Genomic DNA, 115,343 nt, shown 5'->3' on the forward strand with positions numbered 1-115,343 from the left:
TGCATTTTTTCTAAACCAGCAATAGCTTCTTCAGCCATATAACCTTTTGCATAAAGTAGCTCATTATCAATTTGGCTGTTATCTAAAATAACTTTACCACGCAATAAAATAGGTAAAATAACTGAAGCAACGACTAACGATATTAATATAACGCCAGCGGCAATAAATACTAATTCATAACGTTCAGGAATTCGAGATGAAATGGGAATTGATAATACACCCGCTAATGTGATTGCTCCTCGAACGCCTGCAAATGTTGAGATTAATAAATCTCGAGTTGTATAGCCTTTGAAGGCTAATGATCGCTTTGTGCCAAAAGGTGCCGGTGGTAAATGTTTCATTATCCATAGCCAGATAAAACGCGTGCCCATTAACACCGTAAAGACAAAGAATACTACACAAATTAACTGCCATAACTCAATAGAAGTATCTGTTTGGTTCGCAACATAAGTCTCTGTGATAATGCTAGGTAGTTGTAGCCCTAGTAAGGTAAATATTACACCGTTAAATACGAAAGTTAGCATCGACCAAGTGCTTTCTGATTGTAAGCGTGTCGCGAGTGGTGCATTTCGCATAATACCTGATTGTTTTACGGTCATACCCGCACTAACTGCGGCTAAGATCCCCGAGGCATGTAAAAAATGTTCAGCAAAAAGATATACCGCAAACGGAAGTAAGAATAATAAAACTATTTGAATAGCAGAATCATTATTGGTTAATTTATTTATTTTACGTAAGACGACAATATAAACCCAAGTAACCAGCGCCCCAACAGCCAGCCCGCCAAGCGCAGAAACAAAAAATGCCACCGAGACATGCAATATGTCAAATTCCATTGCACCTATTGCAATTGCAACCGCAAACTTTAAACTTACCAGGCCAGAAGCATCATTCATTAACGCTTCACCTTCAATAATTTCCATTTTACTTTTTTCGATACGGCCTTTACCAACAATCCCCCCTAAAGCGACGGCATCGGTTGGTGATAACACCGCGGCAAGTGCCATCGCTGCAGGTAATGACATATTAGGTAGCAACCAGTGCAGAATATACCCTAGAGCAACAATTGTTATAATAACCAGCACTAAAGCAAGACCGACGATTTCTCGTACGTTATGGACAAAATCCTTAATAGCGGTTTTCCTTCCGTCGTCAAATAAAAGTGGCGGAATAAAAAGTAATAAAAATAATTGTGGATCAAATTGTTCTTCATAAACATGAAAAGCTGCTAAAATACATCCCAATAGAATTTGCATTAATGGTAAAGGGATCTGCATCGGAAAAAGTCTAACAACGATCCCTGATATAGAAACAAGTAAAATTAAGATTAGAATGGTGGAAAATAGCGCCATGATATTTTACTTCAAATTTTCATATTAATAAGCGACATTATAGCGTAATTTCTAATTAAATTCAGTGAAAAAATTGAGTGTTTTATCTATTTTTAAAATTATCTGGTTTGGTGGTAGTTAATAATAGGATCCGTAATTAATAAATTAATATGAAAGAGTGGCAAAGAGCATTTGTTTTACATAATAGACCTTATAGTGAAAGTAGCTTATTAGTCGATTTATTTGTCGAATCAAGCGGTCGTATAACGGTGATGGCTAAAGGAGCAAGGCGCAAAGGTTCAGCTTTAAAGGGTATTTTACAACCATTTACCCCTCTTATTGTCCAATATAGCGGCAACGGTGAAGTTAAAACATTACGACAAGTTGAGGCAATTTCCCTCTCTTTACCTCTGTTTCATTACGCATTATATAGTGGTTTTTATCTTAATGAGTTAGTGCATCGGGTGATTGTCTCTGAATCTGATTCTACACCATTGTTCCTCGCCTACTTAGATAGCTTACAACAGCTTGCAAAAGGTATCGAACCTGAAAAAGTATTACGCAAATTTGAACTTATTTTGCTTGAATATCTTGGCTATCATATCGACTTTAATCACTGTTTTGCAACAGGGGATGAAATTATTGACGATATGTATTATCAATATCAGCCAGAGCAGGGGTTTATGAGTAGTATGATGCAAAATAGCAGTAGCTACAATGGTCGACAATTACGCGCTTTTGCTGATAAAAATTTTGATGATCTAGAGTGTTTAAAAGCGGCCAAACGATTTACGCGAATTGCTCTAAAACCTTATGTTGGTGTTAAACCATTCAAGAGTAGAGAGTTATTTTTGAAACTATTATAATCGTAAATACGGCAAGTTTACCGTATTTACGATTTATACAGTTAATTATTGAGCATCAATATCGTCTAAGTAATCACTAATAGCGGCTTCTCGTTGCTGTTGCCGTTTTTCGTCGACTTTACCCCCTGATGCTAAAAAGTCATTACGTTGAAAATAAGCATTGCGCATAAAGTTATAAGGATCATCACTATTATTTAATAATTCCTCATAATCAATAGCAACCGCTCTTGCTTCAATACCATCAAAAGCCCAGCGAGCAACATTCCATTCAAAGGTTAACCAGTGTAGTGGAGGATAAAGATAATCAACCATTTCTCCACCGTCCTCACGTAAAGTTACAGAACCATAAAATGGTAAAACAGCATAAGGACCATAAGGTACGCCATAGTGACCTAGTACTGAACCAAATTTTTGTTGATTCCCTTTTTGTAACTGAGGATCTGCCATACTTGCTACGTCAATTAATCCACCAAAACCAAAAATAGTGTTTAACATGAATCTTGCTAGATGAACACCAGCTTGATGAATATTACCTTCCAATAAGCTATTGACTGTAGATGCAGGTTCACTAAGATTAGATGACACACCACTAATACCGCTACGAATGGGAGAAGGGATATAATCTTTCCAAGCAACAGCCACCGGCCTAAGTATGTATGGGTCAAGTACATAATAGTTAAAATCAAACATCTTACGGTTAAAACCAGATAGCGGATCACTGTACGTATCAGTTTCGGCATTATAGGTTGCACAGCCACTAAGAGTAGCAATAGAGAAGATTATACAGATTATTTTTTTACTTATATTCATGATATATTTTATATTCTCTGAGTTAGAAATATTTTAGCGCTATTATAGCATTGGTTTTAAGCTTACCGAAAATTTTTATTATAAAAGAGTAAAATGTACTCAATATAGCTGTATTCTCTCGATACAAGTATTGCTGGTAAAATTTTTTAAATACTTTAGAATAGTGCGCCTACGACCTCATAGTTAAATGGATATAACAAGCCCCTCCTAAGGGCTAGTTGCAGGTTCGATTCCTGCTGGGGTCAATATTTCGACCCCTCGTAGTTACGATTGATAACGATAAAACCCTTGATAATAAAACATTTTAAATAATTCTTTAACTCTATTTCACGATCTAAAACGATTAACACAGCCCGTATTTTCTCGGTATTATTTACGGTATATTTAGTACCGTCATTGAAAATACCGTAAAATACCGAGACAAAGATGTTGACAATCAAGTCGATCGAGTCAGCTAAACCTAAAGATAAAACCTAATAAAGGTCATAATAGATGCCTTGCTTCATTGTGATAATTTCTGTCCCATAAAAACAGTGTTAAATAGTGTGGTAATCCCCCCTAAAAATAATAGAAGTCAAAAGTAGAATTTTCTCTTACTATAATATTCGGAGAAAAATATGAAAAAAATGACTTTCACAGACAATCAAATACTCAATATATTAAAACAAGCCGAAAATGGTGTTCTCGTACCCGAATTATGCCGAGAGCATGGAATGGCTACTTCAACATTCTATAAATGGCGAGCGAAATACGGTGGCATGGATGCATCGTTAATGGCTAGAATGAAAGCGCTAGAAGATGAAAATCGTCGGCTCAAAAAAATGTATGCAGAAGAACGTCTTAAAGCAGAAGTGATACAGGAGGCAATGGCAAAAAAGTGGTAAAGGCTTCTGAGCGAAAAATGTTAGCTAAAGAGGTCGTCAAACAAAATAGAATGGCGGTTTCACAAGCCTGTCGAACATTTTGTGTTAGTGAAACCTGTTATCGTTATGAACCTATATTAATAACCGAAAACCAAATCATTGCTGAGCATTTAATTGAATTAACAGAGCGACAACGAAATTGGGGATTTGGTTTGTGTTTTTTATATTTACGCAATGTGAAAGGTCATACTTGGAATCATAAACGGGTTTATCGCATTTACTGTGAATTATCGCTTAACTTACGCATCAAACCTCGTAAGCGTTTAAAAAGAGAAAAGCCGGAGCCCTTATCGACACCTAAAAATATGAACGAATGTTGGTCAATGGATTTTATGCATGACCAGTTAGCTGATGGCAGGTGTTGTCGCCTGTTTAATGTCATTGATGATTTTAACCGAGAAGGCTTAACAATTGATGTTGATTTTTCGTTACCAGCAGCGCGTGTCATTAGGTCGTTAAATCAAATTATCGAATGGAGAGGAAAGCCGAAATCGATTCGCTGTGATAATGGGCCTGAATATATCAGTTATCAATTAGCGAGTTGGGCTAAAAAGAACAAAATAACATTATGCTTTATCCAACCAGGTAATCCACAGCAAAATGCCTATATTGAACGTTTTAATCGGACTGTTCGCTATGATTGGCTAAGTCATTACATTTACCGTGATATTACTGAATTACAAGATAAAGCGACCCGCTGGTTGTGGACATATAATCATGAAAGACCTAATATGGGAATTGGTGGAATTACACCTATACAAAAACTTAAATTAATACAATTGCAAAATTCTACCCCTAGCTTCCATTAAAAATGGGAGGATTACCGTGTGTCAAAATCTAATTTATATTTTAATATAATCAGTTTGCAAACTATCAAGATCATCATTTATACTTTTTGTCGATACATAATCGTGCACTCGCTATACTTTGTAAAAATCAATAGTGTATTTATAAATCACCTCAATTAGTTGCGATAACCATTATTTGATAAATAATAAAGCTGCATAATGCACATGCGGCTATTACTCAGCAGGCATTAAAAAAGCCCACTACTTTATTCACTGGCGGAGTTGAGGACTAACATAATAATTCATAAAACTAGCTGTAAAGGGGCTTACGGGTGATTTTTAGGTAATAAAAAACCGCTACATCAGCGGTTAGTAAATTTGATTTTATCTATTCTTTAATATTGTTTTTTTCTAGTTGTTCTATTATATCTTTATTCCAATCATTAATTGCCCCTACAGCATCATCAAATTCTTTTCTAATCAATGGTATTTTGGAAAAAAATAGAATTCCGTAAAATACTATATTCCAAATTAATATAGCAATCCAAAAAGACGTCATAGATGAACTGCTACGTATCTCAAAAAAGTTAAAATAAAAATTTAATGATAAAAATATTGATGCAATTAAATATGTAATAAACCCTATTAACCACCAAGAGAGCCATTTTTTACTAGTTCGCAAATTGAAATCTTTTAATTGCCTCTTATCTGGTTCAATCGTTCCATCGTTATGAATACAAGAATATGTTATTATTTTGCATAATAAATTTCGAGGCATATCTTTATTGCTAAGTCCTTTAACAATTCTAAAATAGACTAGCTGGTTTACTTTTTTTCTTATTTTTGTGAGTTTCATTAATGATAAATATCTTATTTGGTTAGTTAACCATTCATTAATGAATTCGGGATAAAGCGCTGAATACTCTTTTTTATATTTTACAAATTTACTTAGCTTTCTTGATGACGGAAGGTAAGCATCAAAAAATGTAAATGAGTTTGTCAATAAAGTTAAAGATCCTCCTATTGCTGCAGCCAAAGAGCCTGATTTAATAATTATTTCTGCGATATCCATTACCAATCTACTTTATTCTAATTTTTATAGAAAACTAATTTAATATAAATAAATGGTCAACGCTATTTATTTTCACTCCAAATTTAAGACCTTGTATCAAGGTGCTTTGATTTTAATATTATTCAACATCAATAAAATAATAAAAAATTTATTATTAGAATCTAGCTTAGTAATCAGGCTTTTTAGTGCTATTAGTAATTTTTAAGGCATGGCTAATTAGTTATGTTTAAGGGTCTTATTGTCGACGTAAATTACGTGATAGAGTTTTTGCTAGGAACGTGATAATATGTTTTTAATTTGTTTTTTATATATAAAAATTAAAAACGACATTTTTATTTGAATTTTTTATTTTAATGTTGACAATTGGATACCAAAGTCAGTCTATAATATGACATTTTGTATAAACCTTAATATATACAATGATGATTGGCAATCGCTTTCATTTTTTTCCAAAATTTTCCTAGAATAACTATAACTTATCAATTAAAAAAATTTTGAGGGAGTGCTAGTGTTTGCATCTATGTACAAATTTCTAAAAATTAGTTGAGTAAATACTATTATAGTTCGGGATGCAATACAGTGAAACAATTTATTATTCTCGCCTTTTTATTATCTTTTATACCTGGCGTACTAGCTCAAAACTTCAATCAAGCTAAAACACAATTAGTTAAAATTTACACAAATAATCCAGAACAGAAAGAGTTCTATTGTGACTGTGATTTTAAATTTATAGGTAAGAAAGGTGCTGTTGATTTAGCTAGCTGTGGCTATCAAGTTCGTAAGAATCAAAACAGGGCAGAACGTATAGAGTGGGAACATGTAATGCCGGCTGAAAACTTCGGGCGACAGTTACAATGTTGGCAAAAGGGTGGGCGTAAGAACTGCAAAAAAGATGCTACATTCAATTTAATGGAAGGTGATATGCATAACTTACAACCTGCTATTGGTGAGGTTAACGGCGACCGCTCTAATTATAACTATTCGTTATTTACTAAGAATTTTACACAATACGGTCAGTGCAAATCTGCTGTAGCTTTTAAAGCTCGACAATTTCAACCACGTGATGAAATACGTGGCACAATCGCAAGAACATACCTTTATATGTCAGATAAATACAAGCTAAACTTGTCTAGACAGAACGAACAATTAATGAATGCCTGGAATAAGATGTACGAGCCAAGCGAATGGGAATGTAAACGGAACCTCTTAATAGCAAAAATTCAAGGCAATGATAATACGTTCATTACTGAACAATGTAAGTATTAATATGTGTCACTCAGAACCTAGGCTGACATTGTTAGTTTGAAAATTTAACTTCTGTTTTAACATTTCATAAGGTGTTTGTCCAGAATGAGCTGAATGGGGTCGGTGAAAATTATAAAAAGCTTCCCATTCAGCTAATTTTTGATGCAAATCGACATCATCAGTGTATTCAATTAATTGATAGAATTCTTGTTTATCAGTTAGATGAGAGCGCTCTACCTTACCATTTAATCGAGGTGTTCCAGGTTTTATATAAACATTGGAATGTCCATACCTAAATCATGAATATGCCAATTAAATTTTGATTGAAATTCATGCCCATTATCGGTTCGAATCGTTTTAATTCTAAAAGGAAACTTCTCAACCACATAGTTATCGAGTTATTTTTATATTTGCGCTAACTGCATGTGATAAAACTGAAACATAATGTAGTAGAGTAACTAATGAATAAGCAATATACGCCGTTCATAAATCGCTTAATTGCAGATTTTCATATCTAAATAAAATTGACACGTGAAATTTAATCCAACTTTCAAGCAGTCATGCTACCAACAGCCAGTAATAAAAAATAAGCTTTTGATAGGTATAAACCATTGACTTGGTATGTATAAGCTTTACTAAGTCTAACTTGGTTATGTTTTCGCTAGTTCTATAAAAGTATTTAAATAAATTAGTTAAGCGAGTTACTAAAGTAGTTATCAACAGATTTTGTGGATTAAAAAAGCTCGCTTGATATAACTTTTGCTGCATTTAATCACTCACTGTTAATTAATATAAACCTAATTATAAGGGAGCAGGTTGTTCGGGTATGATAATTATTGTTAGTAATCTCTTTAGTTATAGGGCGATTAAATGTTAAACATTAACGCTATACTACTTTTGTCGCAAAAATGAATGATTTATGTTTAAAATAGTCAAGTTAATAGTAAAGGTCATATGCTTGGTTCAGACTTTCTTGACTAGTAAGCACAAGAATTTATAATATACAAACCGCATAAAAATGAGGATTTCAAAATGAAAAAACCAAGTGCTGATGCTCTTGCTATAAAATTAACCTCTAAAATATTGTCTACAAACCCAACTTCAATTATTTATAGCTCTAACTATGGTGAAAACACGACAAAGGCAGCAAAAGCTGTGGCAGATTTTATTAGAGTACTTTCAAACCGACTACAATCGGATATTGATGAGAGTGTTTTTGATGATATTCTCGATAAGAGCTAATTAACTCAATAGCCTTACAAGCTTTTTCTACTAGCACTAACGCGGTTTTAATCTTGTCTGGCTATTCTTTCCGAAATAGCACTTTAATTATTCTTTATTTATTAATAGGTAATAGAAGATTATAGCTCAATTAAACGTCAAATAGTTTAGATTAGTCTTTATATGATGATTTTGATGGATAACTTTAATTGTTATTAAATGGAGGCGCGTCCCGGAATCGAACCGAGGTCCGCGGATTTGCAATCCGCTGCATAACCACTCTGCCAACGCGCCAAATAAGCGACGCTAATTATGGCGGTATTTTATAGTTATGACAAGAAAATTTTTTAAATTTGAATTTTATTGAATAAATATTCACCTTTTTGCTTGTAACTGAAAGATCACCTTAACATTATCTACGATTAATCAATTCAAAATAAATAGTAAATAATATATTTTGATTAAATTTTAATAAATATCATCTGGTTATGATTAATCGATTAAATTACTAGATAAAATGTCTGATCTATAGAGATCGTTTCAATTTGGCGATCTCTAAATCTCGCTTATAATTGGCATCCTGAATACGCTCATTCCTCACATCATAATTATTTGGATAGGCTACACTAATTCATACAACTTTTTTAGGGGGTAAGGTAAACTTGCCACCAAAAAGGAAATAAATATGAATAAAGTTAAGCGAGAAAGACGAACATTTAATGCTGATTTTAAACAGCAGATGGTTAATTTATATCAGCATGGTAAGTCTCGTAGTGAATTAGTTGCGGCATATGATTTGACGCCATCAGCATTAGATCGCTGGATCACCCAAGCCACTCAAAGTGGTTCATTCAAAACAAAAGATAACCGTAGCCAAGAAGAAAAAGAATTAATCGCTTTACGTAAAGAGCTTAAGCAGCTTCGAATGGAAAACGATATCCTAAAGCAAGCCGCACTGATAATGGGACGAAAATCGATATTCTAAAAGCCAATCGGCATCGTTATCGTGTTGTTACATTATGTCAACAATTAGGAATATCAAGGCATTATGCTTATTATCAGTGCAAAGCCAATAAACAGAAATCGGTGGTCTATTATGCCGATAAAATTTTAACTATTTTTAAACGTAGTTACCGCGCCTATGGGACTCGGCGAATTCGCCTTGCCTTGCAGGAAGACGGTATTCATGTTTCTCGTCGTTACATTGCTAGAGTAATGAAATGGTTATTACTGACATCAAAGTATACCGTTAAACGGTATAAAACACACCATAAAGAGGTGAATGAGGCCACGACAGCCAATCATTTACAACGTGAATTTGATGCGGGAGATAAAAGACAGGTGATTGTTGCTGACTTGACCTATATTCGGGTTGATCAACGCTGGAATTATTTATGTGTTTTATTGAATTTATCTAATAGACAAATTAGTGGCTACAGCGTTGGTAAGCATAAAACAGCAGACTTAGTGATGTCAGCATTAAGTCAAATTAAACAGCCATTATCAAGCCTAAATTTATTCCATTCAGACCGAGGGAAAGAATTTGACAATCAGCTACTCGATGATTGTTTTAAGACGTTTAATATTCAACGTTCATTAAGTAAAAAAGGCTGTCCTTACGATAATGCTGTTGCGGAAGCCACATTTAAGACGATTAAAACGGAGTTTGTAAAAGATGAAGAATTTATGACAACAACTATGCTACGACAAGCATTTGCTGCATATGCTTATTGGTATAACAATAAGCGGTTACATTCTTCGTTAGGCTATTTGCCTCCCGTTAAATTTAGCAAACAAGTACCCCTTAATTTTTTTGTATGAAAAGGTGTGGACATTCCCGTTGTTATTCAATTTTATCCGTTTTCAAATGAATAGTTCCCTTTTTTATTTTTTTCCTTAAACGAAACTGAGGTTAGTTAATAAACAGAACTTCACTCATCTCCCAAAAAACCACCGCTTTGGTGCTTCCAGAGCTGAGCATACAGGCCGTTTTGAGCTAATAACTCTTGGTGCGATCCTTGTTCAATTATTTTACCCTTGTCTAATACGATTAAACGATCCATTGCCGCAATAGTGGATAAACGGTGTGCGATGGCAATAACCGTTTTATCTTGCATTAGTTTATATAGGCTATCTTGAATTGCGATTTCGACTTCGGAATCGAGAGCACTGGTTGCTTCATCTAATAGCAAAATTGGCGCATTTTTTATCATGACTCGCGCGATGGCAATACGTTGTCGCTGTCCACCTGACAGTTTAATACCGCGTTCGCCAACAAAGGCATCATAACCGCTACGACCTTTAGCATCTTTAAGCGATAAAATAAACTCCTCCGCTTCGGCTTGCCGAGCGGCATCGCGCATTTGTTCATCAGTTGCCGCCGGCTTACCATAAAGTAGGTTTTCTCGTACCGAGCGGTGGAGTAATGAGGTATCTTGTGTGACCATCCCAATTTGAGCGCGTAAACTATCTTGAGTCACTCCAGCGATATCTTGATCATCGATCAGTATTTGACCGCTTGTAACATCATACATGCGTAATAATAGATTTATTAATGTTGATTTACCTGCTCCAGAGCGACCGACTAAACCAATTTTTTCACCCGGTTTAATCGTAAGTTGCATATTTTTAATAATCGCGTCATTTTTATGATTAGCGTAATTAAAGATAACGTCATTAAAGGTAATTTTGCCTTGTTTGACAGTTAATTCTGTCGCACCAGGTTTATCTTGTACGGCTTGCACGGCTGAAAAAGTATTAATACCGTCTTGTACGATACCGATATTTTCAAATAGTGCTGTCATTTCCCACATAATCCAATGAGATAAACCATTGAGTCTTAATGCCATCGCAGTGGCTGCGGCAATTGCCCCAATCCCCACCAGCGAATCAGTCCATAAGAGCAATGCAATGCCCGCGGTGCTCAGTATTAGGCCGATATTAAGTAAATGATTAATAATTTCAAAACTACTGACTAATCTCATCTGTTGGTTAACGGTTACTAAAAAACCATTCATTGATTCTTTCGCGTAACTTGCTTCATTGCCTGCATGAGAAAATAGTTTTACTGTCATTATATTTGTATAAGCGTCAGTAATTCTTCCCGTCATCAGTGAACGTGCATCGGCTTGTAATCTGGCTACTTTACCTAGTCTTGGCACAAAATAAACCAAAGCGACAATATAGCAGGTTAACCATGCCGCAAACGGTAACAAAAACCAAAGGTCAAAGCCCGATAAAACAGCAGACATCGTTATAAAATAGATCACTGCAAAAACCAGAATATCGGCGATTAAAAAGCAGGTATCTCTCACAGCTAATGAAGTTTGCATGACTTTAGCGGCTACTCGACCCGCAAATTCATCTTGAAAAAAACGCATACTTTGATTCAATACCAGACGATGTAAGTTCCAGCGTAAGCGCATTGGAAAATTACCGGCCAGTGCTTGGTGTTTAATAATAGTTTGGGCGGCAACTAATAACGTGCTGGCAATAATAATTGCCGCTAAAATAAAGAGTGTTTTACCTTCCTTTTGCCAAAGTTCACTAGGAGCAATCACGGTTAACCAATCGACCATTTTACCCATCATCGCAAATAAAAATGCCTCAAAAGCGCCAGTGGTTGCGGTAAATAGGATCAGTAACATGATAAAGAAACGAGAACCTTTGGTCGCTTGCCAAATAAACGAAAACAACCCTTTTTGTGCAATTTCTGGTGTTGAGTCAGGGTAGGGATTAACTAGTTTTTCGATAAATTTATACATATATACATCCAATATCACAGTAACAATATTTTAATATGTAGGCGATATGTGGTAGTTTCAAGCTTTACATGGATATTATTTATTGAGTAGGGTTTCTATAACATCGTCACCAACGTGCCTAAAATCTTGCCCTTTAATAAAATAAAAAATTAGCTCACTAATATTTTGACAGCGGGAGCTAATGCGCAAAATTGATCTAGCGCAGTTTAATGCCGTAATAATATTCGGTATAGAGCGAGGATCTTCCATCATAAATGTCATATGTTGACGGATCACCATCTCATAATTTTGATTAATACGCTTATCTTCTTTATAAACACGTACGGCCTCATTGAGATCCATTCGTGTAAAAGCATCTAACACATCATGTAGCATTAAGATCACATTATGGCTCATTGCATCAAGACCTGTCAGGATATCTTGCTGCTCCTGAGTAAAGCTTTGTTTGGCAATCTGGCAAATATCTTTAGCTGAGTCACCAATACGTTCTAGTTCAGTTATCGCTTTAATAATAACGATAATTAAACGTAAATCACTTGCCGTGGGTTGCCGCTTAGCAATAATTTTGACACAGGCCTCATCAATTTCAACTTCTAACTTATTCACTTTTTGATCGTTTTTTATCACTTGTTCAGCTAAGTTTTCATCGTGGTTGAGTAGGGTACTAATTGCATCACTCAACTGTTTTTCAACCACGCCACCCATGACCATAATTTGAGTACGAATATGCGCAAGCTCAGCATCAAATTGTCCCGAAATATGTTTACCTAAATAATCCATAACACCCTCTTAATTTTTATGCCAATGTAATATTAGATGTAATTAAAATTAATTGACTAATAATGTTAGCCGTAGCGCCCTGTTATATAATCTTCGGTTTGCTTCTTGCGCGGAGAAGTAAACACATCATCGGTTTTGCCATACTCAATTAATTCACCCAAATACATAAATGCAGTTGAATCTGAACATCTTGCCGCTTGTTGCATATTATGGGTGACAATTAAAACAGTATAATCTGATTTCAGTTCGGTTATGAGCTCTTCAATTCTACCTGTTGAGATAGGATCAAGTGCTGAGCATGGCTCATCAAGCAACAGTACTTCAGGTCGAATAGCGATGCCTCTTGCAATGCAAAGGCGTTGTTGTTGACCACCAGATAAACTATAACCACTCTGATTCAGCTTATCTTTTACCTCAAACCATAGCGCCGCTTTAGTCAACGCCCACTCAACGCGCTCATCCATTTCAACACGAGATAGCTTTTCAAATAGCTTAATACCAAAAGCGATATTGTCATAAATTGACATTGGGAAGGGTGTCGGTTTTTGAAAAACCATGCCGACTTGCGCCCTTAATAAAGAAATATCACGATTATCAGTCAAAATATTAAGGCCATTTAATAATATTTCACCGGTAGCATGTTGCTCAGGATAAAGTTGGTACATTTTATTAAAGGTACGCAATAAGGTTGATTTACCGCAGCCAGAAGGACCGATAAAAGCAGTAACATTATTGGCTTTAATATCAATTGAGATATTTTTTAAAGCCTGAAATTTATCGTAGTAAAAGTTAAGATTACTTACTTCAATTTTTGTCGTTGCATTTGATACCATAGTGAATCCTAATTATCTCGATTAATTTGTTTATTTGGTTTTTCGCCTAAATAGCACCCTTGCCAGAATATTTAAGCACAATACAAATAGCGTAATCAGTAATACTCCCGCCCATGCTAACTGCTGCCATTCAATAAATGGACTCATGGCAAATTTAAATATAGTGACGGGTAAATTAGCGATAGGGTGAGATAAATCAAGGCTCCAAAATTGGTTTGATAAGGCCGTAAACAATAGGGGCGCCGTTTCACCCGCAATTCTAGCGATTGCCAGTAGTACGCCAGTTACTATGCCAGATAAAGATGCTTTCAAAGTGATTTTAAGAATTACTCGCCAACGAGGTGTACCTAATGCATAAGCCGCCTCACGCAGTGTGTTTGGGATCAGAAGCAACATATTTTCGGTTGTTCTGACAATAATCGGCAGCTGAATAAGCGCTAATGCAATAATACCCGCCCAGCCAGAAAAGTGCCCCATATAGACCACCACAAGCATGTAGACAAATAAGCCAATAATTATTGAAGGGGCGGAGAGTAAAATATCATTAATAAACCGAATAATATTCGCAAGTAAGCCTTTTTTACCGTACTCGGCAAGATAAACACCCGCTAAAATTCCAATAGGGGTACCGATCACCGTTGCCCAGACAATAAGTAGTATGCTGCCCATAATTGCGTTAGCAAGTCCGCCTCCATCCGTGTTTGGTGGTGGCGTCATTTCGGTAAAAACATCGAGCGATAAGCCGCCTAACCCTTTTTCAAAGGTGGAAAATAAAATCCAAACTAACCAAAATAGACCGAAGGCCATCGTCAGTAATGATAAGGTGATCGCAACTTTATTTTTTACTCTACGCCAATTTTGCAATCGATTACGGCTAGGTGCATTATTCATCATGCTTGACCTTCTTTTTTATTCAATCTCGCAATGAGTAATTTTGAGCAAGCAAGCACAATAAAGGTAATTGCAAATAATATCAGGCCAAGCTCCATTAATGCCGCAGTATGGAGGCCGGGTGCGGCTTCAGCAAATTCGTTAGCAATGGCTGATGTGATGCTATTGCCTGGCATGAAGAGTGATAAGCTATCAAGCTGGTAAGTATTACCAATAATAAAGGTTATAGCCATTGTTTCACCTAATGCTCTGCCTAAGCCTAACATAATACCACCAATGACACCGTTTTTTGTGTAAGGTAATACGACATAGCGAATACACTCCCACGTAGTACAGCCAACTCCGTAAGCGGCTTCTTTCATCAAAATAGGGGTTTGTTCAAAGACGTCACGCATGACCGAGGCAATGTAAGGAATAATCATAATCGATAAAATCAACCCAGCGGCTAAAATACCGATGCCAAAAGCTGGCCCTGTAAAGAATAGGTTGATAAATGGAACATTAGCAAAAATATCATTCATCGGAATTTGAAAATAGGTCGCAAAAAATGGCGCGAATACAAATAAGCCCCACATACCATAAACAATACTTGGGATCGCTGCCAATAATTCAATTGCGATACCTAACGGTCTTTTAAGCCAGCTAGGTGATAGTTCCGTCAAAAATAGTGCAATCCCAAAACTTACAGGGACAGCGATTAATAATGCAATAATGGAGGTGACAATTGTGCCATAAATAGGGACTAAGGCACCAAATTGTTCAGCGGGCACATCCCACTCTTTATGCCATAAAAAAGACAACCCATATTGGCTGAGACTCGGCCAAGCACTAATGATTAAAGATAAAATAATACCACTTAATAGCAGTAGCACCAAAATTCCAGAACCTCTAACAAGGCTATCAAAAATAATATCGCCCCATTTAGATGGTACTTTTTTTGTTTGTTTAATTTTTATCATCGTGTTGAATTCTATTTAGCGAGTTCAAGTAAACAAGGCGATATATATCGCCTTAGGCAACGTAATTAATAAACTGGTTTACCATTTTTATCAATAATATTGGCTGACCATGCGGTCTTTATTTGTCTGATAACGCCATCTGGCAACACGGCATAGTCGAGATTGATCGCTTGCTCGGCACCATCTTTATAAGCCCAATCAAAAAATTGTAATACGTTTTTACCTTTAATTGCATCCGACTGCGATTGATGAACTAAAATAAAGGTTGTTGAGGTGATTGGCCACGCATTTTGACCTTGCCGATTGGTTAAGTCCTGCGCAAATGTCTCACTCCAGTTAGCCTTTTCAGCCGCGGCGCTAAAACTTGATTCAGATGGAGTAACTACGGTGTTATCTGCTGAATATAGCTTAGTGTAAGCTAAGTTATTTTGTTTGGCATAAGCATATTCAACATAACCAATTGAGCCAGGCAAACGTTGAATAAAAGCCGCTACGCCATCATTACCTTTTCCACCAATCCCAACCGGCCATTTTACTGTAGTGCCTATGCCAATTTGATTTTGCCAACTATTATTGACTTTACTTAAATAGGTGGTAAAAACAAATGAGGTTCCCGATCCATCAGCACGTCTTATTACATTTATTGCTTGATTGGGCAAGGCTATATTCGGATTTAATTTAGCAATTGCCGCATCATTCCATTTAGTTATTTTACCTAGATAAATATCACCGAGTGCTACACCGTCAAGCACTAAGTCACCAGATGTAATTCCGGGTACATTAATTGCGATAACAATGCCTCCGATGACAGTTGGAAATTGGAATAGACCTTGTTCCTTCAGTTCACTATCAGATAAAGGCGCATCGCTGGCACCAAAATCAACAGTATTGGCATTAATTTGTTTAACCCCACCCGAAGAGCCAATCGATTGATAATTTACTTTAACGCCGGTTGCTTTGTGGTATGAATCCGCCCATTTAGCATAAATTGGTGCAGGAAAAGAGGCGCCAGCACCGGTAATATTAACATCAGCAAGCGCTGCTGAAGAAAGAACAAATAATGATGAAATAATAGTGGAAAGTATCAGTTGATTTTTCATATCTACTCCATTGGTTTGATTACATTATTTATGTTACGTTAACAATAATATAGAACGATTATGACAACGATATGACAATATAAAATTAAATATTGAATTCAGTAACTAATTGTAAAATTTAATAAAATAGAGAAAATATCAATAGACGGTAAGTGGTTTATAATAGCGGTTTTCCTCATCAGTAGACTAAGAATACCGCATCAGATATAAACAATAAGGCTATAGAGAAAGAGAGTAGATATTGAGTGGCTAGCTGTTTATTGACCGATTAATCGACCATCAAGAGTCTTATTGTCACTAATAAATTGTTGCAAGTAATTATTATCAGGTAGCGCAGTTAATGCGCCTTTCTTCGTCGTTGCTAATGCTCCGCACGCGCTGGCAATTGAAATCATGGTATCAATCATGGCAATATTATCGGGCAAACCGTTGATTGCAATACTACTGAGCAAACCAGCTACAAACGCATCGCCAGCGCCAGTAGTATCAATACTATTAACCTTATAGGCTAAATAGTGATATTGATGGTTTTTCCACACCACAATACTACCTTCGCTGCCTTTAGTGATAATTTTTAAGCTAGCAGGATATAGTTCATCTAATTTAGCCAATGCGATAGCCCAATCTTGGCTTTCGGTAAGCCAAAATAACTCTTCGTCAGATAATTTTAAAATATCAGCACACTTAGCAAATTGATTAATAATTTCGCGCATCTCCTGTTTATCATCCCACATCTGTTCTCGTAGATTAATATCAAAGCTAATCTTACCATTGCTTAATTTTAGCTTGGCTATGGCATTGGCTAATGTTGTTCGGCAGGTTTTTCCGACTAAGGCAAGCGAACAAAAATGTAAAATATCGGCTCCAAAGGCCGGAATTGCGTCTTGTGATAAAAACTGGTCAGCGGAAGGTGAAACTAAAAATGTAAAACTCCGTTCGCCATTTTTGGCTAAATCAACCAATACGGTACTGGTTTTTACGTTAGGATCAAATTCTAAATATTGACAATCAACACCATATTCGGTGAATGTCTCTTGCATAAAATGGCCAAAAGGATCATTTCCCACGCGGCCAATAAATCCGGCACAATTACCAAGCTTTGCAATCCCAATTGCAACATTAGCTGGAGCGCCTCCGGCACAGGCTTGGTAGCGTTTATTTTCTAACGGTAGTAAATCAACAACAGCATCACCTAAACACCAAATTTTCGTCTTTTGCATAGTTTAATTCTTATAGTTAGTGATAATCACACAACGATTGTATGAAAGTAAAATAATCATTGAGTTTATTTTATGTTAGGTCGATCACAATTAGCTAATGTTAACGTTAACTTTCGTGATTAACATCACATTATTTACATCAAAAAGTATGAATTTTATTAGTTAACGTTAACATAAGGAAGTTAATAGGTCTTTGAAGGTTTAATTATTATGAAAAAGTCGAGTAGACAGTATTATTTTTTACTTAGTGGATTATTTTTCTTTTTCTTTTTTACCTGGTCTTCATCTTTCTCGCTTATTTCGATTTGGCTTGAGCAAACCCTTGGCTTAACGGGTATGGATACCGGGATTATTTTTTCTGCTATCTCTATTGTTGCTTTATGTTTGCAGCCTTTATATGGTTTTATTCAAGATAAATTAGGTTTAAAGAAAAATCTATTATGGCTAATTGGGTTTTTATTATTGGGATCGGGGCCGTTCTTCATCTTCGTTTATGCGCCGACACTAAAATATAATATTATTTTAGGTGCTGCATTAGGGGGGGTGTATGTTGGCGCGACTTTCTTCTCTGGTATTGGCGCACTCGAATCCTATATCGAACGGGTTAGTCGTATTGCTGGTTTTGAATATGGACGCGCGAGAATGTGGGGATCACTTGGCTGGGCAGCGGCTACCGCGCTAGCGGGCACAATTATTAATATCAACCCGGATATTAATTTTATCATTGCATCAAGTTCGGCGGTAGTTTTCCTGATTCTTCTTGGCTTTATTAAAGTTGCCAAAATTGATGCGATGGGGCAACTTGAATATGGCAAAGTGAGTAAATTACAAATTAGTGATGCGCTTGGATTATTAAAGCTTTCGCAGTTTTGGGCACTAGTCATTTTTGTTGTTGGTGTCAGTATGTATAACGTCTATGACCAACAATTCTCGGTCTATTTTTCTCACCAATTCGCAACGCAGCAAGAAGGCAATAGGATGTATGGCTTTTTAAACTCATTACAAGTTTTTCTTGAAGCGGGCGGGATGGCATTAGCGCCATTTTTAGTTAATCGAATCGGCGCAAAAAATAGTTTGTTATTAAGTGGTGCAATTATGACTTTACGTATTATTGGCTCTGGTGCTGTTGAAGGACCAATATTAATCTCTGCGATGAAATTATTGCACGCAGTTGAACTACCTATTTTATTAATTGCAATTTTTAAATTTATTTCAACACGTTTTGATCATCGTTTATCGGCAACACTGTACCTAGTTGGTTTCCAGTTCGTTGCGCAAGTTTGCGCCAGCTTTTTAGCACCATTAGCCGGTTATGGTTATGACCAAATAGGTTTTGCTGATACCTATATGATAATGGGCTGTATAACTGGCGTATTTATGTTAATCGCGGCTTTCCTACTTAAAGGGGATAAGCAATTAAAATTAGTCATTGGAGGAGTTGTTAATGAAAGCGTTACTTACTAAAGGTAATCAAGCTGTTGAAGATTTAGCTAAACAGGTAAAAGATCGCTATTATCCAAGTTATCATATTGCCGCAAAGGCTGGTTGGATAAATGATCCCAATGGATTGGTTTATTTTAATGGTAAGTATCATGTCTTTTTTCAGCATTATCCTTACAATGAAAATTGGGGACCCATGCATTGGGGTCATGTCGTCAGTGACGATTTAGTTCATTGGCAGCACTTACCTATCGCACTCGCGCCATCCGAAGATTATGACCTAGATGGCTGTTTTTCGGGATCGGCTGTCGATGATAATGGTGTCCTTGCATTAATTTACACCGGACATGTATGGTTAAAAGAGCCGGGTGATGACAGTGCGATCCGTGAAGTTCAATGCCTCGCTATTAGTAATGATGGTGTTAACTTTGACAAGCAAGGAATCATCTTAACGCCACCAGATGGCATTATGCATTTTCGCGATCCTAAAGTTTGGCGACAAGATAACCGATGGTTTATGGTTGTTGGGGCGCGTGATAAAGATGATGTTGGTCAAGTTTTACTCTATAGCGCAGATGATTTACGCCATTGGCAATTTGAGCAAGTATTGGCTAAAACTGATGATCCTGATGTGTATATGATGGAGTGCCCTGATTTCTTCCCATTAGGTAACAAATATATTTTGATGTTCTCTCCGCAAGGTATGAAAGCAAAAGGCTATCAATACCGTAATCGTTTTCAATCTGGTTATTTAGTCGGTGATTGGCAGCCAGGCGCTTCCTTTAAGATTGAGCAAGAATTTACCGAGATGGATCATGGTCATGATTTTTATGCGCCGCAATCATTAGTCGCAAAAGATGGTCGTCGGATTGCTATTGGCTGGATGGATATGTGGGAATCACCGATGCCAAGTAAAGCCGATAAATGGGCCGGAGCTTTAACACTACCAAGAGAGCTCGCTTTAGCTGCTGATAACAAAGTACTGAGTAAACCGGTACATGAAATTCAATCATTACGCGGTGACACCAAACAACTTACACAGCTACACTTAAAAAGTGGCGTACAAGATTTACAGTTGGCAAGCAGCCAGTGTGAGCTTATTGTTAACATTGATTTAACTAAAACCAATGCTGAAAGAGCAGGGCTTGCATTAGCCGCTTCTAAAGATGGCAATCAATCAACTTTAATTTTTATTGATAATCAAGCCAGACGTTTAATACTCGATCGCTCACGTTCAGGTGAAGGCGTGCAAGGCTATAGAAGTATTGCTTTACCAGACGGTGACGAGCTAGCACTGCGTATATTTATTGATCACTCTTCAATTGAAATCTTTGTGAATGAAGATCAAGCGGTACTAAGTAGTCGTATATACCCTACTCATAATGAGCGAACCATCTTTTTATTTGCTGAAAATGGCGAGTTGTTTATTGAAAAAATAAACTATTGGCATTTAAACAGTATAAATAGGTAACCATAAATGTAATCATCAAGTTTATTTTTTGGTCAATGCGAGCTCGTGATGAAAAACATGGTGATTATTGCTAAAGCGGAAGGAGCCGCTTTCAATACCTTTTTTAAAAAATAGCGATAATGTAAATATAACTATCAATTTAAATAGATTGTCTTACTAATAATGGACAATCTATTTTATACTGTTGCTTATCTTTTACCTTATTAATAATATGCAGTGCCGCTTGTTCACCAATTTGGTAGTGTGGTAATTGTACGGTAGTCAATGGAGGGTAAAACAATTCGCCAATACCGACCATATTATCATAGCCTAATACCGCCACTTGCTGCGGTATTTTATAGCCCAATCCGAGTAATACTTGATAGACGAGTAAGGCAATTCGATCATTACCGCATATAATCACATCAAAATCGGCAGAACGATGTTTAAAATAGCGATTAATAATCGTTATGGTATCAAGATAGTGTTCATCGCCGAGATCAAGGTTTAAGTGATATGAGGTTAAATCCTCTAATAATAAATCATGATCTCGCCAAGCTTGTTCAACGGCTTGACGCCGAATTTTCCCCGCAAGGGTATTTAATGATAAGTAAATACATAACGGCTTTTTATAACCTTGGGCAATAACATGAGCCATCGCCTGATATTGCCCTTGATAATCATCAGGAACATAGCTAGCAGCCGAGGTGTCAGCGCTAACACAGTTAGCAAGTACCAGCGATTGATTATGTAGTTTTGCTGGGATAGTTATTTGCCTAAAGCCCATCGAGGTAAAAATAATACCCGTAGGTCGATAAGAAAGAAGGGTATTGATGGCTCGCTCGGCATCGTGGTCATCAAATAAGTTAACAATTAATGTATTGCATTGATGCGCCTGAGCAGTTTTTTCAATGGCTTGCAATAACTCAACAGAGAAAGGGGTGGTTGCGGTGTCTAAAGCAAGTACGCCGATTAGTTGTGGTACTTTACGGTCACCTCTAATTTTTAAGGCCGATACGTCTGGCACGTAATTTAGCTGATCGATGGCATGCTTGACTTTTTTATAAGTATCTTTATTGAGTTTATCAGGGGTATTAATTGCTCTAGACACTGTCATTAATGACACTTGTGCAAGTTTTGCCACATCTTTTAATGACGCCATTTTCCCCTCATGATATTGCTGCCAACATAGTGATTGCTGGTTATAGTACCATAGTTTACGTCACTATATCATCTTAGTTAATACCGTTAGTTTTCATAAGGCTCATAATATGCGTATATTGTTCAGCCTAACTAATTCAGGGTTGATCTCTAGTCTCTTGCTTATTACAGATTAGCAAGAGGTTAGCTATTATCTTTAAAAATAACCGCCCAATCCTTGGCATATTTTTGTCTGCAAACCAATCAAATTAATAATTGTAAAATTGTTGCAATTTAAGTCATTTTTGTAATAAAATTCGCACCTTTGTAAATTAATAGTAAATTTAACGAAAACATCTAGATAAAATCATTAGGTTAGCTAGAGCTAGTGACTAGCTTATTGATTTATAAACGGCAAAGATTTAAGCCTAAGGCTGCTGCCTTAGGCTTACTATAGTCAGTGTTATTACGCTGGCAAAATCAGGGTAATAGCACTACCCACAAATAAGATATCCCTAAACGGATAAATCAATAAACAAACGGAATCAACTATGAATAAACATTTTTATCGCATTATTTTTAACAAAGCACGCGGCATTATGATGGTGGTAGCGGAAATCGTTAAGCGTCACCAAGGTGAAGGGCGTAGCAGCCAAAAAGCCACCCGCACAGCTAGCAGTGGTAAAGTGACCGCCGCGTTAAAACCGCTCAGCTTTTTAACCTTTGTGGCACTGGGTATGGTGAGCATCGTAACCCAAAGTCAGGCTAGCACCATTATTAGTGACAATAGCGCTGGGCAGTCACAGCGCCCGATCATTATCGAGCGTCCAAATGGCCCAACGGTAGTCAATATTCAAGAAGCCAATAAAGCAGGCGTTTCACACAATAAATACAACCAATTTGATGTGTCACGAGAAGGCGTAATTTTAAATAACAGCGCGCAATCATCAAACACCCAGCTAGGCGGCAATATTGCCGGTAATAGTAACTTAGCTAATTCTGGCGGCGCTAAGGTTATTTTAAATGAGATTAACTCAGCCAATGCCAGCCAACTGAACGGTAAAATCGAAGTTGCAGGGCAAAAAGCCCAAGTCGTTATCGCTAATGCAGCGGGGATTACTTGTAATGGCTGCGGTTTTATTAATGCCGATAGAGCAACCCTGACTACCGGTAGCGCTATTTTCGGTGAGGATGGCACACTACAAGGTTACCGCGTTGAGCAAGGTAATATTACCATTAATGGTGAATTTGATAGCCGTGAACAAGATTATACTGGTTTAATTGCTCGCACAGTAAATATTAATGGTCAAATACACGCTAATCAAATGATGGTCGTTGCCGGTAAAAATAAGGTCACGCATTATATAAGGGTTTATGATGATGCTTCTTATGACAATGTATCTGTCGACAAAATTTATAGCGATGATGAAAAACCACAGCTAGCGATTGATGTTGCTGCTTTAGGTGGAATGTATGCTAATAAAATCACACTAACAAGTACCGAGACAGGCGTGGGTGTACGTAACGCGGGTGCTTTATCGGCATCACATGATCCCTCTGAATATGAGACTTTTATCAAGATAGCTGCCACTGGTAAAATCACTAACACAGGTCAAATTTATGTTAAACATTATCCAGATGAAGAAAATTTACAAAATACCGAAAATAAAAATATTTCAGCTAAGCGAACAACCACGCAGACAACTAATAGCGACTCTAACGCTACTTTATATGATGAAAGTACTATACAAAGCGAAGAAGATTATTATGTTGACTATAATAGCATACATAGTTATACATCCCTAGTGACCAGCGGTGAAATTGTTAATGAAGGTGATATTCACATTTTAGGTAATGGTGGATTTTTTACCCTTGAAGGAAAACAAGGTATTAATAATAAAGGAAACATTGAAGTTTTGACAGACCCTAGCATATATACTGATACTGTTCGAATGATTAGCGAGAAGGTGGTTAATAATAGCGGTTCTATTAATGTTGAGGGAAGCTTCCAAATATCTTCAAGGGGTGATATATACAACACATCTAAAATAAAAGCTAAGGACATCTATTTTTACGGTGACAATAATATTGTTAATGCGGGTCAGATTGCAGCAGATAGATACACTGACTTTGAAACCCAGAATTTTAACAATAGAGGATATATTACAGGTAATACTGGTCAATATTTAGTTGATGGCACATTTAATAATGACGGTAATATCACTATGGATACTGAACTGTTTATTTTAGCCCAAAATTTGTATAACAATGGCGGATTAAAATCACATGGTGAGATTATGTTATCAACAGATATGTCTATTCTCAACGATAACGGTGTTAATGAAGGCGAAATGGTTAATCGTGGCACAATAGAAGCAGATAAAGCACTAAACATCGCGGTAAATAAACTTAATAACTATGATAATGGCAAAATATCTAGTGGTGGGGTGCTCAATATTGGCAATTATCTAGAATATCACTTTTATATCAATGAATATGGTGAACTAGTTTCTACCAGTGAAACGGTGGAAGGCAAAGCCCAATCAATCAACAATCAATCAGGCACCATTGAAGCCAAAGGCGATTTAACGATAGGTGCTGAGCAAATTAATAATAGCGGTAAAATCAAATCAGCTAAAAATATGAACCTTGCATTAACGATGCTCAATAACACAGACGGTACAATATTTAGTGGTGGAGCGCTTAATATAGGCAAAGACCTTAATGAAGACGGAACAATCACAGGCAGAGCCACAATGGTCAATAACCTATCAGGCTCGATTGAAGCGGCAGACGATATAACGATTGATGCTTTATATTATCTGTATAGCACTGATTAAATCTAGCTAAGAGAGCATTACCCGTTTTGTTATAAGCTGTCAAATCAATCTCAAAACGACAAAAGGTAACGCTCATGCTTAACGCCAAAGCCCAGTACCTTGTATTGGGCTTTTTTATGTGCAAATTTCAGTCGTTTAAACGCGGCGTGGTATTTATTTAATCACCAAACGCTAACTTCGCGTTTCTTTTTATTTGTTGGTTATTGCATGGCTTGATGGGCGCTATGCGCAAAATGTGTTGCGCTGTTCGCTTACTCAGTAGCGTTACTAAGTCATTGTCTAACTAAAATAAAGAGTTGCCAATTGGGGCAAAATATCGTAATTTTACTGTTTTACGTTTTTGCTTTAAAAATGTAATCGTAATGGAATAAAGCAATAATAAAAACAGAATAAAGATAAAAGGAGTTACCCCATGGCCAGCGGTCTTGATACTGCATTAGATCCACTTACCAACGCACTTAGCACCCAGCAACATAATAAGTACGCACTGACACTTTCCGGCTTATCATCCGCGCTCTCGGTCCTATCGGTACACGGTAATGAAGCCCTCAATCAGCCTTGGCGTTACGAGATCACCGTCACGAGCCTTGACCCGCATATATCTATCGATAGCGTGCTTAACCAGCCAGCCCAGTTTAGCTTCTTAGTCCCCAACTTGCTAACGCAGGTGACGCACATTAGCTCACTCGATAAACCAGCAATGCCGCGCACCTTATATGGCGTGGTGACTGAGTTTGCTCAGCTATCGGTCAATAAAGATGAAGCGCATTATCGGCTGGTACTGCAGCCACGGCTGGCGCTATTTGCGAATGACCATTATAGCGCCATTTACCAAAACCAAAGTGTGGTCAGCGTAGTGGAAGAGGTGCTGCGCCGCCATGGTTTTACTGGCGTCGATTACCGCTTAGCGTTAAAAGATAGCTACCCAGCCCGGGAGTTTATCACGCAATGGCAAGAGAGCGACCTGGCGTTTATACAGCGTTTACTGGCCGATGTCGGTATTTGGTTACGCTTTGAAAGCCACGCCGAACATAACTGTGATGTATTAGTATTAAGTGATTACGAACAGGGTTTTGAGGACGTCGGCAGTCTTGGTTACACGCAACCGAGTGGCATGGCGGATAACGCCCGTGATAGCGTGTGGGATTTACAATTTGCCAGCAAAAGCGTAGCGCGTCAGGTGAAGGTAAATGATTATAATTATCGAGAAGCACCAGCCGACCTTCACGCACAAATAAACTCACAACCTAAAGAGGTTACCACCGCCGGCACCGATTACCGCTATGGTGAGCACTTTAAACGTAAAGGCGATGACAACATTATTGAAAGCGGCAGTTGGTATGCCAAAATCCGCCATCAGCAGCAGATTAGCGAACAGATTATTATTCACGGTAACGCTAATGACTACCACTTAGCCCCAGGGCAACGCCTCATCATTAGCGGCAGCCCAATCAACGGCATCAGTGAAGGGATAGTGATTTTAGCGACCGAGTGCTATGGTGACCGCAGCGAGGCCTATCACGTTAAGTTTACCGCTATGCCGTATAACGTACTAAAACCGTATCGCCCGGCACCGTTACCATGGCCGCAAGTGACCTGCACGCTGCCGGCGCGGGTGACCAGTCCTGATAATGACACCTATGGTTATATTGACACCATGGGGCGCTACCGAGTTAAATTTGATTTTGATTTAAAAACCTGGCGCAGCGGTGAAGAGAGCCTATGGGTGAGGCTGGCAAAGCCGTATGCTGGTGACACTTATGGTTTTCACTTCCCCTTAATCGATGGTACCGAGGTGGCTATCGCCTTTACCGATAGTAACCCAGATAGACCGTATATCGCCCATGCCATGCATGACAGCACACATCCTGACCCTGTCACGACTATCAATAAACACCGCAATGTGCTGCGAACGCCAGCCAACAACAAACTGCGCATGGATGATAAACGCGGGCAAGAGCATATTAAACTGGCCACCGAGTACGGCAAAAGCCAGCTTAATCTCGGCCACTTAGTTAACCAAAACAGAGAGCAACGCGGTGCCGGCTTTGAGCTACGCACCGACGAATGGGGCGCCATTAGCGCGAACAAAGGTTTATACCTAACCGCACAAAGCGAGCCACAAGCGCAAGGTCAGCAGCTCGATATGCAAGGCGCGATTAGCCAGCTTGAAAACGCCTTATCGATTGCCAAAGCGCTACAACATGCTGCGAATACCGCGCAGGCGCACCCCGCTGATATCGACAGTCAACAGCAGCTACAAAGCGCACTCAACCAGTTAACCGAAGCGGGCATGATTGCTTACGCACCAGCCGGTATTGGCTTAACCAGTGATGAAAATATCCAGCTCTCCAGCGGCAACAGCATCAGCCTAACCAGTGAGCAGCAAACTGATATTAGCGCGCTAAAAAACATCACCTTAGCCTCATCTGAGGCAGTCGGCATCTTTGCCCATAAAGCGGGCATTAAGCTACTGGCTAACCAAGGTCAAGTCGAACTGCAAGCCCAAAACGACGCCATGGCTATCGCCGCCAAGCAAGATGTGACGATTGACAGTGTAGACGGCAGTATTACCATTACAGCGAGTAAAGAGATAGTACTCATTAGTGATGGCGCCTATATTAAAGTGGATCCTTCTGGAATAGAGCTGGGCACATCGGCTAATGTCACCATAAAAGCGGCAGCGCTGCAAAAAATGGGGCCGGCGACATTGCAACCTGATGAGTTAGAGCTTAAAAGCAGTGAATTATCGATTAAGCCGTGTGCAGAGATAAGCTAAGATGTTAAATAAATTAAATGCTTATGAACACTATTTTAAGTACCGCTACTTATTGGTAGATAATTTGGTGGCGTTACAAGATGAAAGTCCGCTTTCACAGCGCTCATTACGTAACACGGTTGGTGAAAAAAATATCGCCAATGTGCTACGTAGCGACTTATCCCATGACCCAAAGGTCTGCCCAACCTTAATTACCCTTGCCGAGCCTGCCAAGTATCTTGAAAAGGCCATAATAACCGATATTACTGCGCAAGCTTCGCTAGAGTGTTTATGGCCAAAGCGCTATCTCTGTGCGGTTATTATAACTGAGCTAGCGCCCAAAGCGCTGGCTGAAAAGCTGGTTGCGATTGGCGATAAAATAGCGGATAGCGCACAACTGCCTTTTTACCCTTTTTTTGAACCCTTTCGGCTGGAACTGTTACAACAGGTTGCCACTCTTGAAACCCAAAACGGGCTATCAGCGCAATTATCTGCCATTGAAGGCTATTATTATCCTTCTATTCATCAAGGCCTATTAACGCCTTACCCCGTTGCGATTAACGATGAGGTAATTGATACTAACTGGAGCCGTGCGTTAGTTGACTCATTAACGCATTTAAAGCTGACACAAACGCTGGTTATTGCCTGGGCAAATAGCCGCACAAAACCAGCAAGCCAGCAAGGGTTGCCGCTTGCTAATGGTATTATTTTGCAATGTCATCATTTGGTTGAACAAGCGATTACGCTAGGTTTAACCAATAGTAATGATATTTTATTCTGGGGCTTAACTAGCCTTAGCGTTAACGTCGATTTTGCCAAATATGAAGAGGCGCTCACCCTGATAAAACAGGCTAAACACTCGCCCGGCACGTTATCGCAAGGATTTATTGATACCCCAAAATCGGTCTGGGATAACATTATTCTACGCGATAAATCGCAGTAGAGGGGGATAAGGACATAACATGAAACACAATCAAGCCACCGCCAATCAATGTGCCGCTGATGCGGAAGGAAAGTGCGCTGCATGTCAGCGCCATGGACTAAAAGTCTTTTTACTGCGCCAAGCGATTATCGCTAAAAATAAAACAGATGGCTCACCTAATGGTGAACCGATTTATCTTGAGCTAGCGCACTATATGGCGCAGCTTAATTTTACCGGTAGAATGCCTGATGAAACACTCAGCGACTACCAGTATATTCTTAGAACCATTCGTGATGGTTATGTGTATGTGATGCAGCAACATGGTACGGATAGTGCTAGCCGAGTCATAGAGGCTTATGAGTCAATTGACGGCGCGTTGCGCAGAAAAAATGCCTACAGTTTACCCGGTAGCAAGCCAAGACCGTTACCTAAAGCGTGCCGTAATTTGCATCATTCAGTGCCGGCTGCATTTATCCACCTTGATGAACAACAATATACCGAGGCCTGGATTGGCTATAGCCAGCGGCCGTGGTCAAAAGAGACGATTGATGGCTACCTTACCGAGCAAGATGTAACGGCTTTATCACGCTTTAGCCACGTTGATTTAACCACGTTTAAACAAGACCAATCGGCCGCAACGAATAATCGAGCGGTGCCTTTTGCCGATATTTTTGGCTATTTAGGTGACAATAACGTTAGCCCACCGAGCAAAGTGCTGGAATTTCGCTTTGCGAAAGATTCGTTACCGTATTTTGACTCGGTTGACGGATTTAACAGCCGCCAAGCCGAGCGAACACGCTACGCCAGTAATGTCCATGATTTATATAAAAAAGATAAGAGCGTTAGCTCATCAGCGGTTGTATTAGAGGATCCGTTTGCTATTGCCGAGGAGTTAAATGGTCAGCGGGCAGCTAAGCTCAATTTTTTTAATGAAAATTTGCCAACGGCATTTGATGACACGGCGACTGAGATTGATTTTGATATCAACAAACAGCAGCAAGATTATCAGCGCAGAGCAAAAAATATGTTAGCAATGGTTAATCCTGACTTACAACGTCGATTCGAATATTATCAACAGCCGATGTTTAAAAAACGGGTTATTTTACAATTAATTGAAAGTTATCGCTCGGGACTAAAAAACTATTATGATAGCCAAATTTCCAGTTTAATCGAGCAGCAACAAGAGTTATACCAAAATAATTTAACCAGCAGCTTTCAACGCCAAGATCCATACTCTAACCCAGCGCATGAAAAGAAATTAACCAAGTTACGCGCGGAAAAAGAAGAAAAACTCAATTCATTTAATGAACGTCTTGATAGTGGCAAAATAACCAATTTTGAACAGCAATCTGAGCTAGCGTTTAAAAAAGTAGTCGAATATTATAAACAATACTCCCTCGATTATTTCACTTATGTGAGGTGGTTATTTGGCAGTGCTGATTTTGTATCTGCTTATGCTAAAAATAAACCGAGCTCATTTAATGCCACTCGATTTTGGCAACGTGAATTTGATTTCACCACCGAAACAGCAAAAATTAGTCATATTACCGATATAACCAATATTTTATTAGATATTAGCGGTAATGAGGTGAGTTTAGAGGAAGATAACGCCTTATGGGACGAGCTATTAAGTAACCCAAACAGTATTTATTACGTGATATGTCACGCTAATGTCAATGGTATCTCAATTGATGAACAGAATTTTATCGATATCCAGACCGACAGCCTCGTCAGTTGGCAAGATGTACTGGATAAAACCTCTGAGTTTTCTGCGGTTTATGAGTTAAGCCAAGAAGAGCATAATAAAAAAGACTTACAAGAAAAACAGCTCATCCTTGCCAGTAATCAGCGGCAAGTCAACGCCGCTATTGAAGCAAAGCAGCAACAACTCGACGCCATCAATAATAAAATTCAATACCTACATAATAGACCAGGTGCAAACCAAGTTGAATACAAACAGGCCAGAGAGGAGCGAAGACGCATAAGAGCGGAGATGACGGACTTAAATAATAAGCTACAGGCAATTGAGTCTGACTTATCGCAATTAAGTGCGCCTAGCCGCTTTGATGGCTTAAAAGTTGATAGCGCGCAAAACTACCTTGCCGATATGGCGATAAAAAAACATACTAATTTAATTAAACATGCTAACTACCAACCGATTAAAATTAGGTGGCATCAGCTTAACATCATGTACCGCTTAGCGAAATTTAATGTCTACCCTGTAGAACTAAACGTCAATATTAGGCGTGAAAGTATTGAGTCCGTATTTGCGATGCTGACAGATATGCATGGCGGATTTTTTAGACAAAATGGCTTTAATGTTGAAGAGCGTGCCTTTTTACAACAGTTTACGGTTATTGATGACGCAGCACCTCAATTAGGACAAAAGCACGCGGTAACCAAGCAGTGTAAGCTACATTTATGTTTTCCTGATGAACGCGCATTAGCACTATTTATGACATTTATGAAAACTAAAAGTAAAAATATTTTATCGGCGCATGAGCTTAATGCTTTTATTAGCAAACAGTTATCCAATTATTTTGGCGCAAGTGTTGCCGAGCAACAAATACAGAGCCAGCTTGCACAGTTAAGAAGCCAGCAGGCAACAGTGCAAGATAAGCTCAATCAAGCAAATTTAGAAAAAGGCGAGCGGGTAAGGCTACAAGGTCAAGCCCACGCAATGCAAAATGAAATTGCGCAGACACAGGCGCAATTAACTAAAATCGAGAAAACAGCTCGCCTTAATGCATTAAAAGGTATTCGTGTATCAGTCAAAAGCTATCATTTAAATTTAAAAGTCAATGCATTGGTTGGTATTTTAACCCTGTTTAGTATTAAGGATAATATTCAAGACTGGGGCACCCCGCAAGAAAAAGATGGTGAGATGGCAAACCGGGAAAGCTTATTTAATAATATTAGCACCTTAGCCTTGCTCGGTGTTGATTTAGCCACGCAGTATCACGGTATTAAATTAAATATGCAGTTATTAAAAGCCACTAGAAGTGGATCACCTACCGCAATGCTTGAAGATACCATTAGACTTAATAAATTCTTGGGTAGAAGTGTCGTCTATGCTTTTGCTCTAATAAATATTGTGGATGCCCTAACCGAGTTAACTAGTGCGATTCAAATGCGGGATATGGAAGATTTAACATATTTTTATCAAAGAACTATTGGTTCTGGTTTAATGGCAATTGGTGCTGCTCTTTTACTTATTACGACTCCATTCATATTAGCCATAGGCGCGATTTTCTTACTAGCTGGATTTATTTCTGTGAGTTTGAGTAAAAAATATGATAACTTTAGCGCAATTGAGCACTGGTTAAATCGCTGTTATTTTGGCAAACAAGTCGAGCTTAAATATTTGCAATACAGTGCCTATAATGAAGATAACGACTCATTAGCTGGCTTTGGTAATGCGATTAATGATTACCTATTAATCGCCAATGGCATTGAGACCTTTATCGCCTTTAAGCCGCTAAGTGAATTAATTAATGAACACAATAATCGCCGTAATGTGCAGTTTTACCTTAAAATTCCTAACTTTGCCCTAAATAGTAGCAACGAATACCTAAAAGTCGCTATTCGGTTATTTGATAACGATCACCATACTGGTAAAAAATGGATCGATTTGGAGTATTATATTTCAGCCGATGGGATTCGCCGCCAGCCGACTATCGCGGTGATTGATAGCCTGCCCGCTAAATCAATTATTGATGGTACGGATTATATTGTATTAGATGATGGTGCGCCTAATAAGGCGCAAGCCGAGCAAGTGGCAGCAAGCTTTAATCAACTGCCTACGGGTTATCAATCAGCGCAATTAGGCAGTTATCAAGGCAAACCGATACAAACTATTAAGGGCTTAAATATTCCCCAAAATGATAGCCATAATCCGGGTGAATTTAGCCTAACGGTGCAAACCGTAGAGGGTACCACACTAATTAGCGGTAGCGAATTAACGATAGCTAAAAATATTGCTGGCACTTATGATTTTAATCGTATCGAAGAGTATCAACTGATTATCTACTACTATAATCGTGATAATGTGCCATTAATTATTACTAAAAACAGCAGTAATATTACTGATTAACCACTAGGAACTCCATTATGCCATCAAAATACCGCCCACAACTATTTGGTTGGATTGGTGACCTTGGTAAAGGTTGTAATTATCTATCTGCCGCTGATGAACGTTTAATTTACGCTAATGATAATTACTGCGCCTTTATTCGTAAAACGTTAGGAAATCAATTGTTTTATTTCTTTTTATCTGGAATTCTCTCGGTTTCTTGTGTGATTTTAGCCATTTTATGTTTTTTTTTATGTGACATTCTTATTAAAAAAGTTGAGATTGATTTAGGGGTTTTGGCTTTTACCATTCTTATATTTATTGCTCTCTTTATCGCATTATATGCAATTCTAATCCCCGAATTCTATCAAAACCTATTTGCTAAACGGGGTGAGCCGATTATTTTTAACCGTAAAACCCAAAAAGTGTATATTAATGAAAGTTACTTTTTTAACTTTAAATTTTGGCGTAATCCACTCATGTTTTTACTGCCAGCAAAAAGGCGCATTAAAGAGTACAATTGGGCTGATTTGCATGGCATTGTGGTGCATAATTATTCGCGTAATGCTTTAACCACCACCATTATGATGGTATGTAAGCCAGGCACCCATCAAACCATTGACCATATTATGTTAGATCCAGCAAGAAGCGGTATTGGTAGTAATTTGGTATGGGGATGGGTGAATAATTTTATGGTGTATTTTCATTTAGCGAACTTAAATGATGGGCGATATTTAACAACCCAAGAAGATAAATTTAACCGTAACTATATCAAAGGGCAAGGTTGGCCACAGTGGATGCAAGACGCATTTAATGCCCGTTCACTCGATGAGCTTGCGCAAATCAAACAAAAATATGGTATTAAGGAATAACAATGGATAGGACGGATTAGTGATGCCCTCAAAATACCGCCCACAACTATTTGGTTGGATAGATGACCTTGATAAAGGCCCTCGTTATGTCACCAGTACCGATGAGCGCTTACTGTATGCTAATGATAATTACTGCGCCTTTATTCGCAAAACTTTAGGGAATCAGTTGTTTTATTTCTTTTTATCGGCATTACTAACACCTAGTTGTATTTTTTTAATCATTATGAGTTATGATTTTTCTATTGAGCTTATTAGAGATTCTGAGTATGAATTTTCTATTATGATAATTATTGCTATATTGACTCTTTTTGTTGCTATATATGCAAGTATACTTCCTGAATTCTATCAAAACCTATTTGCTAAACGGGGCGAGCCGATTATTTTTAACCGTAAAACCGAAAAAGTGTATATTAATGAAAGTTACTTTTTTAACTTTAAATTTTGGCGTAATCCACTCATGTTTTTACTGCCGGCCAAAAGGCGCATTAAAGAGTACGACTGGGCTGATTTGCATGGCATTGTGGTGCATAACTATTCGCGTAATGCCTTAACCACTACCATTATGATGGTATGTAAGCCATGTACCCATCAAACCATTGACCATATTATGTTAGATCCAGCAAGAAGCGGTATTGGCAGTACCTTTGTATGGGCTTGGATCAATAGTTTTATCAGCTATTCAAGCTCGGTAAATTTAAATAATGGTCGGTATTTAACAACCCAAGAAGATAAATTTAACCGTAACTATATCAAAGGGCAAGGCTGGCCGCAGTGGATGCAAGACGCGTTTAATGCCCGTTCACTCGATGAGCTTGCGCAAATAAAACAACAGCATGGTATTAAGGAATAACAATGGATAGGACGGATTAGTGATGCCCTCAAAATACCGCCCACAACTATTTGGTTGGATAGATGATCTTGATAAAGGCCCTCGTTATGTCACCAGTACCGATGAGCGCTTACTGTATGCTAATGATAATTACTGCGCCTTTATTCGCAAAACTTTAGGGAATCAGTTATTTTATTTCTTTTTATCTGCTATCCTGACCATTACATTTATTTTTCTATGCAGTTTAAGCATGGACTTCTTTAGTATATTAGTTGATGAATCCGACTATAAAACTTTTACCATAGTAATGGTAGGAATGACCGCTTTTATTGTCGGAATGTATGCTGTCATTATCCCTGAACTATATCAAAATTTTTTTGCTAAACGGGGCGAGCCGATTATTTTTAACCGTAAAACCGAAAAAGTGTATATTAATGAAAGTTACTTTTTTAACTTTAAATTTTGGCGTAATCCACTCATGTTTTTACTGCCAGCAAAAAGGCGTATTAAAGAGTACGACTGGACTGATTTGCATGGCATTGTGGTGCATAACTATTCGCGTAATGCCTTAACCACCACCATTATGATGGTATGTAAGCCAGGCACCCATCAAACCATTGACCATATTATGTTAGATCCAGCAAGAAGCGGTATTGGCAGTACCTTTGTATGGGCTTGGATCAACAGTTTTATCAGCTATTCAAGCTCGGTAAATTTGAATAATGGTCGGTATTTAACAACCCAAGAAGATAAATTTACCCGTAACTATATCAAAGGGCAAGGCTGGCCACAGTGGATGCTAGAGGCATTTAATGCCCGTTCGCTTGATGAACTTACGCAAATCAAACAAAAGTATGGTATTAAGGAATAACAATGGATAGGACGGATTAGTGATGCCCTCAAAATACCGCCCACAACTATTTGGTTGGATAGATGATCTTGATAAAGGCCCTCGTTATGTCACCAGTACCGATGAGCGCTTACTGTATGCTAATGATAATTACTGCGCCTTTATTCGCAAAACCTTAGGGAATCAGCTACTTTATCTATTGCTTTCTTTATTATCACTGCTAATGTTAGTGGCCGCAATTATATTTGTTACATTGTTAATTATTTCATTGATGACCCCCCCCCCTGACAACGGCATGTTAGCTCTTTCAATATTTATGCTATTTATGTCGTTAATTACAATTTATCTTATTATCCCCGAATTCTATCAGAACCTATTTGCTAAACGGGGCGAACCGATTATTTTTAATCGTAAAACCGAAAAAGTGTATATTAATGAAAGTTACTTTTTTAACTTTAAATTTTGGCGTAATCCACTCATGTTTTTACTGCCGGTAAAAAGGCGCATTAAAGAGTACGACTGGGCTGATTTGCATGGCATTGTGGTGCATAACTATTCGCGTAATGCTTTAACCACCACCATTATGATGGTATGTAAGCCAGGTACCCATCAAACTATTGACCATATTATGTTAGACCCAGCAAGAAGCGGTATTGGCAGTACCTTTGTATGGGCTTGGATCAATAGTTTTATCAGCTATTCAAGCTCGGTAAATTTAAATAATGGTCGGTATTTAACAACCCAAGAAGATAAATTTAACCGTAACTATATCAAAGGGCAAGGCTGGCCACAGTGGATGCAAGAGGCATTTAATGCCCGTTCACTCGATGAGCTTGCGCAAATCAAACAAAAGCATGGTATTAAGGAATAACAATGGATAGGGCAGCTTAGTTATGCCATCAAAATACCGCCCACAACTATTTGGTTGGATAGATGACCTTGATAAAGGCCCTCGTTATGTCACCAGTACCGATGAACGCTTACTATATGCTAATGATAATTACTGCGCCTTTATTCGCAAAACCTTAGGCAATCAGTTATTTTACTTATTTATTTCATTGTTATGCACATTAATGTTAATAGCTTTAATTGGGATATTTGTATTTATAATTATGCTGTTACTAAATGAGCCAAACCATACGATGTTGGCTTTTTCAATATTTGTGTCATTTATTGCTGTAATTGCACTTTATCTTATTATCCCGGAATTCTATCAAAACCTATTTGCTAAACGGGGCGAGCCGATTATTTTTAACCGTAAAACCCAAAAAGTGTATATTAATGAAAGTTACTTTTTTAACTTTAAATTTTGGCGTAATCCACTCATGTTTTTACTGCCAGCAAAAAGGCGTATTAAAGAGTACGACTGGACTGATTTGCATGGCATTGTGGTGCATAATTATTCGCGTAATGCCTTAACCACCACCATTATGATGGTATGTAAGCCAGGCACCCATCAAACCATTGACCATATTATGTTAGATCCAGCAAGAAGCGGTATTGGCAGTACCTTTGTATGGGCTTGGATCAACAGTTTTATCAGCTATTCAAGCTCGGTAAATTTGAATAATGGTCGGTATTTAACAACCCAAGAAGATAAATTTACCCGTAACTATATCAAAGGGCAAGGCTGGCCACAGTGGATGCAAGACGCGTTTAATGCCCGTTCGCTTGATGAACTTACGCAAATCAAACAAAAGTATGGTATTAAGGAATAACAGGGTGAATAACAATGGATAGGACGGATTAGTGATGCCCTCAAAATACCGCCCACAACTATTTGGTTGGATTGGTGACCTTGGTAAAGGTTGTAATTATCTATCTGCCGCTGATGAACGTTTAATTTACGCTAATGATAATTACTGCGTCTTTATTCGCAAAACCTTAGGGAATCAGTTGCTTTATCTATTGCTTTCTTTATTATTACTGCTAATGTTAGTGGCTGCAATTATATTTGTTACATTGTTAATTATTTCATTGATGACACCCCCAGATAACGGCATGTTGGCTTTTTCAATATTTGTGTCATTTATTGCTGTAATTGCACTTTATCTTATTATCCCCGAATTCTATCAAAACCTATTTGCTAAACGGGGCGAACCGATTATTTTTAATCGTAAAACCGAAAAAGTGTATATTAATGAAAGTTACTTTTTTAACTTTAAATTTTGGCGTAATCCACTCATGTTTTTACTGCCAGCAAAAAGGCGTATTAAAGAGTACGACTGGACTGATTTGCATGGCATTGTGGTGCATAACTATTCGCGTAATGCCTTAACCACCACCATTATGATGGTATGTAAGCCAGGCACCCATCAAACCATTGACCATATCATGTTAGATCCAGCAAGAAGCGGTATTGGCAGTACCTTTGTATGGGCTTGGATCAACAGTTTTATCAGCTATTCAAGCTCGGTAAATTTGAATAATGGTCGGTATTTAACAACCCAAGAAGATAAATTTAACCGTAACTATATCAAAGGGCAAGGCTGGCCGCAGTGGATGCAAGAGGCATTTAATGCCCGTTCACTTGATGAACTTGCGCAAATCAAACATAAGCATGGTATTAAGGAATAATAGGGTGAATAACAATGGATAGGACGGATTAGTGATGCCATCAAAATACCGCCCACAACTATTTGGTTGGATAGATGACCTTGGTAAAGGCTGCAATTATCTATCTGCTGCTGATGAACGTTTAATTTACGCTAATGAAAATTACTGCGCCTTTATTCGTAAGACCTTAGGGAATCAGCTACTTTATCTATTGCTTTCTTTATTATCACTGCTAATGTTAGTGGCCGCAATTATATTTGTTACATTGTTAATTATTTCATTGATGACCCCCCCCCCTGACAACGGCATGTTAGCTCTTTCAATATTTATGCTATTTATGTCGTTAATTACAATTTATCTTATTATCCCCGAATTCTATCAAAACCTATTTGCTAAACGGGGCGAACCGATTATTTTTAACCGTAAAACCGAAAAAGTGTATATTAATGAAAGTTACTTTTTTAACTTTAAATTTTGGCGTAATCCACTCATGTTTTTACTGCCAGCAAAAAGGCGCATTAAAGAGTACAATTGGGCTGATTTGCATGGCATTGTGGTGCATAACTATTCGCGTAATGCCTTAACCACTACCATTATGATGGTATGTAAGCCAGGTACCCATCAAACTATTGACCATATTATGTTAGACCCAGCAAGAAGCGGTATTGGTAGTAATTTGGTATGGGGATGGGTGAATAATTTTATGGTGTATTTTCATTTAGCGAAGTTAAATGATGGACGGTATTTAACAACCCAAGAAGATAAATTTACCCGTAACTATATCAAAGGGCAAGGCTGGCCACAGTGGATGCTAGAGGCATTTAATGCCCGTTCGCTTGATGAACTTACGCAAATCAAACAAAAGTATGGTATTAAGGAATAACAGTGAATCACATTTAAAAGCTCTGCATGCAAACGGCTATAACCATATAATCCGTGAGGTAATTCAAATAATGAATTGATTCTCTTATCTAGCTGTTGGTTAAACACCGTTCTCTAAGAAGGTGACCGCTTTAAATAAGCATAATAATCACGGCTAGAGACAGTAAATAAATGAAATAAAGGTATTTAGATAAACTATTTTACAATTTAATAAATTCGTACCTTGCTATGTCTGACTTGCAAAGTACAGTGCAGCCTTTTTTAGGATTTCGATCTCCTTTTAAAGGTCAAAATGTTTCCAGTAATTTGGGCAGATCACAACGTATGGGTTTTTTTATTGATAAGATTTTTATCGATTAACAGGTAAAATCACCAATAGATGCTCAATTATTGGTTTTACTTAGCTGCTCGATCAGCTGCAGCGTCTCGGGTAAAATGTCTAATATCAGTAGCAGTTGCTGCAAAATAATGGGATCATCATTATTCACATCATGTGTTTGTTTATCCAAGGTATCGCTAATTATTTGGCGTAGTAACAGCAAATGTTGGTCTATTTTTTGCTGTCTATTTAAGACATTGATAATAACAACACATGCATCGTCAAATAACGTTAATGTTTCAGCTGTTAGCTGCTTGTCACGGTGAGCGGCTAACGTTGAAATATAACTAATTAAGCTATGATTAAGGGTCAAAAAACGAAAGGCTTGATCGGCGAACTGCTGGTCGATATGGGGCTCTTTGGTCATTATGGTAATCAGTGCCGATAAATCAGCATTGTTTTCATGAACATGGCGCCTAATTAATCGATACTGCACATCGTTGTGCTTGCCTGATAAATATTGGCTACCAATCAAGGCTAAATAATGACTATTATCATTACAAGATCGTTTAATTAGCTTATCTAAATTACGGAACTTCCAATCTGGCCAAATAAAACTTACTGCCAACCAGGCGATAAGACAGCCGATAACGGTTGCGATTATTCTTAACATTGCGACATCTAAACTGCTTTCACCGATAAGACCAAAGCTAAAAAACACCAGCAAGGTAACAAATGCGGTGGCATAAGCATATTGAGAGTTTTTAAATAGAAAAAATAACCAACCACTTAAAATAATCAGTAACAGTTGCGCCTCAATGTTAGGAAATAGGTAAGTAAGCGGAACTCCTATCGCAATGCCGGCGAGGGTGCCAAGTACCCGTAAGCGCAGTCGATATTTCGTTGTTGAGTAGTTGGGCTGGCAAACAAATAAGCTGGTTAATATGATCCAATAACCATGCTGTAAGTGAGTGACTTGGATAATAATATAGCCAACAGAAAAAACTAAACTCATGCGCACCGCGTGACGAAATAGGGCGGATTTGACGGTTAAATTTTGTTTAATTTGTTGCCAGCTTTCTTTTATGCCGCTGAAATTATCCTCACTGAGTGATGTTTGCATGTACTGATTAGACAATTGCTGCTCATTATTAATATTGGATAATAGCAAATCAATATTTTGTAAGTTTTTAAGCAAATGAATGAGGGCATTAATCAGCTTACGATCACCTTGATGGCGGTTAATCGCCTCTTCTAAATAATTAAAATATTTTTCAAAAGTCGGATTATGTTGATAAATTTGCTTATATTTAATGCTAATTGCTAGCTGATTACAGGCCTTGGCTTGTAAATTTAAAATACGCGCAAAACGAAATAAAATATCGCTATGTTTAAGTTCTTGGCAAAGCGTTTGGTAGGCGACATGGGTGGCACTTGCTCGTTCGTGTATATCTTGCGCAACGAAGTAGTAATTGAGCATATTACGGATATAGGCTTGGCCGCGATAGCTTTTTAAGCGATTAAATAGCGAGGACTTGGTTTGATTTAGGGCATCAACGAATTGACTATTTGCTAAAGTAATATTGGCTAATTGGCTCTTAAAATTTTCGCTCTCATCTGGGTCAAATAATGCTGCTTTAGCATCTAAGTACTGCCCTAATTTAAAAAATAATACGGCTAAATTTTGTTGCGTTGTTCTTATCGGCTGGAGTATTGATTCAATAAATGAAACCAAGTTATACCAAATCGCGCCAATTAATAAACATATCGGCTGTGAGTAAAAATCGCTATACATTTTATGGCCTAGCATAGTATAAGCCGCAATCAGTAACGAACCGAAAGCGATTACGCCATAGCGTTGGCCTAACGCGCCAAGTAGGGTAAATATAAATGTTGATGAAATTAAGCCAATAATAAATAACACAGGATAGGGGAATAATAGTTGGACAGAGAAAGTCGCTAATGAAAAGCAAACTAATGTAATAATCAAATTAACTAATCGATAGAGTAAACGCGTGTCAATTTCACTTAACGCCGCCGCAACAACGCCCAATGTTAATGGGATAATGGCTTTTATCTCACCAAAATACCAAGGAATAAAGGTGCAGCCAGCAAGACTAATTAAAATTCGCATGCTGTAAAGCACATTACTGTGATAAAAAACTTGTCTTAATGAAGCGCGTAGAGTATTCACAATTTAGCTATTAGCAGTGGTTTATTGACGTAATTGTAGCTGAAACCGTTATTAAAATATAGAGATGCAGTTAATATATTGCTAATCAACATTGGCTAGACAAAAAAATAATAACTGCAGCAATAGTTATTACCTATGTATTGATTAATCATTTTGCGTTACTATATTCAATCATCCCTTCAGTAGGAATTGATTTTACTATGACAATGACAACGATTGAAAAAATTCAAAAACAGATCAGCGATAACCCGATCATCCTTTATATGAAAGGTTCGCCTAAATTACCCAGCTGTGGATTTTCAGCGCAAGCTTCTCAAGTTCTATCACAATGTGGCGTACCTTTTGCTTACGTTGATATTTTACAAAACCCAGATATTAGAGCGGAACTGCCTAAATACGCTGACTGGCCAACGTTTCCTCAATTATGGATCGATGGTGAGCTAGTAGGTGGTTGTGATATTATGATTGAAATGTTTCAATCGGGTGAATTGCAAACGCTAACCAAAGAAACCGCCAGCAAATACCAAACGGCATAATTGACTGTTCATTTACGGTTATCCGATGCGATAACGCTTTTTGCAAGGGAGCATTATGGCTCCCTTGATCGTTTGTCCTCTCTGGCAATTATTGCTCTTGGGCTAATGGCCAACCACCAAGTGATTTAAAACGATTAATCATCTCGCAAAATAATACTGCGGTTTTTTCCGTATCATATAATGCTGAGTGTGCTTCTTTATGGTCAAAAGGGATCTTAGCTGTTTCGCAGGCTCTAGCAAGCACGGTTTGCCCATAAACCAAACCCGCTAACGAGGCCGTATCAAAAGTAGCAAAAGGGTGAAAAGGATTACGTTTTATTTTACACCGTTCGGCGGCCGCCATTAAAAAACCATGGTCAAAATGGGCGTTGTGGGCAACAATAACCGCACGATTACAATCATTGTCTTTAATACCTTTGCGCACCATTTTAAAAATTTCATCGATAGCATTTAGTTCGGTTACCGCGCCCCTTAGCGGGTTGGTTGGGTCAATACCATTAAAAGCCAATGCTGATGGCTCTAATATCGCCCCTTCAAATGGATTAACATGAAAATGTATTTTATTATCAATAGCTAACCAACCATCATAATTCATTTTTACGGTAATTGCGGCTATTTCAAGTACGGCGTTGGTTTGACTATTAAAACCAGAGGTTTCGATATCAATGACCACTGGGTAGAAACCACGAAAGCGGTCACACAATTTATTCGATACAGTAGATTCAGGCACAATATTAACTTATTTTGTAAAACTAATTGGACTATTATGCCAGTAATTGTAAAAATTGGGTAGTGATTGTAAATAGGTATAGTCGGCAGAATATATTTACTATATATTGTATATTTATACAGTTATGATTTTAACCAAGATGTAATGATGAATTCGGTAAAGAAAATTATTCATATTGATATGGATTGCTTTTATGCCGCAGTAGAAATGCGAGATAACCCTCGTTACCGTAACATTCCTATTGCGGTAGGCGGAGATCCTAAAAAACGAGGCGTTGTCGCGACAGCGAATTACCTTGCTCGTCAATATGGTATTCACAGTGCGATGTCAATGGCTCAGGCGGTTAAATTATGCCCTCACCTTAAAGTGGTTGCCGGTCGGCATCAAGTTTATAAAGAGGTTTCCAAGCAAATTCATCAAATATTCAAACAATACACGCCACTCATTGAGGCCTTATCACTTGATGAAGCTTACCTTGATGTCACTGATTGCAGTTTATTCCATGGTTCAGCGACGCTAATAGCCCAAGATATTAGGCAAAAAATTGCTACAGAGCTTAATTTAACCGCATCAGCAGGCGTTGCACCATTAAAATTTTTAGCGAAAATCGCCTCAGATATGAATAAACCTAATGGTCAATATGTGATCCCGCCAGAAAATGTAGCTGAGTTTGTTACTCATTTGCCATTAAAAAAAATACCCGGTGTCGGTAAAGTCACCGAGAAAAAATTAGCCGAATTAGGCTTAGTGTATTGTCGTGATGTGATCAATTATGATTTAAGTAAACTCTTAAATCAGTTTGGTAAATTTGGTCGAATACTTTATGAACGTTGCCAAGGAATAGATGATCGAGAAGTGCATAATGATCGACAGCGTAAATCAGTCGGCGTTGAAAGAACCATTGATAATGACATTTATAATTGGGAAGAATGCCTGCCATTTTTTGACTCGTTATATGATGAACTTGAAAAACGGTTAAGCAAAGTTAGAGCCGACTTAGCGATTGCAAGGCAAGGCGTTAAATTTAAATTCCATGACTTCCAGATCACCACTCAAGAGCACGTCTATCCAAAGCTCAATAAGCAAGATTTAATTGAGCAAGCTCGTCAGATCTGGCTAGATAGACGTAAAGAGCGGGGGATCCGTTTAATCGGTTTTCATGTCACATTAATTGATCCCCAGCTCGATAAGCAGTTGGTTTTAACCTTTCAGTGATCCCTTTAGTCGATTTAATGTCAGGATACTATAATAAAAAAGCTAAAGGACAAATTGCCTTTAGCTAAAATATGGCTGATATTTTATTGTGTTAGTATTTTCACAATTTCAAATGAGCCTGACATCGTTAACGTTATTGAAAACTCTGATGGCGGTTGAATATCAACACTATCGGCTATAAAACTTTGTGCTTGACCGGCATTAAGAACTTTTTGCGAATAACTATAGTTGCGGGGTTGTATCGAATAGATATGACTATTTTCATCACTATTAAGGTGAGTTGGAACGCCTAATTGGTATTGCTTACCAAGCAATCGTGCCGCTTTTGCGGTTAGTTTGTCATAAATCGATTGCTCATATTGCGCCAAAATGCGATTTTTTTCTAACTCAGATACGTTATAACTTATATCATTATTAACTGTCATTTTAAGCTCTTGGGCTTTAACGATTATTTTCCCAATTAAATCAAAGTTATTTACTTTAACTTGCAGCGTGTTACGTACATAATATTTTTTTACAGTTTCAGTCTTGGGTGAAATAACTTGGTTATCATAACTGGCAACTGAAATATCATTAATTCCTAATTTAGCTAACTCATTAATAATTAGCTGATATTTTTGTTGAGCCAGTTGCTTAGCTTGGTCGGCTGAATCGCCATTGGCCTCAAGGCTAAAAATATAAGCGTTATTATCGACACGCTGTTTAATATCATCAATATTGTTTTTATCAAATAGTTTTACTGCGTCAAAAAACTGCTTATTGGTCATATTAACATTAACGGCAAATTTTGAATTATACCGTTTAGATTTATCCGCAATCGGCTGTTGTTGTTCATGTTCATAATTTTGATAAGCAATTGTAGTTAAGTCCTCATTTTTAATACCTAATTGGTTTAAATATTGATTTAATGCTTTCATATTCGCGGTATTGCGATTTGATGCATCATTTGGACTACTACCTTCGGTAATATAGGTAATTGAAAACTCAGCCGTATCAGGCTTTAACTTGATTGTTTCTGTTATGCTGGTGTTAATATCACCAATTACCACGGCATTATTACCATATTTAAGCCGTTGCAATTCAAGTGTATTGGCTAAATTCTCGTTTGGTACAGTTGAATAAGCGGCTTGAGGTATTAATATAAGACTCAAATTTAATAATAAAATAGATGCTATTTTCTTTTTCATTTGTTCAACCTTTTAAATGCTGTCATGGTAGCTAATTAGCAATATCCCGTTTGATATAACACGATTCATAATAGAACAAAAAATCACTAAGGTATATAAATTAATCAATTACTTATAAAAAACGCCATTCATTGAGGCGTTAATTTTTCGCTTAAGCAACGCCATATTGTGTTTGGTAGGCTTCAACGCGAGCTAATTCATCTGCTTTGTCATCCTCAGCAGATAAGTAATTGATTAAATCATTAAGCGTAATGATTGATATCACATCACAGTTATAGGCTTTTTTAATCTCCTGAATAGCCGATAGCTCTCCTTTGCCTTTTTCTTGGCGATCTAAACTAATCAACACGCCTGATAATTTTGAGTGGTTATTTTCCAGAATTTGCATTGACTCACGAATAGCGGTGCCAGCGGTGATCACATCATCGACTAACATAACGCGTTTATCTTGAATTGAACTGCCAACCAAATTACCGCCTTCACCATGATCTTTGGCTTCTTTACGGTTAAAGCAATAGGGAATTTCAATATTATGGTGTTCTGACAAAGCAACAACTGTTGCCGCAACGATTGGGATCCCTTTATAGGCTGGCCCAAAAATTACATCATATTCTAGATTTGCATCGAGTAGCGCTTCTGCATAAAAACGACCTAATAGCGCCAGATCTTTACCGGTATTAAACAATCCTGCATTAAAAAAGTAGGGGCTTTTTCGTCCTGATTTCAACGTGAATTCGCCAAATCGCAATACTTCTCTTTCAAGTGCGAATTGAATAAATTGGCGTTTGTATGACTTCATATGATGTTTCTCCAGACGTTAATGTGCTATTACTTTTAAATAAGGTTTAATAAACAAATTGTAACTAAAAATAAAGCGACATATGTCGCTTTTTAAATCAATGCTAGTATGAGGTGATATTTAATGCTAGTTTTTGTGCCTCAATAATGGTATTAATTCCATTTTTTGCTAATGCTAATAGTTCCATTAGTTCATCATGACTAAATGGTTCTCCCTCAGCAGTGCCTTGTATTTCAATTATTCTCTCATCATCGGTCATGATGACATTCATATCCGTTTCGGCATTAGAATCTTCAATATACTCAAGGTCGCACAAGGCTTGATCTTTTACGATACCGACCGAAACAGCCGCAATTAAGCCTTTAAATGGATTAGTTTTTAATGTGCCTTGTTCTATCATGCCATTAAGCGCATCATAAAGCGCAACGCATGCGCCTGAAATTGATGCGGTGCGTGTACCTCCATCGGCTTGGATCACATCACAATCAAGCGTAATGGTATATTCGCCTAATACTTTAAGATCAACTGCGGCACGTAGTGAGCGAGCGATTAAGCGCTGGATTTCCATTGTTCGACCGCTCTGTTTACCTTTAGCCGCTTCACGTTGTGTTCGGGTATTTGTCGCTCTTGGCAACATGCCATATTCAGCCGTGATCCAGCCTTGATTTTGACCTTTAAGAAAACGAGGAACCCCTTCTTCAATCGTTGCATTACAAAGCACTTTGGTTTCACCAAATTCAATTAATACAGAACCTTCGGCATGTTTGGTATAATTACGGGTGATTTTTATCGGGCGGACTTGTTCCGCGGTTCGGCCAGAAGGGCGCATGTCTATCTCCAATTAGGTTTTATCTGATACTGAATCAATAGTTTATTAGGAGGACATTACTATAAGGATAAGTAATGTTTAGCCTAAGCTAAGGGGGCATTATACAGAATTTGTGCTACAATGCACAGCAACTTTTATGACTTTAGGAAGAAACAATTATGATCCGCAGTATGACTGCTTATGCAAGAAAAGAGCTCAATGGAAGTTGGGGGCATGCCGCTTGGGAACTACGTTCTGTCAATCAGCGCTATCTAGAAACATATATTCGCTTGCCTGAACAGTTACGCTCACTAGAGCCGATTATTCGTGAAAAACTTAGACGTCGTTTAACTCGAGGGAAGGTCGAATGTAATTTGCGCTTTGAACTTGATTTAGCCAATCAGCATCAAGAATTGTGCCTGAATAAAGATCTTGCTAAGCAGTTGATACAAGCCGCTAATTGGATTCGTGATGAAGCGTCATCAGGTGATGTCAATGTGGTTGATGTATTACGCTGGCCTGGGGTTATGTCAGCTAAAGAACAAGATCTTGACGCTATTTCGCACGAGATCTTAGCGTTACTTGAAACAGCCATTGATGATTTTATTGATGTGCGTGAACGTGAAGGTAAAGCGCTTGAATCAATGATTATTAAACGTCTAGAAGGTATCACGCAAGAAGTGACCAATATTCGAGGTTGGATGCCTGAAATTTTACAATGGCAGAAAGATAAATTACACGCCAAATTAGCGGAAGCTAATGTTGAGCTTGAAGCAAATCGCTTAGAGCAAGAACTGATTTTATTAGCGCAGCGAATAGATGTTGCGGAAGAGTTGGACCGTCTATCGACCCACGTTAAAGAAACCTATGCTATTTTGAAAAAAAATGAAGCAGTTGGGCGCCGCCTAGACTTTATGATGCAAGAATTTAATCGTGAATCCAATACGATTGCCTCTAAATCGATTAATGCCGATGTAACTGCATCAGCAATTGAACTTAAAGTACTGATCGAACAAATGCGTGAGCAAATCCAAAATATTGAGTAGTATTCGAGCTTTTCTTAACTACTTTGAGCTAGAACAAGCCCTAACATAAAGGGCTTGCTAGTTTTGTTACAATTATCATAATTCACTCATTAGGCGTAAATTCATGGTAATAAAACGATTGCTAGCAACTAGCGATATTGCTAATCTGTATGGTGGCAGAATCAGTAAATAAATAACGTAAAATAAACTGTCGCTTTATCAGCAATATTATTTTAAGTAGTGCTATAAATTTAATATTAAAATGGAGTTTTTATGCCTACGATGTTAGATATGCCGCAGATGCTGGCATTTGTCTTAATCCTCTTTATTTTGTACCTTGGTGATGTTATTTCAACCTATACCAAAGCTTGGATCCCTTCAGTTTTTATCTGTGCGGTACTTTTTCTAGCTGGGTATTGGACATTTTTCCCCAAAGATATTGTTGCCAGAGCCGGTATTTCAGCCTCGGTTGCGGTTATGTTGATGTACCTGTTAATTACCAATATGGGGACCTTATTATCTTTACGTGATTTGAAAAAACAGTGGAAGACGATTTTAGTCTCTTTGTCTGGCATTGTCGGTATTATTGTTTTTTGTACGATTATTGGTATGCTCTGTTTTGATCGTAATACCGTCATTGTTGCCATCCCCCCGTTAGTCGGTGGCATTGTTTCGGCAATAATAATGTCTGGTGGCGCTAAAGCGGCTGGTTTGCTCGATTTATCCGTATTTGCCATTGTGATTTACGTGATGCAAGGATTTGTTGGATATCCACTAACCGCGATTATGCTAAAGCGCGAAGGCTTACGTGTATTAAAAAAACATCGAGCAGGTGAATGGGAAAATAATAATGATACTACGACAACCAATCATAAACTCGATGTTGTTAGCACGGTTGATGAATACCCTATGCCACGATTATTTAACAAAATTCCAAGTAGTTATAATAGTAGCTATTTTCAATTTTTACGCTTGGCATTTGTTGGTTATTTAGCCTATCTATCTTCCGTACTCTTAGCGCCGCTCATTGCCATTAGTCCTTTTGTTTTATGTCTATTATTTGGTGTAATTGCTTCATCTATTGGTTTTTTAGAACGCCATCCGCTAAAAAAAGCAAATGGATTCGGTTTTGCCGTTATGGCATTAATGTTGTTTATTTTTGATACCCTTAATCATGCAACGCCACAAATGCTCTTGAATTTACTGATGCCATTAATCGTTTTAATCCTTGCTGCCGTTGTTGGAATGTTGGTTTTTGCCGCAATTATAGGCAAAGTATTGAAGGTTAGCACTGAGATGGGGTTTGCGATTGCTCTAACGGCTTTATATGGTTTTCCTGCTGATTACATTATTACTAATGAAGTTATCAATAATCTAACTACCGATGCCAAAGAAAGGCAAATTCTTAATAGCCATATGTTAGCACCAATGCTCATTGGCGGCTTTATTTCAGTTACGATTGTGTCGGTTGTACTCGCGGGTATTATGGTGGGAATGATAACGCCTATAAATTAATAGTAAGCAGATTAAACGAATTAGAGGAAGAGTTATGATTAACAGTAAAATAGCTACATTAGTGGCTCATTATAATCAGGAGATGATTGCCTTTCGACGTGATCTACATCGTCATCCTGAATTACCATTTGAGGAAGTTCGTACCACTAATCGTATTGCGCAGGAGTTAGATAAACTGGGTATTACCTACAGACGAACAGAGCCAACGGGAATTATTGCCGATATACAAGGTGGCAAAGCAGGTAAGACTATTTTGTTACGCGCTGATATCGATGCATTGCCGATACAAGAAATAAACCAAACTATCGATTATAAATCGACTATCGACGGTAAAATGCATGCCTGCGGTCATGATTCGCATACGGCAATGTTACTTACCGCAGCTAAAGTACTTAATGACATAAAGCACCAGCTGCCAGGCAATGTTCGATTAGTTTTTCAACCTGCAGAAGAGATCGCTCAAGGCGCAAAAGCGATGATAAAGCAGGGCGTATTGGCGGGTGTTGATAATGTGTTTGGGATGCATATTTGGTCGCAAACCCCGATTAATAAAATATCGTGCATTGTTGGTCCTTGCTTTGCTTCTGCGGATCTATTAACGGTTAGATTTAAAGGTAAAGGAGGGCATGGCTCGATGCCACATGATACGGTTGATGCAGTTATGGTGGCGTCGGCATTTGTCATGAATGTGCAAGCAATCGTTTCTCGTGAAGTAGATCCATTAGAATCAGCGGTTGTTACCATTGGGCGAATGGAAGTGGGAACGCGTTTTAATGTGATTGCTGAAAATGCCATATTAGAAGGGACAGTGCGCTGTTTTAATCTTGCAGAACGAGAAAAAATAATAGCTGCCATAAAACGTTATGCTGACCACGTTGCGGCAATGTACCGAGCGACTGCCGAAGTCGACTATGTATATGGTACGTTGCCCGTTATTAATGAGCAACGCAGTGCACTATTGGCTCAATCAATTATTACTCAAGCTTTTGGCGAGTCTTATTTATATAACGAGCGACCAACAACGGGAGGTGAAGATTTTAGTTATTATACTGAAAATATTCCCGGTGCTTTTGCGCTATTAGGCAGTGGTAATCCGACCAAAGATACGCAGTGGGCGCATCATCATGGTTGTTTTAACATCGATGAAGAGGCGATGACAAAAGGGGCAGAGCTATATGCGCAGTATGCTTGGGCTTATTTAAATCAAGATCAATTTTAAATTATAGCAACAAGCCAGATATTCACTGAGTATGTGGCTTAATTTATTTAAAAATACTGCAATAAAATTAAACTAAATCCCATTATTGTCATACCACAAAGAATACCGACACTCGGGTTACGCTTAGGATCAACTTCTTTAGCAAGAGGAATAAGCTCATCAATTGATAACGCGACCATGATCCCTGCAACGGCAGCCATAATGCTTGCCATCAACGTTTGACTAATATAATCACCAAGTGCGACATAAGTTAAAACGCCACCAAGAATCTCAGCAAAGCCCGATATACTCGCCCAAAACAGAGCTTGCCATTTTGAACCGGTCGCAATATAAATTGGTGCGGCGACCGCTAATCCTTCGGGAATATTATGAATCGCTACCGCAATTGCGATGCCAATGCCTAGTTCGATATTGACACTTGCGGTGATAAAAGTAGCAATCCCTTCAGGAAAATTATGTAGGCTGATCCCAAGTGTTAATAATATTGCCGTACGTTTTAGCTTATCTTTATATGAGGGTTTAATGTGCTTTATATCGACAAATCCCTTACCTTCACCCGGAATGTCCTGTGGATGGTAATGGGGCAGCAAGCGATCGATGGCAAAATAGCCAAGCAATCCAATAATGAACATTAAGTAACATAAAATAGGCGAGACAAAGGGAGTATTAAGCGCCGCGGGTAGCATTTCCATTAATGAGATCAACAGCATAATACCCGCTGCAAAGCCAAGGGAAAATCCTAATAGCCGAGCGGAAGGTTTTTTAGTTAACACTCCCAAAATAGCGCCGATAAATGTCGACGCACCAGCTAATATCGTTAGAATAAGTGGAGTGGATAGCACAAAAATACCTTATCGACTAAATGAAATGATTCCCCACCATGGACTAAACAGGTTCATACAAACCATATTTAATATAATCAAAATAAAGACAAAAATCATAAAGGAGAGATCGATATTACCAATCGGAGGCACAACGCGCCGTATTGGTGCGATAAGTGGTTCCGTGAGCTGATATAAGACCTCTTCAAGTATTGATTTTCCTTTGCTGATCCAGCTTAAAATCGCTCTTACTAGCAACATCCAGAAAACTAAATTACCCAACGAATATAAGATGACATAGAATCCACAGATCAAATATTGTAGGTTAAAATTAGGCGCATTAGTATTATACATTTTAATAATAGCAATAAACTTAATCACAGCGAGGATGTAGAGCACTAATAGCGTAGCCGTATCTATTTTTCCAATTGACGGAATTATTTTGCGCAGAGGACCAATTACGGGCTGGGTGATTTTAATTATAAATTGGGTGCATGGATTATAGTAATTGACGCGCGTATACTGCATCCAGACTCGTAAAATAACGAGATAAACACAAAGCGTTAATAGCATATTAATAAGGTAAAATAGTGGTGACATCAAAAACTCCTTTATATTTATTTTTAGCAATATAGCATAAAAGGGATTGGGTGTGTTACCTCTTGCCAAATATTGCAGAGCCAATTCTAACCATATTACTGCCCGCAATAATCGCCGATACCATGTCATCGCTCATACCCATTGATAGGGTATCGAGTTTAATATGCTGCTGTAAGTTATCATAAAGTTTAAACATTTCATCAAATGCGATACGTTGTAGGTTAGGATCTGTTTCGGCTTTAGGGATAGCCATTAACCCCCTAAGCGTTAAGTTAGGCAGTTTTATTATTTCTAGCGCTAACGGTAAGAGTTCATCGGGTGTAACGCCAGATTTTGTTTGCTCATTACTGATATTAACTTGAATGAGGATATTTAAAGGTAGCAATGTATTGGGTCTTTGCTCACTCAGCCGTTTAGCAATTTTTAATCGGTCAACAGTTTGTACCCAATCGAAATGTTCAGCAACAAGCTTAGTTTTATTTGATTGCAGTGGGCCAATAAAATGCCATTGCAGAGCAAGATTCATATTTAATTGCCGAAAATATTGTATTTTTTCAATACCTTCTTGCACATAGTTTTCACCAAAAGCAAGTTGCCCAGCCTGAATGGCTAGTTCAATGGCTGAACACGGTTTCATTTTGCTTACTGCAATAAGTTTAATTTTACTGGGATCACGATCGCACTTTCTTGCAATATGCATAATCTCATTATGTATACATTGTAAATTATCTTTAATCATTATCGCTCACGTAAGGATTCATATATGGAAACTATTTTTGCATTAAGTGTAACTCAAAACGCCTCTGATTTGCATCTTTCTAGCGGCGAAAAAGTCATAATTAGGCAAAATGGTAAATTAATTAACTTAACCAATGACCGTTTATCGAGTCAGGAGCTAGAGAAAAAACTTTTTGCTATTTTGACATTAGAGCAATTGCAGCAAATAGAGGAACATAAACAAGTTGATTTTGCCTACCATCATCAAAAATTGGGTCGATTCCGCGGTAATATTTTTTATCAAAAAAGAGGTATTTCAGCCTGTTTTAGAGTTATTCGTGATGAGATTTATACGCTTGATGAAATTAACGCACCAGAGATACTAAAAACATTAGTTATGAAAAAACAAGGGTTGATTTTTATAACTGGTGCAACAGGGTGTGGTAAATCGACAACATTAGCGGCGATGTTAGAGTATGTTAATCGGCATCAATGCAAACATATTCTGACATTAGAAGATCCGATTGAATTTATTTACACGAACAAGTTAGCTTTGATTCAACAACGCGAAATTGGCACTCATTGTAACCGCTTTTATGATGGATTAATCTCAATGCTGCGACAAGATCCCGATATTATTATGCTTGGTGAATTAAGGGATAAAGAAACCGTAGCTGCCGCATTACAAGCTGCCGAAACTGGCCATTTAGTTTTAGCAACACTACACACTAATTCTGCGATACAAACACTTAATCGTATTATCGATTTATTTCCTGAACAATCAAAAAATTTCATCTGTTCACAACTAGCGAATTCTTTACAGGCTGTTATTTCCCAGCAATTAATTACCAACATTAAAGGAGAACGAAAAGCAATTTTTGAAGTCTTAGTTAATACTCCGGCAGTAAGTAATTTAATTCTTCAGGGTAAAACAAAACAACTGGTCTCTTTAATGCAAACTGGTTCACAGCATGGGATGAGCTTGATGGATGGAGAGTAAAAAGGCACTAAATAGCGCCTTTTATTACAACTCAGCTTAGAATATAGCGGTAATTAGTAACAAAACACCTAATACAATAGAAGCGGTACCAAATATACTTTGTAGTGGTAATAATTTGGCAATTAGATTCTGACCTTTTTCCTCTGACTTAGGGTTTTTTGATAAAATATACTTATTAATCAAATTAAAACCGAGAATAAAGCCTAGAATGATCATAATTAAGGCAATAGCAACAAGCAAAATCCAGGTGCCACTAGCATTAAAAGTAAAATAAAAGTTTGCATTAATAAGTAGACCAATAAGATCCCATATACCTAAAACTAAGATGACTACACCAAGCCAGCCTTGATAAGGCGCTATTTTACCTAATAACTCTTGAGAACTAGGTCGTTTAGATAAAATTAAAGTAGGAATAGTCAATACTCCCGATATAATAAGAATTAATGAATACACAATATACGTTGCCATGATTTTACCCTTTATTGTTAACTCGTTTTCAATTATTACCTTGTTTTCAACTGCTTGCGAATTATCTGGTTTTTCCGCTTTGAAATCAAGAAATTTTTATATAATCTAGCAAGTTATACAAGGTGATAAGCCATTATTCCAGCTCTTTTTCAGTGAATAAACCGCTAAAAAGGTCGGTGCTCAAATAACGTTCACCTGACGATGGAAGAATAACAACAATCGTTTTATCTTTATTTTCTGGCAGATTAGCTAATTTATCTGCTGCAAATACGGCAGCACCTGACGATATTCCAGCTAGTATCCCCTCTTTGTCCATAATTTTACGTGCAGTATTAATCGCATCTTCATTTGATACCTTTTCGACTAAATCGATTAGGCTCAAATCAAGGTTATCAGGAATAAAACCTGCGCCTATGCCTTGAATTTTATGCGGTCCTGGTTGTATAGGTTCTCCAGCAAGGGCTTGACTAATAACCGGTGAGTTTAACGGTTCAATTGCGACGGCAGTAATGTTCTTGCCTTGAGTTTTTTTTAGATAACGAGTAACACCGGTAAATGTGCCACCCGTGCCGACGCCCGCGATAAATATATCAACGTCCCCATCGGTATCTTGCCATATTTCTGGTCCTGTGGTTTTTTCATGAATTTCAGGGTTTGACGGATTGCTAAATTGCTGCAGCATTAAATTATGTTTAGGATCACTAGCAACGATCTCTTCTGCTTTTGCGATAGCGCCCTTCATTCCTTTTGCTGCCTCAGTGAGAATAAGGTTAGCACCAAGTACTTTTAATAATTTACGTCGTTCAATACTCATACTTTCAGGCATGGTTAACGTTAATTTATAACCTCTCGCAGCTGCCACTGCAGCGAGCGCAATACCCGTATTACCACTAGTTGGTTCAATTAGCTCAACACTGGGCGTTAATTGACCTCGTTTTTCTGCATCCCAAATCATGTTCGAAGCAATACGGCATTTGACGCTAAAACTTGGGTTGCGTGATTCCACTTTGGCAAGAATATTACCTTGACCAAAGTGTTTTAATCGTACAAGAGGTGTATGGCCGATAGTTTGAGAGTTATCATCAAATATTCTACTCATTAGCAAATCCCCGTTAAAATAAAGTGTCGCGTTGGTTTAAAAACAACTAAAGTTATAATCAAAATTATAGATCTTTAACAATAAGAGTGTACTAATAATTTGTTATAACGATATATTTATTTGAAATAAGCGATAAATAGAAATAATAATAACTATTATCCATTAGTTAGTTGCAAATACCGCTAATATTTAAAGATTAGTAATGAAGCTGCTGCTCGGTTAAACCTTGAAATAAAAAAGGTTTACTTACTTGATAAGCATCGGTTGCATCACCAGAAAATATATTACGTTGTTCTCTGCCTAGTTTAAGCTCTTTTACTTGCCCTGTCTCTGCGGAAAAATCAATTTTACTTAAGTCAGTCCAAAAAATATTTGGCGTTAATGCTGATTCAAAAAAATAGAGTTGATGTTTATGGTCATACAGCGTTCGCCAGCGAGTTGATGATATTTCAGGTGAGTCTTCAGTTGTTAGACCGTAGGGCACGGAAACATTTCTGATAACACTAAAGACGCTAGCCACCGCAGTTCTTGCATCCATTTTTTGCGGAATATTATTAATATAAAAAGAGGCTCTTGCAAAGCGATCCGCGGCTCGATTGGTTCCTGGTAGGAATGACAATCCACCGATCTCCTGCCAATACTCTTCCATCGCTAGCTGTTTATCGTAAGTCGGTGAATTAGTCATCACTTGATAATCACGACTATGATGAATAACTTGCTTTCCATCAATGTATTCAATTATTGCGCTATCACCAGTGCTATCAGATAAAGATAGATGCAGCGTAGCAAGTCTATTTTGTCCCGGTACATTATCAGTCACGACGGCTAGAGGGTGAAGTGTTATATGGGCTACAGCTTCCGCAACTGACGCAAAATTATCTAGCATATATTGTGCCCAAATTGAGACAGACAGACCATTATTACCTACCAGCTCGGTTGGATATTGTGACTCAGCTAGCCAGAGTAAATTAGCAACTAAGCCTTTTTCGTTAACACCATCAGTAGTTGAAACATCATAGCCTGATGCAATCACACTGCCGTATTTTGCGGTCCAAGTTAATGAATGCTTGGCAACGACGCCATCACGCACCATGCCTCGAGGAAAAATCCATAAATTAGTCGCAATTTCATCTTTCCAGTCCATCGATCTCGCGGTAATAATTTGTTGTTCATCGCCTAAATAGACGATTCGAGTGCAAGCGTCACTTAATGCAGTAAAGCCAATTAGCGATGCAATAAGTGCGTATTTTAATGGTTGTTTAGATTTGATGAATTTCATCTTTTCCCCTTAAGTGTTGTTATGTACAAAATTATCCCATTGATTTAAAAGGTGGTTTTGCAAACCAAATTGTAACAGTTAATGCAATAAATACCCAACCGCTTAGCCAAAAAATATCATTGGCAGAAAGAATTAGGCTTTGTGCTGAGATTTGCTCATTAATATAAGTCGATGTTTGTATTTTTGATAAACCGTATGAAGACATTTGCTGATAGTAGTCTACTGAATTGGCATTATATGGATTAATTGATTCGGTTAGCTGCGCGTGATGTAACGATGCCCGATTTGCCCACATGGTTGTGGTGATTGATGTGCCTACTGAGCCAGCTAATGTACGAAAAAAATTAGCTAAACTTGACGCGGAAGCCAGACGATCGGCAGGTAAACCTGATAACGTTAATATCGTTAATGGCATAAAAAAACACGCAACCGCGATGCCTTGTATTAATTGTGGTATCGCGATCCCAATAAAATTAATATTTGACTCAAAAGTGTAAGCTCGCCAGAAAAAGCATAAAGAGTAGAATAAAAATGAATTGGTAATAATCCAACGAATATCAATGTGATCAGCGAGCTTTGCTACATAAGCCGACAACAGAATGGGTAATAATCCTATCGGCGCTAACGCAATGCCGGCCCAGGTTGCGGTGTAGCCGTAAACCTCTTGCAATAGCTGAGGTAATAAAACAATCGCACCAAAATATGCCATATAAGATAAGCTGGTTGAGATAGTCCCAATAGAGAAGTTTCTAATTTTAAATAAGGCAAGATCAACTACGGGATTGTGGTTATTTAATTCCCAAATGACTAAAAATGTTAGTGCAATTACCGAAATAATTGCTAAGGTGGTAATTTCATTCGAGGCAAACCAATTAAGCTCTTGTCCTTTATCTAAGAAAACTTGTAAACACCCAACACCAACGGTTAATAACGCTAGACCAATATAGTTGAAGGGAATTTTTACTGCTTTTGATTCCATCTCTCTTAACAAATAAGCCCCTAAAATAACGACCAAAATGCCGATTGGAACATTCATGAAAAATATCCAGCCCCAATCATAATTATCACTGATGTAACCACCAAAAATAGGGCCACATACGGGGGCTAAAATAATGGTCATTGACCATAAGGCAAGCGCTATTTTTTGTAGGGCGGGGGGATAACCTCGTAGTAAAATGCTCTGAGATAAAGGGATAACAGGACCGGCGACAGCGCCTTGAATGACTCTAAAAAAGAGTAGCATGGCTAAGCTATCGGATATCCCGCATAAAAAAGATAATAATGTAAAAAGTGCCGTAGCCCACAAGAAAATGGTTACCTCACCATAACGTTTAGCTAAAAAACCACTAATCGCAATAGAGATAGCATTTGATACGCCAAATGCGGTTATGATCCATGTTCCTTCGGTGATCGACACACCTAACGATCCCGAAATAGTGGGAATGGCTACGTTAGCGATAGTAGAATCAAGCACTTGCATAAAGGTGGCTAATGATAAAATAATTGTCATCAGAGCAAGTTTTGCACCCGTGTAGGGCGTAAAGTTACTCATACTATTGCTCCATTGTTGGGCTATAGGTATTTTGCTCAATAATCTCGTTAATTATAATATCTATATTATCTAAACTTAGTACCAGTGCGTTACTTTCATAAAATGGTATCGTTCGTTGTGTTGTAGCTAGCACCTGACCATCATCATTTCTAACATCAATAGTGACGTTCATTGAAAGGCCAATTCTAAGCGGATATTGGTTTACTTGTTGCTTGTCTAACTCAATTCGAACAGGTAAACGCTGCACAACTTTGATCCAATTACCGGTTGCATTTTGTGCGGGCAATAATGAAAATGCGCTACCCGTTCCCATATTAATACCAACCACTTTACCTTGATAAGTTACGTTATCACCGTACAGATCACTGATTGCGGTGGCGGTTTGACCAATGCGGATATCTTGTAGCTGTGTCTCTTTAAAATTGGCATCTATCCAGATTGGTTCTGGCGGTACAATCACCATTAACTGGCTTTCAGGAGTAACTTGCGACCCGACTTCGACATTGCTTCTTGCCACATAACCAGTAATAGGGCTACGAATTGTTGTTCGTTGTAATGTTACCCAAGCTTGTCGAACGGTGTCTGCCGCTTGTTTAACCGCAGGTTGTTCATGTAATGTTACGCCATGCAATAACGCTTGATTTGCTTGGTATTGTTGTTTTGCGATTTCAACGTCTAATTGCGCTAATTCCATGCTCTGTTTTGCATGTTGTAACTCTTCGATAGAGACATCGTCCTTACGACCCAAAGATAAGCGACGCTGATAATCTTGTTGGGCTTGCTGCAAGTTAATTTCATTCGACTTTATTTTAGCCAAATATTGTTCAGCATCAATATACAAAACTTGAGTTTGTCTAACGATGTTAGCTAGTGCATCTGTTGCTTGTTGATAAGCAAGTTTTGCATCGGTGTCATCGAGGCGTATTAATATTTCACCCGCTTTAACTAAGTCAGTGTTGACGAAACTAACCTGTATTACTTTACCCGTTGTTTGTGCTACAACGGGGGACTGGATCCCTGACACATAAGCATCATCGGTAGAAACTTCCCCTCGAATGGCGACGAACCAGTAGAGACCATAAAGACAAAAAACAACAATAAATACAAGACTGGCAATAAGTATCCATCTGCTACGACGTTTAATGCTATTAGGATCAGAAGTAGATTGTGAAGTCATAAATAGTTATCCCATTTTATCGATTACTCATCTCGGCAAATTTGGTATATATTAATAAATCAAATGCTTAATAAATCGATTATTTAATATATAAGATAACAATTATTTAACAACTCTATTATACCTATTAATTTATGTTTTTAGTTTAACTACACTTAAGTAGTTCGGGTCTAGATTTGATCGCCGATTATATGTTAAATTATCGACAATATAAATGTATCAAACATATTCTTATCACTCGTGTCCAAGCTTAATTGATTGGAATTTAACTAGCACAGTTGCTGTTTTAGCAAAATAAATTTTTAAGGTATGATCACGAATGGCAAACGCCGAGCTATATGAGCCAGCAATTAAACTACAACTTGGTATTAGCAAATGTTTATTAGGCGAAAAAGTGAGATACGATGGCGGTCATAAACGGCTACCATTTGCTGTCGATGTTCTTAGCTCTTTCGCTGATTTTCATGTTATTTGCCCGGAAACCGCGATAGGATTACCAACACCTCGTCCGACTATTGGTCTATACCAAAATACTATGCAATCAGTTGTGATACGCTTTAATGATCGGCAAATAGATAATGGTGATATCGATAATAAAATGACGTTATTTTGTCAACAGACAATGCGCAGCCTCAGTTCTTTATCTGGTTATATTGTTTGTGCTAAATCGCCAAGTTGTGGTTTAGGTAACGCAAAAGTTTATGATAATGATAGTGGTGATTTTGTTACATTAGCTGATGGACGATTTACCGCTTACCTGCGTGATTGTTACCCGTGGTTGCCTATTGAAGATAATGTACGATTAAACAACCCAGATATTCAGCAACATTTTGTTATTCGCATGTTTGCTTTGCAACGTTTAAATAAACTACTCGAGAGTGAGCTGAGTCGCCATGCATTATTAACCTTTCATAGTCGTTATAAGTTATTATTACTGGCTCATTCACAACCGCTTTATCGCCAGTTAGGTCCCTTTGTGGCCAAGCTTGATCAATTTGATGATTTGCAGCAATTTTTTATACAATATCGTCAACGATTAATGGCTTTATTAACAATACCCGCCAGCAAAGAAAACCATACTAATGTACTAATGCATATTCAAGGTTATTTTAATCGCTACTTAACTAATGCAGAAAAACAAGCGCTAACGGCGACAATTTTAGCTTACCATCGCGATGAGTTACCTTTAAGTAAACCAATATCATGCCTGAAAGCATGTTTAGAAAAGTATCCTAACGATTATTTATCTACGCAATATTATTTTACGCATTATCCACAAGCTTTACCGCATTAAAAGGTAGTTACTCATTAGCTTGTTCTATTTTTTGCTCTATTAATATCAAGGCATGACGGCAATTGGCGATACGTTGCTCGACAGCGGCTATTTGTTTAGCTTGTTCGCTAGGTTGGAGACATAAATCTTGTTGTAGTTTGTACTTCATTGCTTCGAGTCGATTTAGATACCCTACATTTTTAGCATATTCTTCATGTGGACTGGTTTCTTTGACGGAGCGCTCTTTTTTGTATCGTAGTAATCTGGTGGATAATTCTCGTTGTAAGGCTGCGATCTGTTTAACAAGCAAATCAGATAAGTAAACGATTTGATCTAAATAATTGCTCTGGTTTTCCTTAGCGATAAGTTTTGCTAATTTTTGGTAGTTAGTTTGTAACTCTAATAAATAAGGTGCATAACCGTTTAGTAGCACACCTTGATAATTAAATAACTGAGCATCAAAGCAGGGTTCGTATATTTTATTAGTAGAGAATGCAGCAAATTGTTGTGATAAGGATGTTATGTTATCGTTTAATTTAGCCAAAAAAATATCATTTTGTGTCACTGTAGATTACCTTATTTAATCGATAACGTTAGCTATCATGTCTAGTTGGGTATTCATCATCTAAATGATGCGCTGATATTTGATATAACTGCATAAAGTGCATCAAATCAATCGTCTCTTTTTCTACTGATTTTTTAGCTAACACACCCAGCTGAACTAATTTTTGCTGAGTTTCAATGTACCAAGGGAGCAAATTAAGCGGTAAAGGGAGACTTGCTCGTTTACCTAACCATAAAATACCTTGCACGGGTAAACTAAATGCAAAAATAGCAGTAATTACCGTCGTTATAATATTTGCATGCATATAAAATTGCCAGATAAACAGTGCGATAATTAATGGTGGTAAATATCTATTGGCCATTTTTATATAAAAAATAATTTTAATTTCAGGAAAGGAAGATGCTAAGGACTTATCGGTACTGCAAACCGTCATATATTTATGACCGGTTTTGAATAATTTTATTACATTCATTACTATCGGATTCCTCGACATTAGCTTTTTATTGCCTTAAAATAACCCCCAGAATAAAGCTTAAGAGGCACTTGCTATTGTAATGCAAAGTTACAATAGATTGAAAGCGTTTCTTATTATCGTGTTAATCGTCAGATTAATTTAAAGTATTTTTATTTCTAATTGTCTCGTCAATGCGTTGTTGTTGATGACTTTGTCTTATATAAAAAAAGGGTTTGTTATGTCGAGTAATCTTGTTCTCGTTCTTAATTGTGGTAGTTCCTCACTCAAATTTGCGATTATTGATCCAACAAATGGTGATGAATATATTTCTGGCTTGGCTGAATGTTTTAATCTGCCTGATGCGCGTATTAAGTGGAAACTTGATGGTCAAAAAGGGGAAGCTTCATTAGGTGCAGGCGCTGCGCACAGTCAAGCTCTACAGTTTATCGTTAATAATATTTTTTCTAAAAAACCAGAGTTACTTGCTAATATTAAAGCAATTGGCCATCGAATTGTACACGGTGGTGAAAAATATACCTCATCGGTTGTAATTGATGATTCGGTATTAAAAGGTATTGAAGATGCGTCAGCATTTGCTCCTTTACATAATCCTGCTCATTTAATTGGTATTCGAGAATCATTTGCTGCCTTTCCACATTTGAAAGATAAAAATGTCGCTGTATTTGATACCGCTTTCCATACTACTATGCCAAAAGAAGCTTATTTATACGCTTTACCAAAAGAATTATATGAAAAACATGGCGTAAGACGTTATGGTGCACATGGAACGAGCCATTATTATGTTAGCCGTGAAGCCGCTAAAATGCTAAATAAATCGGTAGACCAATTAAATGTTATCACTTGCCACTTAGGTAATGGTGCCTCAATTACTGCAATAAAAGATGGTAAAAGTGTTGAAACATCAATGGGACTAACGCCGTTAGAAGGTCTAGTAATGGGAACGCGTAGTGGTGATATCGATCCTGCTATTATGTTTTTCTTACATGATAACTTAAACATGTCAGTGGCTGATATTAATGATCTTTTAAATAAAAAATCAGGTTTATTAGGCTTAACAAATGTTAGCAGCGATTGCCGCTATGTCGAAGATAACTATGGTAAAGAAGAAGGCGCAACCAATGCTTTTGATGTTTTTGTTCACCGTTTAGTTAAATATATTGGTGGATACAGCATGTTACTTGATGGTCGTTTAGATGCAATTATTTTCACTGGTGGTATTGGTGAAAACTCAGAAGGTGTTCGCCGTCATGTAATCGAAAAATTAGCTATTCTTGGTTTTGAACTTGACCAAGATAAGAACTTAGCGGCTCGTTTTGGTAAAGATGGCTTTATAAATAAAGAAGGAACACGCCCTGCATTAGTTATTCCAACTAATGAGGAGCTTGTTATTGCTCAAGACACCGCTCGCTTGACTGCATAATGACTATGACCGCCTACAATAGGCGGTTTTTTTTAAGATTGATTTATAAGGAGTATAAACAGTGGCACGTACAATTATGTTAATTCCTACAGGCTCTAATGTTGGTTTAACAGGCGTGAGCTTAGGGGTAATTCGAGCAATGGAGCGCCAAGGTGTAAAAATTAGCTTATTTAAACCCGTAGCTCAACCCGCATCAGGTGGTGATAGACCCGATCAAACAACAACATTAATTCAAAGTAATACTTCGATCCCAACTAATAAACCAATTAAGATGAGTCACGTTGAAAAACTATTAGGGTTAAATCAACAAGACGTATTAATGGAAGACGTTATTGCACTTTATGCTGAAAATAGTAAAAAATCAGAAGTGGTATTAGTTGAAGGTATTGTTCCAACTGTAAATTACTCATTTGCTAATGAGTTAAATTTTAATATTGCTAAAACACTTGGTGCTGAAATTATTTTTGTTATGTCAATGGGAAGTGACACGCCTGATCAACTAAAAGAACGAGTGGAAATTGCACGTTCTAATTTTGGTGGCATAAAGAATGATAAAATTACGGGTGTAATTGTTAATAAAGTTAATGCACCAATTGATGCACAAACGCTGGCAAGACCAGATGTTGTTGAAATATATCATACGCCAAAATATGATGGCAAAAAAATTGAAATCGATGACTTAAGAAAACACAGCCCGTTACCTGTTTTAGGGTGTATCCCTTGGAATATCGATTTAACCGCGTGTCGCGCAATAGACATGGCAAACCACCTTGCGGCTAAAATCGTTAATGAAGGTGAGATTAAACAGCGCCGTATTAAGCATGTCTCTTTTTGCTCACGCAGTGTGCCAAACATTATTTCACATTTACGCCCTAATGCCTTATTAGTAACCTCAGCAGATCGCGCGGATGTATTAGCAACAATAGCCTTATCGGTGATGAACGGCACTGAAATCGGTGGCGTATTATTAACCGGTGGCTATGAGATTGACTCGCAAGTTGCACAATTATGTCAACAAGCATTTGAAACAGGTTTACCCGTATTCAGTGTTGATACCAATACTTTCCAAACATCGATCAATCTACAGCGCTTTAATTTAGAGATCCCCGTTGACGATAAAGAACGCTTAGATTCAACCCAAAATTATGTCGCTGATTATATTGATTCTAGTTGGATTAAGTCATTAACCACTGAATTATCATTACATGCTAGCCGTATGTCGCCACCGGCGTTTCGTTACCAATTAACTGAACTTGCTCGTAAAGCGGCTAAAACGATTGTCTTACCTGAAGGTGATGAGCCTAGAACGATCAAAGCAGCAGCCACTTGTGCTGAGCGCGGTATTGCTAAATGTGTGCTATTAGGTAATCCTGATGAAATTAGGCGGGTAGCTAAGTCCCAAGGCGTTAATTTAGGCGATGGTATTGATATTCTTGATCCTGATGTGATTCGTGAAAATTATGTTCCGCGCTTAGTCGAGTTACGCAAAAGCAAAGGTATGACTGATATTTTAGCGCGTGAGCAACTGGTCGATAATGTCGTGCTTGGTACGATGATGTTAGAAGCGAATGAAGTTGATGGTTTAGTCTCTGGCGCGGTTCATACCACAGCCAATACTATCCGTCCACCATTACAACTCATTAAAACCGCACCAGGAAGTTCGCTTGTTTCATCAGTGTTCTTTATGCTGATGCCTGAGCAGGTCTATATTTATGGTGATTGCGCAATTAACCCCGATCCAAATGCTCAAGAGTTAGCTGAAATAGCGATTCAATCAGCGGACACAGCGATCGCTTTTGGTATCGAGCCTAAAGTGGCGATGATCTCTTACTCAACCGGTAATTCAGGTCAAGGTGCTGATGTTGAAAAAGTAAAAGAAGCCACGAAAATTGCGCAAGAAAAACGTCCAGATCTATTAATTGATGGTCCACTGCAATATGATGCTGCTGTAATGCCTGATGTTGCTAAATCTAAAGCACCTAACTCAAAAGTGGCTGGACAAGCGACCGTATTTATTTTCCCTGATTTGAATACAGGTAATACAACTTATAAAGCAGTGCAACGCTCAGCCGATCTGATTTCAATTGGTCCAATGCTACAAGGTATGCGTAAGCCAGTAAATGATTTGTCTCGTGGTGCGTTGGTGGATGATATCGTCTATACGATAGCGTTAACCGCAATACAAGCAACACAATAATACTTCCTGTTCGGACGTAGAATTAATTATATGAGGTGATATAATGTCGCCTCATATTTATTTAGGGTATTTATAAATAACGTTTTTATAAAACGGCATTTATAAAAATCATTTATTTATAAATAAAATCAAATGGATATTTTATTTTAGCGCTACTTATTTTGCTTTAGGAAACTTGCAATGAAAAAAGACATTCACCAACAACGTATTTTAATTCTTGATTTCGGCTCACAAGTGACGCAACTTATTGCGCGCCGAATTCGTGAAATCGGAGTGTATTGCGAACTTTATCCATGGGATATTTCAGAAGAAAAAATTAAACAATTTAATCCTCAAGGGATTATTCTGTCAGGTAGCCCAGAAAGTACAACCGAAGCAAATAGCCCAAGAGCACCAGAATATGTGTTTAATGCAGGGGTTCCTGTATTAGGGATCTGCTATGGCATGCAAACAATGGCCATTCAAGTTGGTAACGGCGGCCGAGTAACCGGTTCCAATCAACGCGAGTTTGGCTATGCTAAAGTGGATATTGTTGGTTCATCTAAGTTAACCGATGGTATCTTTGATACTAAAAATAGTGCAGGGCACAATGAACTCGATGTATGGATGAGTCATGGTGATAAAGTAACGGCCATCCCCGATAATTTTACATTAGTAGGGAAAACAGAAACATGTCCATTTGCCATCATGGCGAACGACGACAAACAGTTTTATGGCGTCCAGTTTCATCCTGAAGTAACTCATACCGTTAAAGGGCTTGAGCTATTGCAACGTTTTGTTGTGGATATTTGCCATTGTGAAAAATTATGGACCCCATCGTCAATTATTGTTGATGCTGTCGAACGCATTAAGCAAAAAGTCGGCAAGGATAAAGTACTATTAGGATTATCAGGTGGCGTTGACTCATCGGTAACTGCGCTATTACTGCATCAGGCAATTGGTGATCAATTAACCTGCGTATTTGTTGATCATGGCTTATTGCGTTTAAATGAAGCACAGCAAGTGATGGACATGTTTGGTGATAAATTCGGCCTCAATATTATTGCAATTAATGCCGAAGATCGTTTTATGAATGCACTTAAAGGCGAAGCGGAGCCTGAAGCGAAGCGCAAAATTATTGGTCGTGAATTTATTGCGGTATTTGATGAACAAGCCGCTGAACTACAAGATGTGAAGTGGTTAGCACAAGGGACCATCTACCCTGATGTGATTGAATCAGCCGCGGCCGATACCGGTAAAGCACACGTGATAAAATCACACCACAATGTGGGCGGCTTGCCGGAAGATATGAAAATGGGTTTGGTTGAGCCACTGCGCGAATTATTTAAAGATGAAGTACGTAAAATTGGTTTAGAGCTTGGTCTGCCGTATGACATGTTATATCGTCATCCATTCCCTGGCCCTGGTCTTGGTGTGCGTGTACTGGGTGAAGTTAAAAAAGAGTATTGTGATTTATTGCGTAGAGCAGATGCGATTTTTATCGAAGAGCTGTATAAAGCTGACTTATATCATAAGGTCAGTCAAGCATTCACGGTATTTTTACCTGTGCGCTCTGTTGGTGTCATGGGTGATGGACGTAAATATGATTGGGTTGTCTCACTACGTGCGGTTGAAACAATCGATTTTATGACCGCTCATTGGGCACACTTGCCATATGATTTTTTAGGTCGTGTTTCCAACCGTATTATCAATGAAGTGAATGGTATCTCACGGGTTGTGTATGATATCAGCGGTAAGCCTCCAGCAACCATTGAGTGGGAATAAAAATACGCACTCCAAAACAGTTCGCAAGCCTCCAAAAAAGCCAGTGATATCAATATTGTTACTGGCTTTTTAGGCTTTTTTTAATATATTGAGTATTTGATTGTCTGTGAAAGTCATTTTTTTCATATTTTTCTCCGAACATTATAGTAAGAGAAAATTCTACTTTTGACTTCTATTATTTTTAGGGGGGATTACCATCAATACATGACCAAATTTTTTAGTGAAATTTTCGATTTCCTCATTTGATAAAAAAATTGGTCTTGAATTTTGTATTTGACATCCTGTATTCTCAGCCTTAAAAAAGAGCTATTAAGTAATCATCTATACCTACAATACCGCCTATTTGACGATGCAATTTTCCAAAACACTCAGCATAGCTAAAAAGTATCTATCACAACTTCTATGCTTCCACTTTTATTTATAGCCTCAAATCCTCCATCAATTTCACCCAGCTTAATTAAGCCGTCCGAGTATCTAAAATCATGCCTAAAAATTGCAATATTTCCCCATGGCGCATAATAAGAAAAGTCACCTTTGCTTGGCGTATAACCTGAAGGGGCTCCTGCAATTGAAAGTTTTTTAGGTAAATCACTGACTTTTTCATTGACGCCATAATCACCCAAGGTCAGCGTTAAAGGTAACAAAATAGCAAAATCTTGGGCAGCCTGACTGCTATTGAGTGTGGCAATGGCGATTTCACCGCCAGCTGTGATTCTAATTTTCATATGTATATCTCCGCTTTCTTGAGCTTGTGTATAAGGTGAAGCTATAAACAGCAACCCGATCATAAATATGGATATTATTTCGCTAAACATTGTGATCCTCTCATCGCCCTAGTTCATGCCTATTGAGCTGAAGATTTAACCCAGTTTTTTTTGAAAAAATTGGCTGGACATCTTAAAGTACTGTTGCATTTCAGGTGCATCAAATGTCATTAAATATTGGGCATGCGAAAGCCCTTCAAAAACGATCAAATCAGCATCAACGCCAGCTTCACGCAGTTTTAAATGCATTCTGACCGTGTTACTCAGAAAAAAATCACGTGTCCCTGTAAAAAGCAACGTTGCAGGAAAACCTTGAACATCTTCTGGTGTAGGAAACTTGTGCACCAATCGGTCTTGTTTACTCTGTATCTCTTGTGCGTATATACTGCTTCCTAAAGCGAATAAAAATAAGATTAATAATTTTTTTTCATTTCCTATTTTCTTCTATCAAATACACTTATTTCAACGCGGTTTTAAAAAATAACATTAATTTTTCAAAGGGAATGAGGTCTGTTCGATCATACAAATCAACATGCTCTGCGCTAGGGACAATATAAAGCTCTTTTGGCTCAGCTGCTCGTTGGTAGGCATCTTGGCTGAACTCAATGGAGTGAGCATTTTCGCCAGCAATAAACAGCATCGGCCTTGGAGAGATTGTTTCAATATCGTTGAAGGGATAAAAATTCATGAACTTCACATTGCTGCTGAGTGTAGGATGTGTAGTCGTTTGTGGTGAAGCACTCTTAGGTGTGAATTCACCTCTTGCGGTGCGATAAAAATCGTAAAATTCGCGCTCAATGGCGTTGGAGTTTTCAGTCAGTTCATGGACTGTACCCCCTGTGTATTGAGTCTTGCCTCCTAAAAACTCAACATCACGTTGCTGTGCTGCTTGCGTAATAATCTGTTGACGTTGTTCTGGGGTCAGCGAGTGATTCAAAGCATTTCTATTGGCTGCACCCATGTCATACATGCTCACGGTTGCAATGGCTTTAATCCGGGGATCAATTTTTGCCGCACTGATAGCAAAGCTACCACTGCCACAAATGCCAATAATACCAATGTTGTTCGCGTCCACCAAAGGCAAACTTCTCAAATAATCGACAGCAGCACTGAAGTCTTCCGTATAAATATCTGGTGAAACAGTATGACGCGGCTCTCCTGCGCTTTCGCCCCAAAATGAGAGATCAATTGATAATGTCACAAACCCTTGCTCTGCCATTTTTGTAGCATATAAGTTAGCGCCTTGCTCTTTGGTTGCTCCCATAGGGTGACCAACAATAATGACCGGATATTGCGTGTTTTGAGCTACATCTTTAGGAATAAAAAGATTTCCCACAACCTCCATATTAAATTGGTTTTTAAAACTTACTCGTTCAACTGTCACTGCATTGCTTTTGTAAAAATTATCAGCACCGTATTTCATATCTTGTCCTATTGTAAATGTTGAGAAGGCGACACCCAAAACTCCAAAGAAGAGTGCCGCTACATTTTTAAAACTTAAGCTATATAAAAAATTTTTCATATTGTTTCCTTTTCATTCAATTCCCTATCGTTTTTAAAGTAAAAGAGTTAGCTTGACTGATTAAGCAAATTTTCCAGTCGTTTTTAATAACAAAGAAAAACTCACTTTAATGAAGAGTGCAGCGCATACAAAAATCAAAATTGATGCGATAAAAATACCTTCAATGCTTGCACGATCAAAAATAATTCCACCAATAGCTGCTGCTAGCCCGATTGCAAATTGAATCGCTGCAACTGAAAGAGCACCTATAATTTCAGCCTTATCTGCAAGTGTTTTGGTAATCCACGTCGACCAACCAACAGGAATAAACCCGAACAATAAACCCCACCCTATGACCAACACCAAACTTGGCTCAATTGCCCGATTGCTTACTAGTAGCAAAATAGCTAACAGTGCAAAGATTAAATGCATCATGATCATGGTGGATCTAAAAAATTTACCCAAAATAAACCCCGCTATAAGTGTCCCTAAGCAATTTGCAATACCAAACGCTAACAAGCTAATGCTCAATACATTATTCTGCAACACAAGATCTTGTTCTAAAAACGGTCTGAGGTAGGTAAAGAAAATGTGATAGCCCCCATAACTAAAAATGGTGGCTACAATTCCAACCAAAACCCATTTCTGTTTGAGTAAAGCCAACATATTACCAAAACCGTTTCCCATTTGAGCCGCCAATGATGGCAAGGTCATATACTGCCAAATAAATGCAATGGCACTTAATAACGCTGCGAAGAAAAAGACATTGCGCCACCCCATGAGATCTTCCAAATAACTAGCCAATGGCAGAGAAATAATCGTGGCTATAGAAACGCCTGCATACACCACACTTAAAGCTCGTGCTACATCTTTAGCTGATGCTAATTGTAACGTTACAGCAGAAGCCATAGACCAAAAGCCACCCACACAAATACCTAGAACACCTCGTCCAATTAAAAGCACTACATAATTAGGAGTAAGAGCGACTAAGATGTTTGAAAAAATCATTAATGCAGAAAGTGTGAGTAGAATAAAGCGCCTATTAATGTTCTTGCTTAAAGGAGCTAATGTTAAGCTGGCAATCACTGCAAATATGCCAACAACTGTCACACTCTGTCCAGCCATTCCTTCTGTAATCTTTAAATCTTGTGCAATTGGTGTTAAAAGACTAACAGGAATAAACTCCGCTGCAATTAAACTCGTGACCCCCATAAATAAAGAAAATATAGCAGGCCATTTGGGGCGATCTGCTGAATACTTTAAAAAACGACTTGTTATTTGTGATTTCATTTTTCAACCTAATATCTTTTAAAAATCAGACTACACACTCATCTTTATTTGTCATGCATCCACTTGTGATGCTTAGCGCCTAGTGGCTGGCAGCATGTTCATCTTTCATATAACGATCCCTATCAATACGATTCTATTTTTTATGTAGTGTAAGCAAGGACAATTGACATGTAAAATACTTAAATTTAATGTATATTCATGCTTAAAAGGCATAGATTATCTAAAAAGATCATATGATTAAAGGAGCATCACAATGGACATCAAAGTATTGCGCTATTTTTTAGCACTTTCTCAGCAAGAAAGCGTGACTGCGGCAGCAGACTATCTGCACATTACCCAACCAACCCTATCTAGACAACTGATAGAGCTAGAGGAAGAACTTGGTGTTTCCCTTTTTACGCGAGGTAGTAGAAAAATCACACTCACAGAAGAAGGTGTACTGTTAAGAAAACGAGCTCAAGATATTCTTGAACTGGTTCAAAAAACACAGGCTGAGTTTCAAGCCCCTGCTGATATGATCAGCGGTGATATTTATATTGGTGGTGGTGAAAGCCATGCCATGGGGCTAATAGCTGATGCTATTAAAGATTTGCAACAAAAACACCCACAAATATGTGCTCACATTTTCAGCGGTGATGCAGATGAAGTCACTGAAAAATTGGATAAAGGACTAATAGATTTTGGTGTTTTAATTGAGCCTACACAATCCACTAAATATGAGTCACTTCTCTTACCCGCGCAAGATACATGGGGTGTTTTGATGCGTAAAGATAGCCCCTTAGCCATAAAATCTTTTATACAACCAAAAGATTTATGGGATCTCCCTCTTATTACATCCAAACAAAAACATGTTGATAATAATATCGCCAAGTGGATCAAACAAGACTATGAAAAGCTCCGTATTGTAGCAACATACAACCTGATTTTTAATGCCAGCTTAATGGTAGAAAAAGGTATGGGTTATGCCTTATGTCTTGACAAACTAATCAACACAACGGGTAATAGTGCTTTATGTTTTCGTCCGCTAAAGCCGGCATTAACCGTTGATATCAATATTGTATGGAAAAAGTACCAAGTCTTCTCAAAGCCTGCATCTTTGTTTTTGCAGCAATTGAAAGAAAAATGAAGATAATGACCATAAAATACTATCTAAATTTATCAAAACCTACCTAAGAGTATCACCAATTTTTTGTTGACAGTTATAAATATGTAAAAATAAAATCATGTTGTATAATCTTTTTGCTGGATGGGTCATTCTTATAAAAAATAAAACACTATATTATTTCTTTATATGATTTTATCAAATGAAAAGGTAAATATGAGAAAAACCACTGTCTTTATTGCACAAAGCCTTGACGGATATATCGCCACTAACAATGATGAAGTTGATTGGTTATATGATATAGAAGGGAAAGGCGATAACGGCTATCAAGTATTTTATGACTCTATTGATACTGTTATTATGGGAAAGAGAACATACGATTGGATTGTCAAAAACACCGAAACCTACCCTTATAATAACAAGCAATCTTACATTATTACACATCAGCAAGATTCACCAACCAATGACATCCATTTTCTTAATAAAAGCTTAGAGCAATCATTACAGACTATAAAATTGCAAAAGGGTCAAGGAATTTGGATTGTTGGAGGAGGTCAACTAATTTCTTACTTACTTAAAATAGGCTATATTGATGAGATAAAAATCACGGTAGCCCCCATCATTTTAGGGACAGGTATTCCGCTATTTCAAAACATAAGTAAACAAGTTAATTTACATTTTGAAAAAGTTATGACTTATGGGCAATTTATTGAACTTACATATACAACTAAGAGAACCGTTCACTCTACACTCGCCTCTCGCTAGCTCATAGTTATACTTACTGGAATATCCACACCTTTTCATACAAAAAAATTAAGGGGTACTTGTTTGCTAAATTTAACGGGAGGCAAATAGCCTAACGAAGAATGTAACCGCTTATTGTTATACCAATAAGCATATGCAGCAAATGCTTGTCGTAGCATAGTTGTTGTCATAAATTCTTCATCTTTTACAAACTCCGTTTTAATCGTCTTAAATGTGGCTTCCGCAACAGCATTATCGTAAGGACAGCCTTTTTTACTTAATGAACGTTGAATATTAAACGTCTTAAAACAATCATCGAGCAGCTGATTGTCAAATTCTTTCCCTCGGTCTGAATGGAATAAATTTAGGCTTGATAATGGCTGTTTAATTTGACTTAATGCTGACATCACTAAGTCTGCTGTTTTATGCTTACCAACGCTGTAGCCACTAATTTGTCTATTAGATAAATTCAATAAAACACATAAATAATTCCAGCGTTGATTAACCCGAATATAGGTCAAGTCAGCAACAATCACCTGTCTTTTATCTCCCGCATCAAATTCACGTTGTAAATGATTGGCTGTCGTGGCTTCATTCACCTCTTTATAGTGTGCTTTATACCGTTTAACGGTATACTTTGATGTCAGTAATAACCATTTCATTACTCTAGCAATGTAACGACGAGAAACATGAATACCGTCTTCCTGCAAGGCAAGGCGAATTCGCCGAGTCCCATAGGCGCGGTAACTACGTTTAAAAATAGTTAAAATTTTATCGGCATAATAGACCACCGATTTCTGTTTATTGGCTTTGCACTGATAATAAGCATAATGCCTTGATATTCCTAATTGTTGACATAATGTAACAACACGATAACGATGCCGATTGGCTTTTAGAATATCGATTTTCGTCCCATTATCAGTGCGGCTTGCTTTAGGATATCGTTTTCCATTCGAAGCTGCTTAAGCTCTTTACGTAAAGCGATTAATTCTTTTTCTTCTTGGCTACGGTTATCTTTTGTTTTGAATGAACCACTTTGAGTGGCTTGGGTGATCCAGCGATCTAATGCTGATGGCGTCAAATCATATGCCGCAACTAATTCACTACGAGACTTACCATGCTGATATAAATTAACCATCTGCTGTTTAAAATCAGCAGTAAATGTTCGTCTTTCTCGCTTAACTTTATTCATATTTATTTCCTTTTTGGTGGCAAGTTTACCTTACCCCCTAAAAAAGTTGTATGAATTAGTGTAGCCTATCCATAGTGTAGCCTATCCAACTCCTTAACAACAACAATCGCCTGCTTAGGCAAAAGCACCACAAACGGCGGAACCGACCCTTTCGGTAACGACAACGCCAACCTTTGCAACTGCTTCACCTGCTCCGGTGGAATATGCCACAGCCCCTTATCCAAATCAAAATGACTTGGTTCCGCATAACGGAGCTCACCTGGGTGAACCGCCGTTAACAACAACAGCCTAACCCCTAACATAATCCGTCGATCCCCCTGATAAACAGCTAACCGACGTAACAACTCAGGCAACTCATCCATTCGCAAAAACGGATTATGACGAGGAGGGCGACAAGGTAACAACACCACATCCACATCATTCACCGGATTAACGCGAATCAGCCCCTCCGCAATCGCATGCCGAAACAGCTCATTCAACCACCCTCGGCACTTCTCAGCAATCGACAACGCCCCTCGCGCCTCAATTTGACGCAAAACCCCCAACACCTCCCGTTGTGAAATCCTATCCAACGGCAAATGCCCCAAATGAGGCAACAAATCCTTGCGCAAATACCGCTCAATCTGCACCCGCGTACTTTGCCGTTGCTTAAGCTCCGCACCCAACTTCAACAACTTAAGTGCCTTCCAACGATCAGCAAACTCACCAAACGACACACAAGCCACAGAAACCTCACCAACAGCCTCCACCGAACGCGGATCAATGCCACGAGCTAAATTCTGACGCGCCTCCTCACGACGCTCACGCGCAAGACACAAATCCACCTCAGGAAAACACCCAAACGAAATACGTTGCTGCTTACCTTGCCAATAAAAACGAAAATGCCACCGCTTAGCCCCAGAAGGTTCAATCCGTAAACTCAAACCACGACCATCACACAGCGAATACACCGACGGCTTCGCCTTAGCACGGCGAACCCCTAAATCTGTTAAACGACTCATACTTATATCCTCTCGATAAAAGATAAAAACGAAAAATTAAAAAAAGAAATTAAAAAAGAAAACATCAAGAGGTCGACCTACAACAAAACGAAGTAGAATCAGACTAAATTAGATAATAGAGTACCGAAGTACTTAAATTGAAAAACGATGTACTTAAAGATGTACTTATCTGTTGTACATTTGAGTACCATTCAATGGCTTTGCTTGGAAAGATGAAAGACGTAACGCCTTGATTATTTGGAACTTGAATACGTTGTTGGACGTCTTTATATTAATAACTGGAGCGGGAAACGTTCTCTAGTATTTAGCGCTAACCCTATGAAATCTCATGAGTTAAAAAATACCATCTAGTAAGAATGTACCTATTAATGTACCACTTCTTACTAGATACCTATTTTAATAGTCATATAGTGGTTAATCAACATAAATCACCTAACATGCACAAAATAAAAGGGTATAAGGGGAAAAAGGGAAGGGGAGTTAAATTAAGAGAGGCCATTTCTAGCGAAATGGCAACTATCTGGAAAAGATGAAAAAAGAAATACTTACAGACATGACGCTTGATTGTTAAACGTCATGGTTAATCTCAATTGAATCCTGTTATCCTATAAGGTCGTTATCATCTAAAGCACCTAAAGCTATGGCAAGGTTTATTTGTTTGTCAAAGACAGCGTAGAGAAGTGTTTCACGAAAGCCTGTATCGTTGGTGTTAAGCGCGGCTCGTGTAATAGCAATACACTGCATAATAAGTTCATCGGGGCTTTTAGTGAGGTAGTCGGCGAGATCTTTCATGATTGCACCGCCTTAGTTATCCCTAAATGATATTTGCGAAAAAATAAAGTTCCTGTATGCTGATGAGTAGCCATCGCATTACCTCCCGTAATGTTGTGGTTAGAAGCCTCGTTGTGTTCGAGCACAGCGGGGTTTCGTTAATGAACAAATCATATCATCTGTTCAGTTGTTAGTAACTGCACCCTAGTTATAGCAGATTAATCATGTCTTTTATAATCGTTTATTTAGATCAATTGATCGTGATTGATCGGTTGTTTCGATCTCTTTTATGCGCGCTGATTTATCAGTATTTCATGCATAGGGTGACACTTGATTAGCTTGTTATTCTTATAAATAAAACTTTATTTTTTCGCTTCTTTAACTTTAATGATATAAATCTTTTCAAAGGTTGGCTCAGTATTAAAAAGTGTAGGAGCTGTTTCTCCTGTAATTTTTACAGTAATGTTTCCTAAAGCTTCTGGGATGCCCTTTATAGTTAAATTATTATAATCCGTCCAACCATCTTTTTGGATTCCTTGCACACTTAATACGCTAGGAGTAACAATAGCATATATAGACCTCACAGCACTTGTTCCTCCTGATATGTTGACCTTTACGTAGTATAGCTCTCCAACTGTGGCACTTGGTAAATTATCACGACTGAATATAATACTTTGACTGCATCCAGCGACTAAAAAGAATATAAATGGAAAAATAATTTTTTTCATTGTCTCTATGGTATTTTCTTAAATTCAAGTCCTCCAAAAGTAGGACTCAAAATTCACCCAGTGTTAATGATGTATCTAACTATTCAAAAACATCACCCATTAAAATAATTTTAACTATTTTGATTGTTATTTTTCAGCTTCTTTTACTTTAATAATATAAATTTTCTTATAACTAGATGAATCATTCCAACCCGTCGGTATCATAAACCCCTTTAAACTAACACTGATTTCCTGCTTAACCACCGGGGTGCCTTGAATTCGCATATAATTAGACTCAACAACTCCATTTACTTCAGGAAATATAATTTTTAGCCCACAATGTTCGGGATAGATAATATTTTCAAAACCACCAATAGGACCTGAACCACCATCAATTTTTATTTCTGCAGAATATGGCATACCAATAATTGCATCGGGTAACTTATCAGGAGTAATAATTACTCGCGGGGGAATACATCCTATCAATAAAAAACATGCTAAAACTGTAATAATTAATCTACTAAAAATTAATTTAATCATTATTTATTATGGCATTTTAGTAAATACCAACCCTCCAAAAGTATGTTTTAGAAACTCACCTAATGTTAACGTTGTATCTAACTGCTCAAAAACCTCACCCCATGAAAATAGTTTTAGCTGTACTCTCTCTGATAATGGTGTAGACGTTGTTACGGGAGTGCCGTTTAGCAATTTCAATTTATCCTCCCATACAATCCAGTGATCTTTAGTCAGCGCATTTGCACCTCGTGATAACATTCCTGCTCTAATCAAAGAAACAACGTGATTATTGGGCGTTGCATAGTTATTTAATGTACAAATATCTTGTAAATTGCTATGAGCAATACTTATATTGTCATATACTTTCGTTGCACCTGCCTCTTTAAACCATTTTTCTAGAACGCCCCACATTGTAACCGCCCCCGCCCAATTCCACCAGAGAAAACCAGGGCTAGGTGAATTAATGGAAAACAAACCTGTGTTTTCAGTATCCCTAAGGCTAGCCATTGTCATCCAATCTATGGCTGATATCTTTAGCCAACCATTTTCGTCAAACATTTCTTTAGGATACCTTACACTATTATCAGCCTCTATTTTTAAAGAGCCTATTTTAGTTTCACCAGTTTCCCATAGCTCTTTAATCAATTGTTGATAGATGTCTGGTCTATCTTGTTGAATACAGTAAAAAAATGCTGAAGGTCCACAAAACATTGACCTGTTTTGATTAGGGCAAGGCAATAGTCTTTTTCTTATATCACTATATGGTATAACTTGAAGCTGATTATGAGATAATGCAGGCCTAGTCATTCTCACTTTAAGCTCATCCTCAACCCTCTGTTTAGTAAATGGATCAAGAGTATCACCAATAGGATGTTCTTCCGCTTCAAAAACTCTCGGTTTTGACGATATATTTAACTGGAACGTATTAATTTGTCCTTGTTGGCTTTTTTTGGTTTGTTGGGTTGTTTCGTAATACTCAAACTCTCTGGATGGCCCCCATTCTTTATCTTTTATCAAAAATCCTTTAAGCGGTGTAATAGCCGTCATCGGGTCTTGTGTCATTTTTATAAAATCAGCACCCACCTTGCGATAAATCGTAATCGATAAAATATAACAGGTCTCTTGTGGGTCTGGTATATCAAGTGACTGATGAAATTTTGTTTTATTACCTGCCTGTAAAGCATGTTGCCCTGTCGGTCTTAGCGCATAAGTTTTATTACCATTCCAATCGGTTTTATACAATTCCATGTCATAGTAAAGATTTTCAGGGGCGGTATTGGTTTTTATTTCAGCGTAGATGTTGTAAATAGCCATGTTATGTATTATTCCTTGACGTTCTTAAACGGTAATCTTTTCGTTATCACTCACTAAGTGAATAACAACATCTTCTGGATAGCGACTATAAAAAGGCTCTGTATAACCTTCGGCATCGGTAACCCCTTTGATGGTTTCTTCATTGGGCAAGATGACAATATAGTCATGATTAGCGTAAGGTTGTCCTTCATCGTTTGCTAGTAAGTACCTTAAGCTATGTTCTGTACTTTTAGTTGGCTCGCTAACAACAGGTGCGCCCATTGGTTCTACGGCTTCTTTGTTATCGAGTAGATGAACCACTATGTTCTCTGGATTATCCGTATGAAATGCTTCGGTATAGCCTTCTGCATCGGTTATGCCTTTGATGGTTTTGTTATCAGGTAATACCGCTATGTAGTGGCTGTTTGCATAGGTTGTGCCTGTTATATCATCTTTTAATTGGTAGCGTAAATTGTATTTAAACCCTGCCTCTTCGGGACTTGGCATTGTCGTGCCAATCATGGACTGTAAAATGACTGAGGGCGAGGCCACGCTATTAACGCCTTTGCTCTTTTGCAATGGGGGAACAGGCACGGAAGGCGTTCCTTCCATTGGAACCCCAATGGGTAGCACAGGTATAGTCATCCATATTCCAGCAGGATTAATAACAATATGTTGTCCGCCCGCCTTAAGGGTTAGGCTTAATCCTCCATCTATAACTATTTGCCCTGCTGCCTTTAAATGGATTTCTTGCCCTGCTTGGGTGGTGGTAATGGTTCCTACGGTTTTGTGTTCTGACAAAGTGACTTGTTTGTAGTCGTTCATCATCACTTGTGTTTTTCGGTCTAAATCAACCAGCACATGCTCTTCGGCTTGGTTGTGGGTATAGCGATTAGCAGTAATGGTTTCTGAATGTTCATTACCCACTTGTAGGTGGCTGTTATTTTTGACTTCTACGGTATGGTTATTTTTGGTGAGTTGCGAAAAGTCTTTCTGGGCTTGTACAAATATTTGTTCTTCACCCGCTTTGTCTTCTATTCTAAATTCGTTACTGCCGACACCACCTTTTGAGGAGCTGGTTTTGAAAACGCTTTTGGTTTTATGGGCAGGCAGTTCATAAGGTACTTTGTTTTTACCGTTGTGTAGCGCACCCACTATCATCGGAAAATCTGGATCCCCCTCTTCATACGCTACTAATACCTCCATACCTACGCGTGGCACTGTTACAATCCCATAGCCATTGTGCGCCCAGCCCGTGCGGACCCGCACCCAATCTGAGCTATTATCATCAAAATTACCGAGTCGATCCCAATGACACTGAATTTTGACGCGTCCGTATTCGTCGCAATAAATTTCTTCGCCCGCTGCCCCCGTTACAATCGCGGTTTGGGTACCGAGTACTTTGGGTTTTGGATGCAGTTTTTGAGGACGGTAGGCGGTGTCTTTGGGGGATAGGATGGTGACGTTGCGATAGCCTTGTGAGAAGTCGTCTAGTGTAAATTCCAAGCTATCACTCACAGGAAATTCAAAGTAGTTTAGTAGCTGACTACCGCCTTGGCGACTATTGGCACTGTGCTGATCGCCTAGTGCTTCAAGTACGCTAGGCTGTTTACCTGCATGACGGATCTCTTGGATTAACCAATGCTCTTCTACATCTTTTAGGGGGTGTTCGGTGATTTGGATAAATTGCCCTGTGTGCAGTCCAATCACATCGCTGTCCATTTCAGCGAGTACTTGGGTTGCTCTAAAGCGCTCTAGTTCGATTTTGGCACGTTGTTTTGCTTTTTCTGCATCGAGATGTCTACTGGGGTAGTCGTAGGCTTCTAAATTGATTTCTGTCGCATCATTAAGTTTGTTGCTTTTTAGTCCTTGTGAGCTGCCTTCAGGGCTCTTCATCTTCTCAAAATTATAATTTCTAAAGGCGGTCTGGGTGGTTACGCTGTTTAGGGCAATATCAAAGCGTTTGGCAACGCGTTCGTCTGCCACAAAGCCAGCGTCGGCTTTGTAGATAATGGCTTCATCACGGACTTTAAAAAAGGGATTGGCATCGGCAAAGATAAGTTTATGGCGGTCTTTGTCATGGGTAAAATAATAAAAAATCCCTTCGCTTTCGGCTAGGTGGTTGATTAGTTGGTAGTCGGTTTGGTCGTATTGGGTGGTGTATTCGCGTGTTTCGTAGGTTTCTTTTAGGGTGAATTCAAAATCAAGCCCTTCTGCCATGCCGTAGTCGGTAAGTACTTCGGAGATAATTTCAGGTACGGTCTTTTTACGAAACACTTTTTGGTTCATGCGTCGTTTTAGGTGGGATAGCTGAGAAGTTAATACCACCTTAAATAGTGCGTAGTCTTTGCCTACCGCGCCTCTACGCACATGCTGGATAACGCCATGAATACCGGTAGTTTGTTCACCATCAAAGGATAAGAAGGCGGGTTTAGACAGTAGCTGTGTAATGTCAAAGCGCAGGTGGTTACAGACAAGATTAATCTCAACCGCATAATCTGAGGAGATGGCTTCTAAGCCTTCAAAAGAGAGTACTTGGAGTTTAGCGGATGTCTCTAAGCCTTCAACCGTAAAATAAAAAGCCGTTTCGTTGGCGGATGAAAACATCGTGGTACTCCTTTTAAAAACAAAACATAACCCAAATAAATAAACCGCTAATAAAAGTATGGCTAGGTTAACAAAAAAAGAGGATTCAAATTGAGAGGATTGAGTACCTGTTTTATCATTTATTGACATAAATCAATAAATGATAAAAGTACCCGCGTAGTTAACCCGCAATAGGAAGGGAGTAAAAAAGATTTAAGTTTTTATTTTTATTGGTGTTTTTTGATTGAGAATAAGGCACTGATGATTTTTACTTGCCACTCTACGCTGGCATGCTATGATTTAATTTATAGATATAGCAATAATAAAAAAGCCAATGGAATAGCGAGCATGTATTTCTATCAATTATTGTCTGCCAAAGAGTGGCAACAACGCGAAGAGGCGTATCAATTAGCACGCCAACAAGGTAGCCACTATTTACCCAAGCCGAAACGAATTAAGCATTTTTATGATACGGGCTATGATGATATTGTTAATCAGTTGGTGTCGGAGCCATCGAGTTGCAAAAACTTCTACCCTGTCTTACAACAAACGGGCTTACCTTACCAAAGTTATTATGACAAGATCCCTGATAAGGTCTCTCACGTTTTAAAAACGGCCTTATTTACGGGCAACGTGGTGTTGATTGAGCTGCCACCGCAAGGGGGGTATTATGGCGCATCCTCAGCCAATAAGCCGTTTAACGCGCCGCTTTCGCTTGTTAAAAAACAGCCCGTCTATGAGCCGGATGATAGTTGGCTCGTTGTTGATTTAGTAAATCACTCGCCGGAGCTGTTAGATATTCGTGATGGTGGGAATATCCAGCAGGTTATTAGCAATGTACAAACAAGCGCTAATGATATTTTTTTAAAGCATAGTGATACGTTTTCGGTCAGTCAGGTTTTGCCTAAGGTGCATATTTTATTAGGCGGTAATCATGGTGATAGCGATTTAACCTTACGTGGTGAAAAGCCATTACGGGTTAAAAAGCTGGCACAGCAGTGGCTTGATGAGTTAAGTGCACTATTACGCGCAGGTAATTCTCCTTTTACTCTCGAGCAAGATGAAGCGCTGGCGAGTGCTATTAATGTGGGCTTTTCATCGCAGCATTATGCGCCGGTTAAAAAGCTTGATGATAAGGCGCTGTTTCGTCCTGATGAACGGATTGGGGCGTTGTTTTATCATGTGTTGTTAGTCTTAAATCAAACCGATTTTATTACCGCCACCGAGCGTATTGGTGAGCTTGGTTACGATGAGGCTGAAGGGGCGATTACTGACTCTAAATTACTCAAACAAGCGATAACCTCTCTGCGCAACCTCCGTCACAGTGAAGGTTATGATAAAGCCGATTACGGTTATCACAGTGATAAATTAGCCAAAACCGCTAGTGAGTATTTAGGTAACCCGCTCATCTTCGATGGTACCGGAGAGGATAACGATTACGAGACGAAACTCAAACAGCAAGTTGAGCAAGATACGCAGGCCGATGAACTGAGGGATATTGAGAGCCTTTACTTTAATGCCATTAAACTGCTTAAACAGTTACGTGCGCCGGGACTGATTAAGCATGTACAAACGCGCCGCAGCTACCGATTAAAAGTCACTAAGCTTAACTATCAATATATTGAGTTACCACATTGTGAAGGGTTTTATCTCGAGCTTCACAAAGACCATAAATATGCCATTACGTCTGTTAGCCAAGGACACCGTTTTGTTGGTCGGTTTAATCAGCAGGGGCTGGCTGATATTAAGATACCCCAAAAATGGGCACAGCTTGATGACTGGCAGCTGGTAACCACGGCGGTGGATGTGTCCTTTATTGATGAGTACTTTGGCGATATTAGCGCAAATGATTTGATGAATGCCAGCAGTGGCGCGGCTATGGGGAGTGTGTTTGGTCCACTGGGTGCTTTGGCTGGTGGCCTATCGGGTTATCTGTACGGTGATGAAATTAAATCAACTTACCTTGAATATGAAAATCAGATTTTAGGGGGCGCACAGGTAGCGGGCGGTGTCTTAACATTAGCGGTGGCGGGAACTATTGAAGTGGGTTCACTTGGTACGGGTACCGCTGCGGCTGTCGCCTTAGGGTTTATTGGCAGTGATAATATTGCGGCGGGCATGAGCCGGATGTTAACCGATAAGGAGGTCTTGACCTTAGGTGAAGATGCAATTGCTTGGTCTGGACTTGCGCCGAAAGGCTATGAGGGGATTGTTTATGGGCTGGTTGATTTAACGCTTGGCAGTAAAATGCTAGCCTTAAGCAAGGTACCATCGGCTACGCATAATATTGTCTCGATTAGAGCGATCACTCCAGCAGGGCAAAAGCCTTCATTATTAAAAGATATACAGGTCTATATTGATAAGCTCTCTAAAAATAGTAAAAAGCAACGGCATGTAATTGAGCTGAAAGAGCCGACCTTTAATCCCCATGGTTCAATGGGTGCTGCTAAGCCGTGGACTATTGCGCAAAGGCTGAAATATGCTAAATTGCCTACCACGGGTAAGATAAGATTTGTGCCTTCACAATCTTATCACCCTAATCAACCGTTACCAAAAGGAAATAGTAACGGATATCTAGATAAGTTTCTTAACGAATGGGTTAAAGGGCCATCGAGAACGGTTGGGCAAGAGTTTGAGTGGGATGTGCAGCTATCAAAACTAGGTGAAAAACAATTAGGTTGGGCATCTCGGGATGGTAAACATTTGAATGTTTCTTTAGATGGTAAAATAACGCATAAATAAAAATTGGATATGGTTATGACTGAAAAATTATGTTTTTACGAAGAGGTGGAGATTTTGCCAACCACTATGCTTAAACAATTCATTGGTAAGAAAGGTGCTATTGTCGGTATAAGCGAAGAAGATGGTATTTTGTATGGATATGCTGTTTTAATTCATGGAAGAGAAGAAATTGATTGTTTTGACGCAAAAGATGTGAAACCAACAGGTAAACGATTCAAACGAGAAGATTTTTATTAGCCTCTATAAAAATAATGTGATTCCATCAACGTGTATAGCCGTCCACTGACGTGTATAGATGTATCCAAACCCTTTGCAAACAGGCGAACACGGCAAAAATAATCGTTGATTTTGATAAAAAGACGCGCCATAATCAACGCATGTTTCGCTAACGTGGTTAGCAACATACCCAGGCTGGCACAACCTTTAAGTCAGCGGTAGATTTTTGAACCTACTGGTTAGCCCATAATCGTTTCCGTTCCAGTGGGGGATTACTGTTCATACAGTAAAGGTTACATAACTATTAAATTGGCCTTAATTGGCCGGTATATATAAAATCTCTATTGAATGGGTTAAAAGAGACGATTAACTTAATTTTTCGTCATCCTAAAATCAATATCAATACACTCATTAATTTAGCAGGTTATTTATTCTATTAGCTATTTTGTATTTCTTAGCTAACATATAAAACCTAATGCGTAATGCAATACAAGATATGTTTATTTATTGCTTAACATCGAACTCAATAAATCCAAATGCTCACTATTTACGCTATAACGTTTAAATAGCGTTCTAATGGCTTAATACACAAATTATCCATTGTTAACTTATTACAATGGGCACTCAACTTACAAAATAACATTGCCGCTTAACGGCAAATTTTTTAAAAGCAAACCATCCTCGTAGCGTCACTTTACCATGAATAATGAGAAAGTGACGCTACGTAAATACCGCAAGCGAAGTCTTTGCTGACAAGGGATATCAATCTTTGTGAGTAAATGACACCACATTTTTTAGGCTTTTTAAGCTAAATAATCCTCAATCTTAAGGCATATTTAATCATTGAAATGATTCCAATGAATTAATCACCCCTCCGTATGTTTAGCCCTAGTTAACTTGCGCTGTTTTATTTTTACAAAACAGCTAGCACAGCTTAACCATTATTGTTAAGGAGTAATGTTGACCGATACCGACGGCTGGTCACCGCCAGTGGGATTTCCTGTTTTTTTATTTTATATAACAGGCGGCTGTACTGAGTACATCACCGAACCCCAACACCTCAACACCGTTTCGCTCTGGTGCATAGGTATCGTCAACGACAAAGCGAGACTTTGTCATTTTGTAGCATGCGCCAGAGAGGGTTTTTATTGTCGTAGTCATCGTCATTTTTTTAGAGAGTATTTTTTATGTGTCATTGCAGTAATGAATTAAAGCAGTAGCAATCAACTAACACGTCAGGAATGAGGTAATACCGATGAAAGTAATCAATGTACACGCTAAAGCTAAAACCAGAACCAACATAAAGCACAGCAGTCAGACCACGACAAAACCGAAATCATTGCACCAGCAACTGACAAACAACGCAAGGCAAGCCGGCGGTGCTCATAAAACAGTGGATAATCGGCAAAAGATGATAAAACGATTTGGGCTGTATTTGAAAGACAGCAACATCCAAATCCATAATATTGACCAAATTAAGGTCAGCTATATTGAGCGGTATATTCAAACCCGATTAAACCAAGGGATTAGTAAACGCACCCTACACAATGAAATGTCTGCTATTCGCCAAACATTAAGGGCTGCGGGAAGAGAAAAACTGGCTGACCATCCGAGAATCAGCAGCCCATCCTTAGGGATCAGTGGTGCCAGTCGTAAAGGCACTAAAGTGGCGATTAGCCAAGAACAATATCAAGCTATCCATGAAGAAGCGTTGCAAAAAAGCCCCGCACTGGCTGCTACCTTGGATATTGCCGTCACCTTAGGGCTAAGAGGTGAAGAAGCGGTACAAAGCTGTCAATCGATGAAAACATGGCAAAAAGCGTTACAAACAGGACACACAAAAATACAGGTTGTCTTTGGTACAAAAGGCGGAAGACCAAGAGATGTCCACATTATCAATCCACAACAAGCATTACACGTGATTAATAACGCCCTAACTATCATGGCACAGCAAAACGGTAAATTGATTGATAAACCCAACTTAAAACAAGCCATGAATTATTGGCGAAATAGCACTTATCGTTTGGGTTTAACAGGACAGATTTCGCCTCATAGCCTGCGTTATGCTTTTACTCAAGAGCAAGTCGACCAGTACCTACAACAAGGTTACAGCGAACAAGAAGCACTGGCTAAAGCGTCGATGGATCTGGGGCATGGCGATGGGAGAGGGAGGTTTATTAAGCTGGTGTATGGGGGAGTATAATTAGTAGCCAGTCTTATATTTCGATTGATAACTTGAATGCTTGGAATATAATTAAATTTAAGGATGGATAGTTTAATTGTATTGGTTAAAGTACAAATAATTTATAGAGTATTATAATAATTTCATGTCTTACAAAGAAAAGTTTGATCCTCGCCAAAATATTAGACAGTGCTCGCCTCTATAAATGTGTTATTTAGATAATACTGATTTTCATATTGCTGAGGCGATATCCAACCATTAGTTGAATGACGACGAACACGATTATAATAGATTTCAATATATTCAAATAGGGCTTTATTCGCATCCTCCCGAGTTTTGTAATCACAACCATGAATAATGTGCGTTTTTAATGTATGAAAAAAACTTTCAGCTACCGCATTATCCCAACAATTGCCTGCTCGACTCATACTTTGACTAAGTCCATACTGTAACAATAATCGCTTAAAATCAGCACTGCAATATTGGCTTCCTCGGTCGCTGTGAAGTAATACACCCTTTGGAAACTGACGACGGAATAAGGCATTTTTGAGTGTGTTACAGACTAAGTGCCTATCAATCCGCGAGCTCGTTTGTCGTCCAATCACTTTTCGCCCGAATAAATCAATAATCACACAAAGGTATAGCCAGCCTTCACCGGTTTTGATATACGTGATATCGGTCACCCAAACACGATTCGGTTTATCAGGATTAAACTGTCTATCTAATGTATTTGGCGCTACATCATGAGATAGGCTTGGCGCTGCTAGATAGTTAAATTTACGGGCGACTTTACTTCGTAAGCCTAATTTTTGTAATACTCGACTTACTGTTCTTTCTGAGACATCATAGCCCTCATCTCGGATATCGTGTACTAAGCTTGGTGCACCCAAACGCGCTTTATGCCGCCAATAGAGTGCCTTGACGTTATCAATCAGCGGCTGTGATTTCGGTGTGCGTTTTAACCAAGCGTAATAACCGGGCACGCTGACGTTTAATAGGCAACAGGTTAAACGTACCGGATACGACGATAAATACAGTTTCATATACTTGTACTTCACCGACTTGGATGGTTGATGAAGTACACATGCGCCTTTTTTAGGATTTCATTCGCCATTTTCAGTTCTTTATTTTCTTTTTCTAGAGCGATAATTTTTTGCTGCTCAGCCGTTAACTCGCGTTTACTGGTTTTACCTGGATTGATTTGCCTTACCCATCTATCAAGGGTTGATTGACCAATGCCAAGGTGATTTGCAATATCGGCTAGCGAAAGATGAGCATTCGATAAGGCATAATCAACTGATTGTTGTTTGAACTCAGTACTGAATTTTTTGACCATGATATGTTCTCCTATGATTTTTATTTATATCATAGAGGTGACATTTGTCTATTTTTTTGGCGAGGATCAATATGGTGCAGGCAAAAGTAGTCTAATAGAGTCGTATAAAAAAAAGGAACATAATAAAAAATTTATTCATATCTCATTAGCAAATTTTACACCAAATAAAGAGCAAACCACAGTTGAAGAGAATGAAAATAAACCAGGCGATTTTACGAAAATTGATGAGTCAGTTTTAGAAGGAAAAATACTTAATCAACTCATTCATCAAATTCCTGCTAAAAATATTCCACAAACAAACTTTAAAGTAAAAAGAAAAGCTGACTCTAGAGATATTTTTAAAAACACAATATTATCAATATTTTTTATCATCTGCTTATTTCACATTTTCTTCTTTGAAAAATGGAGGGAGTATTTGTTCTCCGTATTTGATAATGGCTATTGGTATGAAGAAATATTAAAGTTTTTTGCCTATAAGTCATCATTATTAATTAGTTTTGGATATTGTTTAATCTTATTTGGTATTTTTCTTTACCATTTAATTACAGCTCAAAAAAATCGTAATATCTTCAGAAGGATAAATTTTCAAGGCAGTGAAATAGAGATTTTTGAAGAAAGTAAAGATTCGTACTTTGATAAATATTTAAATGAAGTTCTGTACTTATTTGAAAATACTGATGCTGATGTTATCGTGTTCGAAGATCTTGATCGATTTAATATTAATAGTATTTTTGGAAGACTGCGTGAAATTAACACCTTAGTAAATAATCAACCTGAGAAAGAAAACTCTCCCTTACGTTTCTTTTACCTAGTTCGAGATGATATTTTTATTTCTAAAGAAAGAACAAAGTTTTTTGATTACATTATCCCTGTTGTTCCCGTTGTTGATAGTTCAAATTCCTATGATCAGTTTATTTCGCACTTTAAAGATAGCGGTATTTTAGACAAGTTTGATGGTCACTTCTTGCAAGGACTTTCTTTGTATATTGATGATATGAGGATACTTAAAAATATTTATAATGAATTTTTAATCTACTATAACAAGTTAAATACTACAGAACTTAATTATAACAAAATGTTGGCAATTATTACCTATAAAAATATATTCCCAAAGGACTTTAGCGATTTACAACTTAATAGAGGGATAGTTTGTACATTATTTAATAAAAAAAATGATTTGATTAAACAAGAAATAACTCATCTAAAAAGCAAGGAAATTGAACTAAAAGAAAAAATAGAATTAGTTCATAATGAACATGCACAAACTATTGAAGAAATAGAAGCAATAAGACAGCATCAAATTAAAAAACTGAATGATGTATACCACCAAAAATATGGTTATCGCTTTGCTCAATACTCAGACTATCGAATGGAACTTTCTAAATTAGATACTAAAATAGATCAGCGAAAAGAGATACTTAGTATTAATCTTTCTGAAGTAGAGGTTGAGTTGGCTAATACCCAAAAAGAAATCAGACGAGTACAATCTAAAAATCTATATGAAATTCTTACAAAAGAAAATATTGATGAAGTATTTAAAACAACAAAATATACTAATGAAATTGATGAAGTAACCACCTTTAATGAAATTAAAGGCAGCGAATACTTTGATTTATTAAAATATTTAATTCGTAATGGCTATATTGATGAAACCTATTCAGACTATATGACATATTTTTATGGCAATAGTTTGACACAAGCAGACAAAATATTTCTACGTAGTATTACTGACAAGAAGGCTAAAGACTATACATATCAACTTAAAAATATTCCTCTCATTATTAGTCGGCTTAGACATTTAGATTTTGAACAAGAAGAAATCCTTAATTTTGACTTATTTCAATTCTTACTGACTGAAGTAGAATATAAATTTCAGTTGAATTTGTTTTTTGAGTATTTAAAAAGCAATCAAGATTTTAAATTTATTTGGGGTTACTTCGAGACAAGCCAAAAACTAACTACTTATATAACAAAGCTTAATTTGTATTGGCCTGAAATATTCGACTGTATATTGAGTAAACAGGCATTATCTATTAATCAAATAAAAAAATATTCTTTATATACTCTTTATTGCTCCAATAATCTTAAAGCCATTAATACAAAACAATGTCTGTCTAATTACATTTCTAATGATGCGGACTATTTAAACGTTGAAAAGCCTATTATAGAGACGTTAATCGATAGCTTTAATGAGCTTAATATAAGATTTGTTAAAATTAACTATGATGCTGCAAATAAACAGCTATTTGAAAAAGTGTATCAAAACCATTTATACGAAATAAATGCTGACAATCTAATATTAATGTTACAGAAAATATATCAATGTAATAATCTAGAAGACATTAATCATAAGAATTATACGTTAATTATATCTCAACCCGAATCACCACTTGCTTCATGCGTTAATGATAATATTGAGATGTACATTAACATTATTTTTTCTATCTGTGAGGGTGAAATTCGTGATGATGAAAATGCAGTAGTGCTACTTCTGAACAATGGAGATCTACCTCAAGAAGATAAAAATAATTACATAGATTTATTACAAACACGTATTGAGTCAATTAATAGTATTGAAAATACTGAACTTATTGACTTAGTTGTTGACCTTCAAAAGGCTGTTTGTACAGAGGCTAATATAGTGGTTTACTTTAAGCAGTGTAATAATACATTAAATAACCCACTCATTCGATTTATTAATAATGGTACACAGAAGTTAGATTTTTCGGAATATGATGAAGATATAAAAGGTATTTTATTCCGTCAGATTATTACTTGTGATTATTTATCGGATAATAAATATAAAGAAATACTATCTACGCTAAATCGCATTTATAACGATGAATATCCATTTCCCTATGAGAATATAAAGGATGAAAAATTTAAAATACTTGTAGATTTGAAAGTTATTCGTATGGGGTTAGGCTCCTTAAAGTTTCTCCGTGAACACTATGATGAGTCATTATTGTTCTATTATATTAAAAACAACATAGAAACCTATAAACAAATAACAAATAATGAAAATTATAACCTTGACGAAATCATTGAAATACTTAACTGGGATATTGGTGATGATATTAAGCTGGAGCTACTAGACTTTGTACACGAACCAATTTCCATACTAGAAAAAGGATATTCAGCGACTATCAATAAGTATATTTTGGATAATAATTTTAATGATGAAGATTTAATAGGCCTAGTTACCTCTTATGAAAAATGGGGTACAACCGTACAATCGAAGTTATTAGAAAAGATAATTCAGAGTATAGATAGATTAATGTTAGAACCTGAAAATATATCTATTACATTATTAAAAGATTTAATAAGCTTAGATACTTTAGATATTGATCTTAAAATAAATTTATTAATTAGTAAGTTAAGTGAGTTAAACAAAGATGAATGCAGCGACTGTCTTAGTATTATGAAGTTATCAGAATATGATAAGTTATTTGATTTACGTAAAAAAAATAAGATAACTATATCTAAGAGTAATGAAAAACTATTAATAGCTTTAAAAGATAATGGGGACATCACAGATTATACCTGCGAACTTGAAAGTGATTACTATACTATTATAAAACCTAAGAAAGCTAATAAAGCTAATAAAGATGAAGAACTATTAGATTAGTACTTCAAAGTACTGATACTAGATTTATCAGGATTTCTGATTTACCTCTGTGCTTGTGAAAATTTTCAACATAAAAAAGAGTCTCGTGTGAGCACTAGTTAAACAAGACTCCATAAATTTAGTGAACACTAGTAATGATCAAACTTATCAATAAGCAGTCAATGATGTGCTCTTATTTTTAATTGAAAGTTATTAGTTGTGAGCGTTAATGTCTGCTGTTCGCTCATTTGGGTCTAATGCGCTTTATGTCATGAAGTAGACATTGGTATTTTTCTATTTTCTAGTAATACAGAGATATGTTTATGCAATAAAGCCATTGTAAAATAACTTAAGAGTACTTTAAATTTTTACTGATCAATTAAGAAGGAGCATTTCATGAGCCAAGTAGCGGTCGTTACAGGAGCAAGCAGTGGTATAGGAGAAGCTATAGTTAAAACACTATTAAAAAACGACTATAATCTTTTAGGTAACGGAAGAACCATAAACTCAACCTTTACACCACAGTCTAACCTAATCTTAAATAGTGAAGATTTACTCATTCCAGAAACCGCTCAAAACTTATTGAACATGGTTTTACAACAATGGCAACGATGCGATATATTATTTGTTAATGCAGGAACAATCGAGTCAGCTAATATAGAAACAATTGATATTGATAAAATGTGTAAGATGGTTCGCCTAAAGGTCGAAATGTCATATAGAATAATTTATACCTTCTTAAAATACTTTAAACAGATAAATCGTGGCCACATCATTATCACCTCAAGTGTTATGGGTACAAAAACAAGAGAGAACTCTGGAGCCTATGCAGGATGTAATTTTGCCTTAGAAGCATTAGCGGAATCGCTTAGGATGGAACTTTCAGAAACTAATATTCAAATAACCTGTATTGAGCCTGGATTAGTTGAGACAAAATTGCATAGAGAATGGCCTATCCAACCAAATGAATTATTAAATATTTCTGATAAATTATCTCCTCAAGATATCGCGGACAGTATTCTAGAGATACTAAAAAAGCCAGCACACATTCGCATACCCAAATACATGATTTTACCAAAGGGACATAAAATATAAGCTTAATATCACTGCTTAGTGCCAAAAGCGGAAGTTTAATGAAAATCTAAAAATAATGTATATGGCCTGTTACTCAACAACTCATTGAAATGCATTCTAGTGTATTATTTAGGCTCGTTATAATTATGTGGATGTGAATTGCCATATTAGTGATTTTTTCTACATCTTAACCAATGAGCTGGCTATTAGTTTAGTTGCTAAGAAATCAAAAGAAAGAATGTAATATACAAGTGAGCAAAATCATTAGATCTGGCCATTCATTTATACTGAGGTCTGATCTATTTAGATAACATTTTATTGATGCCATGAAGATAATAAACCTATTGTTATTTATAGTTTATTTTGCCAAAAGAGCACGATAAAATCTATACTAAGCCACATTACAAAAATTGTAATCTTTCTGTCACGGTGATGTTATACGTAAGTCTTATTCTCTATTCATCTATTTTATGAGTCAGAGAAAACATGGCTAAGTTAAATCTCATCTCCATTCCTCTATTTATGGTGTTAAGCGGTTGTATTTCATTAGCACCAAAAAATAGTGATCCCAATATTTCAACAGTTCCTCAGTATTTAAGCCAGTCTGAAGATCATAACTCCATTGATTTAAGTGATATTGGTTGGAAGCGTTATTTTAGGGATGAACAACTTATCTCTCTGATTGAGGTGACTTTGGCAAATAATACCGATATCAGACTAGCCACACTTAAAACCTTGGAGAGTTATAAGAAATACGGTGTAGCACAATCGAGCCGTTACCCTCAGGTTGATGGTCAGACATCGATTCAATACGCGGGGCAAAATCGTGATGAAACCAGTAAAAATTATAATATAGGTGCTTCGTTTAGCTTTGAGATTGATTTATTTGGGCGGCTTAAAAATTTAAGCCAATCACAATTAGAGGCTTACTTAGCAACGGAAGAAGCACAACGTAATGTCTATCTATTACTCGTGTCACAAGTAGCCCAAGCTTATTTTAATGAGCAAATTATTGTTCAAAAAATAGCAACGGCTGATAAGCAAATGGAAAATTATCAACAAGCATTGGCCTTGATTGAGTCACGGTTGATTTCTGGAGAGTCAACTTATTTAGATTATGAGCAAGCAAGGGGTATGCTTGAAAGTATTAAAGTTAGCCGTGTTGAGTTGTTACAAGAACAACAATTAGCACACCATACGTTACAAAATTTAGTGAATCGTTATGATTTAACAGTTGAACCTGTAACAGACCTAAATTTAATTAACGTAGCAATCCCTAGCAATTTACCTTCAACTGTTTTGTTGAAGCGCCCCGATATTCAACAAGCCGAACATCAACTTAAAGCCAGTAACGCAGATATAGGTGTAGCCAGAGCGGCATTTTTCCCCTCTATCTCATTAACGGGTGGCATCAGCAATGCCAGTACAGAGCTTTCCGATTTATTAAGTGGGGCTACCTTATGGGATCTAGCACCTAAAATCAGTTTACCGATTTTTAAAGGAGGACAAAATAAATTTAATTTGGATATCGCTAATCTTCGACAACAACAAGCTGCTATAACCTATGAAAAAACACTGCAAGCAGCCTTTAAAGAAGTGGCTGATTTATTAACACTACAACAAAGTTATCGTCAGCAAAAATTACTTCAAGAGCAATACTTATCAACTCAACAAAATGCATTAAGCTTATCACAGCAAGGTTATTTGAGTGGTTCTGCCAGTTATTTAGATATTCTTGATGCACAGCGTAATGTATTTACGACAGAACTAACTCTATTGACTTTAACCCAAAACACACTCGCCAATCAGGTTAATCTATTTGTTGCCTTAGGTGGCGGTTGGAAAGAATAAATAACACAATACAAGGAAATTCATTATGAAATTAACAAACATGCTACTTACAACAGCTTTAACATTAAGTTCAACAGCAGTGGTATGGGCTGGCCAAACTCATGAGCATGCTCATCAACCATCAGCCACGCAAACACAACAACTTATTCAAACGCAAGGGGTTGTTGAAAGTGTTGATCTTGCTAATAAAAAAGTCACTATCCATCATGATCCGATAACTTCATTAAATTGGCCTGCTATGACGATGCGCTTTACGGCTGAAGATGTGGCGTTAATTCAAAATTTAAAACCAAACGATAACATCCGCTTTACATTTGAACAAAAAGGTCCGTTATCAATGCTTCAACGTGTTGATATTGTTCAGTAGTTATATTAACTGAGCCACACCATTCGTTATTGATAAAAACAGGAAGACACATGTTGGTTAAAAAATATCAAGCAATCATGCTGATTACGATAGGAATGGTGCTTGGCATTCTGGTAACAGCATTTAGTTACTCACGACTCACTTCGAAAGCTACAGAAACAACTAGCACTGTCGCTGAACGTAAAGTGCTTTTTTGGTACGATCCAATGTACCCCGCTACCAAATTTGATAAACCAGGCCCTTCGCCATTTATGGATATGGATTTAGTACCCAAATATGCTGATGAAGGAAGCGAGGAGGTGGCAGGCGTCACGATTAGCCCAACGCAAGTACAAAATTTGGGCTTACGTACTGATATTGCTGAAACAGGTAAGTTAACGTATCAACAAAGTTTACCGGCTAATGTCAATTTTAACCAATATCAATATGAAATTGTCCATGCGAGGGCATCAGGTTTTGTTGAAAAAAGCTATCCATTAGCGGTGGGTGATTATGTCAAGAAAGGAGATCCGTTGGTTGCTATTACGGTTTCTGATTGGGTTTCTGCACAAAGCGAATATTTAACGTTGCTTAGGACTAATGCCTCGCCCGCGTTATTAAAGGGGGTTCTTGAACGACTTTATCTGGCGGGTATGCCGAAAAGCCTAATTAATCAATTAAATAAAACAAAAAAGATTCAAAGTTATTTAACTATTCGTGCACCTATCAGCGGAGTATTAACGAGCTTTGATTTGCGCAGTGGTATGACCATGAATAAGTCAGCCCTAATCGCAACTATTCAAGGTATTGATCCTATTTGGGTTATTGCCTCTGTGCCTGAGTCACTGGCGGGTCTATTGATGAAAGATACCCAGTTAACTGTTGAAGTACCTGCTTTACCTGAACAGCAATTTAAGATAACTGACTGGCAAGTGCTTTCCAATGCTCAAGCAGATACCCGAACCTTATCATTACGATTATTTGTAGCTAATCCAGATCACAAGCTAAAACCGGGAATGAGTGCCATCGTTAAATTGCAAACAGCAAGCCAAAATTATGTGTTAGTGCCTTCACAAGCCATTATTAATACAGGTGATGAGCAACGTGTGATTACTCAAGATGAGCAAGGGCGATTTATTCCTAAACGTATCAAAATTTATGCTGAGGCCAGTGGTAAAACGGCAATTCTGTCAGGATTAAAAGCAGGGGAGAAAATCATAACCTCAGGTTTATTCCTGATTGATTCAGAAGCCAATATTAATGGGGCACTTGAGCGCATGCGTGAGCAACCAGCCGACAAGACCAATCAACACAATATGACTGGACATCAAGGAGCACATTAATGATCAAATGGATTATTCAAAAATCGGTAGCCAACCGATTATTAGTGATGATGGGGGTGTTATTGCTTTCTGTCTGGGGCGCTTGGATCACCTATAAAACCCCTGTTGATGCCTTACCTGACTTGTCTGATGTGCAGGTTATTATTCGAACCAATTATGCAGGCCAAGCCCCACAGATTGTAGAGAATCAAGTAACTTATCCATTAACCACAACAATGCTTTCTGTACCTGGTGCTAGAACTGTTAGGGGATTTTCTTCTTTTGGTGAGTCTTATGTTTATATTATTTTTGATGATAACACGGATTTATACTGGGCACGTTCACGGGTATTAGAATATTTAAATCAAGTTCAGGGCAAACTACCCGCAGGCGTTGTGCCTATGCTAGGGCCTGATGCAACCGGTGTCGGTTGGATCTATGAGTATGCCTTGGTTGATCGCAGTGCTAAGCATGATTTAGCTGAGCTGCGTTCGTTACAGGACTGGTTCTTAAAGTTTGAACTTAAAACCATTCCCAGTGTTGCCGAAGTGGCTACCGTGGGCGGTGTAGTCAAAGAATACCAAGTGGTGGTTGATCCTTTAAAGCTAGCACAATACAACATTGCATTACCACAAATTAAACAAGCCATTAATAGTGGTAATAAGGAAATGGGTGGTTCAGTTGTTGAGCTAGCCGAAGCTGAGTACATGGTGCGTGCTAGTGGCTATTTACAGACGATTGAAGATTTTAATCACATTGTATTAAAAACTAATGAGAATGCAACACCAGTCTACCTTAAAGATGTTGCTCGCGTGCAACTAGGGCCAGAAATGCGTCGAGGCGTGGCGGAGCTCAACGGTGAGGGTGAGGTCGTCGGTGGTATTATTATTTTGCGTTCAGGTGAAAATGCCCGTGAAGTGATCGGTCATGTCAAAGATAAACTGAAAACACTGCAAAGTAGTTTACCTGATGGTGTTGAAATTGTGACAACCTATGACCGAAGCCAATTGATTGACCGAGCAATCGACAACTTAACTGGTAAATTACTGGAAGAGTTTATTGTTGTGGCATTAGTTTGTGTTTTATTTTTATGGCATGTGCGTTCAGCTTTGGTTGCTATTATTTCACTTCCTTTAGGTTTATTTATTGCTTTTATCATGATGTATTATCAAGGTATAAATGCCAACATCATGTCGTTAGGGGGGATCGCTATCGCCATTGGTGCCATGGTTGATGCCGCGGTGGTGATGATTGAAAATGCCCATAAAAAACTAGAGCAATGGCAACACGCATACCCAGATAAAACCATCACGCCTAAAGAGCGTTGGCAAGTAATTACAGAGGCTTCGGTTGAGGTGGGGCCTGCCTTATTTATTAGTTTATTGATTATTACATTATCGTTTATTCCTATCTTTACCCTTGAAGGGCAAGAGGGAAAGCTGTTTTCACCTTTAGCTTTTACCAAAACCTATGCTATGGCAGGTGCTGCGGTATTGTCGATTGTGGTGATTCCTATTTTGATGGGATTTTGGATTCGTGGCAAAATTCCAAAGGAGGACGCCAATCCATTGAATCGTTTTTTAATTAAAATTTATAGCCCAATGATTCATGTGGTATTAAAGCATGCGAAACTAACCTTAGCTATTTCCTTTATTTTATTAGCTACATTAGTTTGGCCTTTAAGTCGCATTGGTGGCGAGTTTTTACCGCGTATTGATGAGGGTGATTTATTGTACATGCCGTCAACCTTACCGGGTGTTTCATCGGGGCAAGTATCCTATATTTTACAGTTGACAGATAAACTGATAAAAACGGTGCCTGAGGTGGATACAGTTTTTGGTAAAGTAGGCAAAGCTGAAACTGCTACGGATTCAGCTCCGATGGAGATGATAGAAAGTACCATTCGTTTAAAACCAGCATCTGAGTGGCGAGAAGGGATGACGCTAGATAAGATTATTGATGAGCTTGATGCGACGGTTCGATTGCCGGGATTAGCAAACTTATGGGTTCCCCCCATCCGTAATCGTATTGATATGCTATCCACGGGTGTAAAAAGTGCTATTGGTATTAAAGTATCAGGGACTAATTTAGCTGAAATTGATAAGATTGCGCAGCAAATTGAAGAAGTTTCTAAAACAGTCCCCGGCGTGGTATCCGCACTTGCTGAGCGTTTAACAGGTGGTCGATACATTGATATTGATATTGATCGTGAAAAAAGTGCCCGTTATGGGATGAATATTGACGATGTACAACTCTTTGTTTCTGCTGCGATTGGTGGGCAGATGATTGGCGATACCATTGAGGGTATTGAGAGTTATCCGATTAGCCTACGGTATCCTCAAGATTACCGTAACAATGTTGACAGTTTACGACGTTTACCTATTTTAACGCCCAAAGGACAATATATTACCTTAGCAGATGTTGCCCGTGTTGAAATAAAAACCGGTGCACCGATGTTAAAAACTGAAAATGCGAGACCCGCGAGTTGGGTATACATTGATGCGCGTGGACGGGATTTGGTGTCGGTTGTGCATGACTTACAAACAGCAATTAGTCAAAATGTAAAACTCAGTTCTGGTATTAGTGTTTCTTACACAGGGCAATTTGAACTGTTAGAACGTGCCAGTGCACGTTTGCAAATGATGATACCGATGACGTTGTTGATTATCTTTACCTTATTGTATATTGCCTTCAGACGGATTGATGAAGCGTTGCTGATCATCACCAGTATTCCTTTTGCATTAATTGGTGGTTTTTGGTTCCTTTACTTTCAGGGGTATCACTTGTCGGTTGCAACGGGGACGGGGTTTATTGCGTTGGCTGGGGTCTCGGCCGAGTTTGGGGTTGTGATGTTACTTTATTTACGCCATGCGATAGAAGACTATCAGCAACAATTGGGTAAAACACAACTTTCAGACGATGAACTCGATGAGGCGATTTATCACGGAGCGGTATTACGTGTACGCCCCAAAGCCATGACCGTTGCTGTTATTATTGCTGGACTAGTCCCTATTTTATTGGCCACGGGGACAGGTTCAGAAGTCATGAGTCGTATTGCAGCGCCTATGGTTGGTGGGATGATCACAGCCCCCTTACTTTCTATGTTTGTTATTCCTGCTGTTTACAAGCTGATACAACGTAGACGTTTTAAGCGGGAGGTTCATGAGGACTCGTAATTATTTCATAGCATGGAGTCAATCTTAATTAATCCCACGTAAATCGTGGGATTAGTTTATTAAGAAAAAGGAAAGGCTGTTGTTACATAGCCAATACTTAACAGTTTTAACTTGTTGTGTGTTTGTTTTTAAGGCGTAGCGTAAAGCATGTCTGGCGTTGCTCAGATGATACAGTTATTTTTCCTTGGTGCGCTGCAATAATGGCTGCTGTAATTGCAAGGCCTAAGCCAGCTCCCTCACTATTATTGGTTCTTGAGCTGTCGGTACGGTAAAAGCGTTCAAATAGATGCGGTAGATGTTTGGCATCTATCGTCTCTCCCTGATTGGTGATGGTGATTTGTGTCTGATCTGTTTCTTCTATTATTTTAATCTCAATGGTGGAGTGCTCATCGCCGTAATTAATTGCATTGGCGATAAGATTGCTCAATGCGCGTTGTAATAAAGATTTATCGCCATGGAGTTTGCCTTGACCAGATAAGTGTAGTGTGATGTTCTTTTCTTGAGCAAGGTAATCATGAAAATCAAGCAGGGTGTTGATTTCATCATGTAGGGCGAAAGAGGTCTCTTCAGGACAAATGAGACCATTATCTGACTTGGCTAAAAAAAGCATATCAGTGACCATTCGGGTCATTTGGTCAAGGGCTTGTGCATTGTCGTGTAATGCTTGCTGATATTCTTCAACCGTACGTGATCGGGATAGGATGACTTGATTTTGCATTTTCATCGTACTCAGTGGTGTTCGTAATTCATGCGCTAAGTCTGATGAAAATCCGACGAGTCGCTGGAATGAGTTATTTAATCGATCAAGCATCGCATTAAAGGTTGCTGTTAATTGGGAAATTTCTAAGTAAGCCGAATTCATGGGCAGGGGGCGCGATAAATTATTGATGGTGATTTGTTCTGTTTGTGCCATCAATAGATGCAATGGTTTTAGACCTTTTTGTGCTACGATACAAGCAAGTAACCCCATAATTAAGGCTGCAACGGCGATACTTATCCACATTGAGGTCTTAAATGCAGTTAAAAATGTTTGATGATGATTAATATTTAAGGCAACCAGAACGATTGCTTTTTGATTTGCAATCGTCATTGGTTGGGTGAGTATGCGATAGCTAATATCGTTTTGATGTAATGTGCTCAGTTTGGCGCCAAGTGTTTTAGATGGCAAGGCCAGTGCAGAGAGATTTTGTGTCGGTGAGCTATTAAATAACACATCACCAGCCGCATTTGCCACAACGATAATAAAACCATGCTCACTGTGAGCATTTTCTGAAACGGTATGACCTAATTGTATTGAAACTTGAGAGAGTGTATCTACTTGGTGAAGTGATTGTGCAATATGCTGCGATTGCGCTTCAAGCATCATACGATCTTGTGAAATGAAGTGTTGGTTGACCACGTAGAGTACTGCAAAACCGAGCAGTAACAATACAGCAAGGGCCGACAGTGAGAACATTAGAGCAAGACGAAAGGTGAGCGAGTATCTTAGTCGAGCAATCATTACTGTTTATCCTCAAGCACATAGCCCATACCACGGATCGTATGAATTAATTTATTATCATAGTTATCATCAATTTTACTGCGTAGGCGTCGCATTGCCACATCAATCACGTTGGTGTCACTATCAAAATTCATATCCCAGACTTGCGAAGCAATTAAAGAGCGTGATAACACTTCGCCTTGACGGCGTATTAGTAATTCAAGTAAGGCAAACTCTTTTGCTGTTAAATCAATGCGTAATTCTCCGCGCATGACATAACGGCGTTTAATATCCAGTGTTAAGTCGGCAACTTTGAGGGTGTCTGAATCGGTGATGTTAAGGGTTGATCGGCGTAATAAGGTACGAATTCGTGCGAGCAATTCTGTAAAGTCAAATGGTTTGATGAGGTAGTCATCTGCCCCCATCTCTAACCCTTGAACCCTGTCTGATACTCGATCTCGTGCTGAAAGCAAGAGAATGGGCATTTGTTTTCCTGCATGTCTGACGGTCTTTAAAATAGCCAGTCCATCGAGTTTGGGCAACATAATGTCCAGAATAATCAGATCATAATCTTCTGTTAAAGCACTGTGCAGCCCATCCACCCCATTATGCAGTAAATCCACAATATAGCCCGATTCTGTTAAGCCTTGTTTTAAGTAATCGGCCATTTTTTGATTATCTTCGACAATAAGTAATTTCATATTTTCTTTATTACAACAATGAGCAATATTGATTTATTATCTCTTAGATACTTTCTTTTTTAGTGATAAAGCGTATCTTTGAAGAGTTTATATTTCTTCAGTTTAAACTAATATTATCTCAATATTCAACATTATTTGAAATTTGTGATGAATTTTTTGTTGTGCCTTTTTTGATAAAATGACTAGATCTATTTTCAACTTAGGGAGTTACTAAACTAATACTTTTTCTTAAAATCAGAGTATAGATGCTTTTTTGAGTCTAAGGCGTATTTGTGCCAATAGCAGAAATTAGGATTTCTCTATCTCTTAGCAAGAGTATGATATATTTATGCAACAAAATGGTTTAATTTCAAAATAAGCAAGCAGGTAAATACTTAAATAAACTGTCTACTAATACATGAGCAGATCATTTTGAACTGAGAATAATATGGTGTGTTCAAACTCGAATACTGTTGTCTAGAAAGCGCTTTATAATGGAGATAAAATCATGGGGACAGTTATTGGTATGTTTCGTAGCCATCAATCAATAAAAATAATGTTGTATATACCCTTATTGCTGGTGAGCACGTTATTACTTCAAGAAGGATAAAGCAATATGGGCATGATAAAAAAGCTCTCTAAAAAACAACTGTGCTTGCTCATTATTATAGTACTTGCAGTCGGTACAGGATTAACGAACTACACTATTCAATATTATAAAAAACAGGTAGCACTTGAATATAAAGAGAAAGGGAAAAAGTTAATCCAAGCAGTTAAATACGGCACTTTAGAACAAGTTAAAGAGGCTATTGCTGATGGAGCTGATATTAACTATATTGAAAATCAACGCTTTGCTGCTATTGTTTCAGCAACACTCAGAGGCGATTTATCAATCGTTAAGTGGCTCGTTGAAAATGGTGCCGATATTCATCGTACTTTTGGTACCTTTGACCTTGTTATTTTTGCTGTTAAACAACCCAATATTGAGGTGTTAAAGTACTTATTAGAGCAAAATATCAATGTTAATGTAACTAATCTGATACGTGTTAATCCTTTAAGCATGTCTATTCAGCAGCAGCGATTGGATTATATTAAACTATTATTTGCTCATGGTTATGATATTAAAAAAGAATATTATCCCGCTTTGTATAGCGTAGAGCTACCTGATAGCCAAATCACTCAGTATTTATTATCTCAGGGGCTCAACAAAGATATTAAATTTAGCGAAAATAGCAACTTATTAATTGCAGCGGCTTCTGCGGGTAGCTTAGCGAATGTGCAGCTACTGGTGAATGAAGGCATAGCGGTTGATGAGGCGGATGATTATGGTTTAACACCATTAATTGTTGCAGCCGCAACAGGACATACTGATATTGTTGATTACTTGATTCAGCAAGGTGCTAGTGTCAACAGGCAAACATCTTATGGCAATACGCCTTTAATTGCTGCGACGAATCAGGATGATCTAAACGCAGTACGTTTACTCTTAGCCGCCGGAGCTAAGGTTGATATAACAAACCGCGAGGGAATGACCGCCTTAGCTTTTGCAATAGATGGTAAACATTATGCTATTAAAGCCTTATTACTTGCACAAGGTGCTTCTTTAGAGACGGCTTTGAGCGCACTTGATAAGCAACATCAATATGTGGCGAATAACTATCCACCTAAAGTGAAAGAAAGTTATCAAAAATACTACCCTAAAGATTGGAAACCTTTTGATCCCAGTCAGTGTAAGAATCCTAAAGATCCTTTTGTCTATTACGCTGAAAATCGCGCAGTCATTAGAACTAAAAACTCTGATTATTATAGTGATTTTTGGTTAGGTGAGAGCTATCAGGCAGCACCATTGCCTACCCCTATTGATGACAGTGCCCCAGCGGGTTGTTATGAAAATCCAAAGCAAACAACAAATTTTTTTTCATCCGACTATGAACCTAATTTTTCTTATGGTGAGGGCTCCTCTCCTAATACGGTTATTTATTTAACCGCAGAAGAAAAAAATAAACGTTGCGAGTATGTCCCTTTTAGCACATTACGTTGCTACACTAATCCTAGTTCTAGTCAGTATGCTTATCGAGTGGACAGAGCTATTTATAATTTACCGATGAATCAGCCTTTTGTGATTGGTTGTGAGGAGCCAGGGTTTTCAAATACAAAGTGTTTTGTAGTTTATAAAAGAGGTAGGGATCGTTTCTACTATATAGTTAATCCTGATAATCGCCGTTATTTTTTTAACACGCCAGCACAGACAATAAAAGAGATTATTAAAGAAGATAAAGAAATTCAATCAAGAAGAGAAGCAAGGTTAATAAGAAATTACCCTTGGAGAGATTAATTTAGTATAAATAACAAAAATGGCAATAACGTATGAGCGCAGGATTATAAATACTCCAAAGAGTTGAGTAAATGTCTGCTGTTCGCTCTAAACAGACATTTGTCTTAAAAAAATATCTAACCCATTCGTTAATTCTACCCCTTTGATTGCTGCGCCAAATGAGTTGCCCTAAAAGCCCCTTGCTGAGCCTTCTTAATCATCCCAAACAAATACCCCGCAGGATTACGAATTTGTTGTGCCAAACAGCGTGCTTGCCATTCATTAAGCAGCAGTTGCTGCGTTGATAAAGGCAGTGCTGACAACTGTTTTAGCGCATCCTGTTGTTGGTCTTTGGCTAATAGACTGAACAACGGTGGATAACTTATCTGCTCTGATAACGCGTACGTACCTTCCGTGGTATCCTTTTTTTTATTGTCTAAATGCCTACGTACGTACTCAACTAATTCACTGCTTGATTTGGGCATAATGTACCTCATGGATTAATGATAAACACCGACCCATTTAGTACATGCTAAATCACTGGCATAAAAAAGCAAAAAAACAAAATCGCCGTTGCATATTTCACCTCCTTACAAATCCGAAGGAGGTAAACGCAAAATAGATTTAGAATAAAATCTTCAAATATCGCCAATAAACGTATAATTATGTGCTTAAAATTCACTAAAACTATAAATTAAAAATAGGTGGGGTAAAAATAGCTTGGTGGGCACCGTATTACTCTGCCGATAAACGAATTATTAGCAGTTGAATAATTTTACGGTAAAATTTCTGTCAAAAAAATTATTCGGGGTCGAATAAAATAATTGAGGAGTCTCTTGTCAAAAACTTTATTCGCGGGCGAATAAAATATTTGCTGTGACCAGTGCAGTATAATAATAGTGTAATTTGCTTTGAATGAGCTTGATAATATAGCTAAAATCTTCGAAAATAACTAAATAATAAATTAAAATGCAATCTTAAAAACAAAGCTGACATCCTATTAGCCCTGATTATATTGACCAAAAAAACAAAACAACTAACACTACAAATAAAAGAGTAGGGGAATAGCCCATACATAACCGCGACTACCATTAAATAAAATCACAGAAAACCATCCCCCTTTAAACAACAACCGACTCATTGAGCAAAACACAACCTACTCAACTAACTCGCCTTACCCTGCACTTGCGCAAACCCAACTCGTTGCCACTCATCTAACCGATCAGCCCAATCCTGCATCATTTTTCTACGTTGTTCAATATACTGAGCATGATTATAAGAAGAGCGTATCTGATCCTTATCTGAATGTGACAACTGCGCCTCAATCCACTGCTTAGGATAATCCAACTCATTCAGTGCTGTAGACAACGTCGCCCGAATACCATGCCCCGTTAAACGACCGTCATAACCTAATCGCTTTAACCCACAATTCAGTGTATTCTCACTAATCGGCAACTTAGGGTAGGAGCGATGACAGAGTAAAAAAGGCTGCCAAGGATACATCAACGACAGCAACTCCTTAACAACACTAATGGCTTGCTTAGATAACGGCACCACATAAGGCGGAATACCTCCATTATGCCTTACTGAGCGTTGCAACTGCTTTACCTGCTCTGCGGGTATACACCAAAGACCTTTCTCCAAATCAAACTGTGCGGGAGTTGCCTGGCGTAACTCCCCCGTACGTACACCGGTGAGTAATAATAAATAAATGCCTAACTTGGTTTGGATTGCGCCCTGATAGGCTGCCAGTTTTATCAAAAAGGCAGGTAGGTCTTCTTGCCGTAAAAACGGATTATGTTGGGTTGGGTGTTTAGGTAACGCCAATACCGCCATCTCCGCTGCTGGATTACACCCAATCAACCCCTCAGCCTGCGCATGCTGAAACAACTCAAACAACCAACCACGGCACTTCTCCGCAATCGACAAGGCTCCTCGTGCCTCAATACCCCGTAACACCTTAAGCACATCCGCCTTACCAATTCGATCCATTGGCAACTCACCTAACACGGGCAGCATATCTTTACGCAAATACCGTTCAATTTGTACGGCAGTACTTTGTCGTTTATCGGTCTTATCTAATCCCAGTTTACGAAACTTAAATAATTTCCAACGCACACTAAAGGCAGCAAATGATTCTACGGAGGAGCAAACAACGGGTATTGGCTTATTATCAGAAGCAACTGATGCGTCGCTACTAGTCGGGACATTAGCGCCTAATGGCATAGCGGCCAAAACTAATGAATTGGTCTCTGTAGAAACGGGCGATACGCCTTGCTTAACTAATGCGCGGTTAGATTGACAACACAGCCTTGCTTCAGCAAGCCCGATATCAGGGTATAATCCTAATGAAATACGTTGACGTTTTCCCCCAAGCGTAAATCGAAAATGCCATGATTTAGATCCTGAGGGAGAGACAAATAAGGCTAACCCCTCAATATCTTTTAAGGTATAAGCTTTTAGTTTGGGTTTACAATGTTTTACTAAGGCATCAGACAGGGCCATAGATAATCTCCTCAACAACAAAATAGAAAAAAGGAGATTCCAATTATTAGAGGATAGAACTAAAAGTCAGTCAAAAATCCAATGTACCGATTGTTTATTTCAATGTACCGTTGGATGTACCACTTACGAGTGGATTATAGTACACCTCAGTACTCTTTAATGGAGTACGAAACAAGGCTTACTGACTGATTTTAAAAGAGAAAACACCGCTAAGTGTTTGATTATAAAAGACTATAAATCGTGAACTGGAGCGGGAAACGAGGTTCGAACTCGCGACCTCAACCTTGGCAAGGTTGCGCTCTACCAACTGAGCTATTCCCGCATAGAGATTTGGTATACAAATGGTGCCCGGGGCGAGACTTGAACTCGCACGGCCAAAAGGCCGAGGGATTTTAAATCCCTTGTGTCTACCGATTTCACCACCCGGGCGTTTTCGCACAGTGATTTGCTGAAAACCCATGCATTATACGGTGCTGAAATTTTACATCAAGAATAATTTTACTTATTGTCGATTGATTGGTTAAATTTGAATCATTCAAGGTCATCTAATAGGTCGCCATGAGCATGCCAGAGATATTGGAACATTGACCATAATGTTAAAATGACGGCAATATAGAGTGCAATAACACCTGCATAAATCACTAAGTCGCAAGGGCGCCAAAGTAGCCAAGTTAAGGCGGTCATTTGTGCAATCGTTTTTATTTTACCAATTATCGATACCGCAACACTTTTTCGTTTACCAATTTCAGCCATCCATTCTCGTAAAGCTGAAATAATTATTTCACGCGAAATCATAATAATGGCCGGAATCGTGATCCACCAAGCATCATAATGCTCAGTTGCAATAACTAGCGCAATGGTTACCATTATTTTGTCAGCGACAGGATCTAAAAATGCACCGAAGCGAGTGGTTTGACCAAGGCGTCTTGCTAAATAACCGTCAAGCATGTCGGTTAAGGCGGCAACTAAAAAAATAAGAGCAGTAAAAAAAGCTGACCATTCTGATGGCAAATAAAAAGCTAATACAAAAAATGGGATAAGAATGACTCGAAATAAAGTTAAATAGATTGGTATATTGAGTTTCATAATCTAGCTCTAAATTAATAACAAATAAATCAAATGATTAGTTTTGGTAGAAGAAAACAAATTAATAACGATTATGTTGCACTAATAATGCTCATCTTTCAATTGATTATTCAGATTATTGCTGTAAGTTATTGTAAATTTTTTCTGCTAATGGTTTTGATATACCTTGTACTTGCGCAATTTCATCGATAGTGGCACTTTTTAGCTCACGTAGTCCACCAAAGTGTTTGAGTAATGCTTGGCGTCGCTTGGCACCTATTCCTTCAATATGTTCCAATGCACTATCTGTCAGCTGCTTAGCATTTTTATTCCTTTGCCCTACAATAGCATGATTATGCGAGGCATTACGTATTTGTTGAATAAGCAATAGCGCGGGTGAGTGAGAGTCAAGATAGTAGCCTTTACCGTGAGCTTCAAAAAAGAGTGTTTCAAGTCCTTCTTTACGTTCAGAGCCTTTAGCAACGCCAATTAAAATAGGGTGATTTTTATTCCACTCGACATTTAATGCGTTAAAAACTTGTAGCGCTTGATTGAGCTGACCTTTACCGCCATCAATAAAAATAATATCGGGAATTTTGTCTTCAGGAAGTCGCTTTTTATCATAACGCCGGGTTAATACTTGTTCCATCGCAGCATAATCATCACCGCCAGTGATTCCTGTAATGTTATAGCGGCGAAATTCGGATTTAACTGGTCCTTTATCATCAAATACAACGCATGATGCTACGGTATTTTTACCCATAAAATGGCTAATATCAAAACACTCCATTCGCGTAATCTGTTTGATACCTAAAAATTCACAGAGTGCAGTATAACGTTGCTTAATCGTTGAACTTTGTAATAACTTGTTTTTTACCTCTTTTTGCGCATTATCAATCGCAATATTAAGTAATTTTAAGTTATTTCCTTTTGGCTCATCAATAATTTTGACTTGATGAGTTGCGACAAGTGACAAGCTATCTTCCAGCGATTTTTTATCAGATAGTGAATAATTTAATAAAATCTTTTTAGGTATATTGCGGTTGGCATTACCTTGTAAGTAAAATTGACCTAAAAATGTTTCAATAACCTCTTCAAGCTCTGTATTTGATGGAATTTTAGGGTAATATGCCCTATGACCAAATGTCTGCCCATTACGAATAAACAGGACATATACACAAGCAATGCCTGACTGATAATGAAAACCGATGGTGTCTAAATTATCATTATTGTTATAAATAGCTTGCTCTTCTTTTATTTTATTAATCGCTTGCAGCTGATTGCGCAATTTAGCCGCTTTTTCAAATTCCAACTTCTCACTCGCTTTTAGCATATCGCTGGTTATTTTTGTGACCACTTGATCTGATTGGTTTTGTAAAAACAATCTAACATAGTTGACTTGCTCGTTATATTCTTCATCAGTCACAAGTCCTGCAACGCAAGGGCCGAGGCAGCGTTTTATCTGGTATTGTAAACAAGGTCTACTACGATTTGCATAAGTCGCATTCGTACATTGACGGATTGGAAAGGTTTTTTGCATCAAGGCTAAAATTTGTTTAACCGCATAAGAACTAGGATAGGGACCAAAAAACTCATCTTGTTTGCGATTAATTGAGCCACGATAGAGTGATAGTTGAGGATGCCTTTCTTTACTTATTTTGATAAATGGATAACTTTTATCATCTTTTAGCAATACATTATAGCGTGGCTGATATTTTTTTATATAAGTTTGTTCAAGTAATAATGCTTCTGTTTCGGTATTCGTTAAAGTGAACTCGACATGGTCAATATGACTGACTAATAGATCGGTTTTTAAGGTTTTTACACTGCTATTGAAATAACTTTTTAGGCGATTATTTAGATCCTTGGCTTTACCAACATAAATAATAACATTTTTGTCATTAAACATTTGATAAATCCCTGGCTTATGAGGGACCGTTTTTAAAAATGAGACTGAGTCAAAACTCTTTTGTTTCATAAAAAATAATCACAATATTAATTAACATTAATGTTCAAGATTCTCAAATGCCAGAGCCCGTTTCTCTACCAATCGCATCATGATGCTTAACAAACCATTTATCAAGAGGTAAATACAACCTGTCAGGACAAATATTGAAAATTCATAGTAAGTACCATAGAGATATTGATTATACCCCATAATATCCATTAATGTGATGGTTGATGTCAAGGCTGTCCCTTTAACGACAAAAATGATCTCATTTGAATAGGTTGATAAAGCACGCTTTAAAGCATAAGGCAAAATGACTTTTAATGATTGTCTTTTATTCATTCCCAGCGCGATACACGCTTGCCATTGGCCTTGTGGTACAGCTTTAATTGCACCAGCAAATATCTGTGTAGTATATGCTGCACTATTTAATGTTAAGGCAACATAAGCACAAAACCAAGGCTGAGAAATAATGTTCCATAAGGTTGGTAAATGTTCGCTGATAAACGTAAATTGCGAAGGACCATAATAGATAATAAACAGCTGAACAAGTAATGGCGTACCCGTAAACAGTACCACATACGTTTTAATTGGTTTAGTGATATACCATTTTTTAGTCGTCGTAAGTGAGACGGATAGGATTATGGCGATTAAACATGCGGTTATAATACCCGCAAAGCTTAATGAAAGGGTAACCGGTAATCCTTTTGCTAGGACTGATAAATAGTAGAAGAATTTATCTGACATGTATATTGCTCCTTATTTTTTCGCCACAGTTGAAGTCGTTTCAAAATAAAGCGCTTTTGTTTCTAGTATTTGTAGTAGTCTTTGGCTAATTAACGATATTATTAAATAAATAGCAGCAGCAATTAAATACCAAGTGAAGGGATTATGTGTGTTTGCTATGATGCTACGTGTTTGCATCATAATATCATTGACCGTGATTAAGGAGACTAAGGCGGTATCTTTTAATAAAACCAACCATTGATTACCCAGCCCAGGCAGTGCATGTCGCCAAATTTGAGGCATAATAATATGAAGTAAAGTACGCGATTTGCTGAGCCCCAAGATTTCTGCCGCTTGTTTTTGTCCAACGGGAATAGCTTTAAATGCGCCACGTAAAGTTTGTGATGCATAGGCAGCATAGAGCAAGGATAGGGCAATAATTCCACATAAAATAGGACTAATATCAAAATTAGTGATTTCTAAATGCAAATTAAATTCAGTAAAGCCTAATGGGATCGACAAATCAAGTCCACCCGCTAGCACGTTATCCGCTAAAAAAATCAGTAAAAACGGAATACCATTATAAATAGCAATAACAACCAGTATTTCAGGTAATGATCGAATAATCGTAACTATTGTCGATGTTAGCCATGCAATAGGCTTGCATCGCCATGATTCAAGTATGGTAAATAAAAATGCAAGTAACAAACCCATTACTAGTGATATTACTGCCAGAAAAAGGGTTGTTTTTGTTGCTTCTAATAGTGGTAAAAAATAATTTAACCAATCAAACATAATTCAAATTTGTCTATTTATATCATTTCATTAAAAGAAAATAGCCGCTAAGTGCGGCGTATATCAGTTCGCTAATCGTATTTGCTACTTCTTGGCAAACCATTTTTGGTAAATCGCATCATAGCTACCGTCGGCTTTCATTTGCATTAACGCTTGGTTAAGTTGTGTCAAAAGTTCAACATTACCTTTACGAACCGCAATCGCTAATCCCGAACCAAAAAAATCAGGATCTGTTACTTTTTCATCAAGTTGAACTAACGTTGGATTGTTTTTTAACCAATCATCAGCAACAGCTGAATCGCTAAGCGTAGCATTAATTCTTCCAGCCTTAAGATCTAAAATAGCATATTCATAGCTATCATAATTAATCACTTCGATTTCAGGATGTTTTTGCATTAGGTATTTTTGATGGGTGGTTCCATTTTGGATCCCAACACGTTTACCCTTAAGTTCATCAATTGTTTTAAAGCTATCTTTATTTACCGTAAATGTAGCAGCATTATCAGTGTAATAAAAATCGGTAAAATCAACTTGTTCTTGGCGTGCAGGTGTGACGTCTATACCCGAAATAGCAGCATCAATTCGGCGGGTTTTTAAACTCGGAATTAAGCTATCAAAAGATTGATTAGTAAATTTACAGGTATATTGTAATTGTTCACAGATTTTATTGGCGATATCAATATCAAAACCAATAAGTTGATTCTTTTCATCAAAAAATTCATAAGGCGCATAAGTTGCTTCTAAACCAAACGTAATATTTTTGGCTGAGGCAGTAAATACAGCGCTGGCTAATGCCACAGTTAGTAAAATTTTTTTCATAAGCTCACCTTTATTTCAGTTCTTATTAATGAGATAAATATAGTTGAAATTGTTTGGAAATAGGGTGAATAAAACAAGACTTATCACCTTGTTCAATAATTTCGCCTTTCTCCATATAAATGACTTGTGAGGCAACTTTCTTAGCAAAGTCAACTTCGTGAGTCACAATAATTTGAGTAATCCCTGTATCTGAAAGTTCGTTAATAATTTCAGCTACTTGTGATGTTATCTCTGGATCTAATGCCGCAGTAGGTTCATCAAATAATAAAATTTTTGGTTCCATCATTAATGCCCTTGCAATTGCAACTCGCTGCTGCTGACCGCCAGATAAATGAAGAGGGTAGCGATCACTCATCATATCTAGCTGTAATCTTGATAAAATTTTATGCGCTTTATTGATAGCGTCTATCTTCGGCATATTTAATACTTGGCAGGGTGCTTCAATCAAATTATCCAAAACAGTAAGGTGCGGCCATAAGTTGTAATTTTGAAAAACCATACCAACATTTGTGCGTAATTTTTTAACTGCTTGCTCGGCTGGTTTTTGCGCAAAATCGAAGGCAATATCAGCGATTGTCATTGTGCCAGAGGCGGGCACTTCAAGCAGATTAAACACTTTTAATAGCGAGCTTTTACCCGCGCCACTGGGTCCCAGTAGTACGATTGTTTCACCTAATGGATAGCTAAATGAGATATTACATAAAGCCTGATGTGAGCCATAAAAACAATTAATATGGTCTAATTTGATGTTCATAAATTGCATTAACTAATATTTAAAATTAAAACTGATTAAATATTATATTTTATTGCATAAAAATGCAATCTAAATTATGAGATTATTGATCCAACAAGTCAATATTTTCATCCATTTTACCCGAGTTATCTATTTCAGACATAATTGGTATAACTGGGCCGAGGTATTTAGGTTCTCGATTGAGTATATAAATATCAAGAAAGGCACTCATTCTTGCTAACATTTCACGAAGTCTAATTACGTTGATGTTATTCGGTGTTGGAACGGAAAAACATTTGGCGTCGATCCCTTGAGATAGGGCAATAAATAACGCTCGCTCACAGTGAAACTCTTGAGTAATAATAGTGAAATTATTTGCATCGAATACTTTATTCGCTCTAATAATCGAATCTAATGTTCTAAAACCAGCATAGTCGAGTACAATGGCTGAGTTTGGCACTCCTGCTTTTAATAAGTCTCGTTTCATCGTGATGGGTTCATTATAGCTTCTCAATGCGTTATCACCGCTAACTAATAAGTAATCTACTTTTCCTGATTTATAAAGATTTACTGCACCATCAATTCTATTTTTATAAAAAGTATTGATTCCACCGCCTTTGATATATTTCGACGTTCCAAGAACAACCCCAACAGAACTATGGGAAATATCATCAGCATTATGGTAAATATAAGGTTCTGTTTTTAAGCTAATCCAATAATCTAATAGAAATATTATAATTATCATCATAATAAATAACAGAAGCAGATATTTGGCTATTTTTTTTATCATTAATTTTTCCTTATAACCAACTATGCAGCATAACAATGATTGGAAATAGAAACGGCGCGGTTAGCGATGTCATAATACCACATAAAACTAAGGCTAAAGAACTATATGCTCCTTCATGGTAACTTACTTCGATACATCTTGCCGTACCAAGAACGTGCGATGTACTGCCCATGGCTAATCCTCTTGCCGCGGCAGATTTTATTTTGAATAAATTAAGTAGCTGATGACCAAAAAGTGCGCCCAGTATACCGACCAGAATAACGGTTAATGCGGTAATTGAAGGGACACCACCTTGATTTTCTGCAACCGTAACCGCGATGGCGGTGGTGACTGATTTTGGTAAAAGCGAAGCGGCGATTTCGGTATTGGCGCCTAACCAAAAAGCGATGCATACACCAGATATCATTGATGATAACGAGGCAATAAAGGTAATAAATAGAATTGACTTCCAACGCGATTTAATTTGCGGCAACATTTCGTATAGCGGGTAGGCTAGTGCGACGACAGAATAAGGTAGCAAGTCATTAATCCAGCGAACATTATGAAAATAATCAGGATAAGATGTGCCTGTAAGTAGTAAGATTGGAATTAGCACAATAGTTGATATGACCAATGGATTAAATAACGTACTTTTTATCTTAATCGCCAGTCGTCTAATTAAGAAAAATACAATTATCGTTAACGGTAACATCCAAACCATTATTTTTGTTCCTCATTAGTTTCTAAAGAGGGGCTAATTGCGGGTTGTAAATGCTGAGTTAGCCAACCAATAAATAGCATAACAATGAATGTACTGATGGTACTACCAATTAAAATGGGCACCCAGCCATCGAGTAGATAAATATAGTTATCCATGATCCCCATCGCGGCAGGAATAAATAGAATAGTCATGTAGCGCATAAATAGGTTACAACCATTACGGATCCATTTAGAGGGAATAAGCTGGAATACGAGCAAAAAAAATAAAATTAATAGACCAATAATACTACCCGGTATCGTAATTGGTAGAAGCTTTGAAACAACATTACCAACTGATAAACAAATAAATAATATAAGAAAACTGCGCCCATAATTAAATGTAGTGTAGTAGAGGGAATATAAACGATGGCGCATTGTTGCGTGCCGAGCTAAAAAATGTTTCATGGCTAGTGATGATGGTTATGTTATCAAGAAGCAAAATTTATGGTAATTATCATACCCTTTTATCCGTATTTTGACAAAATGATTGTAAAAAATAATCATTTATATTGTTTTAACCGAGACCTGCTAATTGTTAGCGTAGCTTGTGCTAATAGATAATTATTATTTTAGCTGACTGCGCGCAGGTAAATTATGAAATATAGTATATAATAGCGGGCCTATGCATAATAATTTAATATTATAAAAGGGCTATTATGAACAATAAGTTACTTAATCGAGTTTTATTATTAAATGATGATGGTATTGACGCACCGGGAATGTTACTACTTAAAAACATTGCACGATCGATTGCTAACGAAGTTTGGGTTGTTGCTCCTGCTATTGATCAAAGTGGTGTTTCTTGTGCTGTAAGTTTAAAAGCGCCATTTCGTGCAGTTCAACGATCTGAACATGAATACGCTATTTATGGGACGCCAGCTGATTGTGCCTCATTTGCGATTAGATATCTAATGCGTGATAACTTGCCTGATTTAGTCTTGTCTGGTATCAATAATGGCTCTAATTTAGGATTCGAGACCGTGCTTTCTGGCACCGTCGGTGGCGCGATGATGGCAATGGTTATGGGGATCCGCTCTATTGCATTTAGCCAAGTGACTAAAGAAGGAAGCGGAATAATCAACTGGGATGTTTCTGAGTATTATGCAAAGTCAGTAATTGAAAAATTACTCAATATTAACTGGCCGAGTCACATTTGTATGAACGTTAACTTTCCCAATTGTGAACCACAACAAGTACAAGGTATCCGGTTAACTACTCAGGGTGACGCAGAGGTTGATGGACTAACGATTACCGCTGTCAAAGATCCAGAAAATAATAATTATTTTTGGTTTAGAGCAAAGCATAGTGATAGCATTTCTACACCAAACAGAGAACTTGACGCAACGAATCTTAACTACATAGCGGTTACTCCATTAGCTTATGGCAGAACCGATGGGTTGGTTTATACTCAATTACAGAATGAATTTAACTAAATCTAATTAACAATTATTTCGCTATGAAAAAACAATTATTTATGCTGCTTGGCTTTTTATCATTTTTATTAGGGACAATCGGTATTTTTTTACCCTTGTTACCGACCGTGCCATTTTATTTGCTGACAGCATATCTTTGGATGAATAGCTCAGATAAATTACATAGTTATTTAATCCATTCTAAATATTATCAAAAATACGTTCAGCAAACATTAATTGAAAAGCGGGTAACACCTAAAAAATTACTAAAAATGCTATTGGTGGTATTTATCGCCTTACTTATTCCATTTATTTTTTTTGACTCTCTGCACGTGCGTCTAATATTAGCTAGCGTTTTTATTGCTCATATCATTGGTGGTTATTGTTATTTTATCCGCAAACCCAATTAATATTTTAATTTTTTTATTAGAATATATAACAAGCACAGTACATAGCAAAAATAACATGATGAAATTTATAATTTAAATAAATTAGAATGTTAGATTATTTTTGATATTACATAATGTTAAATTGAGAATCATTGTAATTAGCGTATAATAGCCAACTATTTTATACCTTGACTACTCACTTTTATGATCCACTTAACTGATAAAAACACACCTTTACACGAAAAATTAGAAATTGGTTTATTGCTAGCTATCGTTGGCGGTTTTTTAGATGCCTACTCGTTTTTATGTTATGGCGGGGTTTTTGCGAATGCTCAAACAGGGAATATGGTGTTATTGGGCATCAGTCTGATTAACGGTGACTATATTAATTTTTTCCACTATTTAATTCCGATTATTGCATTTTCTGTTGGGATCCTAATTACTGAATATTTACTCAAGCAACTCTCTGGCAGTTTCTATATTTGGGTGCTCATTACTGAAATCATCATTTTATGTATTATCGCATTTTCACCCGACAATACACCACAAGTTGTAGTAACTGCTGCAATTTCATTTATGTGCTCGATTCAAATTGGCAGCTTTCGTAAAATTTGTGGTGCTCCGTATACGAGTACCATGTGTACGGGTAATTTACGCTCGGCAATGGAACTACTCTTTATTGCGATTTCAAATAAAGATAGTCACTCTTTAGTAAAAGGGTTACGTTACTTGACTATTATCTTATTTTTTTGTATTGGTGCGACAATCGGTGCGGTTTTTGTTGACTGGTGGGGCAAAATATCGGTATTAGTTTGTTGCCTGCTATTTTTTGTTTTACTGTTATTAATTATTAGAGATATTCTCTATATTAAGCGTAGACAACAGCGCCTCAGTAACACAATTAATAAATAGAGACTAAAATTTGTTAATCATTTAATATATATTAAATATGCTATCTTATTAATTAGTGCGAGAGTCTCGATGTTAAAAATATTTATGGACTGGTATCGTCGACAGTTTAGTGATCCTAATGTTGCCTCCTTAGTTATCGTGATTGTGTCTTTATTTATTATTATCTATTTTTTTAATCAAATTTTATTACCCGTCATTGTTGCTGTAGTTCTGTCATATTTACTTGATACTCCTGTTAAGTATTTAAGCAAAAAAGGATTGCCAAGAACGTTATCAGTAATTGTTGTATTACTAATTTTTATTTCAATTGTATTGCTGGGGGTGATGATTTTGTTACCTTTAATTTG

The 115,343-nt window shown here is 37.7% G+C and carries 96 protein-coding genes, 4 tRNA genes and 1 pseudogene (2 of these 101 cut by a window edge); 45 read left to right on the forward strand and 56 right to left on the reverse strand.

The window, feature by feature from the left end:
* Window positions 1-1,352: the 5' portion of a Na+/H+ antiporter gene (locus RHO12_01040; protein ID WVD66371.1), read on the reverse strand. 283 nt of this gene lie to the left of the window's left edge; only the first 1,352 of its 1,635 coding nucleotides appear in the window; the start codon lies at window positions 1,350-1,352; the stop codon falls past the left edge of the window.
* Window positions 1,353-1,501: 149 nt separating this feature from the next.
* Here RHO12_01040 and recO point away from each other — a divergent pair, with 149 nt between their 5' ends.
* Entirely contained in the window at window positions 1,502-2,197 is a 696-nt protein-coding gene (recO, locus tag RHO12_01045) for a DNA repair protein RecO (protein WVD66372.1), read from the forward strand.
* 45 nt (window positions 2,198-2,242) lie between these two features.
* Here the strand turns inward: recO and RHO12_01050 are convergent, their stop codons facing one another.
* Window positions 2,243-3,007, reverse strand: a complete 765-nt coding sequence (locus tag RHO12_01050) for an MlaA family lipoprotein (protein ID WVD66373.1) — start codon at window positions 3,005-3,007, stop codon at window positions 2,243-2,245.
* A 173-nt stretch (window positions 3,008-3,180) separates the two neighbouring features.
* On the opposite strand from RHO12_01050, the gene RHO12_01055 reads away from it, so the two are divergent.
* Together RHO12_01055 and RHO12_01060 are read left to right on the forward strand one after the other, a co-directional pair.
* A tRNA-Arg gene (locus RHO12_01055) sits at window positions 3,181-3,252 on the forward strand.
* A 372-nt stretch (window positions 3,253-3,624) separates the two neighbouring features.
* A protein-coding gene (locus RHO12_01060) for an IS3 family transposase (protein ID WVD66374.1) occupies window positions 3,625-4,739 on the forward strand; the annotation gives its coding sequence in 2 pieces (ribosomal slippage) (window positions 3,625-3,877 and window positions 3,877-4,739; 1,116 coding nt in all).
* Between the two features lie 367 nt (window positions 4,740-5,106).
* Here RHO12_01060 and RHO12_01065 read toward each other — a convergent pair.
* A complete protein-coding gene (locus RHO12_01065) occupies window positions 5,107-5,790 on the reverse strand; it encodes a hypothetical protein (protein ID WVD66375.1) in 684 nt (227 codons plus the stop codon).
* A gap of 579 nt (window positions 5,791-6,369) precedes the next feature.
* On the opposite strand from RHO12_01065, the gene RHO12_01070 reads away from it, so the two are divergent.
* Window positions 6,370-7,056, forward strand: a complete 687-nt coding sequence (locus RHO12_01070) for an endonuclease (GenBank protein WVD66376.1) — start codon at window positions 6,370-6,372, stop codon at window positions 7,054-7,056.
* Window positions 7,057-7,062: 6 nt separating this feature from the next.
* On the opposite strand, the pseudogene RHO12_01075 reads toward RHO12_01070, so the two are convergent.
* Window positions 7,063-7,427, reverse strand: a pseudogene (locus RHO12_01075) (integrase core domain-containing protein).
* A 640-nt stretch (window positions 7,428-8,067) separates the two neighbouring features.
* Here RHO12_01075 and RHO12_01080 point away from each other — a divergent pair.
* Window positions 8,068-8,277: a hypothetical protein gene (locus RHO12_01080; GenBank protein WVD66377.1), complete on the forward strand. Its 210-nt coding sequence runs from the start codon at window positions 8,068-8,070 to the stop codon at window positions 8,275-8,277.
* A 199-nt stretch (window positions 8,278-8,476) separates the two neighbouring features.
* Here RHO12_01080 and RHO12_01085 read toward each other — a convergent pair.
* Window positions 8,477-8,550: transfer RNA gene (locus RHO12_01085), tRNA-Cys, on the reverse strand.
* Window positions 8,551-8,941: 391 nt separating this feature from the next.
* Here RHO12_01085 and RHO12_01090 point away from each other — a divergent pair.
* Window positions 8,942-10,077 (forward strand): IS3 family transposase gene (locus tag RHO12_01090; protein ID WVD66378.1). Its coding sequence is split into 2 segments (ribosomal slippage): window positions 8,942-9,197 and window positions 9,197-10,077, totalling 1,137 coding nucleotides; the frame shifts between segments, so codons are not numbered across the junction.
* 110 nt (window positions 10,078-10,187) lie between these two features.
* Here the strand turns inward: RHO12_01090 and RHO12_01095 are convergent.
* The 7 genes from RHO12_01095 to RHO12_01125 all read right to left on the reverse strand — a co-directional run bounded on the left by RHO12_01095 (window position 10,188) and on the right by RHO12_01125 (window position 17,803).
* Window positions 10,188-12,020: an ABC transporter ATP-binding protein gene (locus RHO12_01095; GenBank protein ID WVD66379.1), complete on the reverse strand. Its 1,833-nt coding sequence runs from the start codon at window positions 12,018-12,020 to the stop codon at window positions 10,188-10,190.
* A gap of 75 nt (window positions 12,021-12,095) precedes the next feature.
* On the reverse strand, window positions 12,096-12,800 hold the full coding sequence (gene phoU, locus RHO12_01100; GenBank protein WVD66380.1) for a phosphate signaling complex protein PhoU: 705 nt from the start codon (window positions 12,798-12,800) through the stop codon (window positions 12,096-12,098).
* 65 nt (window positions 12,801-12,865) lie between these two features.
* Window positions 12,866-13,633 carry a phosphate ABC transporter ATP-binding protein PstB gene (gene pstB, locus RHO12_01105; protein ID WVD66381.1) on the reverse strand — a complete coding sequence of 256 codons (768 nt, stop codon included), beginning with the start codon at window positions 13,631-13,633 and terminating at the stop codon, window positions 12,866-12,868.
* A gap of 30 nt (window positions 13,634-13,663) precedes the next feature.
* Window positions 13,664-14,527, reverse strand: a complete 864-nt coding sequence (gene pstA, locus RHO12_01110) for a phosphate ABC transporter permease PstA (protein ID WVD66382.1) — start codon at window positions 14,525-14,527, stop codon at window positions 13,664-13,666.
* Window positions 14,524-15,483, reverse strand: coding sequence for a phosphate ABC transporter permease PstC (pstC, locus tag RHO12_01115; protein WVD66383.1), 960 nt, complete (start codon window positions 15,481-15,483; stop codon window positions 14,524-14,526). The genes pstA and pstC overlap by 4 nt, the downstream gene beginning before the upstream one ends.
* 65 nt (window positions 15,484-15,548) lie before the next feature.
* Window positions 15,549-16,583: a phosphate ABC transporter substrate-binding protein PstS gene (gene pstS / locus RHO12_01120; GenBank protein WVD66384.1), complete on the reverse strand. Its 1,035-nt coding sequence runs from the start codon at window positions 16,581-16,583 to the stop codon at window positions 15,549-15,551.
* Window positions 16,584-16,840: 257 nt separating this feature from the next.
* The gene (locus RHO12_01125; GenBank protein ID WVD66385.1) at window positions 16,841-17,803 is read right to left on the reverse strand and encodes an aminoimidazole riboside kinase; all 963 of its coding nucleotides are present in this window, start codon (window positions 17,801-17,803) and stop codon (window positions 16,841-16,843) included.
* 210 nt (window positions 17,804-18,013) lie between these two features.
* Between RHO12_01125 and RHO12_01130 the strand changes: the two genes are divergently transcribed.
* Window positions 18,014-19,267, forward strand: coding sequence for an MFS transporter (locus RHO12_01130; protein WVD66386.1), 1,254 nt, complete (start codon window positions 18,014-18,016; stop codon window positions 19,265-19,267).
* Window positions 19,248-20,714 (forward strand): glycoside hydrolase family 32 protein, encoded by a 1,467-nt coding sequence (locus tag RHO12_01135; GenBank protein ID WVD66387.1) that lies wholly within the window; start codon window positions 19,248-19,250, stop codon window positions 20,712-20,714. The genes RHO12_01130 and RHO12_01135 overlap by 20 nt, the downstream gene beginning before the upstream one ends.
* Before the next feature lie 139 nt (window positions 20,715-20,853).
* On the opposite strand, the gene RHO12_01140 is transcribed toward RHO12_01135, so the two are convergent.
* Window positions 20,854-21,855: a LacI family DNA-binding transcriptional regulator gene (locus tag RHO12_01140; GenBank protein WVD66388.1), complete on the reverse strand. Its 1,002-nt coding sequence runs from the start codon at window positions 21,853-21,855 to the stop codon at window positions 20,854-20,856.
* 529 nt (window positions 21,856-22,384) lie between these two features.
* Between RHO12_01140 and RHO12_01145 the strand changes: the two genes are divergently transcribed.
* The 11 genes from RHO12_01145 (at window position 22,385) to RHO12_01195 (ending at window position 38,415) form a co-directional block, all read left to right on the forward strand.
* Window positions 22,385-24,673 (forward strand): filamentous hemagglutinin N-terminal domain-containing protein, encoded by a 2,289-nt coding sequence (locus tag RHO12_01145; protein WVD66389.1) that lies wholly within the window; start codon window positions 22,385-22,387, stop codon window positions 24,671-24,673.
* Between the two features lie 412 nt (window positions 24,674-25,085).
* Window positions 25,086-27,452: a type VI secretion system tip protein VgrG gene (gene vgrG / locus RHO12_01150; GenBank protein ID WVD66390.1), complete on the forward strand. Its 2,367-nt coding sequence runs from the start codon at window positions 25,086-25,088 to the stop codon at window positions 27,450-27,452.
* Window position 27,453: 1 nt separating this feature from the next.
* The gene (locus RHO12_01155; protein ID WVD66391.1) at window positions 27,454-28,374 is read left to right on the forward strand and encodes a hypothetical protein; all 921 of its coding nucleotides are present in this window, start codon (window positions 27,454-27,456) and stop codon (window positions 28,372-28,374) included.
* A 19-nt stretch (window positions 28,375-28,393) separates the two neighbouring features.
* Complete coding sequence (locus tag RHO12_01160) at window positions 28,394-32,446, forward strand: hypothetical protein (protein ID WVD66392.1); 4,053 nt, start codon at window positions 28,394-28,396, stop codon at window positions 32,444-32,446.
* 17 nt (window positions 32,447-32,463) lie between these two features.
* Complete coding sequence (locus RHO12_01165; protein ID WVD66393.1) at window positions 32,464-33,297, forward strand: hypothetical protein; 834 nt, start codon at window positions 32,464-32,466, stop codon at window positions 33,295-33,297.
* Between the two features lie 22 nt (window positions 33,298-33,319).
* On the forward strand, window positions 33,320-34,147 hold the full coding sequence (locus tag RHO12_01170; protein WVD66394.1) for a hypothetical protein: 828 nt from the start codon (window positions 33,320-33,322) through the stop codon (window positions 34,145-34,147).
* A 22-nt stretch (window positions 34,148-34,169) separates the two neighbouring features.
* On the forward strand, window positions 34,170-34,997 hold the full coding sequence (locus tag RHO12_01175) for a hypothetical protein (GenBank protein WVD66395.1): 828 nt from the start codon (window positions 34,170-34,172) through the stop codon (window positions 34,995-34,997).
* A gap of 22 nt (window positions 34,998-35,019) precedes the next feature.
* Entirely contained in the window at window positions 35,020-35,847 is an 828-nt protein-coding gene (locus RHO12_01180) for a hypothetical protein (protein ID WVD66396.1), read from the forward strand.
* A 22-nt stretch (window positions 35,848-35,869) separates the two neighbouring features.
* Window positions 35,870-36,694: a hypothetical protein gene (locus tag RHO12_01185; protein WVD66397.1), complete on the forward strand. Its 825-nt coding sequence runs from the start codon at window positions 35,870-35,872 to the stop codon at window positions 36,692-36,694.
* Window positions 36,695-36,728: 34 nt separating this feature from the next.
* Window positions 36,729-37,553: a hypothetical protein gene (locus RHO12_01190; GenBank protein ID WVD66398.1), complete on the forward strand. Its 825-nt coding sequence runs from the start codon at window positions 36,729-36,731 to the stop codon at window positions 37,551-37,553.
* Window positions 37,554-37,587: 34 nt separating this feature from the next.
* The gene (locus tag RHO12_01195) at window positions 37,588-38,415 is read left to right on the forward strand and encodes a hypothetical protein (protein ID WVD66399.1); all 828 of its coding nucleotides are present in this window, start codon (window positions 37,588-37,590) and stop codon (window positions 38,413-38,415) included.
* Window positions 38,416-38,797: 382 nt separating this feature from the next.
* Here RHO12_01195 and yccS read toward each other — a convergent pair whose 3' ends face one another.
* Window positions 38,798-40,867, reverse strand: coding sequence for a YccS family putative transporter (gene yccS, locus RHO12_01200; GenBank protein ID WVD66400.1), 2,070 nt, complete (start codon window positions 40,865-40,867; stop codon window positions 38,798-38,800).
* A gap of 266 nt (window positions 40,868-41,133) precedes the next feature.
* Here yccS and RHO12_01205 point away from each other — a divergent pair, with 266 nt between their 5' ends.
* Window positions 41,134-41,463, forward strand: a complete 330-nt coding sequence (locus RHO12_01205; protein ID WVD67413.1) for a Grx4 family monothiol glutaredoxin — start codon at window positions 41,134-41,136, stop codon at window positions 41,461-41,463.
* Window positions 41,464-41,551: 88 nt separating this feature from the next.
* Here the strand turns inward: RHO12_01205 and rnt are convergent, their stop codons facing one another.
* Window positions 41,552-42,193, reverse strand: coding sequence for a ribonuclease T (gene rnt, locus RHO12_01210; GenBank protein WVD66401.1), 642 nt, complete (start codon window positions 42,191-42,193; stop codon window positions 41,552-41,554).
* Window positions 42,194-42,337: 144 nt separating this feature from the next.
* Here rnt and dinB point away from each other — a divergent pair, with 144 nt between their 5' ends.
* Window positions 42,338-43,408, forward strand: coding sequence for a DNA polymerase IV (dinB, locus tag RHO12_01215; GenBank protein WVD66402.1), 1,071 nt, complete (start codon window positions 42,338-42,340; stop codon window positions 43,406-43,408).
* Between the two features lie 83 nt (window positions 43,409-43,491).
* Here dinB and RHO12_01220 read toward each other — a convergent pair whose 3' ends face one another.
* The 3 genes from RHO12_01220 to rph all read right to left on the reverse strand — a co-directional run bounded on the left by RHO12_01220 (window position 43,492) and on the right by rph (window position 46,223).
* Entirely contained in the window at window positions 43,492-44,595 is a 1,104-nt protein-coding gene (locus RHO12_01220) for an SIMPL domain-containing protein (GenBank protein ID WVD66403.1), read from the reverse strand.
* 151 nt (window positions 44,596-44,746) lie between these two features.
* Window positions 44,747-45,394 (reverse strand): orotate phosphoribosyltransferase, encoded by a 648-nt coding sequence (gene pyrE / locus RHO12_01225; protein WVD66404.1) that lies wholly within the window; start codon window positions 45,392-45,394, stop codon window positions 44,747-44,749.
* A 103-nt stretch (window positions 45,395-45,497) separates the two neighbouring features.
* A complete protein-coding gene (gene rph / locus RHO12_01230; protein WVD66405.1) occupies window positions 45,498-46,223 on the reverse strand; it encodes a ribonuclease PH in 726 nt (241 codons plus the stop codon).
* Between the two features lie 158 nt (window positions 46,224-46,381).
* Between rph and RHO12_01235 the strand changes: the two genes are divergently transcribed.
* From RHO12_01235 to RHO12_01245, 3 genes are all read left to right on the forward strand, one after another.
* Window positions 46,382-47,248, forward strand: a complete 867-nt coding sequence (locus RHO12_01235) for a YicC/YloC family endoribonuclease (GenBank protein ID WVD66406.1) — start codon at window positions 46,382-46,384, stop codon at window positions 47,246-47,248.
* Between the two features lie 252 nt (window positions 47,249-47,500).
* A complete protein-coding gene (locus tag RHO12_01240; protein ID WVD66407.1) occupies window positions 47,501-48,742 on the forward strand; it encodes a hypothetical protein in 1,242 nt (413 codons plus the stop codon).
* A 34-nt stretch (window positions 48,743-48,776) separates the two neighbouring features.
* A complete protein-coding gene (locus tag RHO12_01245) occupies window positions 48,777-49,961 on the forward strand; it encodes a M20 family metallopeptidase (GenBank protein WVD66408.1) in 1,185 nt (394 codons plus the stop codon).
* A 47-nt stretch (window positions 49,962-50,008) separates the two neighbouring features.
* Here RHO12_01245 and zupT read toward each other — a convergent pair whose 3' ends face one another.
* The 3 genes from zupT to RHO12_01260 are packed head-to-tail and all read right to left on the reverse strand — an operon-like array spanning window position 50,009 to window position 52,121.
* Window positions 50,009-50,803: a zinc transporter ZupT gene (gene zupT / locus RHO12_01250; protein WVD66409.1), complete on the reverse strand. Its 795-nt coding sequence runs from the start codon at window positions 50,801-50,803 to the stop codon at window positions 50,009-50,011.
* 9 nt (window positions 50,804-50,812) lie between these two features.
* Window positions 50,813-51,382, reverse strand: coding sequence for a YggT family protein (locus tag RHO12_01255; GenBank protein WVD66410.1), 570 nt, complete (start codon window positions 51,380-51,382; stop codon window positions 50,813-50,815).
* 55 nt (window positions 51,383-51,437) lie between these two features.
* Window positions 51,438-52,121, reverse strand: a complete 684-nt coding sequence (locus tag RHO12_01260; GenBank protein ID WVD66411.1) for a YggS family pyridoxal phosphate-dependent enzyme — start codon at window positions 52,119-52,121, stop codon at window positions 51,438-51,440.
* Window positions 52,122-52,145: 24 nt separating this feature from the next.
* On the opposite strand from RHO12_01260, the gene RHO12_01265 reads away from it, so the two are divergent.
* A complete protein-coding gene (locus RHO12_01265) occupies window positions 52,146-53,099 on the forward strand; it encodes a PilT/PilU family type 4a pilus ATPase (protein ID WVD66412.1) in 954 nt (317 codons plus the stop codon).
* A gap of 36 nt (window positions 53,100-53,135) precedes the next feature.
* Here the strand turns inward: RHO12_01265 and RHO12_01270 are convergent, their stop codons facing one another.
* The 5 genes from RHO12_01270 to RHO12_01290 all read right to left on the reverse strand — a co-directional run bounded on the left by RHO12_01270 (window position 53,136) and on the right by RHO12_01290 (window position 58,674).
* Complete coding sequence (locus RHO12_01270) at window positions 53,136-53,567, reverse strand: DUF4083 family protein (GenBank protein WVD66413.1); 432 nt, start codon at window positions 53,565-53,567, stop codon at window positions 53,136-53,138.
* A gap of 133 nt (window positions 53,568-53,700) precedes the next feature.
* Window positions 53,701-54,666: a cysteine synthase A gene (cysK, locus tag RHO12_01275; protein ID WVD66414.1), complete on the reverse strand. Its 966-nt coding sequence runs from the start codon at window positions 54,664-54,666 to the stop codon at window positions 53,701-53,703.
* Between the two features lie 196 nt (window positions 54,667-54,862).
* On the reverse strand, window positions 54,863-55,945 hold the full coding sequence (locus RHO12_01280; GenBank protein WVD66415.1) for a linear amide C-N hydrolase: 1,083 nt from the start codon (window positions 55,943-55,945) through the stop codon (window positions 54,863-54,865).
* Window positions 55,946-55,976: 31 nt separating this feature from the next.
* A complete protein-coding gene (locus RHO12_01285; protein ID WVD66416.1) occupies window positions 55,977-57,497 on the reverse strand; it encodes a DHA2 family efflux MFS transporter permease subunit in 1,521 nt (506 codons plus the stop codon).
* 1 nt (window position 57,498) lies between these two features.
* Window positions 57,499-58,674 (reverse strand): EmrA/EmrK family multidrug efflux transporter periplasmic adaptor subunit, encoded by a 1,176-nt coding sequence (locus RHO12_01290; protein WVD66417.1) that lies wholly within the window; start codon window positions 58,672-58,674, stop codon window positions 57,499-57,501.
* A gap of 319 nt (window positions 58,675-58,993) precedes the next feature.
* Between RHO12_01290 and RHO12_01295 the strand changes: the two genes are divergently transcribed.
* Complete coding sequence (locus tag RHO12_01295; GenBank protein WVD66418.1) at window positions 58,994-59,968, forward strand: DUF523 and DUF1722 domain-containing protein; 975 nt, start codon at window positions 58,994-58,996, stop codon at window positions 59,966-59,968.
* A 7-nt stretch (window positions 59,969-59,975) separates the two neighbouring features.
* Here RHO12_01295 and priC read toward each other — a convergent pair whose 3' ends face one another.
* Both priC and yfbV read right to left on the reverse strand, forming a co-directional pair.
* Window positions 59,976-60,512 (reverse strand): primosomal replication protein PriC, encoded by a 537-nt coding sequence (gene priC / locus RHO12_01300; GenBank protein WVD66419.1) that lies wholly within the window; start codon window positions 60,510-60,512, stop codon window positions 59,976-59,978.
* 28 nt (window positions 60,513-60,540) lie between these two features.
* A complete protein-coding gene (yfbV, locus tag RHO12_01305) occupies window positions 60,541-60,984 on the reverse strand; it encodes a terminus macrodomain insulation protein YfbV (protein WVD66420.1) in 444 nt (147 codons plus the stop codon).
* 220 nt (window positions 60,985-61,204) lie between these two features.
* On the opposite strand from yfbV, the gene RHO12_01310 reads away from it, so the two are divergent.
* The 3 genes from RHO12_01310 to guaA all read left to right on the forward strand — a co-directional run bounded on the left by RHO12_01310 (window position 61,205) and on the right by guaA (window position 66,368).
* Complete coding sequence (locus tag RHO12_01310) at window positions 61,205-62,407, forward strand: acetate kinase (GenBank protein WVD66421.1); 1,203 nt, start codon at window positions 61,205-61,207, stop codon at window positions 62,405-62,407.
* Between the two features lie 61 nt (window positions 62,408-62,468).
* Window positions 62,469-64,604, forward strand: a complete 2,136-nt coding sequence (gene pta / locus RHO12_01315; protein ID WVD66422.1) for a phosphate acetyltransferase — start codon at window positions 62,469-62,471, stop codon at window positions 64,602-64,604.
* 180 nt (window positions 64,605-64,784) lie between these two features.
* Window positions 64,785-66,368 (forward strand): glutamine-hydrolyzing GMP synthase, encoded by a 1,584-nt coding sequence (gene guaA / locus RHO12_01320; protein ID WVD66423.1) that lies wholly within the window; start codon window positions 64,785-64,787, stop codon window positions 66,366-66,368.
* Between the two features lie 377 nt (window positions 66,369-66,745).
* Here the strand turns inward: guaA and RHO12_01325 are convergent, their stop codons facing one another.
* From RHO12_01325 to RHO12_01340, 4 genes are all read right to left on the reverse strand, one after another.
* Window positions 66,746-67,183: a cyclophilin-like fold protein gene (locus RHO12_01325; GenBank protein WVD66424.1), complete on the reverse strand. Its 438-nt coding sequence runs from the start codon at window positions 67,181-67,183 to the stop codon at window positions 66,746-66,748.
* Between the two features lie 45 nt (window positions 67,184-67,228).
* Window positions 67,229-67,477, reverse strand: a complete 249-nt coding sequence (locus RHO12_01330) for an alpha/beta hydrolase fold domain-containing protein (protein WVD66425.1) — start codon at window positions 67,475-67,477, stop codon at window positions 67,229-67,231.
* Between the two features lie 112 nt (window positions 67,478-67,589).
* The gene (locus tag RHO12_01335) at window positions 67,590-68,654 is read right to left on the reverse strand and encodes an alpha/beta hydrolase (GenBank protein ID WVD66426.1); all 1,065 of its coding nucleotides are present in this window, start codon (window positions 68,652-68,654) and stop codon (window positions 67,590-67,592) included.
* 60 nt (window positions 68,655-68,714) lie between these two features.
* The gene (locus RHO12_01340) at window positions 68,715-69,923 is read right to left on the reverse strand and encodes an MFS transporter (GenBank protein ID WVD66427.1); all 1,209 of its coding nucleotides are present in this window, start codon (window positions 69,921-69,923) and stop codon (window positions 68,715-68,717) included.
* A gap of 253 nt (window positions 69,924-70,176) precedes the next feature.
* On the opposite strand from RHO12_01340, the gene RHO12_01345 reads away from it, so the two are divergent.
* Window positions 70,177-71,049 carry a LysR family transcriptional regulator gene (locus tag RHO12_01345; GenBank protein WVD66428.1) on the forward strand — a complete coding sequence of 291 codons (873 nt, stop codon included), beginning with the start codon at window positions 70,177-70,179 and terminating at the stop codon, window positions 71,047-71,049.
* A 192-nt stretch (window positions 71,050-71,241) separates the two neighbouring features.
* On the forward strand, window positions 71,242-71,790 hold the full coding sequence (locus RHO12_01350; protein WVD66429.1) for a dihydrofolate reductase family protein: 549 nt from the start codon (window positions 71,242-71,244) through the stop codon (window positions 71,788-71,790).
* A 35-nt stretch (window positions 71,791-71,825) separates the two neighbouring features.
* Here the strand turns inward: RHO12_01350 and RHO12_01355 are convergent.
* The 7 genes from RHO12_01355 to tssI form a co-directional block, all read right to left on the reverse strand.
* Window positions 71,826-72,961 (reverse strand): IS3 family transposase gene (locus RHO12_01355; GenBank protein ID WVD66430.1). Its coding sequence is split into 2 segments (ribosomal slippage): window positions 71,826-72,706 and window positions 72,706-72,961, totalling 1,137 coding nucleotides; the frame shifts between segments, so codons are not numbered across the junction.
* Between the two features lie 65 nt (window positions 72,962-73,026).
* Entirely contained in the window at window positions 73,027-73,962 is a 936-nt protein-coding gene (locus RHO12_01360; GenBank protein ID WVD66431.1) for an integrase arm-type DNA-binding domain-containing protein, read from the reverse strand.
* Between the two features lie 600 nt (window positions 73,963-74,562).
* Entirely contained in the window at window positions 74,563-74,754 is a 192-nt protein-coding gene (locus tag RHO12_01365; GenBank protein WVD66432.1) for a hypothetical protein, read from the reverse strand.
* A 341-nt stretch (window positions 74,755-75,095) separates the two neighbouring features.
* Window positions 75,096-75,461: a hypothetical protein gene (locus RHO12_01370; GenBank protein WVD66433.1), complete on the reverse strand. Its 366-nt coding sequence runs from the start codon at window positions 75,459-75,461 to the stop codon at window positions 75,096-75,098.
* A 126-nt stretch (window positions 75,462-75,587) separates the two neighbouring features.
* On the reverse strand, window positions 75,588-75,980 hold the full coding sequence (locus RHO12_01375) for a hypothetical protein (protein ID WVD66434.1): 393 nt from the start codon (window positions 75,978-75,980) through the stop codon (window positions 75,588-75,590).
* A gap of 6 nt (window positions 75,981-75,986) precedes the next feature.
* Window positions 75,987-77,273, reverse strand: a complete 1,287-nt coding sequence (locus RHO12_01380) for a hypothetical protein (protein WVD66435.1) — start codon at window positions 77,271-77,273, stop codon at window positions 75,987-75,989.
* 24 nt (window positions 77,274-77,297) lie between these two features.
* The gene (tssI, locus tag RHO12_01385) at window positions 77,298-79,988 is read right to left on the reverse strand and encodes a type VI secretion system tip protein TssI/VgrG (protein WVD66436.1); all 2,691 of its coding nucleotides are present in this window, start codon (window positions 79,986-79,988) and stop codon (window positions 77,298-77,300) included.
* 90 nt (window positions 79,989-80,078) lie between these two features.
* Here tssI and RHO12_01390 point away from each other — a divergent pair, with 90 nt between their 5' ends.
* On the forward strand, window positions 80,079-82,580 hold the full coding sequence (locus tag RHO12_01390; protein WVD66437.1) for a polymorphic toxin type 17 domain-containing protein: 2,502 nt from the start codon (window positions 80,079-80,081) through the stop codon (window positions 82,578-82,580).
* 15 nt (window positions 82,581-82,595) lie between these two features.
* Window positions 82,596-82,817 carry an Imm31 family immunity protein gene (gene imm31, locus RHO12_01395; protein WVD66438.1) on the forward strand — a complete coding sequence of 74 codons (222 nt, stop codon included), beginning with the start codon at window positions 82,596-82,598 and terminating at the stop codon, window positions 82,815-82,817.
* Window positions 82,818-83,804: 987 nt separating this feature from the next.
* Here the strand turns inward: imm31 and RHO12_01400 are convergent.
* Window positions 83,805-83,957: a hypothetical protein gene (locus RHO12_01400; protein ID WVD66439.1), complete on the reverse strand. Its 153-nt coding sequence runs from the start codon at window positions 83,955-83,957 to the stop codon at window positions 83,805-83,807.
* Window positions 83,958-84,051: 94 nt separating this feature from the next.
* Between RHO12_01400 and RHO12_01405 the strand changes: the two genes are divergently transcribed.
* The gene (locus tag RHO12_01405) at window positions 84,052-84,999 is read left to right on the forward strand and encodes an integrase domain-containing protein (GenBank protein ID WVD66440.1); all 948 of its coding nucleotides are present in this window, start codon (window positions 84,052-84,054) and stop codon (window positions 84,997-84,999) included.
* 161 nt (window positions 85,000-85,160) lie between these two features.
* Here RHO12_01405 and RHO12_01410 read toward each other — a convergent pair.
* Window positions 85,161-86,314, reverse strand: a protein-coding gene (locus RHO12_01410; protein ID WVD66441.1) for an IS3 family transposase whose coding sequence is annotated in 2 segments (ribosomal slippage) — window positions 85,161-86,068 and window positions 86,068-86,314 — 1,155 coding nt in all. Because the reading frame shifts where the segments join, the coding sequence is not laid out codon by codon here.
* 13 nt (window positions 86,315-86,327) lie between these two features.
* Here RHO12_01410 and RHO12_01415 point away from each other — a divergent pair.
* The 6 genes from RHO12_01415 (at window position 86,328) to RHO12_01440 (ending at window position 97,690) form a co-directional block, all read left to right on the forward strand.
* Window positions 86,328-89,942, forward strand: coding sequence for a hypothetical protein (locus tag RHO12_01415; GenBank protein ID WVD66442.1), 3,615 nt, complete (start codon window positions 86,328-86,330; stop codon window positions 89,940-89,942).
* A 375-nt stretch (window positions 89,943-90,317) separates the two neighbouring features.
* On the forward strand, window positions 90,318-91,016 hold the full coding sequence (locus RHO12_01420) for an SDR family oxidoreductase (protein WVD66443.1): 699 nt from the start codon (window positions 90,318-90,320) through the stop codon (window positions 91,014-91,016).
* A gap of 465 nt (window positions 91,017-91,481) precedes the next feature.
* Window positions 91,482-92,846 (forward strand): efflux transporter outer membrane subunit, encoded by a 1,365-nt coding sequence (locus tag RHO12_01425; GenBank protein ID WVD66444.1) that lies wholly within the window; start codon window positions 91,482-91,484, stop codon window positions 92,844-92,846.
* Between the two features lie 25 nt (window positions 92,847-92,871).
* Window positions 92,872-93,213 carry a copper-binding protein gene (locus RHO12_01430; protein ID WVD66445.1) on the forward strand — a complete coding sequence of 114 codons (342 nt, stop codon included), beginning with the start codon at window positions 92,872-92,874 and terminating at the stop codon, window positions 93,211-93,213.
* Window positions 93,214-93,263: 50 nt separating this feature from the next.
* Window positions 93,264-94,535: an efflux RND transporter periplasmic adaptor subunit gene (locus RHO12_01435; protein ID WVD66446.1), complete on the forward strand. Its 1,272-nt coding sequence runs from the start codon at window positions 93,264-93,266 to the stop codon at window positions 94,533-94,535.
* Window positions 94,535-97,690, forward strand: coding sequence for a CusA/CzcA family heavy metal efflux RND transporter (locus RHO12_01440; protein ID WVD66447.1), 3,156 nt, complete (start codon window positions 94,535-94,537; stop codon window positions 97,688-97,690). The genes RHO12_01435 and RHO12_01440 overlap by 1 nt, the downstream gene beginning before the upstream one ends.
* A 106-nt stretch (window positions 97,691-97,796) precedes the next feature.
* On the opposite strand, the gene RHO12_01445 is transcribed toward RHO12_01440, so the two are convergent.
* Window positions 97,797-99,191, reverse strand: a complete 1,395-nt coding sequence (locus RHO12_01445) for a heavy metal sensor histidine kinase (protein ID WVD66448.1) — start codon at window positions 99,189-99,191, stop codon at window positions 97,797-97,799.
* The gene (locus tag RHO12_01450; GenBank protein WVD66449.1) at window positions 99,191-99,871 is read right to left on the reverse strand and encodes a heavy metal response regulator transcription factor; all 681 of its coding nucleotides are present in this window, start codon (window positions 99,869-99,871) and stop codon (window positions 99,191-99,193) included. Before RHO12_01450 ends, RHO12_01445 begins: the two co-directional genes overlap by 1 nt.
* A 595-nt stretch (window positions 99,872-100,466) precedes the next feature.
* On the opposite strand from RHO12_01450, the gene RHO12_01455 reads away from it, so the two are divergent.
* On the forward strand, window positions 100,467-102,185 hold the full coding sequence (locus RHO12_01455; protein ID WVD66450.1) for an ankyrin repeat domain-containing protein: 1,719 nt from the start codon (window positions 100,467-100,469) through the stop codon (window positions 102,183-102,185).
* Window positions 102,186-102,319: 134 nt separating this feature from the next.
* Here the strand turns inward: RHO12_01455 and RHO12_01460 are convergent, their stop codons facing one another.
* From RHO12_01460 to RHO12_01520, 13 genes are all read right to left on the reverse strand, one after another.
* Window positions 102,320-102,649 (reverse strand): hypothetical protein, encoded by a 330-nt coding sequence (locus RHO12_01460; GenBank protein ID WVD66451.1) that lies wholly within the window; start codon window positions 102,647-102,649, stop codon window positions 102,320-102,322.
* Window positions 102,650-103,328: 679 nt separating this feature from the next.
* The gene (locus RHO12_01465) at window positions 103,329-104,669 is read right to left on the reverse strand and encodes a tyrosine-type recombinase/integrase (protein WVD66452.1); all 1,341 of its coding nucleotides are present in this window, start codon (window positions 104,667-104,669) and stop codon (window positions 103,329-103,331) included.
* Between the two features lie 246 nt (window positions 104,670-104,915).
* Window positions 104,916-104,991: transfer RNA gene (locus RHO12_01470), tRNA-Gly, on the reverse strand.
* A 20-nt stretch (window positions 104,992-105,011) separates the two neighbouring features.
* Window positions 105,012-105,098, reverse strand: a tRNA-Leu gene (locus RHO12_01475).
* A gap of 102 nt (window positions 105,099-105,200) precedes the next feature.
* The gene (gene pgsA / locus RHO12_01480; protein ID WVD66453.1) at window positions 105,201-105,755 is read right to left on the reverse strand and encodes a CDP-diacylglycerol--glycerol-3-phosphate 3-phosphatidyltransferase; all 555 of its coding nucleotides are present in this window, start codon (window positions 105,753-105,755) and stop codon (window positions 105,201-105,203) included.
* A gap of 115 nt (window positions 105,756-105,870) precedes the next feature.
* On the reverse strand, window positions 105,871-107,712 hold the full coding sequence (gene uvrC / locus RHO12_01485; GenBank protein ID WVD66454.1) for an excinuclease ABC subunit UvrC: 1,842 nt from the start codon (window positions 107,710-107,712) through the stop codon (window positions 105,871-105,873).
* A 27-nt stretch (window positions 107,713-107,739) separates the two neighbouring features.
* Complete coding sequence (gene artM, locus RHO12_01490) at window positions 107,740-108,429, reverse strand: arginine ABC transporter permease ArtM (GenBank protein WVD66455.1); 690 nt, start codon at window positions 108,427-108,429, stop codon at window positions 107,740-107,742.
* 12 nt (window positions 108,430-108,441) lie between these two features.
* Window positions 108,442-109,203 (reverse strand): arginine ABC transporter permease ArtQ, encoded by a 762-nt coding sequence (gene artQ / locus RHO12_01495; protein ID WVD66456.1) that lies wholly within the window; start codon window positions 109,201-109,203, stop codon window positions 108,442-108,444.
* An 84-nt stretch (window positions 109,204-109,287) separates the two neighbouring features.
* Window positions 109,288-110,022, reverse strand: a complete 735-nt coding sequence (locus RHO12_01500; protein WVD66457.1) for a transporter substrate-binding domain-containing protein — start codon at window positions 110,020-110,022, stop codon at window positions 109,288-109,290.
* Window positions 110,023-110,047: 25 nt separating this feature from the next.
* Window positions 110,048-110,776 (reverse strand): arginine ABC transporter ATP-binding protein ArtP, encoded by a 729-nt coding sequence (gene artP / locus RHO12_01505; GenBank protein ID WVD66458.1) that lies wholly within the window; start codon window positions 110,774-110,776, stop codon window positions 110,048-110,050.
* Between the two features lie 82 nt (window positions 110,777-110,858).
* Window positions 110,859-111,545 carry an ElyC/SanA/YdcF family protein gene (locus RHO12_01510; protein WVD66459.1) on the reverse strand — a complete coding sequence of 229 codons (687 nt, stop codon included), beginning with the start codon at window positions 111,543-111,545 and terminating at the stop codon, window positions 110,859-110,861.
* A 10-nt stretch (window positions 111,546-111,555) separates the two neighbouring features.
* Window positions 111,556-112,245 carry a CidB/LrgB family autolysis modulator gene (locus RHO12_01515; protein WVD66460.1) on the reverse strand — a complete coding sequence of 230 codons (690 nt, stop codon included), beginning with the start codon at window positions 112,243-112,245 and terminating at the stop codon, window positions 111,556-111,558.
* A complete protein-coding gene (locus tag RHO12_01520; protein WVD66461.1) occupies window positions 112,245-112,688 on the reverse strand; it encodes a CidA/LrgA family protein in 444 nt (147 codons plus the stop codon). Before RHO12_01520 ends, RHO12_01515 begins: the two co-directional genes overlap by 1 nt.
* 251 nt (window positions 112,689-112,939) lie before the next feature.
* Between RHO12_01520 and surE the strand changes: the two genes are divergently transcribed.
* The 4 genes from surE to RHO12_01540 all read left to right on the forward strand — a co-directional run.
* On the forward strand, window positions 112,940-113,716 hold the full coding sequence (gene surE, locus RHO12_01525; GenBank protein WVD66462.1) for a 5'/3'-nucleotidase SurE: 777 nt from the start codon (window positions 112,940-112,942) through the stop codon (window positions 113,714-113,716).
* A 23-nt stretch (window positions 113,717-113,739) separates the two neighbouring features.
* Window positions 113,740-114,105: a YbaN family protein gene (locus tag RHO12_01530; protein WVD66463.1), complete on the forward strand. Its 366-nt coding sequence runs from the start codon at window positions 113,740-113,742 to the stop codon at window positions 114,103-114,105.
* Window positions 114,106-114,288: 183 nt separating this feature from the next.
* Window positions 114,289-114,996 (forward strand): YoaK family protein, encoded by a 708-nt coding sequence (locus tag RHO12_01535; protein WVD66464.1) that lies wholly within the window; start codon window positions 114,289-114,291, stop codon window positions 114,994-114,996.
* Window positions 114,997-115,065: 69 nt separating this feature from the next.
* Window positions 115,066-115,343: the 5' portion of an AI-2E family transporter gene (locus RHO12_01540; GenBank protein WVD66465.1), read on the forward strand. Its footprint extends 781 nt past the window's final position; the window shows 278 of its 1,059 coding nt (coding positions 1-278); its start codon is at window positions 115,066-115,068; its stop codon lies beyond the right edge, outside the window.

The organism is Orbaceae bacterium lpD02, from assembly GCA_036251875.1.
Taxonomy (GTDB): Bacteria; Pseudomonadota; Gammaproteobacteria; order Enterobacterales; family Orbaceae; genus Orbus; species Orbus sturtevantii.

Bases quoted from the DNA above. Each gene is read 5' to 3' on its own strand.
- RHO12_01175 (WVD66395.1), top strand. From the start codon at position 34,170: ATGCCCTCAAAATACCGCCCACAACTATTTGGTTGGATAGATGATCTT.
- RHO12_01500 (WVD66457.1), bottom strand. From the start codon at position 110,022: ATGAAAAAAATTTTACTAACTGTGGCATTAGCCAGCGCTGTATTTACT.
- RHO12_01450 (WVD66449.1), bottom strand. From the start codon at position 99,871: ATGAAATTACTTATTGTCGAAGATAATCAAAAAATGGCCGATTACTTA.
- rph (WVD66405.1), bottom strand. From the start codon at position 46,223: ATGCGCCCTTCTGGCCGAACCGCGGAACAAGTCCGCCCGATAAAAATC.
- RHO12_01465 (WVD66452.1), bottom strand. From the start codon at position 104,669: ATGGCCCTGTCTGATGCCTTAGTAAAACATTGTAAACCCAAACTAAAA.
- RHO12_01195 (WVD66399.1), top strand. From the start codon at position 37,588: ATGCCATCAAAATACCGCCCACAACTATTTGGTTGGATAGATGACCTT.
- RHO12_01125 (WVD66385.1), bottom strand. From the start codon at position 17,803: ATGCAAAAGACGAAAATTTGGTGTTTAGGTGATGCTGTTGTTGATTTA.
- RHO12_01405 (WVD66440.1), top strand. From the start codon at position 84,052: ATGAAAGTAATCAATGTACACGCTAAAGCTAAAACCAGAACCAACATA.
- RHO12_01220 (WVD66403.1), bottom strand. From the start codon at position 44,595: ATGAAAAAGAAAATAGCATCTATTTTATTATTAAATTTGAGTCTTATA.
- RHO12_01520 (WVD66461.1), bottom strand. From the start codon at position 112,688: ATGAAACATTTTTTAGCTCGGCACGCAACAATGCGCCATCGTTTATAT.
- RHO12_01130 (WVD66386.1), top strand. From the start codon at position 18,014: ATGAAAAAGTCGAGTAGACAGTATTATTTTTTACTTAGTGGATTATTT.
- RHO12_01050 (WVD66373.1), bottom strand. From the start codon at position 3,007: ATGAATATAAGTAAAAAAATAATCTGTATAATCTTCTCTATTGCTACT.
- RHO12_01190 (WVD66398.1), top strand. From the start codon at position 36,729: ATGCCCTCAAAATACCGCCCACAACTATTTGGTTGGATTGGTGACCTT.
- RHO12_01180 (WVD66396.1), top strand. From the start codon at position 35,020: ATGCCCTCAAAATACCGCCCACAACTATTTGGTTGGATAGATGATCTT.
- RHO12_01510 (WVD66459.1), bottom strand. From the start codon at position 111,545: ATGATAAAAAAAATAGCCAAATATCTGCTTCTGTTATTTATTATGATG.
- RHO12_01280 (WVD66415.1), bottom strand. From the start codon at position 55,945: ATGAAATTCATCAAATCTAAACAACCATTAAAATACGCACTTATTGCA.
- RHO12_01350 (WVD66429.1), top strand. From the start codon at position 71,242: ATGAGAAAAACCACTGTCTTTATTGCACAAAGCCTTGACGGATATATC.
- RHO12_01170 (WVD66394.1), top strand. From the start codon at position 33,320: ATGCCCTCAAAATACCGCCCACAACTATTTGGTTGGATAGATGACCTT.
- RHO12_01440 (WVD66447.1), top strand. From the start codon at position 94,535: ATGATCAAATGGATTATTCAAAAATCGGTAGCCAACCGATTATTAGTG.
- RHO12_01265 (WVD66412.1), top strand. From the start codon at position 52,146: ATGGAAACTATTTTTGCATTAAGTGTAACTCAAAACGCCTCTGATTTG.
- RHO12_01145 (WVD66389.1), top strand. From the start codon at position 22,385: ATGAATAAACATTTTTATCGCATTATTTTTAACAAAGCACGCGGCATT.
- RHO12_01080 (WVD66377.1), top strand. From the start codon at position 8,068: ATGAAAAAACCAAGTGCTGATGCTCTTGCTATAAAATTAACCTCTAAA.
- phoU (WVD66380.1), bottom strand. From the start codon at position 12,800: ATGGATTATTTAGGTAAACATATTTCGGGACAATTTGATGCTGAGCTT.
- pstA (WVD66382.1), bottom strand. From the start codon at position 14,527: ATGATGAATAATGCACCTAGCCGTAATCGATTGCAAAATTGGCGTAGA.
- RHO12_01400 (WVD66439.1), bottom strand. From the start codon at position 83,957: ATGACTACGACAATAAAAACCCTCTCTGGCGCATGCTACAAAATGACA.
- surE (WVD66462.1), top strand. From the start codon at position 112,940: ATGAACAATAAGTTACTTAATCGAGTTTTATTATTAAATGATGATGGT.
- RHO12_01430 (WVD66445.1), top strand. From the start codon at position 92,872: ATGAAATTAACAAACATGCTACTTACAACAGCTTTAACATTAAGTTCA.
- RHO12_01205 (WVD67413.1), top strand. From the start codon at position 41,134: ATGACAACGATTGAAAAAATTCAAAAACAGATCAGCGATAACCCGATC.
- yccS (WVD66400.1), bottom strand. From the start codon at position 40,867: ATGCGAATTTTAATTAGTCTTGCTGGCTGCACCTTTATTCCTTGGTAT.
- RHO12_01310 (WVD66421.1), top strand. From the start codon at position 61,205: ATGTCGAGTAATCTTGTTCTCGTTCTTAATTGTGGTAGTTCCTCACTC.
- RHO12_01460 (WVD66451.1), bottom strand. From the start codon at position 102,649: ATGCCCAAATCAAGCAGTGAATTAGTTGAGTACGTACGTAGGCATTTA.
- RHO12_01160 (WVD66392.1), top strand. From the start codon at position 28,394: ATGAAACACAATCAAGCCACCGCCAATCAATGTGCCGCTGATGCGGAA.
- RHO12_01255 (WVD66410.1), bottom strand. From the start codon at position 51,382: ATGTCACCACTATTTTACCTTATTAATATGCTATTAACGCTTTGTGTT.
- RHO12_01165 (WVD66393.1), top strand. From the start codon at position 32,464: ATGCCATCAAAATACCGCCCACAACTATTTGGTTGGATTGGTGACCTT.
- RHO12_01185 (WVD66397.1), top strand. From the start codon at position 35,870: ATGCCATCAAAATACCGCCCACAACTATTTGGTTGGATAGATGACCTT.
- RHO12_01380 (WVD66435.1), bottom strand. From the start codon at position 77,273: ATGGCTATTTACAACATCTACGCTGAAATAAAAACCAATACCGCCCCT.
- pstC (WVD66383.1), bottom strand. From the start codon at position 15,483: ATGATAAAAATTAAACAAACAAAAAAAGTACCATCTAAATGGGGCGAT.
- RHO12_01235 (WVD66406.1), top strand. From the start codon at position 46,382: ATGATCCGCAGTATGACTGCTTATGCAAGAAAAGAGCTCAATGGAAGT.
- RHO12_01335 (WVD66426.1), bottom strand. From the start codon at position 68,654: ATGAAAAATTTTTTATATAGCTTAAGTTTTAAAAATGTAGCGGCACTC.
- pstS (WVD66384.1), bottom strand. From the start codon at position 16,583: ATGAAAAATCAACTGATACTTTCCACTATTATTTCATCATTATTTGTT.
- RHO12_01095 (WVD66379.1), bottom strand. From the start codon at position 12,020: ATGTATAAATTTATCGAAAAACTAGTTAATCCCTACCCTGACTCAACA.
- RHO12_01340 (WVD66427.1), bottom strand. From the start codon at position 69,923: ATGAAATCACAAATAACAAGTCGTTTTTTAAAGTATTCAGCAGATCGC.
- RHO12_01135 (WVD66387.1), top strand. From the start codon at position 19,248: ATGAAAGCGTTACTTACTAAAGGTAATCAAGCTGTTGAAGATTTAGCT.
- guaA (WVD66423.1), top strand. From the start codon at position 64,785: ATGAAAAAAGACATTCACCAACAACGTATTTTAATTCTTGATTTCGGC.
- RHO12_01295 (WVD66418.1), top strand. From the start codon at position 58,994: ATGGCAAACGCCGAGCTATATGAGCCAGCAATTAAACTACAACTTGGT.
- yfbV (WVD66420.1), bottom strand. From the start codon at position 60,984: ATGAATGTAATAAAATTATTCAAAACCGGTCATAAATATATGACGGTT.
- RHO12_01530 (WVD66463.1), top strand. From the start codon at position 113,740: ATGAAAAAACAATTATTTATGCTGCTTGGCTTTTTATCATTTTTATTA.
- RHO12_01515 (WVD66460.1), bottom strand. From the start codon at position 112,245: ATGGTTTGGATGTTACCGTTAACGATAATTGTATTTTTCTTAATTAGA.
- RHO12_01375 (WVD66434.1), bottom strand. From the start codon at position 75,980: ATGATTAAATTAATTTTTAGTAGATTAATTATTACAGTTTTAGCATGT.
- RHO12_01365 (WVD66432.1), bottom strand. From the start codon at position 74,754: ATGAAAGATCTCGCCGACTACCTCACTAAAAGCCCCGATGAACTTATT.
- RHO12_01245 (WVD66408.1), top strand. From the start codon at position 48,777: ATGATTAACAGTAAAATAGCTACATTAGTGGCTCATTATAATCAGGAG.
- RHO12_01290 (WVD66417.1), bottom strand. From the start codon at position 58,674: ATGACTTCACAATCTACTTCTGATCCTAATAGCATTAAACGTCGTAGC.
- RHO12_01435 (WVD66446.1), top strand. From the start codon at position 93,264: ATGTTGGTTAAAAAATATCAAGCAATCATGCTGATTACGATAGGAATG.
- RHO12_01325 (WVD66424.1), bottom strand. From the start codon at position 67,183: ATGTTTAGCGAAATAATATCCATATTTATGATCGGGTTGCTGTTTATA.
- RHO12_01370 (WVD66433.1), bottom strand. From the start codon at position 75,461: ATGAAAAAAATTATTTTTCCATTTATATTCTTTTTAGTCGCTGGATGC.
- recO (WVD66372.1), top strand. From the start codon at position 1,502: ATGAAAGAGTGGCAAAGAGCATTTGTTTTACATAATAGACCTTATAGT.
- RHO12_01140 (WVD66388.1), bottom strand. From the start codon at position 21,855: ATGGCGTCATTAAAAGATGTGGCAAAACTTGCACAAGTGTCATTAATG.
- RHO12_01420 (WVD66443.1), top strand. From the start codon at position 90,318: ATGAGCCAAGTAGCGGTCGTTACAGGAGCAAGCAGTGGTATAGGAGAA.
- pgsA (WVD66453.1), bottom strand. From the start codon at position 105,755: ATGAAACTCAATATACCAATCTATTTAACTTTATTTCGAGTCATTCTT.
- uvrC (WVD66454.1), bottom strand. From the start codon at position 107,712: ATGAAACAAAAGAGTTTTGACTCAGTCTCATTTTTAAAAACGGTCCCT.
- artP (WVD66458.1), bottom strand. From the start codon at position 110,776: ATGAACATCAAATTAGACCATATTAATTGTTTTTATGGCTCACATCAG.
- RHO12_01455 (WVD66450.1), top strand. From the start codon at position 100,467: ATGGGCATGATAAAAAAGCTCTCTAAAAAACAACTGTGCTTGCTCATT.
- dinB (WVD66402.1), top strand. From the start codon at position 42,338: ATGATGAATTCGGTAAAGAAAATTATTCATATTGATATGGATTGCTTT.
- tssI (WVD66436.1), bottom strand. From the start codon at position 79,988: ATGTCAATAAATGATAAAACAGGTACTCAATCCTCTCAATTTGAATCC.
- RHO12_01360 (WVD66431.1), bottom strand. From the start codon at position 73,962: ATGAGTCGTTTAACAGATTTAGGGGTTCGCCGTGCTAAGGCGAAGCCG.
- imm31 (WVD66438.1), top strand. From the start codon at position 82,596: ATGACTGAAAAATTATGTTTTTACGAAGAGGTGGAGATTTTGCCAACC.
- RHO12_01260 (WVD66411.1), bottom strand. From the start codon at position 52,121: ATGATTAAAGATAATTTACAATGTATACATAATGAGATTATGCATATT.
- RHO12_01425 (WVD66444.1), top strand. From the start codon at position 91,482: ATGGCTAAGTTAAATCTCATCTCCATTCCTCTATTTATGGTGTTAAGC.
- vgrG (WVD66390.1), top strand. From the start codon at position 25,086: ATGGCCAGCGGTCTTGATACTGCATTAGATCCACTTACCAACGCACTT.
- artQ (WVD66456.1), bottom strand. From the start codon at position 109,203: ATGTTTGATTGGTTAAATTATTTTTTACCACTATTAGAAGCAACAAAA.
- pstB (WVD66381.1), bottom strand. From the start codon at position 13,633: ATGGTATCAAATGCAACGACAAAAATTGAAGTAAGTAATCTTAACTTT.
- pyrE (WVD66404.1), bottom strand. From the start codon at position 45,394: ATGAAGTCATACAAACGCCAATTTATTCAATTCGCACTTGAAAGAGAA.
- RHO12_01345 (WVD66428.1), top strand. From the start codon at position 70,177: ATGGACATCAAAGTATTGCGCTATTTTTTAGCACTTTCTCAGCAAGAA.
- cysK (WVD66414.1), bottom strand. From the start codon at position 54,666: ATGAGTAGAATATTTGATGATAACTCTCAAACTATCGGCCATACACCT.
- RHO12_01535 (WVD66464.1), top strand. From the start codon at position 114,289: ATGATCCACTTAACTGATAAAAACACACCTTTACACGAAAAATTAGAA.
- RHO12_01285 (WVD66416.1), bottom strand. From the start codon at position 57,497: ATGAGTAACTTTACGCCCTACACGGGTGCAAAACTTGCTCTGATGACA.
- RHO12_01445 (WVD66448.1), bottom strand. From the start codon at position 99,191: ATGATTGCTCGACTAAGATACTCGCTCACCTTTCGTCTTGCTCTAATG.
- RHO12_01065 (WVD66375.1), bottom strand. From the start codon at position 5,790: ATGGATATCGCAGAAATAATTATTAAATCAGGCTCTTTGGCTGCAGCA.
- RHO12_01240 (WVD66407.1), top strand. From the start codon at position 47,501: ATGCCTACGATGTTAGATATGCCGCAGATGCTGGCATTTGTCTTAATC.
- RHO12_01270 (WVD66413.1), bottom strand. From the start codon at position 53,567: ATGGCAACGTATATTGTGTATTCATTAATTCTTATTATATCGGGAGTA.
- RHO12_01155 (WVD66391.1), top strand. From the start codon at position 27,454: ATGTTAAATAAATTAAATGCTTATGAACACTATTTTAAGTACCGCTAC.
- artM (WVD66455.1), bottom strand. From the start codon at position 108,429: ATGTCAGATAAATTCTTCTACTATTTATCAGTCCTAGCAAAAGGATTA.
- RHO12_01415 (WVD66442.1), top strand. From the start codon at position 86,328: ATGATTTTTATTTATATCATAGAGGTGACATTTGTCTATTTTTTTGGC.